This is a genomic window from Haloprofundus salilacus (genome assembly GCF_020150815.1).
In the GTDB taxonomy this organism is placed as follows: domain Archaea; phylum Halobacteriota; class Halobacteria; order Halobacteriales; family Haloferacaceae; genus Haloprofundus; species Haloprofundus salilacus.
The window spans coordinates 1-114,346 of record NZ_CP083723.1 but is presented as its reverse complement, the minus strand read 5'-3'; the positions used below and the strand labels follow the sequence as shown (position 1 = coordinate 114,346).

Sequence of the window (114,346 nt, the reverse complement as noted above, 5' to 3'; positions counted from 1 at the left end):
GCACGGCTTCCTGAGTCCGACCGGCTCCCCGTAGTCGTCGTCGGCCAGGACCATGTCCCGGACCCAGAGTTCAAGGATGTCCTTAACGCCGCGTGGTCGGAGGGACTTGTCTATCGCCCTGGATACGTCCCCGACGACGACCTCCCGCTACTGTACAACCTCGCGTCTGTTTTCGTCTACCCTTCCCTATACGAGGGGTTCGGAATTCCGCCACTGGAGGCGATGCAATCGGGTACGCCCGTCGTCACGTCCGACCGCTCCTCGCTACCTGACGTCGTCGGTGACGCCGGCGTCACGGTCGACCCCACCGACCCCGACGCGCTCGCCGACGCCATCACACGACTGCTGACGGATTCGGACCTCGCGCAGACGTACCGGGAACGCGGACTTGCGCGAGCAGAACAGTTCTCATGGAAAAGTACGGCGCTCACCATCAGTGACGCGCTCAACAAGGTTCGACGCGACTGATGGCCCGCATACTCGTTCTCTGTTCTCGTCTCCCATACCCGCTGACCGGTGGGGCGAAACTCCGGATGTTCTACACTGCCTGCGAACTTGCGCGGGAGCACGACGTCGAACTGCTGGTCGTCGACGAAGCCCCGGTCGACGACACGGCGGTCGCTAAACTCGAATCGGTGTTTGCGGACGTCCACGTGTTCTCCTACCCGTCGTACCGGTTTTACCTAAACACGATTCCCGGTCTGTTTTCGCGGCATCCACTCCAGGCGCACTACTTCCACTTCGGAGCGGTGGACGCGTGGCTGGACGAGCACGAACACCGGTTCGACCTGTTGTACTGCAACCACGTCCGCACCACGGAATACGTCCAGGACCGTTCGACGCCGAAGGTGGTCGATCTTGTGGATGCCATCTCTCGAAACTACCGGGAGGCGAGCCAAGACTCGACCGGGCTCTGGCGGTTCATCTATCCGTTGGAGTGGCGGCGACTACGGCGGTACGAACGTCGGGTTGTGGAAACGTTCGACCGCTCGTTCATCATTACGAATGCCGACCGCTCGTTCATCGCCGAGGGCGCGTCGTACCCGTCGCTCTCCGTACTCCCGAACGGCGTAAAACCCGAACTTCTCGAACGCAAACCCACCGCCCTCCGCGCAGTGGAGTCGGGGCCAACGCTCGTCTTCCTCGGAAAGATGGATTACTTCCCAAACGAGGATGCGGCCATATACTTCGCCAGCGAGGTTTTTCCGCTGGTCCGCGAGACGTATCCGGCTGCCGAGTTCCTCGTAGTTGGTTCTAGCCCGAGTGACAAAGTGACCGTTCTTGATGACATTCCCGGCGTCACCGTCACAGGATTCGTTGAAAATCCTCGAGAGTATCTTAATCTGGCAGACGTAGTCGTTGCGCCAATGCGCCACGGTGCAGGATTACAGAACAAGGTCCTTGAAGCGATGGCACTCAGCCGCCCCATTGTGGTCACTTCCCTCGCTAGGGAAGGAATCAAGGCGGACAACGGACGACACCTTGTTGTCGCTGACAATCCGCAATCATTCGCCGCAGAAACTACTGGCCTACTATCGGATGTCGAACGTCGCCGACGGATTGGTTATGCGGCACGCGATATCGTCAGGTCCCATTACACATGGGAACGTGTCGGGAAACGTCTCCGTGAGGCCGTGAGGGAAATCCTCGAACTCTCCCGCGAGTGATCACGCAAGCCCGGTTGTCGTTCCGTACTCTGTTACGTTCGGCGCTCGACCGTATACTTCTGTAAGTATGCAAGGCGAGTGAGTATAGGTATGAATGCGTATGAATCACGTCGTAGGATAAGCGTCACAGAAAGACAACGCGACGCCCGCGAGATGTCATTACCGAAGAGCGACGCCGTGACGGGTAACAGCAGTGTATCCGTCACATTCTTCTCTATGCGGGGCGATTCACGCCATCTCTGACCGTTAAAAAATCATATCGTGCCCCATAGCTGATTAACGACTTATCGTGTGGACGGAGTACGGACCGCCACCTCTCACATCAAGATCGACTTACTGCGCGACTCGAATGATTCGCATTGATTATTTCCTAATTATGAGCTAAGACAGCACCGATTGAACGATACCGTCATCTGAAATGCTCAGACACGTCTTCACACACCTTCCATACCTGTCGCACTACTATCTTCAGATCAAACCAAAATGACTGCCGCCGGATGTAATCTAGATCGTACCGCAGTTTTGCGTCCGGATCTGTGCTCTTTGCGTTATTAATTTGCGCCAACCCCGTCAGTCCAGGCTTCACGAACCACCGTTTGCGCCACATGTGGATTTCACGCTCCAGAAGCGCTTCTTCGTTGGTCCACACGGCTCGCGGACCTACGGTGCTCATCTTTCCATTCAAGATTGACCACAATTGCGGCAATTCATCTAGATGTGTCCGCCGTAGTACATGACCTATACGCGTAATTCGGTCGTTCTCGTTGTCCTCAACTGGCGTCGCCGACTCACCCTCAGGAATCATCGATCGGAACTTATACACCTTGAACGTCTCCCCTAACCCCGCTGTGCGCTCTTGACTATACAATACGGGGCCAGAGCTATCTAACTTAATCGCCACTGCTATGAAGAGCATCAGCGGTGCGAATACGAGAATCCCCACTGCAGCAAACACCACGTCGAACGCGCGCTTCAGCATGTAATCCTGTACGTCCCACGGCTCGATGTCGACGTCTACCACCGTCCCCACGCTCGATTCGGCGGTCAACACCGAGTCCGAGTAGTCGCGGTGGACTTTCACCTCGACACCGTGTTCGTGACAGGCGTCGATCGCGCCGAAGAATTCTGCGCGGTCGGGGCGCATGAACGCCAGCACCACCGTGTCGACGTGCTGTTCGATGAGCACGTCGTCCAACCGCGAGAACCCGCCGAGGTGGGAGAGCTCCGGGAGCATGTCGCCGCCGTCAGCCCTCGCGTCAGCGGTCCCCGTATCCCCGTCGACGACCGTCTGCTGTCGGGTGCGCGGCAGTGCGCTCGTCGGACAGACGTAGCCGAGCACCGGTAGCGACACCTCCTGTGCGATGCGGTCGATGAGCGTGGGGTCGTCGCCGACGATGATTGTCCGCCCGGACTCTGCGGGGGGTTGACGCCGAATCCAGACGAACCACGTTGGCATTGCGATCAAAAGCACTGCGACGACCATCACGAGCGTCGCCCGCGGGAGTCTGTGCGACCACTCGAAATAGCCAAACGTCGCGAGCGCGAGTCCCGCGATGAGGACGTGTTTTTGTGTCAGAGAAACGACATCCAGAATCCGTCGCGGACGCGGTTTGTACAGCGGTACCAGACTCACGAGCACCGCGAGAACCGCCGTCCAGACGGCGCGATCGAGCGAGACGCCTTCGAGTACGTGCGCGTCGAGGCGATTGAACAGCGGAACGTACGTCGTGAACAGCCACTGTACGAGGCCGTGGTTGGCAAAGTAGACCGCGAGGGCCGTGAGGCTGGCGGCGCCGACGACGCTAACGACGCGGTACCGCCATCCGGATAACATCGTTAAGGCGGTGAAATTGATACATAATAAACACTGCGAAGAACCTCTAGAAATCATCACGATTCGTGTGTGGTTTAGGACACAACGATGCAACAGAAGCTGAAAGACAGAGACGAGAGGAGTGTCGAATCCACCAGGCAGACTGTTACCAGTCGGTTGTCTCCTTACTCGGAATATTGCTCGCTCACATGGACACAGGCACGCTCAACCGTCCGTTCCCCATAGGTAGCCCCATCAGCGTAGTGGACCTCGTCCCACTTCGGTCGAACCAGCCCGGACTGCCGAAAGAGTCGATCGACGCGAGACGCGTCACGATTCGCCCAAAACGCAAGCAAACAACACAGTGCCATATCAGCCTCCGAATGGCTGTCGTATCCACTGATATCGCCGTTCCAAAGCGCCGAGAATTTCTCACCGTTCGCTGCTGACTGCGCTCGTTGGATTATTTCTTCATCATCCAATTGCGGGGTGAACGTTAGCTCACGGGTTTGCTTGGTAGATAGTCTCGCTGAATTAGTTGATCCAGAGGTGGAAACGAAGGTAGCGTGGACGCTTCGAATCACGCGCGAACGCTCACAGATCTGTTCGGGCGTCGTTAGCAAATGATTGCCAGTCATCGTGAAAAATCTGCCTTCGTCGTACATCTCAACCATCCCGCGTCGACGTGGGCCACTGGGGAGGGTCCCCCGAGCGATAATATGTACTCCCGTTCCTGATGGCGAGACTTCAGTATATGACCGGAGATGCCTGACAATCTCGATGGCGTCTTCATTTAGCGTCACCGCATCGGGGTCACGACAGTCATCGAGGTCGATACCGACATACGGATCGTCACTGGTGAAGACGAAACCAATTCCCGAGATACCATTCTGAGTAGCACGAGCCAACGCCTCGTCGAAGGTCCCCCACGTAGCTGCATCGGCAGTCGAGGCGAACGTACCACTCGCAGGATTTAGTGGAACCTTCGTTTGCTTGCCGTCTCGCTTTCGAGAGGCCCAGCAGACCCACTGCGGGCGATGACGAAGTTCGATCGGGAGCGCGTTCGGATTCATCGATACCTCACCGCATCTCCTGGTCGGTGGAGTTCTCCTCGCCGCCGTCACACTGAGAAACTGAGAGTGTTTGGCCATTCCTCTGAGTCACCGTCTGGATGTCATGCTTCGTAGCCACCGATGAATCCGGTAAATCCCTCTGCGAGAATCCATTCGCGATAACGTCTGCCTCGAACGGGCTCGCACGAACCCGAAGCGGGAACCAGCCCTCCTCGTCGATATTGAGAAGTGCTTCTGAATAGCCGTCCTCGTCGTTACCGGCCTTTGCCGTCTGTACCCAGTTTACTTCGCGCTCACTCAATCCGAACCAGTCAGCAAGCGTCTCGGCTTCTTCTTGAACGCGATGGATGAGCGTCATCGAACAGAGATTCGCAATCGTCCGCGCCTCCGGTGTAAGAGCGAACTCCCCGCCCGTCTGTGTGATGAACTGCAACGAGAGGTCGTAGTGTCGACTGTGTCTAACTGCTGTCTCTAAGAACTCAAGCGAGGTCGTATCGTTCATCAGATAGTGGGCTTCGTCAATCGCAAACACAACGCGTTTCTCAGTGCCTTTCGCACGCTCGTAGACGGCGTTGAACAACACCTGCATCATCAGACTGGTCTCTGTCCGCCCGCGCGTTCCCTCCTCTTGGTGGAGGTCGAGGTAGACGACACTCGAATCGAGGTCGAACTCCGTTGGTTTCGCGAGATTGGCGAGGTCACCGCCCTCGTGAAACGACGGTCGAAGGTCCTTCAATAGAGACTGAGCATCGTCAGCAACGCTTCGCTGTTCGCCCGCGGTTGCGTAGCCAAACGTAGTCGGGTCATCAAGCAGGTCCTCAAGGACGGTAATGACGTCTCGTACGGTGGGTGACTCACAGCTGTGCGTTGCTGGGTCGCGGGTGATACCGTTGCGTTCGTAGGCGTCTTGAATCGCCCGTCGAAGTGTCTGCTTTCGGTCACCGAGCGGATGGGTCGCGACGTGGGTGAAGAACGTCTCGAAGAACGTCAGCACCCACGAGATTTGCTCTGACCACGGATCGAGGTCGGGGACGTCCGCGAGAACGTCTCCAGGTGTTGGCTTGAGTTCGAGTGGGTTGAATCCACGCGTCCCCCCGACTGTCACACGCTCGCCACCGAGTGCGGCGTTCACACCTGCAAAGCCCTGCAGTGGATCGAGCATGATGATGACCGTTTCGGGGTCGTACATCGCTCGGCGAACGAGCTGGAGTTTCGTCGAGAACGATTTCCCTGCGCCGAGTTTACCGATGACCATCGTACAGTAGCCCGTCTCACGGTTGAATCGGTCCAAGATGAGTGGACTCTCGTTGAGTGCGTACGTTCCGTACTCAATTCCTGGTTCGGCAAACGCGCCTGCAACGAAGGGAAACATCGCACCGACCGCCCCTCCCAACATCGGGGTTCGAGTCTGCATCGAGTCGTTGAGTCGGTCAACGCCAACTGGACTCGCAGAGACGAGCGAGTCCAGTTGTGCCCATCGCGGTGTAATCGGCGTGAGATTCGCAGGCGAACGTCGTGCCGTGTTCGCGACTGCGTCTGAATGAATCTCTTTAGGAGTGGGTCCACGAACCGAGAGATACATCGACGTGTCGAACGCCTTCATCGACGTATTCCGGAGAACATCGTACATTTGGCGGTAGTCTTCGAGATCTTTTTGAATACCGCGAGCGCCCGCCCGTCGCTTTTCTTCGAGATACTCGTAGTCGGCTTCGAGGTCTTCGATACGATTCTCAAGCGAGTCGAGTGTCCGGTGTGTATCCCGTGGCGTGAGATGAAGCGAGATATCCGTCGTTCGGGTCTCTGAACTCGAATACAGCGTCTCAAACAACCCATCAGCTGGTGCATCAGGATACTCGCCAATCCAGAGCGTCCGCGCCCACTGTTCGCCCGTTCGAACCGCGTTCGGTGTCCGCTCGATATCGGATGGCGCGATGATCGTCTGATGGATGTCCGAAGCGGTCGTGAGACGACCGTGTTCTGTCTCGTAGTCGACAGAGACTGCCTCAGACTCGCCACTCCCCTCACGGCTTTCACCTTCAGCACGACGCCAAAATCGGAGTCGCTTCCAGTTCATTCGCGGCCTCCGACGAGTGGCCGCGTCCGCAACACGCGAGTGATATCCTGATAGTCGCGTTCTTCGCCTGCCCAGAACTCACAGATGAGTTGCGTCGCATCTCCAGTGTCGACACGGTGTGCATTACAGCCTTCTATCCCACGGAGTCCGCCTTCGATTCGCCGCAGTCGTTCGTCTAATGCATCGAACATCGCCTCACGTTGCTCTTCGATGCGGGGTGCGAATCGTGCCTGGACGAATAATCCGAGAAGAGGCACGGCTGCGAGTTTCTCGGTGAGACTCTCACGCTCGAAGCGAACCTCAGCGGGTGTTACCGAGACGACGACGTAGTGGTCGCGAATCGTCATCCGCCGCTCGTCGAGGTCTGCTGCGTACCACGAGATGTAGTGTTCGATGAGTGCGGCAAGTCTCGGGTTCTCCTTCACATCCGAATCGGTGAGTCTAGATTCGTACTGGGCGAGATACTCGTCTGCGGGAAACGGCTGCGTCGTCGAATAGATTTGAATTGGGAATTCGACGACAGTGTTGCAGAAGTCTTCGAACGCCGTCGCTTTCGTTGCCCATTCCGCATCAGTTGCGAGCGCCATCGTCGGTGGCGTGACGTGGACAAGCCCAAGCAGAGCGCCATCAGTTCGCTCGATGGCGCCTCGTTCAGTATGGACACGTTCGATTTGTGTGTACTGTTTGGCGTCTTCGTGAGTGAGCTCTTTCGCGCGTCGATGGAATCCAATGAACGTCGCGAACCAATCGAGACTTGTCGTGTACGTTGGCGTGAGATAGACGAACAACGCCCCGATGGCGATCGCGCCTCCTGCAACGGGGAGGGTGAATGTCTGTAATCGGTAGCCAGCAATCGCCGTCGACGGAGAGAGCACGACCTGCGTGAACAAGATGACGAGCACGCCCGGGAACAACGCGACTGCGAGGTCCGTCAGTGTGTACGTGCCGAATAGTTTTGGGTCGGTACCGAGCGATTTTGGAATGCGTTTGGTTGGATCAGTGTGTTGCATGGTTACTCGTTGTCTGGTCGGTCATCGGTATTCGTCGGCTCACGGTGCTCACGCTCGCGCGAGTCTGCCCAGCGAGAAGATGTCCAAGTCTCCGGATTTCGAAGGTTCTCGAAGCGCTGACTGCGGCTGTCTGTAACCGAGAACTCTGGCCGAGATCGGGTTGTGTTCGACCCAGAGGGTAATGCTGGAACTGTGTCGGCGTCTCTGCTGAATCGTTGTCGAAGTTGCGACCCTGATGCGCTGAGCCGAGATCCGGTTGCGTGGGCGCGTGAGTTACCTGAATTGAGAACCGTTTGACCGTCGGCTCGTATCGCAGGTTGGCCGCGTACACCGCGCATGAAGTTCTGTCCGCCTTGTGCGCCGCCTCGTCCTGTCTGAATGGTTTGATTGACACGCGTTCGAGCACGCTGCGTCGAGACACGTTGTGCCATCCGGTCGGTCATGAAGAACAGCGCACCGGCCTGCCAGAAGAGCACGAACGGCGAGACGACCGCAACGATAGGAATGATGAGCGCGGTGAGCCACGCACCGAGACCGCCCATCGAGAGCTCGAAGCTCGAACCCATGATCTCACCGACTCGGAACAACAGTGCGACAGGAACGGTCATGAAGAGAAACGGCACGTAGAATCCTGCCAGTCGCTTCATGAACCCAGAGACGAGCGAAAACGGGCCGACGCCCGGTATCCAGAATGCGATGAGTATCGGCATGAACAGGGTGAAAAGATAGAGGACAATATGTCTGACAAAGTAAATCATTGCGACAAGTGCGAATAGGACAAAATCAGTTGCCAAAGTGACAACTATTCCAAGAACTCCCATTGCACTAAACGACAACGTCTGAAAGAGCGAAATTTGTGAGAGGTCGGGGATAAGGTAGACCGATAGCTCTTGAATCAGTTGTCGCGAAATCGCGTCAATCCACCACCACGAGAGAATTCCTAAGAGCCCAGTAAATGCCCGCTTCTTGAGCTTCGAGCGGTGGTAGCCGCTGAACAGATTACTCGTCGCCTCAAAGAATATGATTACCCCTATAGAGAGTCCCCAGAGGAATAATGAGAGAGGGATAATCGCATTCCAGTAGTAATCATAGATACCTGGCCAGGCACCATTACCGGGCTCATCGAAGACCGAATCGGGTGCAGGCGTTTCAACAACTGTCTCCACAAGATCGCCTGCGTATTCTTCAATAATGCCCTCGATAGGTGCGAACAGGGCTTTAAGTGCCTCTTGGAGTGCAGCTACAATTACATCACCGAGTGCGCCGCCACTGCTATCCCCAGACTGCGCCGCAACAGGATTAGCAATCAAGATGAGTAGCCCGATAAGGAGAGCACATTTTGTCCACTTACGCATTCTCGGCCTCTCTTCGAAGCATCTCGATTGAAACCTCGCTACAGCTCGCTTGGAAATTTGCGCTTAGGAGTTCCCCCGAATACGACGCCCGAACTAGTCTTCGTGTAGTACTGTTCCCTGCCGCTTGTGCGATAACGACGGTCTTCGATGACCGGCCATCACAGGCCTCTGAATTTGTAATAAGAAATGGGGGAATAGATCCCATAAACTCCTGAGATTCATTCGGATGCAGAACTGTCTCAGCTGCAGTCTTCGGGAGAGCAAGATTAGCGGTTGGAAGATTCGGTGAAACATCGAGACTATTCGCTGCGTCATACAGTGCGTTCTCATAAGCAATGTTGTATATCCAGGTTGGACCAGTTCCCCTGTTTTCGACTCTCACAACCACATTACCCCGATTTCCCGGTGTTGATCGGCCTGACGAGTACTGCCTCACATTGACAATTTTGAGTTCTGGTACGAGATCAACAGATGTTGAAGCCGAATCTTGTCCAGGAGTAACCGCAGTTAATCTGTGCTGTCCTGGAATGTAGTGCTTTCCAGCGCCCACATCCAACAATTGAAGACTCGCTCTTGTCACACCCTCTGGAACACCCGTCCGTGTAAACAAACTGCCATCTGGTGCAATGAGATTGAGTTTCGTGACTGCATGGTCCTCTCGTAACCGTACGATTAGATACGGACCATCGAACGAGACATCACGAAAGACCAAATTCTCAGAGGCGCTCGTGGATGTTGTTGCGTCTGCTGCATCGTCATCTTGGGTACACCCAGCAAGGGCGGTGACGCTACCGAGAACGCCTGCTTTGAGCAGTGTTCGACGAGAGACGCCGTTTGTTCGCGCCATTACAACCGCCTCCACGGAGGCCACACACGCCACCCAGTGATTCGGTCGATGAAGAACACGCTCAGCAAGAAGAGCGACACGGGAACGGCGACCTCGTAGAGAACAGAGAGCGTCGACTGTATCGGCCCCCGTACGTACACCACGTCCGAATCACCTACATAGCCGGGAACTGACCGCCACCAACGACCAGGCTCGTACCGTGCAGAAACGCTGCCTGTCGATTGTGAGAGCGTCGTCGTCAGCGTTCCATTGTCACTGGTATTCATACGCTGGCCCTGGAGAACGACGTATTCCTCTCGGCCGTGGGTGTTGATTGGTTCGCCCGTCTGCGTATCTCGAAGGCTCACGCGAACCGTGACCGAGTCTTCAGTCGTGTTCAGGACGTCAAGCGTGAGTTCGCTCTCGTTGAGCGGGACTGTGACAAAGGACGATTCACTTGCATCGGCTTCGACACCACGAACGAGGCCGTACGCCGTCACTGCTGTGAGGTCGTTCTCGGTCGACTTGGTTCGAGTCGCAATTCCGTAGCTTGCAGTATACGGTTCGTCAGTAGCGCCCAACAGGACAGTCTCGGGCAGTGTCGGTGGCTGTGTCTCCACACCGTAGGTCTCCAGAATCGTCACTGTCCGACGTGGAGATGGTGTTGGACCGGTCTCGATTGGATAGGCATGCACTTGTAGCGGATGCAGCGAAGAGTGGTCGACTGTCTGACCCTCATCCGTGCTCGTAACGAGTGTATCCCACTCTGGGTCTCGTGCAGAGTAAAAGCGCCATACACCACGGACGTCACCATTTGGCAGAGAGTAGCCAAGCCACGGCTGATTCTTGTAGACGACGAGACCGAGATCGCCGTTGGGATACACCGCGTGATAGCCCGAGATGGTGAGGTCGTATGCGACCACATCGGTGCTATCGCGGACGATATGTGTCTCCGTCCGGCGTTCACGCTGGGTATTCCATTCGAGACAGGTACCTCGTGCGTCGCGAGCAGTACAGACAGAAACGCGTCTTTCTACTGTGACTGCGATTTCTGCGACGAGCGTGAGTGAGTGTGGTTCGTCTGTCTGGCTATCCAGTGAGTAGGGTAGTTCAGGCGTGTGAGTCCCGGATGCCGTTGATTCTACGTCACCATCAACGAGCAGCCGTGTCCCGACGATTTCGTGGTCAACTACCTCCCAGTTCGTCCGGCGATTATCAGTTGTCTCCGCTGTTGGAACAGCCACGCGATAGTCGACAGTTCCAAGAAGCGTTCCATTCGAGGCGACGTACAGCGGTTGGTCAGTCGGGGACAGTCTTGCGCGCGTCGAGGGCTGAACTGCAAAAATCTCGGTGTAGGCATCTTTGATGAACCGCCCATCGCTGAGCGTTGCGTTCAGTGGATGAACCGACTGAGTTGCATCCGTAGTTGGGAACTCCTGTAGGTCGCCACGGTTCCACTGCTCGACCGCTTTGGGTGGTGTGTCAAGTGGGATATCCGTTCCCGCAGCAATCGTACACAGTTCTGCTGACGACTCGTTCGGACGGCTTTCGAGTGCACTGACGTTCGAGACATCCTCATCACCTGCCCACAGCGTGCAGTAGGTCGTCTCGTTCAGCCCGTGGTCGGATTTGTTAGATGGGTGCGCAGCTGACGGAGTCACAGTCAGGGTGAGTGCAAGCACCGCCAGTGCGAAGACGAGAACGCCTCCAGACAGTCTGGGGCTTAGAACCCGCAACTTACGCCTCCAGAGACGACTTCGGTGAGAAGGAAGCCAATGATCGCCGTTCCGAGCGGGGCGACGATGACACCCCATACGACGGCTTGGTTACGAGCTTCTTTGAGTTCTTGTTTCAAATCAGCGCGCCGCACTGTCGGGAGCGCAACCGTCGTGCCGAGTGCGATTACTCCACCGACGAGTGGACCACCGAACTGGATGAGGGTGAAGAGATTCTTGATCGTTTGTGCCATGTCCGTATCACAGAAGGCAGTCCCAGTTGTCTGCGCGAGGACGGGTTGTGACGCGAATAGGGCGACAACTGCGAGCGTGCTTATTATTCGGAGTAACGAGACAAGCACGGACCCTTGGAGAACAGAGTCGTATTGACATCGGAAGCCGGGGAGCGATGGAAATGTACATCCATACTGTTCGGTTGTCGACAAACTACTCTCGCCAACGTTGGCGGAGTCAGAGCAATTCATATCAGACATTACGACTACTTCTGAATCAGGTAGGTCGATGTAGTCATCCGTCACAACACGATTGCGACCCGTGGAAAAGATAGCCTAAATTCCTAACAATATTTTGACTATTATTCTGATTTATGCTCTGTATCGATTGGGACAGCCCGGTTGAACAAGTCGGCGATTACATACCTTAGAGGTGATCGTGCAACTTGTTGGTACTCCGCGTACCGTTTCTCGGCCCAAGCAATCAGCTCTGGGTCGTGACCGATGAGAGTCTCTGATTGAAGACCACTTCCGAAATTCACGGCATGACCAGGGCTAGCTGGAGCTAACACAACAGTATCTCCGTTGAGGATTCCCAACCCAAAGGGGAATTCTTCAATCCCAGGAACAACGAGTATCCGAACATTGGTAGCACGAAGTGCAGTACTTACAATGTCTCGATATCGACCAGTTCTCGGAAGGTTATAGAGTACTGGCTCGGTGATTATTGATTCGTACGGCACACCAGATTTGATAACCGGATAGAAAATATCCGCAAGTTGAGCTGAAACATGCGAACGGAGTCCACGGACTTCTGTAATTCCGTTCTCTACCAGCTCTCTGAGCGCAAGAATAGTCCGCTCTGGAGAGATCGCCTCGTCGATGGTTCGCTCAACCGTCGCAAGCGATGTGACTGGAATGTCGGCTATTCGCTCATCACAGCAGCAGAAAAATATCGTATGTCGTCGGGCGATATGGACACCGTTGATCAGTGATTCATACGTAGCGATTACTTCCTGCCCAGAGTCTGTAAGTTTGTAGTGGCCAGCTGAGTAATCTCGTTCGACTAACTCGTGGTCAGTGAAGCCATTGATAGCTCGATGGACTGTCGAACGGGATGGTGCATTAGGACCACGAGAGAGGTCGGCCTTCCGTGACGGGGCCTCTCTAAGACGTTTGAGTATTGTCGGTCTCGACGTTGCACCAAGCAGATATGAGAGACTCGAATCAGGATCTCCAAATTCGTCGGCGGTAGTCGTTACGTCGATGTGGTGAAGCACAACCGCTCCGAGTCCCGTTACCTCGTATCCGTCGTGGTCAACACCTTCGTTCGAGATAAAATGCCACTCACGGATTGGGTTGAGTAATCGGTAAATCGTGGTCCGGTCGACATCGAACTCATCTGCGAGTGTGTCGAAACTCGCTGGTTCCTCGCTGAGCCGGGTGAGAACCGCATAGGGCGTGACGTCCCCTATCGATTGTACCCCAGCAAGATGAGCCAGCACGTCGTGGTCGGACACAGCCATAACCAATAATCGAAGGGCAAGTAGAGCCGTTAAATGCTTTTGCAGGCAATAAGACGGTCTTTGCTATAGGCACTACTCAGAGACAGATATGAATCGGTGTCGTAGCATCGCTTCCCGTTGCTCGAACTGTGGTCGCTGATAGACGGTGTGTGCTGTATAGAGAGGTTGGATTGGTCACCGCGGGTGATTTGGTTCCAAGTTAGGATGAGTTAGACCATGGGGGATGGCGACGTTCGCGAGACTAGCCGTTCTCAGACTCGGGGGTGACACCGAATTCACCGACGACCGCTGTAGGAGTCCGTCCATTCGATCCGGTATGGCTCGGACGAGGCTCCTGCTGTCGCGTTGTCGACGTCAGGTGGTCAATGACGTACTCTGCATCCCTGCCGACGCCGGTGAACAGCCCCGACGTCATCGCGTACAGGAAGAATAGGCCCACGAAGTACAATCCTGGCTCGTCCGGGACGACGCCGCGCACGTGGACGGGTTCCTTGGGCTGTTCCTTCCCGTCGAAGATTGGGAGGTCTATCCACGAAAAGTCAGGACGGAAGCCAGTGCACCAGATGACGTTCTCGACGTCGAGAACGTCGTCGTCCCCGACGACGGGGCGACCGTCGCGGACACCGGTCGTACGAGGCACCCGCTTGACGCCGGCGGCGGTCAAGTCACTTGGCTTCGTGCGCACCAGCGGGCCGCCCTGTGAGAGCACCTTCGGGCGGATACGGCGCCCGACCGGCGTCCCCGTCGTGAAGATCCGGTGAAAGAGCACGCGCATCACGAACGGGGCCCCGAGGTGACGGCCGACCCACGAGTCGATGTGGAACGGCACGTGGCCGACGTCCCGGCCCGACAGCCATGTTTCGTGCTCGTAGGCGACGTCGAGGGCGATCTCGGCACCGGAGTTGCCCGCCCCGACGACGAGTACGTCCCCGTCCTGGAGTTGTTCGGGGTTGCGGTATTCGCTCGTGTGCAGCTGGACGACGTCGTCGGAGAGCTCCGCCGCGAAATTCGGGATCTTTGGGACTTGGAAGCTCGCCATTGCCACCACGACGTTGTCCGCCTCTATCCGCCGGTCGCCCGCGGTGACGAGGAAGCCATCGCCGCTCCGTTTCAGCCCGTCCACACGGACGCCGAGTTCGACGGGCAGGTCGAACCGCTGGGCGTAGGACTCCAGATAGTCGGCCACTTCGTTCTTCGTGGGAAAGGCGTACGGTGAGCCCGGAAAGTCCATCCCCGGTAGGCTTGAGTAACGGGCGGGCGTGAACACCCGGAGGGAGTCCCAGCGGGCCCGCCATGCGTCGCCGACGCGGTCGCTCGCGTCGAGGATGACGAAGTCCTGGTCGTGCTGCTGCAGGTAGTACCCGGTCGCCAGTCCGGCCTGGCCGCCACCGATAATGACGGTATCGCGTTGTTCGATCATGTTTTTGTTCCTTGGTAAGCGTACGCGCCGGAGGGAAGTGATGATGCCGCGTGCAGGATTTCACGTCCTGAAATCTTAGATAGGCCGGGTATCTGCTACATTAGAGACTCTCGGCTGACCGGGTTGCCAGTCGGATGGCGACGGTCGTCGCCAGTGGCGTTACGACGACACGCGGGACTCGAAGGCGGTGGGGTCTACCGGGGTCGCCTCCGCGCGAACCTGCTCGAAGACCGAGATGGCCCAGTCTCGGGCCTCCGGGGCGTCCGTGTCGATGACTGCCACGAGCGCCCCAGTCTCGGCGTCATGGCAGCAGATGCCGGCCCGGTCGTCCACGACGCCGAGGCCGCAGCGGTCGCCGTCGGGGAGGTGATCGTGGACGAGGACGGTCGCGTTCTCGCAGGCGGTGACCTCCATGATCTGTTCCGGGTTCCAGGCGAACATCCCCTTCAGGGCCTCGGGCGTGAACACGTATTCGAACGTCATTCCCTCAAGGACTGCGCCGCAGGCTGTCTCGAGGTTGCTTGACTTGTAGACGATGTTGTCGAACCCGCGCAACGACGAGGTCGACGCGATGAGCTGGCTGAGACGCTCGACGGGCTCGTAAGGGTAACCTGGCCCGGGGTAGGAGACCACCGCGTCGGCAAAGAGGTCGACGGAGAACCCAGGCATCTCGACCGGCAACCACTGCCAGACATCGCGAAGCTTCTCCTCGACCTCCATCGCGTCCCGGAGAGCAAGGAACCGGTCGGCGACGTACTCGCCGAGAGGGGTCAACTCGTACGCGGTGCCGTCTCTGACGAGCCACCTACGCTCTTCGAAGTCGGCGAGCACCCGTCCGACGGTCGGCGAGGAGGCGCCGGTGGCCTCACACAGCTCTCGACGGTCTGTTGGTCCGTCCCCCAGCGTCTCGAGGACACCAACGCGGTGGGCCGACATGGCCAGGAACTGGATGTTATTGATTCCCGCAGTCATATGTGATGTAGGGGGGCGAGGAGCTTAGCGTTTCTACGTACCTGGGCGAGCGAACGGGGCGTGCCGAGTCTCGTCTACTATGACATCTATATCGAAATTTTAACAGAAAGTATTCATACGTGATGCTGAAATCGGGACATATGCGTCGTCGTGCCCTCCTCAGCAACGTTGGACTTCTCACCGCAGGTTGTGTCGCTGCACCCACAGCGAGCGATCAAACCGCACCATCGACAACAGAAACCGAGACACCAAGACCGAGTTGTGAGTCCTCGCCCGAGACTGAACCCAGTTCTCAAGAAAGACCACAGAATGCTGAGTACGAACTGACTGACCTTCAGGTATCGACAAGCACAGACCGCCCTACTCATCACTATATTCTCGAACCATCGGCGTTCTACTCCGAAGATGCGGTCGAACGCGAAGAGTCACGAACCGGCGAAGAGCAAGTCGTCGTCGATATCACAGATGTCGAAAATCCAGAATCGAAGGCGGCTATCGAAACCGCGATTTTAGAGGGAGAATGGAAATCGAACAGAGCCCCAGAAGACTTGCCTGAAACAATCGAGCGTGTCGATTTCTTCACCGGCGTCTCGAAAGACGACACGTATACACACATTGGATTGACGCTGCATCACCTCGACCCGGATGCGCCACCAGCCATCGAGTTCACAGCCGAAATCACCGACCGATACGTGGCTCCAGACAGCCCCGGCGCAATCGAATTCAGTCTCCGGAATCGAAGTGCCCAGACCCAAGAACTGTTCTCGGGGACGGTACCGCCGTTCGGGATGCTGCACGCAGAAGCGATTGGAGATGGTGAGTCGTTCCTTATGTGGCGCGACTACGAAAAAGAAGGATGCTTCAGCCGGTGGAATGGTGGATGGGCGCGGTGCGATATCGGGATTATCTCCAAACTTGAATCGTGCGAGCAGCTCTCGAAAGTATACGAAATCCTCCCGAGTACGACCGATACCTACCCTGACGAAACCGTGCCACAGAGTGCAGGCACATACCAGGTAGCAAAGACAGTGAGTTACAGTCTGGGTGGCGGTGCGCCAAGTTCAGAACTCTCGTTTGACCTCGAATTTACACTAGAGCGGATTTCATGACTTGCCTCGAGACAAAGTGGTCCGAGAGAACCCGACCTGATGAAGATGAGCTGGCTGCCGCCTGCCACGAGGCTTCGGAGAGCGCAGAAGACTGGGGCGAAACGTTAGACAGATGAGCTTCACGTCCACGAGGTGAACTGCAACGGAAAGACGCTATTCATGGCTGTTCGACGCCTGGTAAATGGTCTTCTCCCAGTAGATGCAAGCGAGTTCCCAAAACGAGGGTTGGGGACAGGCGATGCGTTCGAAGAACTCTATAGTCAATTGGACCGGATAGGTGGCACGCATCTGTTCGTCTTCGACGAGATTGATCACCTCACAGATGCGAATACGCTTCTGTACGAACTGCCACGAGCCCGATCGAATGGGCACGTCACAGATGCGCGTATCGGCATCATTGGAATTAGCAACAACTACACGTTCAGGTCGGGTCTCTCTCTAAAAGTCAAAGACACGCTGATGGAAACCGAGATCTCGTTCTCGCCGTACGATGCACACGAACTCAAAACGATTCTTCTCGATCGTGCTGAACGCGCGTTCATCGATGGTGGGTACGATATGTCGGCAATTACGATGACAGCTGCAATTGCAGCTCAGGACATGGGGAACGCACGCCAAGCAATTGATCTCCTCCGAGTGGGCTCTGAGGTTGCCGAAAAAAACGGAGAGCTATGCGTAACGGACAAACACATTGAGGAAGCCCGAGAGCTCGTCCAACGTGGTCGACTGAGCAACCGGATACGTGACCAGACAGAACACACGCAACTGATTTTAGAGACAATTGCGCGCCTTGACAAACAGGGCAACAAACGAGTCCGTTCGAAGACCATCCAGTCACACTACGAAACGGTTGCTGCCTCGTGGGGCGTAGACGCACTTACGACGCTAAAAAGTGTTCAAGACAATCTTTCTGATCTCCATATGCTGGGGTTCACCAAACGTTATGAGCGAAACAAGGGTCTGAGTGGTGGCCAATACTATGAATACGAGTTAGATCTCGACGCAGACCTCGTACTTGAAACACGTGAGAAGATAGAACAAGAAACCCAAACGTAGCGAAAGCACACGAAACGTACTGTCTCTTGCCTCGTACCGGAGGCATTTTTGGATCCCGTATTTCTCAATTTTGTCTCAAACAGGGGGTGTAGCATCAGTTACGAGTACTACGTTTCGTGTGCTCACAAATCGTCCCAGAATCAACATACAGTAGCGCGAAAAGCACACGAAATGAACTCTCGCAGGTCTGCATCCACACTCGGATCGACCACAAGCCTAAGAGACAGAGAGTAAATTAGCGAACTGTACATTTCGTGTGCTCTCAGCAGCCCAACCCCGACTCCATCATTTCCGAGAAAGCACACGAAATGAACTCTCTCAGTATCTGCATCTCGTTGCTTGAGAGTAGGAGTGCTACCTCGAATCGTATTGAACTCCTCAGCCGTCTGCCGTTCGTCTCTTGAATTCACACTCTGTTGCAGACGTAACCACACTATCGCGCCCCATGCGTATTCAATAGAATCTGAAGAAGCCGAGGCCACTAGATGGCTGATGACACCGACCTTCCAGTACCGCTCGAGCAGGCACGAACCTATATTCGCGTTCGGCCAGCAGACGAATCGCTGAACACAGAGACCGTTGCGACACACGTGCGCCGTCTCCACCAACTACCACAAAAGAGCAATCCGGCAGGGTTCAGGCTCTTCAATCGCCCTTCATCACCAACTATCGAGTGTTTGCTCATCTCCGACGGAAACGGTGAGACGACTCTCACGTATCTGTTCGGCGTCGACGATCCCGAAGCGACCGACGCACTCGAACGCGTCCTCAGAGGGCTGTTCCCCGATTCATACGAACTCACACGGACGACCCGAACCGCCGATGAATTCAAAGCACGCTGGTCTGGCTCAGACTCAGCGGATGAGTCAGCCGATGATTCCGATTGCATCGCTGCTGTCGAGTACGAGGCTTGCGTCGAACGGCCCAAAGACTGGCAAACACGACTGACGCCCTTCAGCGAGTTCGAAACCAGCGACAGCAACCACAGCCAGACGCATACGCGAATCCCGCTTGCAGCCATCATCGAGACGATGGCAGCGAGTGACTGCCCAATCATCTATCAGACACTGCTCCGCCCGAAACCCGATTGGACGGCTGCAGCCGACGTCCGGCGGAAAGCGCTCGAGACGTATCAGGACACACTCGGTGGCAAACTGTCGACTGCCGTGTTCGGCGCACCCGACGACCTCCCGATTCCACAGAGTGACGAAACCAGACTCGACGAACTCGCGGTCCGCGAAACACACCGGTCGTTCGACGTGAACGCCCGCATCGCCGTTATTGCACGCGACGACAGCAGCAATAGCAACGTCACAGCGACAGCCCACGAACTCGCCTCGGTGTTTGCGGCCGTCAGTCGGACATCGTATGAACTCACAGGACGGGTGTTGAGCGGGCAGACCGCGAGAAACGTCCTCTCGGAGATGTGTGAGCGGACGTTTCACCCACCGACATACACAGCGTTCACGAATCGGTTACCGTGGCGCACACCACGCAGTCAGGGTATCGTCGCCGACGCAAGCGAACTTCCGAACTTCTTCGCCGTCAGTGGCACTGCGCTCACCGCAGCAGGCGTCCGTGCACTCGCGCCAACTCCCAGAGAACGCACTGCACTCGCACGACCACCAACCGACCTCCTCGCTCACTACCGTGGCCCAGGAATGCTCCTCGGGAATCCGCTCACCCAAGACGGCACCCCAGCCACCGAGTCGCTCGTGCTTCCACCGAGTCTGCAGCCACTACACGTCGGCTGGTTCGGCAGGACGGGTGCGGGCAAATCCACGAGCACCATCAACGCACTCTTGCACAATCACGCCGCCACTGCGGGCGCAGACATCCTCATCGACCCGAAAGGCGACGGCATGACCATCGATTACCTCCAAGCGCACTATGCGACCTACGGCACGCTCGAGAACGTCCACTACTTTGACTGTGCGGACGTCCTCCCTGCGTTCTCGTTTTTCGATATCCGCGATGAACTCGAAGCAGGTGTTCCTCGAACCACCGCTGTCGAGGATACGGTCGACCATTACATCGAAATTCTCTCTCAAATCATGGGCAAAGACCGCTTCGAGCAAGCCGTTCGCTCCCCGGATATCATCCGGTATCTCACGAAGGCGATGTTCGACCCCGTCAGTGGGTGTGACGCCTTCTCACACCGCGACCTCCACACTGCAGTCCGACAGATGCACGAACGCCAGGCTGCTCCTGCGGTCTCCGACGGAGACCTCGAACGCATGCTCGCAGGCGTTGTCGCCAATCGCCCTCGGTCGTTCGACGAAATCATGCAGGGTGTCGCGAATCGAATCGAGAAAATCCCGCTCGATCAACGTCTCGCCCGTATCTTCAATCACGTCGCAACAGACGACCCAGACACTCCCGCGTTCGACCTCGCCCACTATTTGAACGAACACGTGGTCATCATCTTCGATACGGGTGACCTCCGCAGTGAGGCCCAGCGCGTCCTCACACTCGTCATCCTCTCGAATCTCTGGACGGCACTGCGTCGGCGCTCGAAACGCAGTAAGAACTCCAAACAGCCGCTCGTCAACCTCTATATCGAAGAGGCCGCGAGCATCGCCGTCTCCGACCTCTTCAAACAGTTACTCGCCCAATCACGCAGCTTCGACTGCTCAGTGACGCTTTCGATGCAGTTTCCCGCCCAACTGCGCGCCTATGGCGACGATGTCTACGACGAAGTGCTCAACAACATCTCCACGTTCATCACGGGTAACGTCCCTGTCGATCGCCGCCTTGCCGAACGGCTCGCTACCGACGACATGGATGCACAGGCCGTCGGAAATCGATTGCGTGCCCTTCGTCGCGGACAATGGCTCGTCAGCCTCCCTGCTGGCTTCGACGACCCTGAGCCCCGTCCGTTTCTCGTCAGGTCAGCCGCTCCGCCACCTGGCGACCCTGCAGGCGACGACCCGTTCACTGACACAGAACTGCAGGCGTTCGAGGACGTGATGATGACCGTCCGTGAGCGAACGATGCACCACTCAGGGCTGACGCTCACTCTCCCGAATACGGTCACACCCGACGAAGGCGATGCGGAGACGTCGGCTGACACAGAGACAGACACAGACGGCGATGAGTCACCACTCCCACAGCAACGAGTCGACTCTGCGCTTCCATACACGAACCGGATGCCGCCGACGGTTCGCTACAGCCCATCCATTCATGCGCTTCGCTGTACGGAATGTCACAATCGCTACGACCCGACCACCGAGGGAATGCAGCGTGCAATCGCCTGCTGCTCGTCACTACAGGACATCGACCGCGATGACGTGCCGATCTGCGAGGTAAACCTCAAGCTCACTCCAGAAGAGCGAGCCGTCTCGGCGTGCACGGATACACAGTTGCTGTTCCTCCAGGCCGTGTACAATGCCCAGCAACTGCGATACGACCCACTCGAATACGACCTGCTCCATGATTCGATGCTCCGCTTACAGGAATACGTTGCAATTGAGTCAGAAGCTGTCGAGAGCCTCATCGAGGACGGACTGCTCCGACACGATACCGACCACCCACATCGGCTCTATTCGGTTACGCCTGCTGGTCGAAACGAAATCGGTGAGAGCTACCGCCAAGGCGTCGACTACGGTCACAGCACAGGCGATCTCGAAGAGTCGAGCCAGCACGTCCGCGCCATCGAGGTGGCCCGACAGCACCTCATCGAAGCGTACCTCGAAAACCCGGAGTCGTCGGTCGTCGAAGTGGTTCCGTACTACGATATCGATGACCGCCGTCGCCTCGACATCGCAGGGCTCGATGCTGATGGCACCATCGTCGTTGCCGTCGAAGCCGAGCGAGTGAATCACGATAATCGCCGAGCCGCCCCCGAGGACTTCGACAAAATCGCCGACTGCAATGTCGACGACGCAATCTGGGTCGTCATGACCCAGTCTGCAGGCCACGCCGTACTGCAAGCGCTCAACGACCCGCTTGAGGGCGACCCACGCGTCGAGAAAACTTATGCGAAAACAACACCACCACAGCAGTTCCGCATCGACACACCCGGGTTGACGGCGATGTATCCGGTTGAGTGGTTACGCGACCAATCACGTGTGAACAAGTGAAGGCTGGGTTGTAATAAAGATTCGAGCGCATACCTCCGTCTTGCGGCGGAGGTCGAGCGACACGTAGAGTCGATAGGCTCTGTTGAAACCCTCAGGCGGTAATAGGTTTTAGGAACCGTGCTGAATACAGGGCGCATATCGGTCACGGTGTCTGCTGTTCGACCGTTCAGTTCTGTCGTCGAAGGACGTCGATATCGAACCTCTGGGAAGAATCAGTATTTCTCTCTACCAACCGAATTTTTATTCAGACCATCGAAGATGACATGGCTATGGCACGGAGAGTTATCGAGCCAAAAAACCTAGCCGACACAACGCCGCATCACTTCAGCCCTGCAATCGTCGCCGACGGGGCGTTCTACATATCGGGACAGGTCGGGACGGACGAAGACGGGAACTACGTCGGCAACGATGTCGAGTCACAGACTCGGCAGGCATTCGAGAACGTCGAGACGATTCTTCAAAGTGTGGACAGGGAACTCGAGGACATTGTCAAAATCACGAGCTATATCGTCGATATTAGGGACCACTACGAGGCGTTTCAGTCAGTGTATCGAGAGGTTTTTTCGACCGAGCCTTTTCCCTGCCACACCGCCATCGGTGTCGAGAGCCTCGCGAGCGAAACACCCCTAGTAGAACTGGAGGTAGAAGTTCCTATTGACGAAGAACCGTGACGAGAGTCCCTCGTCTTCTCCTTCGGGGTCCAGCGAACAATTTCCCAAACGAGGTCCGTATACGACCGACGTATCCTCTGTATCTTGTACTCCCTTACTGACAACTGTCCAAAAGTTCGTTCACCGCCTGCTGAATACAGTGCGCGTATCGGCTACTCAGTCTCGCTGCTTCATTTCATGACACCCGGCTGACTCGTCGTCTATCGTTGCTCAGCACTTTGAAAGTCAGTAAAATTGACGTTGCCGCGCTTCGAGATGAACGGAACGGTTTTCGTTGCGCGACTTTTAGATTATCGTGAACACAATGACGAGTGAACGGCTTATGAGCGGCGAAGCTGACTACGAGTACAAGGTCGTCAACGCTCCGACCAGCCTTCTGTGGTTCCGAATCAAGCGCGATGCGACCGAGCGATTGTTGAACGACCTCGCGGCGGACGGATGGGAACTTGACGAGGTCGTCGTCAACTGGTGGGGCGGTGCCGAACTGTTCCTCCGACGTTCCCGCTGAGTGACGACCTTCCGAACCTGCCGAAGAGAACCTCCGGGACCACTACCCAGACAGCCTGTTCGCGGTGCCCGACTCACCCCTTTGTATCTTACACTCCGTTACTGACAGCTGTCGAGGAGCTCGCTCACCGACTGCTGAATACAAGGCGCGTATCGGTCACCAAGTTTTCGTGATTTCCTCTTGCAGGAATGCTCCAAACGGTGGGTGGACACGATGCGATTCAGTCGCCGGACAGGTGCTTCCTACGAGCGATGACATACATAAGTACGATCCCCGCACCGACGGCGAGGATAAATTGCTCAACCACTGCCAGAATCGTAGCTGGATCCTAAGCACTGAGCAAGAATACGAGAGTGAACAGGACGAGACTGACGAGCGCGAAAGTACCGATGAGTTTGCCGAGCGGGACTGCTTCGTATCGAATCCAAGACTATCGTCGCAACGGCCCGACGGCGTGAGGGAGTGCTCGCCATCCATTGTCCGCTTCGATGTCCGAGTGCTTGCGCGTTGTACTGCTGGGCGTCCAAGCAGACCATATTCCGTATCAGGAATGTTCCCTCCATCTCGGTGGTGGAGCGGGTATAGGGGGCTGCAGTATCTACTAGTAGTGATGTCCGAATCAAAAGTGACCCGCTGGGAGTACGAGACGCTTCGCCCACCGCGCGATGAGACCCAAAAAGAAGCAGAGGATCCGAAAGCAGAGTTGAATCAACTCGGTGCAGAGGGCTGGGAGTTTGTGGAGACGATCGACTACGAAGGAGGCGGCACCAAGTACCTCGTTTTCAAGCGACCTACCCAATCGGATGAGCCAGTATGACTGACGAGACCGACATCAGTACGGCCAACACGATGCGTGAGCGCTCGGGCGAGAGTCGGATTAAAGTTTGGTTGCTGCTGCGCGCGAACCGCCTTCTCGTCTCCAGCGTCCTGACCAGTGCCGTGTTCGTCGCATTCGTCATCGCCGTCGCTGTCCTCGATCCACCGTTTTCACGGCAAATCGAGTCCGGCGACATGATCGACACGATGTTCTCGACGATGATCACGGTCATCGTGACTGGGACGACACTCGTCGTCACGATCGGTCAGCTCGTCCTCTCCCAAGAGAACGGCCCACTCGGCGATCAACGCGAGCGTATGTCCAGTTCGATGGATTTCCGGGATTATACTGAAGAATTAATCGGATCTCCGAGTCCTGCCGATCCATCCGAATTCCTCCGGCAGATCATCGGAATCACGGCACAACGAACTACGGCTCTTCGAGAGTCGATTGACAAGAATAATAACGAGAATCTCCGAGAAGAGGTCGATGAATTTGCTGAAAGCGTCACTGGGAACGCTGACACGGTACGTGACCAACTTGAGGATGCGCAGTTCGGCTCGTTCAATGTGTTATTCGCTGCACTAAATTTCAATTATAGCTGGAAAATCTTCCAAGTTGAACGTCTCGCGAACGAATACGAAGAGAGCCTCAATGAGGAAGAACACGGCTTGCTTGATGACCTCAAAACAGCGCTGTCTCTGTTTGGTCCGGCGCGCGAACACATCAAGACGCTGTACTTCCAGTGGGCACTCATCGACTTGTCTCAGATGATTCTCTATGCTGCAGTCCCGGCGTTGGCCGTTGCGGGTATCATGGTCGGAATCGTCGATGCGGGGACGTTCCCGGGAAGCACACTCGGTCTCGATCACATCATCCTCGTTGTGGGCGGTGCGTTTGCGGTGACGCTCGTTCCATTCATGCTGTTCGTCTCATACGTCCTTCGCATCGTCACCATAGCGAAACGGACACTTGCCATCGAGCCGCTGATCCTCCGCGAATCACAACGCTAAGATCCGACGCAGAACGCAAACCTCAGACGTAGTTAGATGTGGGCACTTCGTGAGGGACTGAGGTTAGTCACTCTCAGAACGGGCGTCGATTGCTCGCGTCCCGCCACAGTTCCAATACCGTCCTCCGCGAGGAGATCGACACAGGCGCTGTTGAATGCCTTTGGAAAATTCCCCAACCCCATTGAAGCCTCTAACATCGAAAATATAGCCCCGAAACGATTCGTCGTCCCTAATCCACTGGAATGACCGACGTATCCTCTGTATCTTGTACTCCCTTACTGACAACTGTCCAGAAGTTCGTTCACCGCCTGCTGAATACAACGCGCGTATCCTACAGTACCTTCTATCTGATTCTACCGCAGGTCTGGTTCCACCGCTAGAATCCTAGACGCCTCATTTGTTGAGCCGATTGATGAACGACTACCAATCACGCCAGTAGAGAACGAGCCACACTAGATGACGGCAAGAAGCCGAACAGGCCAAACGATCAAGGCCATACTCCCACTCAGTCCACCGCTGGATCATCGGGATCTTTTTCATGGACCCATACCGTCGAAATTCGGGTCCCCTCGACGCTCGTTACCTCAACGACGTGACCGTCGATATCGACGCGGTCGCCAGGTTCTGGCGCGCGGTTGAGTTGCCCGAGCACCAGTCCACCGATCGTTTCGACCTCCTCGCTTTCGAAGTCCCCAGCCAGAGTATTGTTAACGTTCGACAAGTGGACTCCTCCGTCAATGTCGTACCCCCCATCGTCGCGCCGACGTATCGAGGGTTCGCGCTCATCGAGATCAAATCCGTCTCGAAGGTCTCCGACGAGGGCCTCAACGATGTCTTCAACCGTTGCAATCCCCTCGAACGCTCCCCACTCGTCGATGACTGCGGCCATCTGCTGGCGATCCTCTCTGAACTGTATCAGGAGATCGCTAATTGCCATTGTCTCCGGGACGATGAGAATCTCGCGGGCGATGTCACCGACTATCTCGGCATCCCCATCGTCCACCTCTGCGCGCAGCACTTCCTTGACATCCACGAATCCGACCACTTGATCGCCGTCGTTGGCATCAAGAACCGGATAGCGCGTGTGACCGGCCTCGAAGACGATCGAATGAAGCTCGGATAGCGTGACATCTGCAGGAACGCTCACCACGTCCGGGCGTGGGACCATGACCTCTCGCACCACGGTGTCGTCAAGATCGAAGACGCGCTCGATCATCGTCACTTCTGCCACGTCGATGTTCCCTCCCTCGCCGGATTGCGTTAGTACCCGAAGGAGCTCCCGCTCGCCGAGTGTTTCATCCGTTTCGGAAGCGGGCGGCACACCGAGCGACCGCGTAAACGCGTTGGCTGCCCCGTTGAAGACCACAATTCCCGGATAGAGTATGTAATAGAAGAGCTTCATCGGCGGGGCGAGGAACAGCGAGAGCCGCTCGGTCTTGGCGATTGCGAGCGTCTTCGGCGCGAGCTCACCGAAGACGACGTGGAGAAACGTGATGATACTAAAACCGATTGCGAACGCAACGAGATGGATGAGATTCGCCGGGAGAACCGATTCCAGTACGGGTTCGATGAGCGCCGCCACTGCGGGTTCGCCGACCCATCCCAACCCGAGGGATGCGATGGTGATACCGAGTTGCGTTGTGGCGAGGTAGTTGTCGAGATTCGTCATCACTTCTTGGAGCGTCCCCGAGCCGGGCCGCTTCTCCTCAACGAGCTGGTCAACTGATGTCCCCCGAATCCGAACGAAGGCGAACTCTGCAGCGACAAAAAAGCCATTGAGCACCACGAGAAACAGCGCTAAGACGATTTGTGCCGCTGAAAGCGCGACGTTTACCATCGGTGCCTCCGGAAAGTATTGCCGTTCGATTGGAGCGTGTCCATAGCTATGCATCTCGTTCCAGTGACTAAAACCATCTAACGGATTCGCGGGTGAACGACTACTGTCAATAGTGAACTAGTCCTGTGGATTAGAGGCCATAGACTCTCCTCCTCATTCCGCCGACTGCCTGCGAACATGGGGCCTCGACATTCAGTAGGCAAATCAGCATCGGGTCCTGCTGAAGAGACTCTCTGTATCTTGCACTCCGTTACTGACAGCGATTGAGGAGTTCGTTCACCGACTGCTGAATACAGAGCGCCAATTTCGCAAAGACACCAGTTTCGAGTACTCGGTGAGCCGCTTCTGAATCGAATTGCGTATCAAGGCCTGGTCCGACCGACTCCCTCTACTGATATCTGTAATCAGTCCTCGTAACTGACGATGGAGCGGAAGCCGCCATACGCCATGCGTTCCGGGTCGAAGGGCATCTCCTCATCGTAATTTTCCGTGTCCATCGCGGGATCTTCCATCACCTTCGCGTTCACCTCGTCGCGGTGTTCGCGCGACTCGAACACAATAAATGAGAACACGACCGTTTCGTCGTCTCCGGTTTCGGCGAGCTCTGGGAAGGTCACCATCGGCATGTCGCCCATGTCGGGCTCCATATCGTCTCCGATCCCCTCAAAATACTCGAGAGCGCCGTGTTCGATCCAGAGCTTTCCGGCCTCACTAGCCATATCGCGATACGCATCGAGATTATCGTTCGAGATTGGGATGACGAATCCATCGACGTATCGTTCCATAACTTCTATAGAGAGGACGCGACGAGAATTGAACCTTTCTGCCACGAACCGAAATTTATCTCCCCAGTAGATTTTGGTTTGCTGACTACACCCTCTCTATTCAGCACACACCATCTGACAACACCTAGGTGGGCTTCACCGACTGTGCTGAATACAAGGCGCGTATCGGTCACCAATTCGGCACTCACTGTGAGCTAATCGAATCGCTCGCTACAGCGGTTTGTATTGAGTAGTCAGTTATCGACAGATGACACTCGAAAGGAGTGCTGACTACTCCTGAGTAGTTTCGCCCCTAATACTACTGACACCAATTAGTATCAACAATAAGCCAACGCCCAAAGTCAAACTATACAAGACATCGAGCCCTCCGCGCCAAATGTCTGGATTGGACAGGTAAGGCCAGAAATTTATCCAGATAAGCAGCCCCCACAGTATGGTGAATCCAGCCAACACCAATCTGACGCTCCTCATGACATCTACCATATGGAAAAGTAGTAACTATCCAATATGTAACTTTCTATTGATAATATCAAGAAATGGTTAATGTTGAGTATGTCATGGTTCTGGAGCAAAAGGAAAAGACGACCAACGTAGTCAATTCGCATGCGCTACTTCGTGGTTAGTTCAGCGCCGATGAGACGGAATTAACGAGGCCTCCGTGAGAGATGCATCCTCTACATTAAGCACGCGTCTTCTGACAGAGAATGGGGGGATGTCTACAGTCGTGCTGAATACAGGGCGCATATGCAGCACGACTTCCTCGGTGTTACGTTCAGAGCACGGGTTTATTGCAGCGACAGATGCAATCGTAGCCGACTATCCCTCTAACTCAATTTGTTTTCTGAAGAGATGATCACCGTCTGGAGCAAGGACGGATACGCGCGTTGTTCGGTCCTGTAAGAGCGGTTCGACGAGGCCAACCTGCCGTACGTAGTCGTACTTTGGACAAGTGGTCGTTGTCGGTATCCCGGGATTCCCGAAGGTGACCAATATGACACTTGCGCTCGGGATGAGCGTCAAGCCATCGAACGTGAAATCCTGGCCGGTTTCAAACTGTATTGTGTAGTCCGTCAATTCGATCGGTAAGTCTCCAGTATTCTGGAGCGTAATCGTCTCCTCCCACTGGTCGAAGTCACCAGAAAGCGACCCCGAGACATCATAATGGACTACCAGCGTTTCCTCGGAAGGTGTCACAATCCGGTCTGCCTCATACGGCGAGCAACCGGGTTGCTTGACGGTGACTGCCTCCGCCGATCTGCTCGAATCGAAGGAGAGCGTCTCGGAACAGCCTGCGAGACCGGTGAGTACGGTCCCCGAGAGAGTGAGGAGGGCACGGCGTTTCATAATGGCAAATATCTTCTAGCAAGCAAGTATCTTCTGTCGAACCGAGCTGTCACTGTTGCACAGTCACAATTTCTTCTCGTTGTTTCGAGCTAAAAGTATAGGATAAAAGGCGACCTGTTTGCTGAAAATACCCTCTGTATCTTGCACTCCCTTACTGACAACTGTCCAGAAGTTCGTTCATCGCCTGCTGAATACAGTGCGCGTCTCGGTCACTGGCTCGGCGCTTGATGCGTGCTACTTGAATCGCACTGTGTGGGAGATGTAATTATCTCCTGTCGTTGTTGAATCGCTTCGTAAACTCTGAGAGAGACAGAGTTCTGTTGTCATAGTAGACTTGGAGAGCAAGTATAGTGCCCGTGAACGAAGCAACGACGATGAATACGAACGCAATTGGCACCCAGAAGAGAAGGAACCCCGTTGTAGGCATACTTGGAGATAAGTGACATTTAGAATAATCTTTGTGGTCATGAAGTCCGCATACCTACCTAACGGTTGTTCCACCACTAAGGGAGTGAAACGAATGACACCCCTTTGCTGAATAGCGGCTGGGATTCGATGGGGCAACTCGCACACGTTGGACTCAGAGTCGACGCACAGCAGAAAGAGGCACAGGCGTGAGCGCACGCGAAGAACTCCGCATGCATCTCTCACAAGCATTGTCGCGAACAGAGAACCCTGACGTCCAAGCACACCTGCATGCGGCACTGGAGTCGTGTGAGGACCTCTCGTCGACTCCTCTAGTCGAGTGCCCCGTCTGTCGGAAGGTGGGGTTGCCCGAGCGAATTAGGGTGCACGACTGCAAGACTCAATCCTGAAGTTTCCGGTCGGCCTCACCGGCAGAACGGAATAACCACCTAGCGAAAAGATTTATTCCGTTTCTCCTCGTGTACACTTCTATGGAAGAGCCACGCGACGAACTGAAGGCCAACCCCAACGAGCGTGGTGAAAAACCAGATTTCGATGCCTTAACACCACCCGAGGATATTGTCCGCGGCGAACGCACACGCGACGATTTCTTCGATGCAGTCCTCGCACTCGATCGTCCTACGCCTGCCGACGAAATTGCTGACCTCGCTGGCCATGGAGTAGACGCCGCGCGTGAATACCTGAAGTGGTTTGAGCGAATGGGGATTGTCACACGAGTCACGAAGTCGCCAGCGACGTACGAGCGCAACGACGAATACCTCCGATGGCGACGTGTCCAGAAACTTCGCAAGCGATACACGAGTGACGAATTACTCGGACTTCTCGAAGACGAGGCGGAGCGTGACCAATCGTACGTAGCTGAATTCGAGATTGAGTCTCCAGAAAGAGTCTCTATTTCGCAGTATGCGATTGAGACCGATCGCTCACTTGAGGACGTCTGGGAAGACCTCTCGATGTGGAAGACGACGCGGCGTCGTATCACGCTTCTTGAACAGGCGTTGTCTGGTTCTGACGGCTCAGTCGATCAGCGTAGCACCGCATGACAGGCGGACGCAGTCCGGATGACAGCGGAGCGCCAGTCGATTTTGACCGACTCGAAACCATCGACGAGCGACTTGCAACGGACAGTCGATTCACTCAAACCATTCTCCGTCCAGAGTTCGCCCCAGATCGACTCGTCTGTACATACAACTCAAGCTTCTATCCAAACCGCGTCAAGACCGCGCGTCTCGAGATAACTTGGTTCTCGAATGGAGATTTCTCGATCCACTATCACGAGACACACCACGACGAAACGTTCGATCATCGCTGGGACCGCCATCCGTCGAGTCACAACGCGCGCGACCATATCCATCCAGGACCGAACGCACCGACACCCGGAGAAGATACCTCACACCCGAGAGATTGGCGAGATGTCCTCTCGGCGATTCTCTCCGAAATCGAGGAACGACAACGATCGTTCTGGACGGCCTGATCCTACGAGAAATTAGCTCATCGAGCGGTCAACCTCACAACCTGGCTTGATACCCCACGTCGTCGAAAGAATCCGGTTGTCGCTAACAACGAAATTGCCTGTGTCAGGTGCGTTGAGTCTGATTCGTGCTTCTTTGGTACCATCCTGGAGGCGAAGCATTCGGAATGTACTCTGAAAATAAATAAACCTGTCATCATTTTTGACACTGCGAAATTCTATATGTAGATTCGTTGGCTATGACATATGAACGACTTGAGTGGATTCCAACGCGACCTCCTCTACGTCATCGCGGGGTTCGACCAACCGTCAGGACAAGACGTCAAAGACGAACTCGAACAGTACGTCGACGGCGAAATCAACCATGGACAGCTCTACCCAAACCTCGACACGCTCGTCAACAAAGCGTACGTCGAGAAGGGACCAATCGACCGTCGAACCAACTACTATGCGATCACAGAGAAGGGACGAGAGGCACTCCGTGAGCGGCGAGGATGGGAAGACCACTACACGGCGATTGAGGCGTAATCGGGCGCGGTCAGCGTAGTGACCTTGATAGTGGTAGTTATAAAGAACTTAGAAAAGCTATAACTCTCCGCAACTACCGAAGGGAAGCAGTAGTAGTGAAGCCCACAAAAAATGGCAAGACAATATCCTCCGGCCTCATTGACAAACTTAGATTCGATGAAATCGACATTATAAAAACGTAACATCATGACACGAGATATCTGCGAATTACGATCGAGATACGATGAGAAACGGTCAGAACTCTCTCAGAGCCTGAGCTTCGTAGATGAGGTACCCGAAAAGAAACTCGTACCACTCTACAATAGTATCGGGATCCAATCGCAGGGTGCGGCTGCCTACGCTGTGTTCTTCGACGAGTTCGAGACTGCACGCTCCCTATTTGCCGATGCGGCAGAGTACTCCTCAAAGAGTATCACCGTACGACGAAAGTGGCGAGATGAACTTGAGGGGGAGGATTGGCGCAGCGAACCAGTAGCCATCCACCGTGCCCTAATCAGTGCAGTGTTGAGTGGAAATAAGCAGATCTGCACAGAGACCTCGGACTTAGCCCAATCAATGGATAAATCGTACGTCGATGACTTCCCCGACAATACAGCCCAGTTCTACCGCGTCCAAAGTGTTGGTGAAATCATCGCAGAGAACACATCGAAGGTGAGTTTGCAACTGATTTCACGCCAATCCGAGAAGGATACCAACTCGCGCTCTAAAGCCATAGCCTCACTTTATCAAGGATTTTCAGAGGAAGACGAAAGTGAAATTCAAGATGGGATTCAGCAACTCGTCTCTCTCTTTGAGGAGCGTGTCAACCCAAAATCATCGAATCCATCGGACCTCTTTGAACAATCTGCAACCGCATTTTTTTTACTAGCACATGAACGTGGTTTCGAGGTCACCGTTGAGACCGACTCTCTCCCAGAAGACTACGTCTGGTGGATTTTAGAGTGATCTTTGGCAATTGTGGGGCTCATAGTATCTGTAGCAAATATCACCAAATGAAATCCGATAACCGACGAGGCCATCGTAAGGAGGCTGTAGTAGTCCAGCCGGGTAAGAACGGCAAAGCAATCTCGTCGCGATCACCACGTCTTGACCGATTCTTCGGGTTCGACGAAGTTGACATAATCAAATTCTAAAATATGAACATGGGTCATGAAATTCGAACCAGATACGAGGAAAAAATGGGCCGACTCCCTCGGAGTGTCGAACGGATAGACGAAGTCCCTGACAAGAAACTCGTACCACTGTATCATAGTATCGCGGTGAAAGCAAGAAGTGCAGGGATCTATGCGGTAGCTCTCAGTGAGTTCGAAACAGCTCAATTGCTGTTTGCTGATGCATCACGATATTTCATCAGTCATTTGATTGAGGTTGAAAAGTGGCGTGACGAAATAGTAGAGTCATACTGGTACGAAGAACCGCAAGTATTCCAAAACGCCTGTTACTGTGCTCTGTGGTCTGGCGATCCAAATCTCCCTGCAAAAATCGCTGAGCAAGCGAAATTACTTGAACAATCTTATTTAGAGAAGTTCCCTAACAATTCAACCAAATACTATCGAGCACAAGCGTTAGCAAACATTCTGCGTGGGAATGATGCAAGTGATGATCTGCAGAGACTGGATGCTGCGCTTGCAAACGAAGAGACGCCTCACACAGCCGCTGTGGCTATGATCTATCGTGGACTTGTGAACTCCAACGATTCTACTCTTCAACCTGGGATCCAGCAACTGATTACACAGTTTGAGGAACGTGCTGATCCAGCCTCTACTAACTCATCGGATCTGTTTGCGTTTACAGCAACAGCGTTTCTCGTGTTGGTACGTCAGCAAGGCTTTGAATTCGACGTTGACAGTGATTTTATTCCAAAGAACTACATTGTGTGGCTCCTGGGAGAATCAACGTGATTGCGCATAATACTCCCCTATCTGACCTTCTTCTCTCATTCTCCGTCGAATCCTGGCGGAAAACACTCTGGTTCAACACCCGGAGGACAAATCGGCGGTCTATCGTCCCACGCATTCTGCACCCACTGAATTTCATCGGAAACCCACTTTGGTAGCGACTCAACGACTTGATGATGGCTCGTGAGTAGCAAAGGAATAAATGACCGACGATACCATATCTTCATATCTGCTGTTCGCTGAACAGCCTGAAAACAAGTTCGTAGAGGGTATAAAAAGCCTGCTCCAAAGTCACTGGAACATTCCCGAAAGCGAAGGGTCGTACGAATACTTCGTCGACGAGAGAAGATTGAAAACACAGTCGTTAGACGAGTTGTTCACTCACCTCCATCAAGCACATTCTGCGGGAATTACTGTCGAAAAGGATGATTTTGAAATCGGGCTAATGACAGACGCCCAAGGGTACCCATTCGAAGATGTCTCGAACATTGAGGTGTGGTCGTGGTCGTGGGAGTTCGATTACGGAGTTAACGAACCAGGGCGGCCTTTCGCTACTAAGAACGTCGAACGATACGTGAGTGCTATTACACTCCTCTCCACTATCTTAGATCCGGTGTACGCTTACGGAAAGCGGATGGAAACAGTAGACCCCGATACTGTTCCAGACGAAGAGGGCCTCACAAATCACGTGGTCAACGAGATATTTTGGCTGAACATATTCTCTGAACCTCTAGTAGAGAAATTTGGTCGTGATCGAATTCTTTCTGCTCCTGCGTGGCGGGTCGACGAGTTAGATACCGGTACAATTGTACTCATTGCCGAAGACAGCCCAGTGAGACCGTCTAAGGAGTGGCAAGGAAGTCGTTCGAAGATTGCAGACCATCTTGGTATGTGAATACCCTTCTTCGGATGCTGAATTACCGTGTTGGAGTTGTGTCAAACGTGGCCGTCGAAATTCACACTAGCAGAGTCGTCAAGTCAGACGAATTGTGTTGTTGACGCTGTAGAGATAGCCTTTGAGGATGAGTCGCTCAAGGATTTCATCTGGGTGTGTATTGCCGGCTGCACAAATGGCAGCAAGCGCATCGGTGGGTGAAAGGTCCCCATCAGTATAGTCGGCGAGTTGCTGGATGCGAGTGTAGGCCTCCTGTTCGATGTTCGTGAGTGGAGTTTCGGGGTTCCGCATCATCTCCACGTCAGGTGAGGCCAGTCTTGGCTCTTTGGGGTGGAGAACATCTATTTGAGTTTCTTTAACCAACGCAGGAACCGCAGTCCTTCGAAGTGTTGGTTAACGACGTGGCAGCGAGCGGTTTGTACGCGCCTGAAAGGCCGAGGCGCGTCAATACGCGTCAACGTGATTTCCATGCGCGGTACAGACGCACTCGACGATGCATCAGCCGACCACGAACGGTTTGAAGCGGAACTCGTCGCACAGGATCAAGATGCCTCCCGCGTCGTGGTAGCGGATATTGACGAGGGGAGGGCCAATTCTCTCGTCAATGACCTCGTCGACGACGACGTCGTCACTCCCATCCCCGACGAACGGGTCCTCGTCCACGAGCCAAGCGACGAGGCATTCGACTCGATTCTCCAACTTGCGGTCTTCCATCGAGGCTGGACCGCCGCTCGCGACACCGACGAGGGAGGAGAGTGATGCAATAGACACTTGCTGGCTGTGCCTTCTGCGATGCGGTTCCCGGTACAGACGTGGGGGAAGCACACATCTGGGGAAAAGACGAACGAGTCACACACCCGATCTGCGTCGACTGCGCAATCCAGTCGAATCCCGATCCCGACGACGGTGACCATCACGCCTGCGATGGCTGTGGTCTCGTCGTCGATGCGCTTGCAGCCCTCACACGGTTCCGTGTCGAACTCGGCCACTTGGAAGGCCCACTTCAGCTGTGTGCGAGAGGTAGTCCCGGCGGCCCAGCAACCTACTGGACACGCGACTTAGACGACCATCTCGTTAGTGAGTCTTGATTCAGAGTCATAGTCGGTCGGAAAGTGGTGTAGACGGCTCTGTTGAAAACCCTCAGTTACTGATAATTTATTGGTCCGTGCTGAATAGAGGGCGCATCTTGGTCACACTGAACTCGTTGTGTCGAGGCGGTGTTCATTCAGTCCCATTTTAGTCAGTGTTATACGGGAACCTGGAAACGGACGCCTATGGATAGAGAGAAGGTCGTCGCTGCCTTCTTCTCTGGATTAGCTACATCTCCACTAGTAAATACACTCTTCCCTATCATCGTATCCCTCAATTTCGACAACTCGGCCTCTTTGCCATTCCTGACGAAGTGGGTTCTCCGAATGATCCCATTCGTGTTACTTTTGGTCTTATTCATGGCGGTTATTGACTCTACAGAGAGTTTTGTTGCTGGTGTCCTCGGCCTTATGTTTTCAATCGCCGTGTTCGACGGTATCGGGGTTTCTGGCTTGGTCACCATGGTGGCTGTCTTGACTGTTGCCGCAGTCAAAATCCGAAATCAAATCCAGTAGCCGTCAAAGGGTGGGACTCACAGGTCACCAACGTCTCTATCATGTCAATGCGTATCTCCTGGAGTCTTCTCTTGTGAAATCGATTAGTTGCTATGGAGCTCGTAGTCGTAGTTTGGGTTTCAAATTCTACCCGGCTGGCGGATCTGCACTACGAATTTGGGGAACGGGAATAATACATCAAATCAAGACATTACTGCACTGCTGCATACAACCCTCTGTATCTTGCACGATGTTTCTAACACATCCTTGGTAGTTCACAGAGATGCTGCTGAATAGAAGACGCGAATCGGTCACTTACCAGTCGTCATCTTGGAATGGCTCGAACTGAGTGACACAGAGCGGCTATCTTCCAGCAGGTACTTCGGGAATACTCATGTAACGGGAGAAATCGTTTCCCTCACAATTGAAGCATTCTCGTGGCCCCTTGCTTGATGAAGTAGCCATCACGTTCCCGCAGTGCCGACAGGCGTGAAGATGATTTCTATCACCCATGTTTTACACCATGTATGTTATCCACTCGCAAGGTATTCAATAGCATTTATCGGCGACTGATAGCTACGCACAAACTGTCTAACTGTCGTTTTGTCCAAAACACCCCGTATAGTAGATAGTTCTACTGCTGCATACACCCTCTATATCTCGCACACGGTTTCCAAACAGAACTCTAGTAGGTTGTTCAGTTGCTGCTGAATAGAAGGCGCGTATCGGTCACCTTTGAACGCTCTCGAAGAACAGACGAGTCACCAGTTTGCAATACAAATCACCGGTTCGTGCACCGATGTCAGTGGATTCAATTCTGGTCCATTGTAGTAGGTCCACTCCGAGAAACCTGTATCCTCGAGTAGTAGGTCGAACTGTTGTTTCGGGATGAGTGCCATCTCGAACTCCATCGACGCTACATGTTCGCCGATTTCGATGTCCGTGTATTCGAACTCGTAGGTAACCGTCTGGTCTATGGTATCAGTCAGTTCGATTCGAATCCCCAGTTCGTACTTTCGGCTGTCGTGGTCGAACTGCTGGGTCGTCTGCGACCCGTCTCGCTGATCGCATAGTTCATCGAAATCGGGGAGATTGATCCAGAAGACGAACTGCCCACCAACGCCCAGTGCGTCAGACACGTTTCGGAATACCGCACGTTGGTCGGCGAGAGACGTGACATGACGAACGATATTCAGTGGACCAATAATTGTCCCAAACGTGACGTCGAATGAGAAGTCAGTGATGTCGGCCTGTGTTACCTTCGCTTCCAACCCCCGCTCTGACGCGTTCCGGCGCAGAGTATCCAGCATCTCAGTCGAGATGTCAATCCCGTACGCATCGATGTTCTCGGCCAATAGGTCGAGATAGATGTCTCCCGTCCCACACCCGAGTTCGAGAACCGGTCCCTCGTGATTGCGGCAGAACTCCAGGAAGAACGGTCGGTCAGGTCGATCTTCTGGCAGGGTTGTGTCGTAGAATCGTGCCCAGGTATCGAACGGGACTCGCTCAGCCATGCCGATAGACTACGTTTCTCGTGGGCATATACTGTTCCTGCGACCGCTGGGAGCACAGATTGCCTGCCTGAATTAGTGACTACACTCTCTGTATTCAGCACACAACTTCTGACAGGGAATGAGGAGGTATCTACAGTCGTGCTGAATACAGGGCGCGTATCCTACACAGCTATTGAAATTGGGTGGGAACCACACCTGCGTAGTTACCTCACTCCCATCATTACTCCTCGTCTGGCAGTGGCTTCTCGACAGGACTAAAGACGGTTATCCATCCATCAGCATCTACGCTTACCTTGTGGTTCCTGTAGCGGAACTCGGTTTTTGATTGAGTACCGTTACGGGTAGCCTCAGGACGGCCAAACAGGGCACCTTCGACGCTTTCGGTGTCAACCACCTCGTAGAGCGGTGGCTCTTTGATATCCACAATCTTGACCTCCTCGACCTCCGCGATTGCACCGATGATGACAGTGGTCAGGTCGCGTTGCTCGTCCGGGTCGTAGTGGGCTTGTGTCTCAAAGGTCCAGTCTTCGCCCGCCGTTTCGCCATTCATGCTGACTCTCCTCTGTTTTTTCTTGGGACTCTCTGTTGACATTGGTTTCTCTGAATCATCGTCCATCGGAGTTACCCTCCATGATAGTCCCGCCGTGCGTGGATTTCCTGTGCGCTGTCGAGGCTCGCCCCTGCTCCTTGTAATACCGAGAGTACCTGTATGGCGTTGAAGTCTGCGACGATTGTCTCCTCGACCTCACCATCGTTGAACTCGACGATGTCCAACTCCATCAGCTTCGGAATGTGAGAATGATAGAGGGAAGTGTACATCTCGTTGCGGTCGAAGTTGGAAATATCCTCCTCGGGGATTCCGTGCTCCCATGCGACGAGTTTCGTCGCCAACTCTGTGAGCGACCAGCGCGACTTTGAGAGGAGCGAGTAGAGGATGTAGCGCCGCCGTGGGTGTGCGAGCGCATCGAAGACGAAATCCATCTCCAGAATGTCCGCCGGTGGCGGCTGGACAGTTTGGATGTAGTTATCGACGGCTCGTTGTTGTGCCTGCCCGCTCTCGGACTGCTCGGATTGCTCAGACTGCTCGGGCTCTTCGTCCATCAGGCAGTGTACGCCATAGAAGACGGAAAACATTGCCGTCTTATTATAGTAGACGAGGAAATCTGCGAAATTGGAAGTTCTCTTCGGGTAGGTCAGAACCCACCCATCAGAATCTGTCTCTTTTGTATGTATTACTCTACTCAATACACCCTCTGTCTCTTGCACTCCGTTACTGACAGCGGTTGGGAAGTTCGCTCATCGACTGCTGAATACACAGCGCGAATCTTGCGACGTTTATTTGGGAGTCGAACGAGGAGTCAAAATATGCGTGGCCCTCTGCATTTCCTTTGGAACACCCGCATTATTGGAGGATACCTCCGATTTCGGGTTGCACTCTTAGTCGCTGGACTGTTGGCAATGGCAGGTGCGGTTGTAGCCCTCGAAATCGGTGGTGTACTCGGTATCTTGACCCTCTCGGGATTGACTTTCGCCACTCTGGTTGCGGTCGCTGTCATCCTCAGAATCCGCTGAATACACCCTCTGTATCTTGCACTCCGTTACTGACAGCGGTTGGGGAGTTCGCTCATCGACTGCTGAATACACAGCGCGTATCGGTCACTCAATTCGCTCGGATTCGGCGTTGCGTGTGGAGTTAACACGAGTAGCTGAACGTGATGCCTTCTGGTTCAATATCGATTTGAACGTCTTCTCCATCAATTGAACAGATGTCTATATCGGGGTTGTACTCGTGTCTCACTTCTTCCCCGTTGTTGAGTGAAACAGTAAGGTAGTCAACGCGATCTTCGACACCCTGTGATTCATCAGAATGTCCTGGAGGCAACGTGTACGAGTGGTTAAGTAACAGAGAGCCATCGGTCGCGTAGACGGCTACATTGAGGGAAATTTGTTGATTGGTACTGTTACTCGGGATGATTTCAACGGTCGTACCTTCTCCACCTTGCCCCCCGACGCCGCTGAGACATCCAGACATGGAGATACTGCACCCAAGAGCGGTGGAGAGGAGGGCTCGCCGTTTCATGTGCAAAAATCATAGTACGTTTGATAAATATTTTCTCACCTTAGTAGATTCGCACGCCTACCTAACGGCTGTTTCGGCGCTTACGGGTTGAAACGAACGATGACCATCTGCTGAAAATACCCTCTGTATCTCGCACAGTGTTTCTGACACAGAGTAAGTAGACTTCTGTAGATGTGCTGAATACAGGGCGCGTGTTGGTCACTTACAAACGCGGAGACAATCTAGGAAGCACCATGATCAAGGTCAGTGAATCCGAGAGCGGGAGATTCGACATCGATATTGGCGTTAAAACCGTGCCTCACTCTCTGGATGTTGGCCACGCTGACACGTGCACGCTCCACATTACGCTACGAGGCAGGCACTGATGGTCGATTGGTACACGACGACGAAGTTCGTACACGTCATGTTGGTCTTGCTCGTCGGCGGCATGAGTGCCGGCTCGGGGTTCTGGATCGAGTTCGCAGCTCGGGATGAGCACGAAGGCTTCGTGCTGCGCCAGGTGCGCCAGTTCCACCTCCGGTTCGTGCTCCCGGGCCTGGTGCTCATCCCGATAACGGGCGTGGCCACCGCTTGGGTCGGGGGGCTGCCGCTGACATTGGGGTGGATCGTGGTCGCCGCCGTGCTCTGGACAGTCGTGTTCGTGGCGATGCTCGCGTACGCGTGGGTCGTGACCCGCCAGCTCCGGATGCTCGAGGACGGAGACGCCGAGGACGGTGGCTACCGTCGCCTGGCGCTCGCGGGCATCGTCCTCGGCGCTGCTGCTGGTATGGTGTTCGCTGCCATCGTGTACGTGATGATTGCAAAACCCTGGTGAGCCGGGTCGGGTGTCAGCTTGAGTGGAATATCAACCATCGACTGATGGGCTCCTTGCTCTGCAGGCCGATGAAACAACTCACGATCTGATGAGCCCTGCTATCACTTCATGGTGTCTCTCAGGGGAAGGGTTTCGATGATGAATACGTAGAATCAGCAAACGGCTGGTTCAGTTATTAGGCCTGAAATGAACATGACCAGGGTGCTGGATACACCCTCTGTATCTTGCACTCCGTTACTGACAGCGATTGAGGAGTTCGCTCACCGGCTGCTGAATACAACGCGCATCTCTTTCAACATCGGTTCTGTGTTCGCTCAGAGCGATTCGTCGAGGATACGAAAAAGCGAGTTTCTGAAATCGCGCTCAAGCTGTGCGGCGAGAAGATAGAGAATAACGTGGAGTGGGGCGAGCATGAACACAAATGAGAACCCACCAATATCCAGTGCTTTTCCAGAGAGGGATGTGAGAACGGGAAGGCCGATGTGCCAGAACATCAGTATACAACACATGATGACGAAAGGGGTCTTGCGCCCGTAGTGAATCCAGAGTACGATGGGAACCCCGATCGTCCCACAGGCGAGGAACACGTCCCAACCGAAGCGCAACCAGAGTGGTTCAGGAACAGAGTACTGTGACGAGGGGTGTGCCAAATAACCGTATACTACCATCGTATATACCGCACTCGCACTTACAGCCAGCCCGACTGAACGACCCCATTTCGGGGAGGAGATGGGCTTCGCGGGGAGGGTCATCATGTGTGTTTCTCAACTCAACAGAGCAAAAGTGTGCCTTCCAGAGAATGATTGATATACCCTCTGTATTCAGCACGCGAATTTTGACAACAGCTGGGGAGGTTTTAGCGGTCGTGCTGAATAGAGCGCGCGAATCGGCCAGCTCTACGCAGACGGCTTCGCTGAAGAGTCGCAAAGTGCGATACGGACGCTACCCTTTTTGACACTGATTGTTACAATTTCTAATTCATGCCTTTTTGCGATGTTGCGGATACTTTCAGGTGCAGCCTCTGGGTTAGTAGAGACGGCACCCCCGCTGCCCGGAAGTGAATCCCAAATTCGTATCCAGAGGGATTGATTCTCACGACGTAGTCCGCCTTCACGTACGATATCTCCAGCGATCCATTCTCCAGATAACCCCGGCACTGCTGTTTCACCACTCTCAAACTCAAACCCCGAATAACCCGCCTCCTGAAGTTCCTCAACAACCTGTTCCCAATCAGTCATTGGTCATCTGGTTAACCTGTGCTGCTGATAAATTCACCCTCTGTATCTTGCACTCCGTTACTGACATTGGTTGAGGAGTTCGCTCACCGACTGCTGAACAGAGGGCGCGCATCGAGTTACGAACTCCGCGTTCGGTACGAACGACTCAAATCACCCAGTACAGACCTCTAAGAGAGATATTTTCCAAGTAGCCACAAGAGAAGGGCGAGAGAGGCTCCGAAGAAAAACGGAGATTCTGAAAGTGGAAGAAAAAGGGCTGAGAAAGCGAGAAGGAGAGTTGCCAAAATCCACCACCTGAGCGTCAGGACAAGCTCCCTTGCTCCTTGAGGAAAACTTGACACCATACGCATTATTCAATAGAGTTCTATAAACCGGTTCTGATGAATACACCCTCTCTATTCAGCAGACAACCGCTGACTGCCTCCGAACTCGTCAAGATGATGCCCGGAATGGTCGGGGGATCATCGTCATCTCGTCTCTCCGTGAGCACCTCGTTGCCGTTCTTTCGCGAGAGGGTCAAATCCAGCAGGATGATGTCAGGGCGCGGTGTGTCTGTGTTGTCGCCGCGCTCGTAGATGAATTCGAGCGCCTCGGCACCGTCGGTCACCACGTGGAGGGAGTTGGCGATATTGCCCTCTTTGAATGCCTCCTCAGTGAGGCGGATTTCGCCGGGGGTGTCCGCTACCAACAGGACATCCGCCGGGCGTCCTCGCGGTCACTCATCGGTTTTACTCACTGCTGGCAAGGTAAACGAGAAGGTGGCGCCTTCGCCGAGCGTAGAGTCCACCCAGATATCTCCGTCGTGGCGCTCGACGATGCGCTCGACTAACGCCAACCCGATCCCGGTTCCGGAATCTTCGTGGCCGTGGAGGCTCTGGAACACCTCGAACACCTTATCGGCGTCGACAGGGTCGATTCCGATTCCCTCGTCGCTGACCGAAATAATCCACTGGTTGCCATCCCGCTCGGCAGAGATGTGCACTCGCGGTGGTTCGTCGCCACTGTACTCGATCGAGTTGTCCAGCAGATTCTGGAAGACTTGATTGAGCTGGCTGGCATCGCCGTAGACTTGGGGGAGGTCCTCGGCTGTGATATCGGCGTCAGTCTCTTGGATTTTCACCTGCAAGTCGTGGCTGACGTCCGCGAACACCTCCTCAAGGTCGACCGGCTCGAAGGGGTCTCCCCGGGTATCGACCCGCGAGTACTGTAACAGCGCCTCGATCATCTCGCGCATTCTGTCGGCCCCGTCGACGGCGAATTCGATGAACTCCCGGCCGTCTTCGTCGAAGGCGTCGCCGTACCGCTGGTCGATGAGCTGGATGTAGCTCGAGACCATCCGCAGCGGTTCTTGCAGGTCATGAGACGCTGCGTACGCGAACTGCTCTAAGCGCTCGTTCGACGCTTCGAGTTGCCGCTGGTACTCTCGGCGCTCGGTGACATCCTGGACGACGAGCATCCCTGCGAACACCTCGTCGTCGGCGTTCCTTACTGGGAGTGTGTGGGCGTAGAGATGCCTGTCGTAGAACTCGGTCTCGAAGGAATTGGTCTCACCGTCGAGCGCGGCGTGGAAATAGGGTTCGATCTCCTCGACGAGTTCGTCGGGATATAAATCGTAGACGGTGCTACCGATGCGGTCCTCTGGTTTGACACCGGTCGTGTCCAGAAGCTGGCCACCGACAGCAGTGTACTTCAGGTTCTGGTTGTAGAGACCGACCGCACCGTTGGGGAAGTTCTCAACGAGCGTCCGGTAGCGCCGTTCAGACTCCTCAAGTGCTCGTTCGCGTTCCTTGCGCTCGGTCACGTCCTCGGCGATGCCAATGACCCGCTCTCTCCCCTCACTTCGGACTGGGTCAGCCCGAACAGAGAGCCACCGAACCGCACCGTCGGGTTGAACGATGCGGTATTCCTCGTCGAATCGTTCGTCCGGCACGGCAGCGTACGACTGCTCTACACGCTCGCGGTCGTCCGAGTGAACTGTCTCAAGGAACGTGGTGGGATCGTCGTACAGCGACTCCCGGTCACGCGCCCAGATCTCTTCGTAGGCGGGGTTGATATAGAGGATATCCCGGGTCTCGGGATCGGAGATCCAGACCATTTCCTTGAGGTTCTCCGCGAGCATCCGGAACCGTGTCTCGCTTTCTTCGAGTTGCTGCTCACGCTGTTTACGCTTGGTGATATCCTGGGCAGCTCCTCGGAGCGACACGACGTCGCCATCGTCGGTTTCGGGGACCCCCTGAAGCCTGAGCCACCGTACGTCGTCGCTGCCCGTCCGGATCCGGACCTCCACGTCGAAGGGTTCGCCCGAGTCCAGCGCGGTCTCTACGGCAGCCTCGACGTTTGGTTGGTCCTCGTCGTGATACATGTCAAGGGCCTCCTCCAACGGAGGTTCCTCGTCGGCGGTCACCTCCAGCAGGTCGAACGTGTGATCGGTCCAGAACACGTCCATCGACTTCGTGTTGATTTCCCAGCCACCGACGTCCGCGACCCGCTCGGTCCGCTCAAGCAGGTCCAGCGCTCGTTCGAGAGCACGCTCTTGCTCCTTGCGCTCGGTGACGTCTTGGCCGGTACCGACGATGCGGGTAATCCCGCCATCCGTCACTCTGGTTCCCCGGGCATGCACCCATCGAATCTCGCCGTTGGGGCGGACGATGCGGAACTGCTCATCGAAGTCCGTTTCAGACAGCGCGGTGAACTGCTTTCGAATGTGCTCGCGATCTGCCTCGTGGATTGCGTCGAGAAACGACAGCGGCTCGTCGTAAAGTTGCTTGCGATCCAGCCCCCATACCTTCTCGAAGGCGGGGTTCAGGTAGATGAACTCTTGGGCGTCCGGGGTGGCCATCCAGACGATTTCGTCGAGATTCTCCGTGATCATACGAAACCGGGCCTCACTTCTCTGGAGGTCCTGCTCCATTTCCTTACGGTCGGTGATATCCTGCACGACGACCATACCCGCATAGATGTCGCCATTGGTGTTCCTCACCGGGAGGGTATAGGCTGATAAATACTGATCGCGGTACTCGACCATGAAGGCGCTCGACTCGCCCTCGAGTGCAGTCCGGAAGTGCGGTTCGATCTGGTCGAGAAAGCCCTCCGGATGGAGTTCCTGGATCCGGTGGCCGATGCGGTCTTCGGGCTCCATGCCGAGCGTATCCAGAAGCCGCCCGCCGACGGCAGTGTACTCCAAATCTTCGTTGAACAGCCCCACCGCGCCGTTCGGGAAGTTTTCGATGAGCGTCCGGTACCGCTGCTCGCTCTCCGCAAGTCTGCGCTGGGCCTCCTCGCGTTCGGTTCTGTCTTGGGACATCCCGAGCGCCGCGAAGACATCGCCGTCGTCATCGTAGACTGGCACGACCTGGAACTGGTAGACTCGGTCGTTGGATTCAGCTTGGAACGTGCTGGAGTCCCCCTCGAACGCGGCTTCGTAACACGGGACGAGTTCGTCGGCCAACTCCGGCGGCAGGATCTCGCTCACCGACTGCCCTTCCACCTCCTCGACCGTAAGGCCCGCCACGTCGAGGGGGCTGCCGCCGACGGTCCGGTACTGGAGGTCCTCGTCGACGAGTGTGACAGCGCCGTTTGGAAAATTCTCCACTAGTGTCCGGTAGCGTCGCTCAGACTCTTTGAGTTTCCGCTGAGATTCCTTGTGCTCGGTGATGTCCCGGACGACGCCAACGGTACCCTCGAACTCGTCTCCATCGACGAGACGGTTGATATGTAGTTCGCACGGAATCCGAGCTCCGTCGGCTGTTTCGATAACGATCTCGTAGGGGGTGTCGCCGGCATCGGTCTCAAGACGGTCGCAAATCACGTCTTGGATGCGGGCGACGTCCGATTTATCCAACAAGACCGAGACGTGTTCACCGAGAAGAAAGTCGCGTGTGTACCCCGTCATCCCGATGACACCATCGTCGACAGCAACGAATCGACCGTCGGCATTGAGCTGATAGATGCCGTCGCTGACCGTTTTAACGAGGTTCTGACACCGTTGGAGCGCCTGCCCACCGCCATCGCCCCCCCAGAAGCCCCCCTTATCTGTCCCCGTCTGATCGCTCATACGAATGCGAGTGGACTCCGGGTCTGATAAGTTCAACGTACACTGTGCGGTTCTACACTTCTCGTCAATAAAGCGCCATTTATATGGATTCGATGAACTGTTCGTCTGAGTGGGTTTTAGCAACCATGCTGAATAGATCGCGCATATCTTGTACAGCCAGTCGAAAATGGCTGTGCTGTAACTACAAATGCAAAGGCCCCGCCAAGTCACTTAACGCGAACGACCTGTAATCAATCGTCAGGGTCACGCATGACATCCTCCTCGCCGTAAACGGCGAGGTTTCCTCGCGCTGGGGGTATCGCTTACCGACCCACGGAGGCAACTTGCGGGTTCGTATGCTCCTCGTTGGGAACTGAGCGTGATGACTCTGACCAATCATGGTCGTCCCACTTGAGGCATACAGGCCGTGCCATCGACCGTGTTACCGTCGTCTGCCGTTGACGAGATACTCCGTGTCTCGTTCGCCAATCAGAACTCGAAGAGTTCTGATGACGTCTCAAGAACGTCTCTGACGCTGTGAGGTCTGCATGCCCCTCGAATCCACACGGACACGTCAGCGTGTCTCTGTGGCGCGTCGTATCCTCCGTCGAACCACAGTTGGGACACTCCTGACTCGTCCATGCCTCCGACCGAACCTCGACCGACATACCGTATTCTTCGGCGGTACACGCCAGTCGATTCACGAACGCTCGGAACGCCCAGAAATTGTGCGTCTTCGCGTTCGCCTCCACCGACCAGTGCGTTGAGAGTACGTCCGTCAACGCCCCGACATACACTGTCGAAACGCCTTCGTCGTATAGACGTTTGATAAGGTCGCGGGCGAGTGCGTCTTGAGCGTGGTCACGGCGCTTGGTACGTCGGTCGTACAGGCGTCGGATACGGTGGCTACTGTATCGACCGTCCTCCAACAGAGATTGGAGGCGGGCGATTTCCCGCGTCGACTCGCGGAATCGCTCGAACAGGTCGCGCCCTTCGTACAGCAGTTGCGTGCCGGTCGTGGTCGTACAGGCGACGAGGTTGTTAGCACCAATATCCAGAGCGGCTTCTTCCGAAGCCAGTGGTGATGCCAGCCGAGAATCGTCGATAGTAACTGGCTGAAAGGCCCTGAACGATTGTGCTTGCTCGTCCAAGAACAACTCTAACCGGCCCTGCTTGTCGTACTCGTCCCAGTTGGGGTCGCCCCGGACTTCGACCCGGAGACGTTCGCGGTATCCAAGACCGTACTCGTCTTTGAGGTCATTGCCGACGAGGATTTCAAGACGAGAGTATTCGCCCCACTCGACGGAGTACGACGTATTGCGGATGTACGTGCGGAGTTCTCGGCCGTCCTCGGCGTTGCCCCAGTACCCGGGTTTGCCGTAGGCTTCGCCCTTCTTCTTGAGGCTGAAGAACGACCGCCACGCTTCGCGGTTCTTGCGTTCGATTTGCTGAACCGTAGACGCACCGAGAACACCGCCGTAGCGACCGCGATACTCGCTAATGGCCCATACATCTCCGTCTGGGTCGGCGTAGTTTTCGCGGCGCTCGTAGTTGATTTCGTTCCAGAGAGCGGCAGAAGCGTCCAACAGGCGTCGAAGCAACTCCTCGTCCTCGTCGGACTGGGGAACCACCTCAAACGTGTTGGCTCGCTTCATCAACTATTGGTGTATCCGAACACACATAAGCGTGGGGTTTGTGTGTTATTGTATGGTAGAAGTCCGAATCGAGTTCGATGACGAGGAACAGTATGAGCGGTTGAAAGCGTTGAAGAAACACCGTGGATTAACGTGGAAGGGTTTGCTCCTCGAAGGCGAGAAGAAAGTCAGGGAGGATGCCCCGGAATAAGCGTCGAACGTGGTTTGTGAAATGTAGTGTCGGATTCACGCCCGCCCTAAAGGGCGGGACTCTCTCCTTGATTCCGGTAGGACGCTTTGTGGAGCGGCTTCCATGAGGACGACTACGACGCCGTCAGCGACGATGAGTGGACTCAGATCGTAAACGTCACCGACCGGCCACTCCCGCTCCCACGTCCGGTCTACTGGCCAGTCCGGGCCAGCGCGTACAGGAGCGTGACCTGTGTTCGCTCGATTGTACCGGGGAAACGACCAGTCCGTCGGGCTTGTGGCGAGCGAGGACGGGGTACAGTCGCGGCCAGCGAGCCAGTCGGGCATGCTATCGGCTGAGCGGACACCCGCGACGTAGCCACTGATTCCAGTCGCGGTTACGCCGACGGCCGTGAGCGCCTGACGTCGAGAAATGGAGGGCGAGTCGGGCATACGACGACTTCTTAGGAGTCTATCAAAACCTACTGGACTGAGGAATCTCTCAACGATTGGCTCCAGAGGATTGTTGATGACCGGCTTTCAACGGTTTACGTCCAGGACATCCGCGGGAAACCCGAGCAGTTCGACATTTGGCATGCTTTTGGGCGTAAGTTGCTGAATACATCCTCTGTCTCTTGCACTTCGTTACTGACAGCTGTCGAGGAGCTCGCTCACTGACTGCTAAATACAGGGCGCGAGTCGGTCACGACTGATGAGATAGTGATGTTCAAATTACTTGACACTGATGCGATACTCAAACCCGTTCGACGACGGCGAGGAGCCCCTGCTCGGAACGTACTCGTGTTTCAAACACACTCTCCTGAGTCTCGTGGACCGTCCACTGGTTTCCAAACGCAGAGTGAATATCTTCTGGAGTGAGTGGATTCGGCCCTGCGTTCTCGGTAGCGCCTTCGGCGAAGCCGACGAGAAAGAGGTGTCCACCCGACGAGACGACTGCGGCGAGTTCACGAGCGTAGGTTTCCCGTTCGTCTGTCTCGAAGGCGTGGAAGAGCCCACTATCCAACACCGTCTTGAACGGTCCGAGATTGCTTGGGAGATTCAGCGCATCCGCAACTCGAAAGTCGGCGTCCAGACCTCGCTCTCTGGCTCTCTTTTGTGCCACTTCAATACCTACCTCGGAGAAATCGATGCCGAGAGCTGTGTATCCTCGTTCTGTAGCCCAGAGTGCGTGTATCCCGGTGCCACATCCAACGTCGAGGATTGGGCCGGACAACTCATAGCTTTCGATGGCATCCACGAGTGCTGGTTGGGGGTGACCGATGTCCCACGGTGGAACTGTCTCACTTCCATACATCTCATTCCACCAATCCGCTTGGTCTTCTGTTTCGGACCGATCGCCCATGGCCTTCCACTCTATCCAGTCACCTATCATGAATCTGCTGTACACATCCTCTGTATCTTGCAATCCATTACTGACAGCAACTGAGTAGTTCGCTCAACGACTGCTGAATACACGTCGCGAGTCGGTCATGCGACGTTCCCAATCTCGGTGCTACGTAATGAGGATGTATTCAGCACAACAGCGTTTCTGGCTGCAAAGAACGACCAGACTTCGCGCGTTTGGATTTCTACATACCACTACATCTCTGATACTCTTGAGAAAACCCGCCCTACCGACACTGATTTATTCCAACACTTACAATTCTGAATCATGAGTCCCCGCTTTAGTCGGCGAACGCTCCTCGGTTTATCCGGAGGGGGGATTGCGTCACTACTTGGCCTAAGCTGGTGGCTTTCAGCTGGGAATGACCATGGCAATCAAAAGGTCGATTTGGTGGTGGTAAACAACGATTTGGTGAAACACTCCTTCCGTGTCGATGTTAGCCAAGGGGGACGTGATTTCACTGGAGAGACGACTTTGAAGTCGGAGAGTTCCCATGTGTTCGACGAAGCACTCTCGTTCAACGAGAGAGAGTCAGTCTCTAAGCTCAATCTCACCATAGGTGGCACCGGAACTAAGGCGAGCACATTTTTCAGTCTTGAATCGCCAGACGAACCGCTCATTGTAATCTACGAAAGCGACGGTCGAATTGACGTCCAACAACGTCACCGTCAGAGTGAATAAATAGCTGACCAGTCGCTTTGAGAATTCATTAAACGGGTGATGCGGGTGAGTGTAGAAACAGATGACAAGTGGAGAGAAATTAGGCTCCACACGCCGTTTTCTGAGTGGGTAGACTACAAACACAGCACTCTCCCTGACGCCCTCAATGAGTATTCACGCAAACTGAGTGGCCGACCCTATGAGGGAGTGATAGATGCATCCTCTGTATCTCGCACGGTGTTTCTGACCGACCTCTGGTAATTCGTAGTGAGTCTGCTGAATACACGGCGCAAGTCGGTCGTTGATAGAGCATCCAGTATAAAAGAAACGTACGTGATTACCCCGAAGACTCAGCAACCGGCGCAGCCTGAGCTCGTGCGACCATCCCGTTGTTGCGGACAACTCGTTTGAGCTCCTCGTAGGGATTGCGTCCCTGCTGGCGACGTGGCGCTACTGACAGCCTGTCAGTAACCTAGTGGCTACCGACAGGGCGGGGATGAGTTTGTGAGGGTGTTCTAATAGCGGTGGTCCCCGTCGCTATAATTGTAGTCATCGGCTTGCATTTCTGGGTCTCTTTCAACTTCACCTTTGGCAACGAGCAATAGCAGCAGCAGCATTATGATGCCGACGAGTACGAGCATGACGATAGGCCCTATTGACAGTCCCATATTCACCTTACAGTTGGGCGTCAAATAATTATTGGGATGTGAACACGCACCATGCCACGCTGCTTCCTCCCCTCGTCACCATCCGTTCTAGTTTAACGATCTGGACCCGCGCTGTCACCTGATTAGATATCGTTGAGACCGAAGTCGTCTCAAACCGCCACTAAACTAGAACGGATGATCGCCACGGAAATGTGGTTTTATAGTCAAAATTAAACAAACAGCAATCGCGTGCTGCATACGCCCTCTGTATCTTGCACCCCGTTATTGACAGAGGTTGAGGAGTTCGCTCACCGCCTGCTGAATACAGTGCGCGAGTCGGTCAGCGGTTCCGCGCTCGAAAAGTGACCGAACTGAATCGTTCAGTACAGATGACCAACCTACCGTTCAGTACAGAGAAGGTAGAGAACCCAGCAGAGTAGACATGTTTTTAACCAATTGCTTTAAACATGGACTATGTCAAGTTGGTCACCGCCATCAATTCCTCGTACATGGATTGTCGGAATTGGTCTCCTTTACGTACTCATACTCGGATACTCGGTAGTTATTGCACAGCAAATTCTATTCGGAGTCTGGATTGGTCTCCTGTTTGGGTCACTCTTTCTCTTATGGCGGTTCGTCGCAGCAGTAGAAGGAATTGCTGACGCTCTTCAACGAATATCTCGTCAACGAGAGGAGAATTGAGAGATAAGCACACCTACTGAGCGGTTAGTTCAACGTTGGTGGGCCGAAATAAACGAGGTCTCCGTGAGAGATGCACCCTCTCTATTCAGCACGCAACTTCTGACAGGGGCTGAGTAGGTTTCTGCGGGTATGCTGAATGCACAGCGCGAATGTAGCACGTCTATCCGTCAGCTTTGTCTGAAAGCGCCCGCAGAATGTTTATCTGGGTGCTGTTAGATTTGTATTCGCATGTCAGTCCCTGAATGCGAACTTGACAGTCAGAGACTACTCGGTGCCGCCCTTCTGGCGAGCGGACTGATCGCCGTCCTCGTCGTCACGTTCGGCTGGAGTCGCCTGCTTCTGCTGGACAGATCAACCGCTGGAGCTGGTAAAATCATCCTTGGCGTAATGACCGGATGGTCCTTGGCGACCGCGGCGTACGCACCATTTCTGCTGGCTGTCCTACTGGTCGTCGCTGGCTCGTCTCGGCGTGCAGTCGTCGGCGGTGCCGTCCTCGTATATGTGGTTGACCTCCTGTTCATCGTCGGCCGAACGTTGCTGTCCGACCTCCCGGGGGAGCTTCCACTTACTATATTCGCTGTTCCACTCGGTCGGGTTCTGACATTTCTTGCGGTCGCAACGGCGGTGTGGTTCGCCTACCACGGTGGGTACGAACGACTGGTCTCGGCTGTCGGAAACGTGGACCAGCACCCGCTTTTCGCCATAGTTGCCCATGAAGATATTGGGCCTACCCTTTCGCTACAGCGCGGGCTCATCGCGACAGGACTTGCCGCGATTGTCGGTGCAGGCGGATTGGTGCTGGTCCACGGGGTTGGGACGTTCCTCCAATCAGTCACACGCCCGGAGACAGGCGGATCCTCTACCAGAGTGTTCTTGCAGGGCTCAGGTTTGAGAGTCGGGGTTCCGCTGACAGAACTCCCGGTTGAATGGCTGTTCACGGCCTCGTTCCTCCTGGGAGTCATATTCCTCACCGGTCCCCGACTCCGGTTGCGAGACTTCCTAAAAGCGATTGCCGTCGTCTTCGGCGTGCAGTCGACGGTGAGACTTCTGCCTGCGCTCATCCCGCCGTTTCGCCCCATTGACCTTTGGGCTACCTCGGGTCCGGTACTGGCACCCCTGGAGGACTCGATTTTACTCTTCGGCATCGCCGTCGCAGTCTGGATGGCGTTTCACGACGGACTGGAGACACTTCACCACATCACCCGTTCGAGGCTGGTCTCGGACTAACGGTTCTGGGACGAGATTACAATACTCATGTTCTCGGTTTTATAGCCTAGTGACGCTTCTTGCTGCAGAGAAGCTCTGTATCTCGCACTCCGTTATTGACAGAAGTTGAGGAGTTCGCTCATCGACTGCTGAATACACAGCGCGAATGCAGCACGAGATGCTCTCCTGATTCTGAGAGACTATTGCGTCACTCCATGCGGCCAGTGTGAAAGCAAAGGACTGCTCCAACAACAAGAGCAACAAGTCGGAAGAACTCGGCAACGCCCTTCTGCGTGCCTCGGTATTTGACGCCCCCCTGTCGGTAGTATGCACCGTCGTGAGCGATAATCGCCTTAGTTTCGTCCCAGTAGGCAAAGCCGGTCAGTGGGCGGTTTGTGCGGACGGTTCCCTTTTCGACAACTCGGCGGACACCTCTTGGGGAGTTCCTGAAGGGGGTTGACACCAGTTCGAGTGCGGTGGCGTTCGAAACCTGTCTAAGGCTGACTCTCGTGGTATCGTTCTCGTAGTGGGTAATATTCGGCTGATAGAAGGCTGTGTTTGAATCACTGAATATAATGAGTCGGTTCTCGGGACCAAACCCACGGGCGGCGCGGTATGTTGTGTCAGAGACGATACGGGGGCTGTCGTCTTTGACAACATAAGCGAGTTCGCATTCATCAGACTCATAATAACAGGAGGAGGTTCCTTCGGCCCACCCCAGCATCCCTGCGAGTTGGGGGTCATCGGGATTGACTTGGTCTACGTTGTACTCGTAAGTCCAAGCGATAGTGCCAAATGGTGCGAAGACGGCTGAGAGGAGGAAAAGGAAGCCGAGGAAAGCAGTAGCAATGCGACGGGTTTGGGAACCGAAAGAGGGCATGTGTCGAGATTCTAACTCAAAGACGACAATTCTTTCGATGACAGATGTACTATGGATGAAATCAACCCTACCTCCGTTCTGAATACACCCTCTGTATCTCGCACTCCGTTACTGACAGTATTTGAGGAGTTCGCTCATCGACTGCTGAATACACAGCGCGAATGTGCCGTTAGCGCACGGCCTGCATCGAGTCAGACAGCACTCGATGAACAACGCCAACAAAACCTCCGAGAAGGAGCGTAAGACCGAAAAGAGCCGCTACTAAGGAGACGAGAGTTTCCAGTACTGGATTTGGAATGATAAAGAAGCCTTCCCGTGAGAACTCAATAATGAGCCATCCCAGTACAGTCACTACGTAAAGCTTCACCAACTTGGGATTGAGTGCGTACCGAAACGAGTCTACAGCGGAGTCTTCAGGCATAAAATGTAGTTCAGTCTAATCCACAAATATCTTGTCGTGTTCAACAACAGGTTCTTCACTGCACTATCGCCTATTTCATCGCTGACCAAATGCAACAAACGAAGACCGTTTGCGGACTACATCCTCTGTATCTCGCATTCCGTTACTGACAGCCGTTGAGGAGTTCGCTCACCGCCTGCTGAATACAGTGCGCGTATCTTGCAATCGGTTTGGGACTGATTCTCCTGAAAGTCACAACACCGGGTTAGGGGCGGTATCACCCTGTGTCCGAGAGGTGGACGTACCCACCAGCGTTAACTGTGAGCTGATTGGACAGTAGCCTATGCGTGCGTCTCCGCTCTCAGCGATCGCCATGGTCGCCCTCCTGGTCTTCGCGGGATGTACTGGACTTCCAGGCACAGGCGGGAACAGGCCGTCTCCCGGCGCGTCCCCCGCCGATTTCCCGAACGCGTCGGCCATCGACCAGTCGGTGTTCGATAGACACGCAACCGAGCTGGCGAACACGAGTTTCACGCTCTCAACCGAGAAAGTCCGGAAGGAACGCGTTTTCCACCCTTCAGAGAAGGACTTCAGGTACATGAACGACACGGGCCATTTTCTCGTCGAGCCCGGCGCCTCACAGTACCTCGCACATACCAACGGCTACTTTTCGGTGAACGGCACCACCTACTCGAACGGGAGCACGGAGTACGCCCTGTCCCGGACGGAGAACGGGTCGAGAGTGAGTCCTACCCCCGCCCCGGTGTTCAACGAGTCGGGCGAGCGGTATCTCTGGCGTGGATGGTTCAACAACGACAGCGGAAGCCAGCACGCGTTTGCTGCGATTGACGCCACTTACGAGCGCGAAGGCGTCGAGACGTTCCAGGGCGTTCCGGTGATGCGTTACGAGGCCACCGGTGTCGACGCGCTGGCCGACTCGTGGGCGGGGGGCGAGAACGCGAGTTCGTGGTACGAGGAGTTCTCAGCGACACTCCTGCTCGACGAAGACGGCGTCATCCGCCACTATGAGTACGAATTCGTCTGGGTCGACTACCACACCCGGAGGATTACGCACTCGTACACCCTGTCCGACGTTGGGAGCACCGACGTCGAGAAACCGGAGTGGGCGGCGAACGCGACGGCGGGGTCGTAACTACTCGGCTCGATACCAACAGGGTCGCCCGGTTGATCAATCCATCCTCTGTATCTCGCACGCTCTTTCTGACAGGGACTGGGTAGTTCGTTGTGACCGTGCTGAATAGAAGGCGCGTATGATTCGAATCAGAAAGTGAGATCCAGAATATCGTGTATCTACTGATTGAAGGAGCCTGATGGGTGACTTACTCCCTGCCTATTCTTTTGCTGATGTATTGCTGTACCGTGAGAACGAGAACCAAGATGACCGTGAGTATTGCTACTGCAAGTATGATGAGTTCAGGCTCGTTTCCAGACGGCGGTTCAGTCATGGTCCAAAACCATGCTGCTGCAACAATTGAGGACAGGACCACAGCAACTGCGGTCAAGGGGAGGGAGGCTTCCTTGCTCTCTTCGCCGATAGACATCGTTCTTGCTCTGTTATTGGACGTCCGACATAGCCTTACCGGGGAATTTGGCTTCGTTGGAAACCCTTAGTCAGTGATAGCTTTCAACGGGCGTGCTGCATACAGAGCGCGAATCTTGCACAGTCAAGGGTAGGAAACACACCTTACCCTGAGTTGCCACGATTGCCTAACCTAGGGAAGATGGATATACGGCACAGTTACTCGCCGTAGCGAGTGAGTCTACACGCGCTACGATCAATGAACCAAGTGAGAGCAATTCTTATCCCGGGTACTGACTTGGGGGTGGTATGGAATTGCTAGACGAGGTCTTTTCGCTATTCAGCACGGAACGGCGACGGTTTGCATTGTACTATCTGAAGGGTGCGGAAAAGCCGGTATCAATCGACGAACTCGCAGAGAAAATCTATGAGTGGGAAGAGAACGGGTCGTGTGACACTATCCCCGACGACGAGCTACAAAAAATAATTCTCTCGCTAGAACACTCTCATCTTCCGAAACTTGAGGATGCCACACACGTCGAATACGACCGCACTAACGAGCAAGTCCGTATCTCGGGACTGTCAGCAGAGGCTGACGTGATCCTCTCTGTTAGCGAGGCTCTTGAACAACCCTCACAGACCAACGATTTTGTCGTCTCTCGGCTCGGAAAATCCCCGTGAGATAGATCCTTGATCTCGGTGACGAGTCTTTTAGCGGGTGATGAATTGGATGATACAGTGCGGAATACACCCTCTCTATTCAGCACGCGGCTTCTGACTGGACACTGTCAATTCGTACAGTACGTGCTGAATAGAGAGCGCGTATTTCCCACAAAATTCCGTCGGAAGTGGAGTTGGGGGGTGGAGTTATTGAAATTAGGAGTATTGTTGAAAGCGCATTCTTCAGACAGATATCATAGTGGGACGGCTCACTACAGTTACACACCAAGCATACCCAATATACCCGTTATGAGGAAGTACAGGAGAGAACCCACGAAGAATACTACCACTGTTGTTATTAAGATTGACTGGAGAGCTGAATGCCCAGAATCCGTAGAATCTCCCTCTCTCTGACCTATTCCATCTCCATTATCTATGTATCCCATCGACTGGAGGGCTGAAATCCCAGGATCTCCGTCTGTCCTCTCCATTCTAGCTTCAATATCCCCATTTACATCCTCCATTCCAATACTATGCATACTCCCCATTTCGCCACCATCCATTCCCCCGCCATCTCCGTCCATATTTGTTCAAACATTTCGGCACTAATAAGTTTTCTTTAGCGTTTATCTGCGAGTTTTTGCATGAACACGAGAGACGCTCTGAATACATCCTCTGTATCTTGCACTCCGTTACTGACAGTGGTTGAGGAGGTATCAATCGCCGTGCTGCATACAGTGCGCGTATCTTGCACGGCCGATAGTAGCGAACTGGCCCGTAGTAGACCCGCGTAGTTTACAGGTGAGGGTGATTCGTTCCGTTAATCTGACTGATTGTCTATTCAGGTGACTGTTTCGGGGTCGGTTCGGTCATTGGATGCTGTAGTCGACTAGCACGGAACCGTCGTCGAAACGGCGCGTCGTGTTGAGAGCGAGGTCGACCCGCGTTGCGTCGGGGAGGGCTCGGGTTCCCTCACCGACGATCGTCGGGACCAAGCGCAGTACGCACCTGTCGACCAGACCTGCGCGGATTGCCTCGGCAGCGAGGCTGGCGCCACCGATAGACAGGTCGCGGTCGGCTTGGTTTTTCATGGTCTGTACCTCTTCGGGGTCGAACGTCTGCTCCAGGCGGGTCCGCGGTTCCGGCACGGAGTCCAGGGTGGTTGAGTAGACGACCTTGTTGGTATCCCCCCACGCCTCGGCGAACTCGCGTTGTACCTCGGGTAGGTCGTCGAGGAGAAAGGTGTCCCACACCCGCATAGTCTCGTACATGCGACGGCCGCACAGGGAGGTACCGACCGATCGTTGGAAGTCGTTGAAGAAGGTATGCGCGTCCTCAGATGGCTCTGTCCAGTCGAAGTTGCCGTTCTCGTCGGCGATGTAGCCGTCGAGTGATGAGTTGATGAAGTAGATGAGGTTGGCCATGGAATCTCTTGGTTGTCGCGCCTATTCAATACGGACGACTAAAGGGCCGGAAACTGATCAGACGGTATTGATCTGCGTAGCGCACCTTCTCGAAGGCAGCCACGACCCCGGGTGGGACCGCCGCTATGTAAGCAGGTCAATTTCACCTGTAGATAACACCTGCTGCACGCATCCTCTGTATCTCGCACTCCGTTATTGACAGAGGTTGAGGAGTTCGCTCACCGACTGCTGAATACACGGCGTATAGTCCGCAGAAGAGCTATACTGTGTTTCAGTTACACCTCATTATGGGGGAATTCATCGAAGACAACCGCAAACACTGGGAGGAGCTTGCAGAGCTCCATCCAGAGACGGACTACTACGATGTCGAGGGATTCCTCGATGGGGACTCCACGCTCGATCCGATAGAACCTGAAGAACTTGGTACTGTTGAGGGCAGATCGCTGCTTCATTTGCAATGTCACTTCGGCCTCGATACGTTATCGTGGGCGCGTCGCGGAGCCGAGGTAACTGGAGTGGATATCTCGACCGAAGCCGTCGAAGCAGCCCGCGAGTTGGCTGACGAGGCTGGGCTGGAAAATCAGGCACGCTTCGTGCAGTCAGATGTGTATGAGCTTACCGATGACTCACCTATCGAAGACGAAGAATTCGATATCGTGTACATGTCGTTCGGAGTACTGTTCTGGCTCCCTGATCTCGAAGAGTGGGCTGATATCATGGTGCAATTCGTTCGTGAAGGGGGAACGTTCTATCTCGTTGACCACCACCCATTTACGAATACGCTCAGCGAAGATTCGACGGCGGAGAATCTGAAGATCAGCTATCCTTATTTCCGCGAGCGCATTAGTTACGACGCGACTGAAACGGGGAGCTATGCTGGAGTCGAACCAGGGGAACTCGAACACGGACCAACTCACGGGTGGTCTCATTCGTTCGGAGAAATCGTATCGGCACTGTGTGGGTCGGGGTTCCGTCTCGAATTTCTCCACGAGTATCCGTGGTCAACGTTTAAGGCCGTAGACGCGATGGAAGAGCGAGAGGACGGTCGCTATGTTCTTCCCGAACTTGACCACGACCTCCCGTTCGTGTTTTCCCTCAGAGCATCCCGCTGAATACACCCTCTGTATTCAGCCACGTTATTCTTGTCACGTTCTGAGGATTTCAACAGAGCCGTCGAGTCACACCGGTATCGTGTTGTTGTGGTCTGGATAACAGAGTCTGCTATGGATTCGGTGAAATGCCGTCACCGAATCATAAGAGGTGGCGGACAACCGACAGAGGTCCGACCAGCGCGTGAGTGGCAGTACGTCCCCGAATACCAAGCGATGGTGGACAACACGGTGTTGTTCACACGGCGATAACACTGAATTCGATGAGGCCTCATTGGTCAGACCACAGCCCAATGAAGCCACAGTCCGATGAGGGAGGAACCGAGAGTTCCCCAGCGTGTTGCTGGTTCCCTCCGAGTGCAGGTTGGAGCCTCGAAAGCTCCCACAGCCGAAATGAAATCCGATGTCCGGATTCCACGGTCTGTAGACCGCATCGATGCTCAAATTGAGTTACTCGTCCGACTTCGACGGTGAGTATTGATGCTTGGAGTCAGTACACGAGTTAAGTCTGGTGCAGGCAAAACGCGTGAACGAATTAACGGACTTGACCGACTAGAGTCATAGTCGACAAAACCCAGTCAAAACAGCCCACACTACCCCTCGAACAGTGAGACGGGCTCATCCCAGTTTCATAATCGGCCTACAAACCCGCAGGAGACCGTCTATCCTCCGTTCGAGAGGAGATTATGAAGCCAGCGATGACCGAGACGAGATGAATTCGGTTCGACGCAAATCTCCGTTTTGGGGGGGCTCTCACGCCAATTCTCGCATTCCTAATACTACACTCTCGAACAAACCACACCCTCCAAGATACAAAACCGATAGACGGCAACCGATTATGACGATTTGAGAATGACTATTGGATTGACTCCCCAGAGCCCCCTCCTCTTTGTTCCCCTAGCAAACACTGCTTATACCATCTCTATATACCACTCTCAGGCATTTGAACCAATTTGAGTCCCGTTTCACTTCTCCATCTCACTACCTCCTAGTGAGGATTCTCGTCACTACCGTCTGTCCTCTTGCGGTGGACGAGAATGATTATGAGCCGTGGGAGACGGCGAGTGAGGCGTAAAAGTGACGACTAGAGAGCTAGAAACACGCGATCTCCAATTTTGAGAACAATTCTTGAGGGAGAGTGACATCCTTGCCCACCCTAAAGGACAGGGCCTCCTACAGGGGAAGTCTCGTCGCCGGAGGCTTCATAATTGGACGAGGCTGTGCTGAATACAGCGTGCGTATCGGTTACTGAGCACTCAGTATGTGGCTACGAGTCGCTAAAATACGGAGGTTCCCAGTGTTAGTGGATTGGTCAAGAGATTTCCAGCGGAATTACGTGTCTTTATGTCTTCAATCCGACGCTCGAATCGACGATAACGCGGAAGGAGACCCCACGAGTACCGTATCCATGCGAGATACTCACTCTCACCAATAATATTAGGCATTATATTCATTCTCCAATATGCAGTATCATATGATGGCGAGTCGAACCCTAGAACTCGCTCCAACACGGTCCGAGTGGTGGTGTGTCAGTCCCTACAAAGACCTCACAGTGGTGTGTCAACCCCTTCGTTTTGGATTCTCGGGAGTCAAACCGCTAAGGAAGCATTACTCATCCCAAAGTGACGTCGTTTCGCAGCAAAGCAACTTCTTGTTCGACGAGATCGGACCTCCGCAATCCGGCTCGTGAATCGAGAGCGCTGGCATCTCGATCGTGACAAAAACACTTCCAATATCTAGAGATTGTAACTCTTAATTTGGAATAATTTTATTGTGTTGTGTCGAGTAGTAGAACTTGGCGACCCTGCTTCACCGCAATGTCGCAGAGGTCTTCACGTTCACACGTGACGAGAGTGTTGGCGAAAACGCGGGGTCGCTGTGACGAGACGAACCGCCAGACTTGAGGGAAGATTCAGCATCGACCGGCGTGGTGAGCCGATTGCGGAGATTCCCCCCGACACCCTCTCCCCCCACCACCCACCTGCACAGATCGCTCTCGTCGCGAGACAGCGTCATCCGCTGGCACCCACATGACGCTGTCTTCGGCACGCAACAACTGGTAATACAAGCGTTCGAGACCGTAGCATCCGTCTCGATACGGGCGTATGGAGGTCGATTCCGATGCCGACACGTTTCCCCGCCGTCCGTTTGGTCATCTATTGCGGAGGTCGGCGCGCGATAGGTCGAGACGAACCCCGAGGCGGGTCATATATTCTGGACTCCTCGTGACGACAGCCACCCGCATGACGGCTTCGACGAACGAATAGGTCGATTCGAACAACACTCAAGTCGCACCATGTTGAGGAACTAGGTTGTGTCAGGAGTTAGCATGTGTGGCGCGCTCGAACTGACGGTTCGGTGACGTGGGCGCGTCGGCAGTCGCGGATTGCCGAAGAGAGTCGGAAACGGAGACGGTCGGTACGCACCGATATCGCGAGCGCCGTGACGGAAGCTGACCACGCCACAGGAGATACAGATGAACATCGCATCACGCATCACCGGGTCGACGCACACGTTCGACTCGGTTCGAGAGGTACTGGCGAAAGCGAACGAGGAGAAATCCGGCGACGAACTCGCGGGGCTCGCCGCCGACTCGGAAGCCGAACGCATAGCCGCGAAGGACGCACTCGGCGGGCTCACGCTTGAGACACTCCGACAGTCGCCCGCGGTGCCGTACGACGAAGACGAGGTCACGCGAGTCATCCAGGACGGCGTCGACGAGGCCGCCTACGAGCGAATACGGGAATGGACTGTCTCGGAGTTCCGCGAGTTCCTCGCCGACGAAGGGACGCGCGAGGCCGAGATCGCCGAGGTTCGACCGGGGCTGACGAGCGAGATGATTGCCGCCGTCGCGAAGCTCATGTCGAACATGGACCTGGTCCAGGCGGCGTCCAAAATGGAGGTCACTGCTCGGTGTAACAACACCGTCGGCGCGGAGGGAACGCTCTCGTTTCGACTCCAGCCGAACGATCCGAGCGACGACGTCGAGAACATCCGCCACTCGATCCGAGAGGGACTGTCCTACGGCGTCGGCGACGCCGTCATCGGCATCAACCCGGTCGAGGACACCACGGAACGGACGAAGCGACTGCTCGACGTGACGAAGGAGTTCATCGAGACCTGGGACATCCCGACGCAGAACTGCGTGCTCTCGCATCTCACCACGCAGATGGACGCTGTCCGCGCGGGCGCGAGCGCCGACTTGCTGTTTCAGAGCCTTGCGGGGACCGAAGCCGGCAACGAGAGTTTCGGCATTGACGTCGACCTGCTCGACGAGGCGTACGAATTTGGGGACGAACACTGCACCGCCTCGGGGCCGAACGTCATGTACTTCGAGACCGGCCAGGGGTCGGAGCTGTCGAGCGACGCGCACGCGGACGTCGACCAGGTCACGTTGGAAGCACGGTGTTACGGGCTCGCCAAACGCTACGACCCGTTCTTGGTAAACACGGTCGTCGGCTTCATCGGCCCCGAGTACCTCTACGACGGCCGGCAGGTCATCAGAGCCGGGCTCGAAGACGTCTTCATGGGCAAACTAACCGGGCTCCCAATGGGCATCGACGCCTGTTACACGAACCACATCCAGGCCGACCAGAACGACATCGAGAACCTCGCCGTCTTGCTCACCGCCGCCGGGTCGAACTACTTCATCACCGTCCCGATGGGCGACGATACGATGCTCAACTACCAGTCGAACAGCTACCACGACGCGGCAGCGCTGTGGGACATCTTCGATATGAGTCCAGCCCCGGAGTTCGAGGCGTGGCTGGAGTCGATGGGTCTCATGGAAGACGGTCGACTGACGTCGGACGCCGGCGACCCGACGCGCTTTCTGGAGGGAGCACGATGAGCGACTCCCAGCCGCCCCACGACGGTGAGGCGGCCGACGAAGATGCGCTGGAGAGAATCGCCGCCGCGAGTCCGTCCCGCCTCGCCGTGGGACGAAGCGGAACCCGCCCTCGGACGTCGTCGATGCTGTCGTTTCGCGCAGACCACGCCAGAGCCCGCGACGCCGTCTTGACGAAGGTCTCCGAGGAGACGATCGACGAGGTGGGGCTGCTGCCGATTCAGAGCCGCGTCACGGACCAAGACGAGTACCTCGCCCGCCCCGACCTGGGGCGACAGATCACAGACGAGACCGCAGCACAGATTCGAGACGAGTGTACGCTCAACCCGGACGTTCAGATCGTCGTCTGCGACGGGCTGAGTTCGACGGCGGTCGAAGCGAACGTCCCCGACCTCCTGCCGATGCTCGTCGACGGACTCGAAGAGCGCGGGTTCGAGGTGGGAACGCCGCTGTTCGTGAAGTTCGGCCGCGTCGACGTGATGGACGCGATAGGCGAGAGGCTCGGTGCGACGAGCGTCGTGAACCTCATCGGCGAGCGACCGGGGCTGAACACCGCAGATAGTCTGAGCGCCTACCTCGTGTACGAACCCCGGCCAGGAAAGCCGACGGCGAAGAAGTCGGTCATCTCGAACATCCACGACGACGGATTGCCTGCAGTCGAAGCGGGCGCACAGATTATCGACCTCGTCGAGCGAATGCACGACCAGCGCGGCAGTGGCATCGACCTCGAGTGAGACGGAGCCGTCCATGTCCGAGAGCACCCCACCGACGCTGACCAGCGTTGGCATCGACATCGGGACGACGACGACCCAGGTCGTCGTCAGCGAACTGGCGCTCGAGCGGTCCGGCGTCGGCGCCGTTGCCGTCGATATCGCCGAGACGACCGTCGTCCATCGAGGAGAGATCCACGAGACGCCGCTTCTGGATCGGCGAACGCTCGACACCGACGCGGTCTCCGACCTCGTCGAGTCGGAACTCGAAGCGGCGGGCTACTCGGCCGCCGAGATCGACAGCGGCGCGGTCATCGTCACTGGAGAGTCATCGTACAAGGAGAATGCCGAGGCGCTTGTCACACAGATCGCGGACAGCGCAGGCGAGTTCGTCGTCGCGGCTGCGGGCCCCCAACTGGAGGCGGTGTTGGCCGGGAAGGGCTCTGGAGCCGCGGCACAGGCCGCAGAGAGCCGGGAGACGGTACTTAACGTCGACGTCGGCGGCGGCACCATCAACATGTGTCTGTTCTCGGGCGACGACGTCGTCGAGACGCGGTGTCTCTCCGTCGGCGGCAGACTCCTCCGCTTCGACCGGTCGGGGCGCGTGACGCACGTCTCCGAGCCGGCGGCCCGACTCGTCGCGAACCACGACCTCGACATCGACATCGGGGCACGGCCGACCGACGACGACCTGCGCCGACTCGCGACGGCGATGGCAGACGCCGTATTCGACACGATAGACGGGTCGCCGCTCTCGCCGGAGACTGAATCGCTCACCATCGGGCCGAGCGAGTACGCCGCGGTGGACGTCGACAGTGTCGTGTTCAGCGGCGGCGTCGGCCGCCTGATCTCGACGCCCGAGCCGCGTCCGGACGACGAAACGACCGACGACGCTCGGTTCGCCTTCGACGACTTCGGCGTCGTCCTCGCGGCGGCGATTCGAAGGCGGCTCGACGAACGGTCGCTGCGCGTCCGTCGACCCGACGAGGACATCAGGGCGACGGTCGTCGGCGTCGGCACGCAGACGACGTCGTTCAGCGGGACGACGACCCACATCGACGAGTCGGCGCTCCCGCTGCGGAACCTCCCGGTCGTCGAGGGCCCCGCCGTCGGGCCCGACCACGACCGCGACGCCGTCGCGAGGCGCGTACAACGCTGCATCGAACGCGGAATCGAACTGTACGAGCTAAACGACGAGACGCCGTTCGTGCTGTCGCTGCCGTCGATTTCGCCGCTGAGCTACGACCGAATGAAGCTGGTGGCGCGAGCGGTCGACGAGGCGTACGGGCGGTGTTTCGCGAGCGACTACCCCCGCATCGTGCTCACGAGACAGAACTGCGCGAAGGCGCTCGGCCAGCAGTTGGCCGCCGCGTGCAACACGGCCGCACCGCTCGTCGTCGTCGACGAAGTCGCCGCGCGTGACGGCGACTACCTCGACATCGGCGAACCGGTCGTGACCGGCCAGACGGTCCCTGTCGTCGTGAAGTCGCTCGCGTTCGGCGGTTGACGACGGAGGACGGCGATATCGAGCGGCGGACCGGCGAGGAAGACGAACTTGTACGCGAAGTCACCGTTGATGAATCCGTTGGCGAATTTCCGAAACCGGCCTCGTCGAAATCCTCTTTTTCCGGACATACTCCACGAACACCGCCGCTAGAACACACTTATCCACTGACAACGTACTGAAGATATGGTCCCACACCGATTCGGCGGAACGCCCTTCGACCGCCGCGGCAATCGCGTACGCACGCCGTGCGTGGAACGCACCGCTCGCAGTCACCGTTGCGAGCGGACGGACCGCCGAGTCACTGAAGAGACGGTGCGGCGGTGACGGAACCGCCGCCGACCGACCGTCGCGAGGAATCGGCCGACGACTGTCGGACGAGCGAACCGCAGCGAATGCTACCCGCGGATTTCGCTGAACGGGTGTTCGACGTGAGTCCGATCAGTATCGTCGTGGTTGGACCGACAGGGGCTCTCGTCTTCGCGAACGAGCGTGCGACACAGACGCTCGGGATGACGGTCGAGGCGATCACCAGCCGAACCTACGAGCAATCCGACTGGAAGATGTCTCACGACGATGGGACGCCCGTCTCCGTCGACGAACACCCGGTCACGCGCGTCTTCGAGACGGGGAAACCCGATTTCGGATTCGAACACTGGATCGAGCTTCCGGACGGCTCCGAGCGGTGGCTGTCGAGTAACTCGTCCCCCCTCGTGAACGAAGCGGGCGAAGTCGAATACGTCGTCGTCTCGTTCGAAGACATAACGGGGTTGAAACGCCGCGAGGAGCGGTTGACAAGCGAGCAAGTGCGACGCCTTGAGTTCCGCGCGAATCAGTCTGCCGTCCCGCCCTCGCTTCGCAGAGATTCCGGCGAGATGCGAATCGAGATCGACTCAATCATCTCGGTGCCGGACGGGAAGACCGTCCAGTACATGGGGACGGCCGACCTCTCGGCGAGAGAGTTCGTCAACGCCGTCGAAGAGGTACCCCACTACTTCGAGGTACGCTTGCTCAGCACGACCAACGGGTACAGTCGTCTCGAAGCCCGCTCGAAGTCGGCGACGGTCTCCGAAATCTTCCCGTCGCTCGGCGGTCGTGCCCGCGCCATCGTCATCGCTGCTGACGAGGTCCGGTTCCTCGGAGAGCTGCCGGGCGACGTAGATCCCCGGCAGGCCGCTGCCGGTATTCGGCGCTTCCACCCCGACGTCGAACTGGTATCCGAGGAGCTCGTCTACTCGCCGCATCTGCTGTACGATGTCGTCGCCGACGCGCTCACCGACCGACAGATGACCGCCCTCGACGCCGCCTACTTCAGCGGCTACTTCGACACGCCACGGACGACTACCGGTGACGACCTGGCGGACAATTTTGGTGTGACGCGACAGACGTTCAACCAGCATATTCGCAAGGCCCAGCAGACCGTCTTCGAATACTTGTTCGAAAAGTCCGGCGAAAACGCACGCTGACTAGTCAGCGTCTCCCCTTACCACGCTGAGTCGCTTAGTAACGAAACATGTGCGCGACCAAGAAGCAATCTGATTCGTCCACGAGACTCTCTTTCGGCGGCGATGTAGGCCTCGATCCTGGGTGTGAAGCGGTCCACGCCAGATTTGACGGGGACCCCAACTCGGTCGTCCTTGCGATCGTCGAAAGCGTGGCGACCGTCACGGATCGCGACATCACCGCTCTGCCGCCGCTGTTTGATGTCATCGACCCCGAAGCGCTAACCGACCTCGTGGCGCCGTCTCGGAAACGACCCGTCGAGGTGTGTTTCTTGTACGACGGTTGCCAAGTGGACGTTTCGAGCCGCGGTGACGTTACCGTCGCAGCACTCGATCGGTAACCGGGTTCCCCGAGCGCAGCCGAATACAATCTCTTTGTTCGTAGACACACCTACCACCCTATGGGACGGATGGCGAACGCACTCGGTGTCGCTATCGCCGTGGCACGAGTCGCAAATGACGAGGAGATAAAATATCCGGCGGGCGCAGTCGCCTACTACGCGTTCGTCTCGTTCATTCCACTCTTAGTGTTAGTGTTTGCAATCATCGGTGAGAATCTCGCGGTCGAGATTTATACGACGACACCGCAGTTTCTCACGGGTGAAGCCCAGGGGTTAGTGTACGAAGCGATGACCGAAGTCTCGGGACGGACCGGAGCAGGCGTGTTCGCAATCGTCGTCCTCGCCTGGGGCGGGGCAAACATCGCGGTCGGGTTTCTGGCTGTAGTCGAACGCATCGAGAATGCGGACGAGCGGTCGCTCACCGAGCAACTTCGTGATGCGGTCACGACGCTCGTCTCCTTCAGCCTCGCAATCACCATGATTATCGTCACGAGCGCGCTCTTCGCACTTCTGCCGGCTACTTCTCTCGTCGGAGTTGTCGGGTCAATCGTCCTGCTCGTCGCGCTCACGGGCGCGTTTCTCCCGATGTACTACGTCCCGTCGCGAGTCGTGACTTCGTGGTCGGGAGCCGTTCCCGGGGCTCTCACTGCTGCCGTCGGCTGGTCGATACTACTGTCGGTCATCCAGCTCTACGCGGTGAACGCGGCTCAGTACGCGATTTATGGCGTCCTCAGCGGTATCATCATCATTCTCACGAGCCTCTATGTCGCCGCGGCCATACTCATGATCGGCGTCATCGTCAACACGACGCTTGCCGGCGAGACGAACGACGTACCCTCCCAGTACGACTAGTCGACTATCCTGCCCTCTCCATCGAGAATATCAGTTAGCGAACTTACCACTCTTCGAGAGTTTGAATAGCACCTAACAAGATTCATAGGACCCCGAAATTCACTGCTCGTACGATGCCTGAAGACGAGAGGCTGCTCCGAATGTCGCGCCGAACTGTGCTGTCGGCGTTTGCGGGAACCGGCGTCGCGACCGCCCTCGGGTCGATTACGTCGACACCGGCGGCCGCTACCCTGACCGAGTTGACCGATGTCCTTTCGCTCGGCACGTTCGAGTCGACGCTCGACGAATGGCGGACTGACGGTGACCTCGCGCTTTCGAGAGTCGCCCGAGGCGACCGTCCGATCGCCGTCACCGAAGGCGAGTACGCGCTCAACGTCGCCGTCGACGGCGACCCGACCCCGTCGATTTCGCGTCCGGTCTCCGGGCTCGAACTTTCGTCGTACCCGTACTTCGTCGCCGATGTCGCGCCGGGTCGCGTCGACGACACTGACGCGCCCGTTGCCTTCCGATTTCGCATCTACCGTCCGACGGACGCACTCGACGCGGACTCGGAACTTGAAGTCGTCGCCGAGTCCGACCCGGTGACGGTCCCGCAGGCCGTTCCGGGCCGCATCTACTGGGACGCGAGCGACGTGAAGACCGACCTCCTCGACGCGGTCTCCCGTCTCGAAATTATCTGGTATCCGGACGACACCGGCCTCGATTCACCGGACGACGCGTTCGCGTACCGCGGCGGCGTCGTCTTCGACGCCATCCGCGCGACCGCCTCGGTCGACCCCGTGGGGAGCGCCCGACTCGCGGCGACGATGCGAGCGCTCCAGTTCGACCACGGCGCGTACGTTCGAACCGAGGTGACCGATAAATTCGACGATGGGGAGGCGGGCGCGTTCGTCTTCGCCGACGGCGCGACCGAACCGTACGAGTTCGAAATCCTCGCTGAAGACAGGTTCCGGCTCACGATCGCAGACACCGAGATCAAACTCGGAGGGGGGTGGTCCTGATGGTCGAGCGATCGACGTCGGCGACGACCGTCACGCTGCTGCCCGGCAATAGCGAGAACAGCACCGAGGGCGGCGACGACCTCGACAGCGCGATGCCCGATTACAACGGCAAGTGTCTCGACGCGTGGTTCGTCGCCGACGGCGTGACCGATCTCCCCGACGACCTGCAGGACGTCTACGAGATGCGAAAGCACCTCCCGGAGTACGACGAAGGGCTCAGGCGGTACCGACTCGCGAACCACATCGCGCTCTCCTTTTCGACGCCCGACGGTCGGAACATCGTGGAGCAGAGTGTCAGCCTCGAAACGAACGCGGACGAGAAGCCGTCGTACGTCGGCGTCGAGGGGGAAGAAACCGAGGAGAACGTCGTCAGGGAGATCATCGAGCGCGACGACCTCGACTGGTTCGGCGGCAAGGACAAGCTTCGAGCCGACGTCTCGAACAAGCGGTTCGAGAGCGACGCCGTGCGCGAGGAGGTCGATGGCGTCGGAGGTGTACGCGCCTCCGTCCTCTTCGGTGGGAGCGACACGTACATCGAGATAATGCGCGAGAAGTTCTACGAACTCGGCCCGGTCGAGTTCTTGGAGACGACGGGGATGGACGTGGAGGTGGTGCCCGCGTTCGTCGTCCAGCCGCCGACGATGTACACGTTCCTCGAACTCGCGGTGATGGCCGACGGGACGAACCTCGCCCGCGTCTGGGATGCCAGTCCGTACCCCAAGCACTACCTCTACGTCGACGAGCGAAAGCGCGACGAGACCGAGTTCGAGGAGGGAAGTCGTCTCTCGGGCGGCGAGTGGCGTGAAAACGAGAACGCCAACGAGCGGTTCGGCCAGTGGGCGCTGGAGGAGCAGGACCTCCGGTCGCCGTTCTCCCCGCACACCGAGTCGGGCTACGAGCAGTACGTCGACCACGCCACCTCGTTCGGGCCGTTTCCGGCGATGACGTACGGCGAGGACGGTGACGAACTGACCGCGTCGGAAGTGGCGCTTCGCCTCCCGCCGCTATTCCCGTGGTGAGCCGACACTCGTACGGGACCACTCGGTCTCTTCAGACACTACCGTTTATAAGTTCTTGGTGAGAGGGGGTGCTCATGGGGATGCCTGGCCCAACTCCGGACGTGATACGTGAGGAGGTCCGGGACCTCTTCACACAGTTAGAGAAGCCGTCTCAACCGGTAACTGCCGCGACCGTCGCCGAGCGCCTCGACTGCTCTCGACAGACCGCAGAACAGACGCTCGAGGAGCTCACGGACCGCGGTGATCTGCAGTCGACGGAGATAGCTGGGGGAAGTCGAGTCTGGTGGCGTCCGGGAGAGGAGCGTCAGTCGGCCGCCGCGGAGTCCGAGCGAACGGAGTTCCGAGCCTTCGTGAGCGCGGTCAAGGACTACGCCATCTTCATGCTCGAACCGGACGGAACCATCGCTAGCTGGAACGAAGGGGCTGGTCGAATCAAGGGATACCGAGGGGACGAAATCGTTGGCGAGCACTTCTCGAAGTTCTACACCGACGACGACGTCGAGAAGCGGGTTCCCGAACAGAATCTCGCCGCGGCAGTGGCCGACGGTCGTACTGTAGACGAAGGCTGGCGGGTTCGTAACGACGGCTCGAAGTTCTGGGCGAACGTCACCATCACCGCCATCAGAGACGACGACGGTGAGCTCCGGGGATTCACGAAGGTCACCCGCGATATGACCGAGCGGCGCGAATACGAACAATCGCTCCGCGAAGAGCGCGACCTGACCGAACGGATTCTCGAAACTGCGCCGGTGAGCATCGGCGTCTTCGACCCCGACGGCCGGCTCGTCCGGGCGAACTCGCGGTTGCTCACGCGTCACGGTCTCGAAACGTCCGACCTCCCCGAGTACAGTCTCGCACCGGCGGACGTCTACGACGCTGAAGGAGAGCCGATTCCGATCGAAGAGTTGCCGTGGAAACGGGTCGTCGAAACCGGCGAGTCCGTCCATCGGTTCCAGTGTCAGATCGAGTTTCCGGACGGCACTCGCCGGTGGCTCTCTATCGACGCCGCTCCGCTCGACGAGGGGTCCGACGGCGGGGAGTCTGACGACGGAACGCCGAACGACGGAGGGTTTGATGACGAGGAGTCGGACGACGGCGACCGTGTCGTCGCCGCCGTCGACGACATCTCTGAGCAAAAACAGCGGGAGCGACAGCTCGAAAAACAGAAGACTGAGTTGGAAACCGAACTGAGCGAGATTCTCGGTCGGATCTCCGACGCGTTCTACGCGCTCGACGACGACTGGCGGTTCACGCACCTCAACGAACGGGCCGCCGAGATCATGCAGCTGTCGCGGGAGGAGGTTTTCAACCGGGAGATTTGGGAGGTGTTCCCCGATGCAGCAGACGTCTATCGGGAGAACTTCGAGCGGGCGATGAACACCCAAGAGCCGGTGACCTTCGAGGTCTACTCGTCGGGGACCGCCGCGTGGCTGGAGTTCAACGTCTACCCCTCCGAATCGGGTCTCTCGATATACTTCCGCGACGTCACCGAGCGCAAAGACCGCGAGCGAAGCCTCTCGAAGTACGAGACTATCGTGGAGACGGTCGAGGACGGCATCTACGTAAAAGACGACGACGGATACTTCACGATGGTCAACGCAGCGTACGCGGAGCTGACCGGGTACAGTCGAGAGGAGCTCGTTGGCGCCCACGCGTCGCTCGTCGTCGACGAAGACACGATTACCGAGGCGAGGGAGCGAAAAGAGGCGGCAGCAGGCGGGGATGCGGCCGATCTCACTATGGAAGCGATGATCCAGACGGCGGACGGTGACCGCGTCCCGACGGAGGGCACCTTCGCGACGATAGAAACAGAGCGGGGCGAATCCGAGCAGATCGGCGTCGTCCGGGACATCTCCGAGCGCAAGGAGTACCAGCGCAAGATCGAGGAGTCGGAGCGCCGCTATCGGACGCTCGCCGAAAACTTCCCGAACGGCGCAGTCGCCCTGTTCGACGGAGACCTGAGATATACGGCCGTCGGCGGCCAGCTCCTGAAGGAAGAGGGAATCGACCCGGAGGAGAGGATCGGACGAAGCATCTTCGAACTCTATCCGGGGGGACTCGCCGAGAAGGTCGAACCCTACTTCGAGGCCGCTCTCGACGGCGAGTCGAACGCGTTCGAGTTGGAGTACGGCGGCCGGCAGCTGTCGAACTACACGCTGCCGGTCGGGAGTAGCGGCGATGCGGTCGACGCGGGCATGCTCGTCGTCCAGGACGTCACCGAACGGAGAACGTACCAACGGCGACTCGAAGAGTCGAACGAACGTTTAGAGCAGTTCGCCTATGCGGCCTCCCACGACCTGCAGGAACCACTCCGCATGGTATCGAGCTACATGCAGTTGATCGAACAGCGGTACGCCGACGAACTCGACGAGGACGGCCGGGAGTTCGTCGAGTTCGCCGTCGGCGGTGCCGAGCGGATGCGGGAGATGATAAACGGCTTGCTCGAATACTCTCGGGTCGAGACGCAGGGTAACGAGTTCGAGCAGGTCGAGTTGGAGACCGTTCTCTCGGAGGCGCGCGACGACCTTCGGCTCCAGATCGAGGAGAGCGACGCCGAGATCGCGGCTGAGTCGCTTCCCCGCGTCGACGGAGACCCCAACCAGTTACGCCAGGTGTTCCAGAACCTGCTGAGCAACGCGCTCGAGTACTGCGGTGACGAACCGCCGCGCGTCCGAATCACCGCCGAGCGGGAGGGTTCGTACTGGCGCATCTCGGTTCACGACGACGGGATCGGCATCGATCCCGACGACGCAGACCGCATCTTCGAGATCTTTCACCGGCTTCACAACCACGAGGAGCACAGCGGGACCGGTATCGGTCTGGCGCTCTGTCAGCGAATCGTCGAGCGTCATGGCGGAGAGATCTGGGTCGACTCCGAACCCGGCGAGGGAGCGACGTTCTCGTTTACGCTGCCTGGCGACGAGACGTAGTTTCTGAGACGGTACCGTATTTCGCCTGAGCGGCATTGCTGTCCGTGGTCAGTGACCCACGCTGTTCGCTCACGGCTGACGCCGTTCGTTCCTCGAGGAAGGGGACTGAGCGCCCATCTACGGTTAGGTCGGCGTCGCCGCCCCACTACGAATTCGTGCTCCGGAAGTGTCGACGTGACATCCTCCCCACCGTAAACGGCGGGGCTTCCCCTACGAAAGGAATCCGGCTTGGCAGGTTTCAGTCCGAATACGCCGAGAACGTCATCTATCCGGTTCTCGGACTCGTCTCTCGGTGGACTGCGGCGCTGTCACAGGCGCTCCCATCCTGTGGCGAGTCATCGCGTCCGGGTTCCCAACGGACGCTCTCTCCCCACGGGTCTACGCGACCAGCGATGTTCGCCGCCGCGTTAATATCTGCTTGGAACTTCGATACGTGGCAGTCGTCGTGTGGACACACAAACTCCGCTTGCTCATCACGGCGACCGAGACGACCGCAAGCGTGGCAGGTTTGGGAGGTGTACGCCGCGTTGACGTACTCAACGTGAATCCCCGCCTCGGTCGCCTTGTCTTCGATTCGATCCTGTAGCCGAGCGAACGCCCATGCGTGAAGCCGCCGGTTCATGAACTTCCCATAGTCCAACCGCTCACGGATGTACGACAGGTCTTCGAGAACGACAACCGGATTCTCGAACAGGTGGGCATACTCGACGGCTTGCCGAGACGCCTTCTCGACAATATCCGTAAGGACATTTTGGTAGTGGTCGAATCGTTCGTCCACACGCCACTCGGCGGCCTCTCTCGACTGTAGCCGCCGGAGTATCGTGAACATCTCTTTGCGGCGGTGTCGCGCCCGACTGCCACTAACGAGCATCGGCTTCCGTGGTACGTCGCGTTTGAGGGCACAGCCCGTTATCAACGCGCTCTCACCAACGTCGAAACCGATGTGCGTCTCATCGTCTGAGTCGGTCGGTTCTTCGACCGGGTATTCGACGGTGACGTGCAACTCCCACGAAGTGCGGTGTCGCTGTAGGCGCAACTCGCCTGCCTTCACCTCTTCAGAGAGCAGGTCGAACCACAGTGACTCCTGTTCGGGATTGATACAGAGTGGAATCCAGAAGTTCGTCCCGCGACCGGGTTGCGGGGCCTGCCACACGAAGCCGTGTTCACGCTCCTCCGAGTAGTCGAATTTCGCGGCCCGGTTGACGAGTCGAAGCGGATGCTCGGCGTCTAACTCCTCGGCGTTGTACGTCGAGCGAAGTTTCGGGACGTAGGATTTGAGCGCATCTTTGGCTTGGTATGGCAGGTCGTAGGGCGTTACAACGTCGTTGACGGCAGACATTGTGTTCGCCTCGGCGTCGAAGGCGTCGTGGAGTGCTTCGCGGTAGGTGTCCAAGAGTCGCTGTAGGCGTTGCTCTTTGCCCGTAGTGGGCGTGGCGAGCGTGGCCTGTAGCGTCTTCGTCACCGTCTCGGACACAATGTTAGTTTGGTATTAGTCAAACTTAACACCGTCGGTCACAAACCATGAGACGTGAAGAACATCAACATCGAAGTAGACGAGGAACAGTACGAGAGTCTGAAAGACACGAAGAAGCGCCACGGGCTAACGTGGAAGGGTATGCTTCTTCATGCGCAACGCGAGTTGGATTCCGGCCCTGCTACCGAGTAGTGGTTGGTCAGTACTGTGTTACATTCCCTCCGGCCTAAAGGCCGGGATTCCCTGCTTGTAGAAAGATGGCATCTCTACAGGCGGGCAAGGCAGAGTGCCTCGGGGCGGGGCACTGTGAGAATTGACGACAGAGTGAACCGTCTCGCGGGTGTCCCTCAGGGGAGGGGGGGATGCGTGTGGTCGAAATCGAGAACAGCGTTCGTTGATTCAGTGGGTGTTATCCAGACGGATGTGGACCGCCCCGCTCGAACGCACGAATCAGGCCGACTGCCTTCTGCTCTCTGAGTCCGAGACACTAGAGCCACCAATCATGAGCGAACATACCAAGAAAACGATGGAAACCAGAACGGTCGACGGCGTCGAAGCATTAGTGAATACGGATCCAGGAGAGATATTTATCGATCTTCCAGCGTCAAACCCACGGTATATCCGGGTTCAGGAAGGTGACCGTATCCAAGAAGGTGACACCGGCACTCGAACAACTGCTGAGATGGCCGGACCACTACTCACGCACTGGGTTATCGAATCGATCACAGAAGAGACCGTAACGGGGAGGGACACCGAGACCAACGAGACACGCGAATGGGATCGTGAACAGTTGATTCAGCGCCTCGGAACTGGTGGACTGAGTGCAGAACTCACAACGTTCGATCGGGTGAGCGTCACCGAAATCGAGGAGTGGGGCGGGAGACACTCCCCGGAAGGAACTGAAGAGGAGAAACCGTATGTGGTCGTGGTTACGTACGGCAACAACGGCGGGAAGTTTACACAACTGTACGCGGCAACTGAGACCGATGACTGGGATTCACTGGAAGTAGTACAGCAGGATTCGCACATCGAAGAGTTCAGCGACGAGTTACGGAAGCGCCTCGACGACGCTGTGCGTGAGGCGCTCGAAGCCGAACAACGGTTTCACTAGGTCCCTCACAGATTGCCAGCAGTCTTTCAGCGTAATTCGAGGTGGAGCTTCCGACCTCACCGAGCGAGCGAAGTCGTGAGCAAGTAGGGGAGGGTAGTTCACACGGCAGTTATCATAGAAAATCCGTCAGTCACTGTAGAGACTAATTACTCCCTGACTTAAGGTTTCGCTGCCTGAAGCAAGACCGTGAACCCCAAACACTTTCTTTTCGTTTCTGCCGACGCCGCACTGATTACGGACCTCGCGTGGCAGGTCGAGAAGGAAGGCCACCACGTGAAGCTCTATATCGAGGCCGAAAGCGACCGGGAGATCGGAGACGGGTTTGTCCCGAAAACCGACGACTGGAGAGCGCAGGTCGAGTGGGCCGACGTAATCGTCTTCGACGATATCTGGGTCGGCTCCGATATCGGCACTGGCGCGTTCGCTCAGGAACTCCGCGAGCAAGGGAAGGCTGTAGTTGGTGGGACGCCGAATACTGATCGTCTCGAAGAAGACCGCGGCTTCGCGATGGACGTACTGGAAGAACACGGCGTAGACACCATCGAAGATCGGGTGTTTCACGACTTCGACGACGCGATTGAGTTCGTAAAACGGAATCCCGCATCGTACGTTATCAAACCGCTTGGGGAAGTTCAGAACGTCAAGCGACTTCTCTACGTTGGAAACGAGGACGACGGAAGCGACGTGATCGATGTCCTCCAAGCGTACAAGAAGGCGTGGGGACACCGCATGAAGGGCTTTCAGCTTCAGCGAAAGGTCGACGGCGTCGAGGTCGCCGTCTGCGGGTTCTTCGACGGCGAGAGGTTCGTAGACCAGGTGAACATCAATTTCGAGCACAAGAAGCTATTCCCCGGAAACATCGGTCCCTCGACGGGTGAAATGGGAACCTCGATGTTCTGGTGCGGGCGCAACGAACTGTTCGAGGCTACGCTCGGAAAACTGGAAGAGTGGTTAGCAGCGGAGGGGTACGTCGGAAGTATCGACCTGAACTGTATCGTCAACGATCGAGGAATCAACCCTCTCGAGTTCACCCCGAGATTCGGCTATCCGACGATCACGTTGCAGCAGGAGTCCTTCGAGTCGCCTACCGGACAGTTCTTCTACGAGCTCGCCCACGGCGAGAATCCAACTCTCGACGTCCACCGGGGATACCAGATCGGTGTTCGCGTCGTCTTGCCGCCGTTCCCATTCACCGACGAGACGGCGTATCAGGAGAACTCGCGCAACGCCGCGGTAGTCTTCAAGACCGACGATCGTGAGGGCATCCACATCGAAGATGCGAAGAACGTCGACGGGCAGTGGCGCGTCGCTGGAGAGAACGGGATGCCGCTGGTCGTCACTGGAAAAGGAGAAACCATGCAAGACGCGAGAGAGCAAGCGTACACCCGAATCGACGACATCGTCATACCCAACATGTACTACCGAGACGATATCGGCGAGCGATGGATCGATGGCGACGGCGACCGGCTTCAGGCGTGGGGATATCTCGGGCCGAACGACGAGTGAAGTATCAGTGCAGTTTCCACTGTAGTCGCGTTAGTTAATCTGCTTCGTAGGATAGAAGGTACGCAACTCGGGCTTTCGATGGCGACTCATCTCACGGTACGTGCGCCATCGTGATGGTGCATCTGCCGCGTTTGTTGAGCGACAAAACGGAAATCGAATAGCGAATGTACGGAATCCCCAAATTAGGCCGTCGAGTTGCCACTCGGTCTCCACTGCGTAACTTCGTTTCGTCGGAGCAAATACCCGACTGCGACGACGATGTTGAGAAGCGGGACGAGAGCACCAAGCAGCCAGTACGTCCGGATTGGTTTCCAAACGCCTGCGCTCTGAAGTCGTCGAATATCGAGTCCCATCGAGATCGGAAGCAGAATCCATCCCCCGATGCCAAGGGCGGCGACGACGAAGCTGTCATCCACTGTAAACGCTGAGCTACCGAGGACCAACGCCTGTGGAAAAATCGAAAGGGCAATCAAAATATGCCATCCCCAGCCAGTTAGTGACGCTCGAACTCCTTCGGGATTCGATTCGGGAGGCTGTGGCGTGTCATCGGTGAGAACGTGCTGGCGTTTATGGAGGTACAGTAGGGTGACGACTAGATTGAGTGGGAAGACGAACAACCCGAGCGTCCATTTCGCTCGGATCCCCCAGCGTGCGTGGATTGCGAGATACCCCATATCGTAGTGGGCAGCAAGTACGAGCAACCCAACTGCAACGGTACGTACAAACAGTCGTATGCCATCGTCGCCGACGGACAGTACCGCGAGTCCGATCCACAGCAGTTGTCCAATGAATCCTGCGTAGACAAGTGTGACCCAGCGTCCAGACCGGCCTGCGCCACGGATTGGCTTTTCTTCTGGATTTCGTCCTGAAATGATGTTGAGTCGGTCTGAAACGAGAGGTGAATCGCGTCTCCCACCGTCGGTGGCGACGTATCGTGCAATCTCAAAAAGCGCGTAGCCTCCATAGAGGAAGTTCCCTGCGAGAAGGGTCGAACCACCAAGGTCGTCTACGAAGGAAAGCGCTGGATGAGAGAGAAGATCTGCGAGGATAGCGAACCCGATGGCGAGGAGACAGACGCCGAATAGCACAAGGAGTGTTGATATTGTGTCTCGACGGTCCATAATTGGTTGCCTAGTACGCATTACCGATTAGCCTCTCTTGAATTGTAAGGGTAGTTTATATTATTGAATACATATCACTATACCGAATGAAGAACTCCGTGAGAGATGTTTAGAAACAGCTCGCAATTATTAGCGCTCCACTCCTCGCCAAAGCGAGTGTCTCAATCACACGGGTTGAGTCGTGGTGGACCCCAGTTGACCATGGGCAGCCGTTCGGCTCGTTTTGGTAACGCAGGTCACGACTCGAAATTAGATGGGTCGACGTCGACACCGCGGTCCCAATACTCGTCGACCGTCCGGACGGCCCACTCTCGAACGTCGTCGTCGGTAGACTCCAGCAGCGCTCGCAACAACCCCTCGTCGTCTCGGAGGAAGAAGTAGACCGTCTCGTCGGCGATACCCATGGCGAACGGAATCGATTCGTCGGCGAGGCGAAGGTCGACGTTCTCGGAGTCGAGCAGCTCGCGGAACCGCCGCCACGAGGTGGGGTCGCGACGGAGCAGCTCTACCGTCTCGCGCGTGAGTACCCCGCGGAGGGACTGCGTCCCCTCAACGGCCGCTCCGTGAAGCGTCTCGAGCATCTCATGGTTGAGCACGTACGAGACGATGAGCTGGCGGTCGGCGTTCGCCGAGAGTTCCAACGCTCGCTTCAACGGTCCGCTCGGCGTTGTCTGCGTCGGCCGCGTGATGCGCGCATCGGCAAACTGCTCGAATGAGACGTCGAGGTGTGCTATCGGAAGCCACTGAACTACCTCTCGAAGCCGAACCTCCGTCTCGACGTTCGCCAGCAGGTCCGTAAAGCTCGAAGCGACGAACGCGCCTGACGGCGTCGCTTCGTACTGCGTCCCCCGCCGTTCGACCCAGTGTCGCTCTTCGAAATCGCGTAGAATCCGTGCGAGGGTAGGTTGTGAAGCGCCGATATCCGATTCTAACTCGCGTCGCGTGCGCGGCCCGCTCGCTAGCGCGTCGAGCACGTGGATTCGGTTCTGCGAGCGCGCGAGGAACTCGATTTCCTCGAGCGGGTCCGTCATGCCTGTTCGGTTCCGGGGCCGCCGGCTTAGCTGTTGAGGTAGACCGACGCGGCTATTCACGCCGTGAATACCATTCGCGGAGCGAGTAGCGCGGATACCGTGAATTTCCAAAGTATCTCGAATGATTTTCTGGACAGCTATATCATTATCTGGCCCTAATCGAGAGGTAATGGCAGTACACTCGGCGTTCACGGACGAGTCAACCACCATCAGCGAGCAGGAATACGAACATGAGTTCAATGGGCTGACGAGCACCGCTGACGAGGACGGTCTCTTCGAGCACATCCTCGTCGCAGTAGACGACAAGACGAACGAGACGGTGAGCGGGGTTGCGCTCTCGTTGGCCGCCGCGTACGACGCGCAGGTCGACGCGCTGTCGGTCGTACGGATGAACGCCTCGGTCGATCACTGGGACATGGTGGTCGAACGGCGCGAAGACGGTGCGGAAGCGGCGCTCGACGCGGTCGGGGACGTCGCCGCCGAACGCGACGTGTCGGTTACGAAGCGCCTCCGCTACGGCACGCCGGCCGAGGAGATCGAACAGTACGCTGAGCACAACGACGTCGACCTCATCGTCGTCGGCGAACCGAACCGGACCGGTCTCCGACGCTTCCTCTCCCCGAAGAGCGTCGCCGACCGCGTCCGCAAGTCGACGTCGATTCCGGTGCTTACGGTCTAACGTCTCTCCTATCGACGACGCCACTTTCGAGGCGTTCGTACATCGACACTGCCAACGGTTTACGGCCGTCTACTCGGAATTCCCCAAATGCTCCGATTCGAGCGCAGCTCGCTCGAGTGCCTCGATTTGAGGGACGTCCGAAACACCGGAGAAGAGGACGTCTATCTCGACGCGGTCTGAGTCCGGCCGAGGATAATCACCTCCTCGGAGCTCCAGACAGCCGGTCTCGCTCTCGACGTACTGTCGACCGCGTTCGATTCCGCGACGGTTGAGCCACTCGGGCGGACCGCTCACCACGACGAGCACGCGCTCCGTGCCGTCGAGCGAGCAGGGGGCGGTGAGTTTTCGACGAACCGCTTTCCGAAAGCCGGTCTCCAGCACCCTGATCGCCGCGGTCGCCTCGACCGGTTCCGGCTCCGAGTTCCCCAGGAGCCGTGAGACGAACCCCGAACTCGTGTCGGCGGTTTCGACGGCCGTACTCGAGTAGCCGATCGTCGAAACGTCGCCGCCACGGAGCGTGTTGATGATCTCGCTCGCGTCGACGACGCTGGCAGCGACGGTGTCGTCCGCGTCGACCTCGCCCGCGCCGAAGAGAACGCCGAGCCGTCGCGCGAGTTCGGCGTTCGCGCGGTCGCACGCGTCTTCGAGAAACTCTCCGGAGACCGTCCACGCCTCGTTGTCGAACAGGAGGAGGTTGTCCAGCGCCGACCTGAGCGCTCGAAGTGAGTCGGCGGCGTTTCGAGCGGCGGTGGCAGGTTCGTCGGCGCTCGGAAGCGCCCCGACTCCGTAAATCGGGAGGTCGTGCGTCCGCCGGAGTTCCTCCGCAAGGACGCGAGTCGCCGCGCTTCCCGTCCCGCCGCCGAGTCCCGCCGCGACGAGAATCGCGTCCGCCTGCGAGGTCGGAACGTCGTCGAGCGAACGCAGCAGTTCGCGACGATTCTCCACCGCGAGCGTCTTCCCGAGTTCGCGGTCCCCGTCCACTCCCTGACCGCCGACTTCGAGTTGACCGTAGAGTACGCGGTGAGCCTCCGGAATCCGCGTGAGCGCGTCGAGGTCCGCCTGCGTCGTGTCGAACGCGAACGACCCGACGACGAACGTCGACGACTGCCGCGCGTTGTACGCGGTCAACGATTCGGCGATTCGCCCGCCCGCTCGCCCGATTCCGACGACGACCAATTTCATAACAGGTCGTCGCGTGGACGTGTTTTGAATCTTCCGTCGAGTTGTCATCACGGCGTTCGAGGGGACGCGACAGGCACGCGGTCTCTTGGGGCTGACGGTCGCCGCGTCGTCGGTCGGCGGTTCGAGAAACGACGACCGGCGGTCTGAGAGACGACGGTCGACGGTTCCGACCCACCGCCGGTGACGGCGGCTACGGCGCAGCGACGAGCGTGGTCACGTACAGGAGACTGAACAGCGTCGCGTTGTACAGTCCGTGTACGAGCGCCGGAACGACGATGTTCTCCGAGATCTCGTAGATGACGCCGAAGATTACCGCAGGAATGAGCAGCAACCCGATCGTGACGAACCGTGCGCTCGCGGCGCCAGAGAGCGCGGTGTAGTGAATCGAGGCGAAGACGAGGCTCGCGAGCGCGATAGCGGTACCGGGACCGAAGCGCTCGCGAAACCGGCCTTGGACAACACCGCGAAAGAGAATCTCCTCGCCCGGACCGATGAGGAGAATCGAACCGGGGACGAGCCACAGCAGGAGTGCGGGGTTCTCCAGCCCGACCTCCGCGCTGGTGTTCGACGCGCCTTCGACGCCGGCGATAGAGATCGCGTAGCCGACGGTCCCGATTAGAACGAACGCGGCCACGTATCCGCCGACCACCAACAGCAGGTCGCGAACTGACGGGACGTGGACGGGGATTCGGAAGCGACGCGTCGGGAGCCACGCTCGATGGCCGACGATTTTCGCGAGGGCCGCTCCGACTCGGTGACGATAGCGCGCGTAGCCGACCGCGGTGAGGAAACAGCCGACTCCCTGCGTCGTGATCAATCCGACAACCAGGACGAGCACCGGCGAGAACTCGACCAGCCCCGAGAGGAGAAGCCCGAGGACGACGACGACGGCGAGGAGCGTCCCGAACGCGAGGCCGAACACTCCTAACGCGGTGCCGCTGATGACTGTGGTCACCGCCGAGGCGAGCGAACGGTTAGCGGTACTCACGTCGATTCACCCGGGTACGATGTTCGTTGGAGGACACTGCCTGGACGTACGAGCGTGTCTGTGATAAGCGCTACCGACGAACCACGATGCGTACCGCCGACGGACGGTGACGAACCATGCCGAGAAACGACGCGTTCGTCGCAGTTCGGACGCGCGCAGTGTTCCGACCAATGCTCCGCCGGCGACAGCGTCCGGAGAGAGACCTCACTGGCGGTGAACGACCAACGGCAGAGAACGTCGCGGAACGATTTTTGTCGACGGCGTTGACCGACTACCTACCTCGGAGCCTATCGACAGATGAACGCACTCACCAGACGCCTACTCATCGTGCTCGTCCTCGTCACCGTCGTCCTCGGCGGTACGGGCGCAAGCGCGCTCGCCACAGCGTCGTCGACGAGCAACGCGGACGCGACCGAATCACACGAGATCGCTATCACGGATATGACCGTGAGTATCACCGACGTCGAACTGTCCGGACCGGGCTTCCCCGACCTGAGCGTCGACGACGCGACGTACACCATCGACGACGCGACCATCGCGACCGACGGCACGACCGTCACTATCGACGGACACGAGCACCGGATCGGCGCTATCGAACTCACCGTCGACGACGTCGGAGTCGAGTTCGAGAACGTCTCCGTCGAACCCGAGACGAGCGTCTGAGCGTCGACCGATCGACGCCGTTTCGTCGCTATCGAGTCTCGGAGGGTTCTAACACGGGCGCAGAAAGTCGTACTTTAAGACGGGCGCCGAAACGTCGCACCGATCGGCGAGGGGAGCCTCACGTCGTGTAGTACTCGGTGATCTTTTCGTCCAGCGTCGCCTCGAGACTCACTCTGAGCGGCATGGCGTCGCCGACGATTTCGACGGAGCTCCACTTTCCTTCGCCTTCGTGTTCGACGATGTTGGCGGCCGCGAGTTTCGGGATATGGAAGTGATACAGACTCGTGAGTACTTCCTCGGTCTCCTCCTCGGTCGGAGAGTCGTACTCCATCTCCGCCACCTCCGCGGCGAGGTCCTCGAGGAGGACGGGTCGCCGCTGTTCGAGGAGGTGTGCGAGAACGCGCCGTCGCCGCGGGTGACTCACTGCATCGGTGATGACGTTTTCGAGTGAGCCGCCGGAGTAATACCCGAACTGACGGTCCTGACCCGCCTCTCGGGTGGGTTTCATCATGGAAAGAAGGGTAATCTCCGAAGACGTGTGAAGACTCGGCTGGTGAGATACGGGTCTTTATATTGTAAGACATTATTCATGAATTGTTGAATTAGGTGACTGTCATCGAAGAGAGGCATTGAGGAGGGCATTCATACATTCTCTAAGGATGATACGAGACGGACTGTCGTCGGTGCAGAGAGGCCGCCGTCGGTGCCTCGAGAAGTGCCGATACCGCTGCACGCGAGAGAGCGAGGAGCAACGGAGCGGAGGTACTGAGTACCGAAGAACGAAGGCGTGGCTGGGGAACTCGACGACGAACTGACGCTGGCTCGAACGGCGACGGCTCACGCCGCCGCGTACCCGTCGATGATGGACGTCGGCACGCCGCGAACACCGACCCGCTCGGAGCCGTTATCGCCTGGGGAACACTCAACTCGGCGACCAACGAGTTCCGGTATCGGTTGGCAAACCACGACACGGTACGAGAGCTGCGAACGGGCGCGAAGGGAGTCCCCGTGGGAGTTCCCCGACGCTCAGTTTTATCCGGCCGAACGCCGACTGATCGAACATGTCCAGAGTTGAGGTGACGCTGCCAGACGATCTGTCCGACCGTATCGACCGCCTCGTCGAGCAAGGCGAGTTCCTAAACCGACAGAAGGCGATGGAGGAGCTGCTATCGATGGGCGTTTCGACGTACGATACGACAGACGAACCGGGACAGGAGTTGGACGACGGGTTGTTCAACCAGAAAGTCGAGGAGCAGCAGGACCCGGCGTTACGCGACAACGTCGAGGGCGACGACCCGCCCTACTAGTCGACGGTGAGTGGCGGCGGTGGGGCGACCTCGGTGCCGAAAGAGAGACCCGCTCGACCGGCGAACGTCTCTCCGACCCTCACTCCACGGTCACGCTTTTCGCAAGGTTTCGGGGTTTGTCGATCGACCGCCCGAGCGCGTTCGCCACCCAGTAGGCGACCAACTGTAACTGGACGTTCACCAGCACCGGCGCGACGCGCGCCGACCCCGAGGGAACGCGCAGCGAGGCGTCGGCGTACCGCTCTATCTGGTCGTCGTCTGTGACGGCGATGACCGGCGCGCCGCGGGATTCGACCTCGCGCACGTTGCCGAGCGTCTTCTGAGCGGGCACGTCGTCGCCGGTGACGACGGCGAAGACTGGCGTCTGCTCGGTGACGAGCGCCAACGTCCCGTGTTTCAACTCGCCCGCGGCGAACCCTTCGGCGTGTTCGTACGTAATCTCCTTGAACTTCAGCGCTCCCTCCAGCGCGACGGGGTAGTTCAGCCCCCGGCCGATGAAGAAGTAGCCGTCGCCACCGAGATACTCCTCGGCGATCTCCTCGGCGGTTGACTCGTCGAGCACCTGCTGCACTCGCCCCGGTAAGTCGCGCAACGTCTGCAACACCTCGCGCCGTTCCTCGCTGGGGCGGCGGTCGCCAGCAAGATACTCCACGAGCAGATTCAAGGAGACCAACTGCGAGGAGAACGTCTTCGTCGCCGCGACGCCGATTTCCGGCCCCGCCCGGATGTAGAGCGCGTAGTCGCACTCGCGGGCGGCGGAACTGCCGACGACGTTCGTCACCGCGAGCGTCGTCGCACCCCGCGCTCGTGCTTCCCGGAGCGCCGACAGCGTGTCGGCCGTCTCGCCGCTCTGCGTGATGCCGACGACGAGCGCGTCGCCCAGCGGGGGGACACCCGTCGCGTACTCGCTGGCGAGGAACGCCTGCGCGTGGATGCCGAGCGAGTGGAACAACTGCGCGCCGTACAGCGCCGCGTGGTAGGAGGTGCCGCAGGCGACGAGGTGGACGCTCGACGGCGTCGCCAACCCGTCGAGTTCCGGGAGCGTCACCTCGCCGCGCTGCTCGTCGACGCGTCCGGAGAGACACTGCCGCAGCGCCCGCGGTTGCTCGTGAATCTCCTTGAGCATGTAGTGGTCGTAGCCGCTTTTTCCCGTGTCCTCGACGTCCCACTCGACGGTTTCGACCGGCTTCTCGACGGCGTCTCCATCGCCGTCTCTGACCATCCACCCCGAGGGTCGCAGCGTCGCGAACTCGCCGTCGTCGAGGTAGACGACGCGGTCGGTGTACGCCAGGAACGCCGGCACGTCGCTGCCGAGGTAGTAGCTGTTGTCACCGACGCCCAGTACCAGCGGCGAATCCTGTCGGACGGCGAACACCGCCTCCTCGCCCGCGACGACGCAGACGAGCGCGAAACTCCCCGAGAGGCGGTCGACGGCCGCGTGGAACGCCGCCTCCGGCGACTCTCCGGCGGCGATTCCCGCCTCGACGAGATGTGGGACGACTTCCGTGTCGGTGTCGCTTTGGAACTCGTGGCCCTCGGCCTCCAGTTCCTCGCGGAGGTCGTCGTAGTTCTCGATGATGCCGTTGTGGACGACGGCGACGGCGCCGGTGCAGTCGGTGTGCGGGTGCGCGTTCTCGTCTGTCGGCGGCCCGTGGGTGCTCCAGCGCGTGTGACCGATGCCGACGCGGCCTCTGACCGAGCGCTCCGAGAGCGCCTCGCGGAGCGCGTCGAGTTCGCCCGCTCGCTTGACGACGTTCATGTCGATGTCGCCGTCCGAGAGCGCGACGCCTGCCGAGTCGTAGCCGCGGTACTCCAGTTTCGACAGCCCCTCGACCAACACGTCGAGCGTCTCGTCGCCGCGGCCGACGCAGCCGATGATGCCGCACATCAGCGAACCACCTCCGAACCCGGATCGACGACGCCGGAGACGGTCGTCCCCGTCCGGGCTCTCGTGTTCGACCCGACGAGCGTCCCCGGGTCGAAGCTCACGTCGCCCTCGGCGTGGACGCGGTCGCCGATAACCGCGCCGAGGCGCTTTGCCTGGTGAATCCGCGTATCGACTCGCACGTCGGCGGGACCGCCGCTGACGACGCACGCCGGACCGAGCCAGACAGCTTGCCCGGTGACGCAGTCGACGAGTGTCGCGTTCGCGCCGACGCGGGTGTCCTCATCAACGATAGAGTCGACGACGACGGCGTTCGATTCGACGGTCGCGTTCTGTCCGACGGCGACGTTCGGGCCGACGACTGTGCCGGGACCGATTTCGCAGTCGGCGGCGACGACGACGGGCGCTTGCAGCGTCGCGCTCTCGTGGACGCGCGCGCCGGGAGCGACCCAGACGCCGTCGCCGTAGCAGCGCACCCCGGCGTCCGCCCGCGCGCTGTCCGCCGTCGAGGACCGGAGGACGTTCGCGCCGTCGTCCAGCAGGCGGCGGGTCGCTGCCAGCAGGTCCCACGGGTGCGTTGCGTCGGTCCAGTAGCCCGACGACTGGACGCCTCGAACGGACGTATCGCCGTCGACCAGTCGGGCGATGGCGTCCGGGAGCGCCGTCGTCCCGTCGACGGTCGGCGCCTTCCGGAGCGCCTCGAATATCGACGGCGTAAACGCGTAGACGCCCGCGTTGACGAGGCGGTAGCGACCCTCTCTCGGTTGCTCGACGAGTTCGACCACCCGGTCGCCGTCGAGTCGAACCGACCCGTATCTGGACGCGCGTTCGCTCTCGACGACGCAGAGCGTCGCCGCGGTGTCTTCGGGTTCGTCGCCGGTACGGGCACCGTGCGCGTCGACGACGTCTTGGACCAGTTGCGGCGCGACCACCTGGTCGCCGTTGACGACGAGAAAGTCGTCGTCGACAGCGTCGGCCGCTTGCGATAGCGCGTGGCCGCTGCCCAACTGTTTCTCCTGGACGTGGTAGGTGACGGGAACGTTCTCGTAGGAGGGGCCGATGTGATTCTGCACACGTTCGCGCTTGTAGCCGACGACGACGTGCAGGTCGGTGACGCCCGCCGACAACAGGGCGTCGAAGACGTGTTCGATGATGGGTCGCGTCGCCGCCGGGAGCATCGGCTTCGGACGGTTTCTCGTCAGTGGACGGAGACGCCGTCCCTCGCCCGCCGCGAGCACGACGGCCGATCGGATAGACATGTAAGAGGCGTCCGCAACGAAGGGGATGAAGTTTGCTTTCTCTCGGTTACTAGAACTGTACTGGAAAGGAGAAAGAACTGCGAACGGAGGCGGCGGTGAGCGTGTCGCCGTGTGCCTGTAGCTATCGGTCGCGCGTGACCGACTCCCCCGGTTTCGTCGCCGCGCCCTCCGAGAGGACGACGCCCGCGTTGAGACTGGAGTTGATGCCCGTCTTCGCCTCGTCGCCGCAGACGACGCCGAGTTTCCGCCGACCGGTGGAGATGCGCTCTCCCTTGACGGTGAGCTTCACGGGTTCGCCGTCGTGGCGGAGGTTCGCGACCTTGGTTCCGGCCCCGAAGTTCACGTCGCGGCCGAGGACGCTGTCGCCGACGTACGAGAGGTGGCCGACCGTCGCTCCCTCCATGAACACGCTGTTTTTCACTTCGACCGCGTGGCCGATCTTCGCGCCTTCGCCGACGACGGTCGCCCCGCGGACGTACGCGTTCGGGCCGACCGACGCGCCCGAGCGAATCAGCGCCGGGCCTTCGACGACGACGCCCGCATCGACTTCCGCACCGTCCTCGACGACCACGTCGCCGCGGAGGTCGGCCCCACCGTGGACCTCGCCGCGGATGTCGCGCTCCAGTTCGCCGACTTTCCACTCGTTGGCTGCGAGCAGCTCCCACGGGCGACCCACGTCGAGCCAGCGCTCGAACGGCACGTCGGTGACGTCGGCTTCCTCGCAGGCGCGGGCCAGCACGTCCGTGAGTTCGAGTTCGCCGCGCTCGCTCGTCTCAACGTCGAGCCAGTTCTGCGCCGCCGCCGGGAAGATGTACGCGCCGGTGTTGATGCGGTCCGACGGCGGGTTCTCGGGTTTCTCGATGACGCCGTGGACGAAGCCCTCGCGGATGTCGAGGACGCCGTACTCACTGGGGTTGTCGACGCGGTACGACCCAACCGCGGGACCGTCGTCGTACAGCGCTTCAAGCGACGGGTGGTCGTAGAGAGCGTCGCCGTTGAGCACGGCGAACGGCCCGGGTTCGAGATACTCGGCGCCGGCGCGAACCGCGTCGGCGGTGCCGCGCTGTTCCTCCTGAACGGCGAACTCGACAGGAACTCCGGCGTACTCCGCGCCGAAGTACTCTCTCACTTCGTCGGCCTCGTAGCCGACGATGAAAACGAGTTTGGACGCCCCGGCGGCGACGGCGGCGTCCGCCGTGTGGGCGACGAGCGGTCGGTCGGCGACGGGCAGCATGGGCTTTGGACGGCTCTCCGTGAGGGGGCGCATCCGCGTCCCCTGCCCGGCGGCGAGCACGAGCGTTTGCATATACTCCAACGCACATCGACCAGCAAGATATGAATTCCGACTCAGGGCATGCTAATCTTAGCCACAGAGCGCCGAGCCATCGGAGAGAAAATGTAGGGCCGAGCGGCGGTAGTGGCGAGCCTAAGCGACGCTCAGAGCGTGACGAGGAGTCCGCCGACGAGCGCGAGCGACCCCAAACCGACGCAGACCGCCCAGAAGGAAACGCGGCGGACGACCCGCATCAGGGCGTCGATGGAGAGGTAGCCGACGACGGCCGCGGCGAGGAGCGCGACGCTTGCCTCCGCGAGCGTCACGTCGGCCAGTCCGTCGTCAAGCACGGCGATGAGACCGCCGCCGAGCGCCGCCGGAATCGAGAGCAGAAACGAGAGGCGGAACGACTCGGGGCCGTCGTGGCCGCGGAACAACAGCGCGCTCGCGGTGACGCCCGATCGCGAGACGCCCGGCAGAATCGCCAGTCCCTGCAAGCTGCCGACGAGCACGGCGTCGACGAGGTTCGGCGCGTCTCGCCCGGCGAACTCGAATCCGGAGGCGACGCGCTGGAGGACGCCGGTGGCGACGAGCAGCGCGCCGACGAGCGCGACGAACACGCCGCCGGTCAGCGCCGACGCCGCCTCAACCAACAGGAGATACGCGCTGACGCCGACGACGCCGGAGACAAGCGTCGCGACGCCGAGAAACGACAGCGTCGGCGTCTCCGAGAACGCCGAGTTCGGTCGCCACCGCGGGAGGTCCGCGAGCACCACCCGCAGTTCGTCTCGGTAGTACGCCGTCGCGGAGGCGGCGGTGCCGACGTGCAGAAACAGAGCGAACGCGACGGCCTGGGAGGGGTCGCTTCCGACGGCGGTGAGCGCGAGCGCGATGTTACCCTCGCTGGAAATCGGAAGCCACTCGAAGACGCCCTGCACGACGCCGACGACGAGCGCGACGAGGAGGTCACGGTCCATGGACTACCGCGAGAAGGCACAGAAATGAACGTTGCTCTTCGTCGCCACGGGCGGAGACACGGACACGCGGCAGCGCGGAGCGGGTGCGCCGGGTCGAAGCGCCTATCCCCCGAAGCGCCGTAGCCGACGACGATGCTCCCTTGGGGTCACGCCGCCCTCGGCTATCTTCTCTACTCGTACGGACTCCGGTTCCGTCGCGCCGGCCCGCCGACGGGACTGGCGACGATGCTCGCGCTCGCCGTCGGCACGCAGTTCCCCGACCTGGTCGACAAGCCGCTCTCGTGGACGTTCCAGGTTCTACCGGGCGGGCGGACCCTCGCGCACACGCTGTTCGTCGCCGTTCCGTTCCTCCTCGCGGTGCTGTTCGTCGCCCGCCGAGTCGACCGCCGAACCGTCGGGGACGCGTTCGCCGTCGGCTACGCCTCTCACCTCCTCGGCGATACGCTCTGGCAGCTGAGTCAGGGGAACGTCGAGGTGCTCGCCTTCCTCGTCTGGCCGCTGATTCCGGTCGGCGAACCCGAGTACGACTACAGCATCGTCGAGTTCTTCCTCCAGTTGGAACTGACGGCGGGGGTCGCCTTCGGTCTCGCCGTGACGGCGGTCGGTCTCGTCCGGTGGTGGCGCGACGGCGCGCCGCCGCTTTCGTCGCTCGGCGTCGAGCTCGCAGCCACCCCCGAGGAGACGACCGGCGGGCGCGACTGAGCGGCAGGGAGTGACGGAGGCGGGGAGTGAACGGGGAGTGAGCGGGGACGAGGGCGCCTCAGGTACCGGAACTGAACACCCAGAACTCGCTGCCGACGAAGTTCAGCGCGCCGCTGAAGGCGGTTGCGAGCGCGAGCGCGGCGTACGACCCGACTAGCAGTCCGAACAACCACAGCGCCGCGAGGTAGACGACGAAGCCGACAGAGTACACGGAGAGGTGTCGAGCGTAGCCCCGGAGGTAGCCACGTTCGGTGTCGTCGAAGGTGAACCAGCGGTTCAGGTTGTAGCTGGACATGTTCGCGACCAGCCACGAGAGCGATCCGGCCAGCACGTACCAGAACAGCGGTGTGATGAGCGCGAACACCACGAGGTTGACGACGAAACTCGACGCGCCGACGAGGGTGAACTTGCCGAGTCGCGTCAGTCGGGCCTGCCTTCCCGAACTATCCACAGTCCGTCCGGTGTCTGTGTTCATTGGTTGGGTGAAAACGTTGCCGTCGACGCTGCGCCTCGTTGCTTCGACGGTGCCTCCGTAGGCGCTGTTGCGACTGAGCCTATGTAGGTGTGTTCTCACCGCGAGTCGACAGTCAGCGGAGTGGGGAAATCGAGAGAACGCAGGCGGTCGGTCAGCCTACCAGTCGTACGCGTCGCGCGGGTCCACGTCATCGCGCTCGCGGTCGAAGACGTGCTCGCCGTCGACGAACACGTGCTGGGTGCTCGTGCCGACTTCGTAGAACGGACCGTCCCAGACGGCGATGTCGGCGTCCGTGCCGACTTTGAGCGTGCCGACGCGGTCCTCGATGCCGAGAATCTCGGCCGCGTTCCGGGTGACGGTGTCGAGCGCCGCCTCCTCAGGGAGTCCGGCGCGCACCGCGAGGCCGACACAGACGTCGAGGTGTTGCTGCGGCAGCACGGGGGCGTCGGTCTGGATGGCGACTTTGACGCCCGCGTCGTGGAGGATGCCCGGCGACTCGAACGTGATGTTGCGGAGTTCGTACTTCGCGCCGGAGTACAGCGACGGACCGCAGACGGCGGGCACGTCGCGCTTTGCGAACTCGTCGGCGACGAGGTGACCCTCCGTGGCGTGCTCGATGGAGAGGTCCTCGATGCCGAACTCGTCGGCGATGCGGAACACGGTCACGATGTCGTCGGCGCGGTGGGCGTGGACCCGAAGCGGCAGGTCGCCCTCGACGACGCGCGCGAGGTTCTCCATCCCCAAATCCCGGTCGAACGGTTCGCCGTCCTCGCTGGCTTTCGCGCGGCGGGCGACGTAATCTTCGGCGTCCATCAGCGCCTGCCGCAAGGTGGCGGCGACGCCCGGTCGCGTTGAGGGTTGGCGGTCCTTTCGCTCGCCGTGGAACCGCTTGGGGTTCTCGCCCATCGCGGCTTTCATCCCGTCCTCCTTGATGAGCATCTCGTCGGCAGTCAATCCATAGGTCTTCATCGAGCAGATGACGCCGCCGACGACGTTGCCCGACCCCATCCGGGCGGAGACGCTCGTCACGCCGTTCTGGAAGGCGTGCTTCAGTTCCTCGTCGCGGGGGTGGAAGCCGTCGAGCGCGCTCACATGCGGCGTCACGGAATCGGTTCCCTCGTTGAAGTCGCCGTCCTCGGGTTCGCCCCACTCGGCCATCCCGGCGTGGCTGTGCGCGTCGACGAGTCCGGGCGTGACGTGCGCGCCGTCCACGTCGAGTTCCTCGGCGTCGTCGGGCGCGGCCACATCGCCGACGCCCGCGATTTTGCCCTCCTGAATTAGGATGTCGCCCTCGATGGTTCCCTCGTCGGTCGCCGTGTGAATCGTCGCGTTGCGGATGACTGTCACGGTCATGCTCGGTGGTCCGCGTACGCCTAACAAAGCGTTTCGGTTCGAAATACGTTGGCCGGTGGTTCGAGCCGGAAGACGTGAACGCACGGTGAGCGGCTATCGGCCGAGCCTCTTTTGCGGTCCTCGTCGTACGCCCCTCAGATGAGCGCCTACGACGTTACCCTGATAATCGTCGCGCTCGCGCTCCTCGGTGCGGTCGCGCTGCCGCGTCTGCTCGAACACCGGCCGCTCTCGTTTCCGATGATCTACGTCGGCCTCGGAGTGGCCCTCTTTTCGTTTCCCGGCGTGCCGACCGTAGACCCCATCGGCAACGCCGTGGTAACCGAACGGCTCACCGAACTGGTGGTGATTGTCTCGCTGATGGGCGCGGGGCTGAAACTCGACCGCCCGTTCGACTGGCGGTCGTGGAGTTCGACGTGGCGACTGCTCGGCATCGCCCTCCCGCTCACCATCGCCGCCGTGGCGCTGCTGGCGTGGGGCGTCCTCGGACTGCTGCCGGCGACGGCGATTCTCTTGGGCGCGGTGATCGCCCCGACCGACCCCGTACTGGCCTCCGACATCGGGGCCGGGGCACCGCTCACGGAGATAGAGGAAGAACACGCGCCCGAATACGAGTGGGGAACCGTCCAGTTCGCGCTCACCTCCGAAGCGGGACTCAACGACGGACTGGCGTTCCCGTTCACGAATCTGGCCATCGCCGTCGCCGCCGCGGCGCTCTCCGCCGAAGAAGCGTGGCTCCTCGACTGGGTCCTCGTCGATGTGCTCTACAAGATCAGTGCGGGCGTCGTCGTCGGCTATCTAATCGGGGAGATCATGGCGCGGACCGTGTTCCGCGCGCCGGGAACGCTCCGCCTCGCAGAGGTGACGGCGGGCGCGGAGGCGCTGGCGGCGACATTTCTGGCCTACGGTCTGACCGAACTCGCGGGCGGCTACGGCTTCGTCGCGGTGTTCGTCGCCGCGCTGGCGCTCCGACACTTCGAGTGGGAGCACGACTACTACCGTCGACTGCACGACTTCGCCGTGATGGTCGAGCGACTCCTGTTGGCGACCGTGTTGGTGCTGTTCGGCGGCGCGCTCGCGGGGGGTCTCCTCGCACCGTTGACGTTACCGCTCGCGCTGCTCGGTCTCGCGCTCCTACTCGTCATTCGACCGTTCGTCGGCGCCGTCGCGTTCGTCGGCTCCGACGCGCCGCTGACGGACCGCGCCGTCGTCTCCTTCTTCGGTATTCGCGGCATCGGCTCGTTCTACTACCTCTCGTACGCGTTAGCTCACGCGTCGTTCCGGCAGCGAGAGCTCGTCGCCGCCGCCGAACAGCTCTGGGCGTTCGTCGGGTTCGTCGTTCTCGTCTCTGTTGTTCTCCACGGGGTGAGCGCAAGCCCCATTATGAACGAACTCGACCGTCGCCGTGAGCGAGCGACGGAGGCGGGCGCCGACACCGAACGTTAGCCTCTGACCAGCAGAACCGGCGCGTTTATCGAGCGCGTCACGCGGTCGGTCGTGCTCCCGAGCAGATGCTCCGAGATTCCCGAACGACCCGTCGCGCCCATCGCGACCAGGTCGACGGCGTGTTCCTCGGCGTAGTCGACGATAGCGGTGTCAGGCGTCCCTTCGAGAATTACCCGTTCGTGGTTGACACCGACGTTCTCCGCGCGCGCCACCGCATCGTCGAGCGCCTCCTCGGCCTGCCGTTCGAGCGTGTCCGACAGCTCCTGCGCGATCTGTCCGGAAGCCCCGGCCGACATCTCGGTGCCGACGTCGACGACGTGCAGGAAGTGGACCGTCGAATCGTGCGGCGCAGCGATTTCGAGCGCGTGTTCGACGGCGTTGAAACTCGCGTCGCTCCCGTCGGTGGGGACGAGGATGGTGTCGTACATTGCTCGGGAGCGTACCGGGACCAGACGGAAAAATGCTAAACGACAAACCGTTTCGGTGACCCGTCGGCGTCGACGACGGTCAACCTACTTTCTTCGCGAATTCGTTGGCCGACCCGTCAGTCGGTCAACCCGTACCCGCGCTTGAACAGCACCGTGTTGACGCCGACCATCGCCGCCGCCATGAACGACAGCACGGCCAGAGAGACGTTCGGGTCGACCTCGGAGGTGCCCAAGAAACCGTACCGGACGCCGTCGACCATGTAGAACATCGGGTTCAGGAGCGTCGCGGTCTGCAGCGGTCCGTCAGGGAGGTTCTCCAGCGCGTAGAACACGCCGCCGAAGAACACCAGGGGTCGGAGGATGAACTGGTTCATCATCGTCAGGTCGTCGAAGTCGTCGGCCCAGAGGCCGCCGACGATGCCGAAACTGGCGAACAGCACCGTGACGACGACAGCGAACGCGACGAGGTACAACGGCTTAGTGACGCCGACGCTCGTGAACACCGCGCCGACGGCCGAGATGATGACGCCGACGATGACGCCGCGGAGGGCACTCGAAATCGTGTACGCCCACACCATCTGCGAATACGACAGCGGCGAGGTGAGCGTCTCGTGGATGTACTCGTTCCACCGACCGTGGAAGATGGAGAACGATCCGTTCTCGAAGGCGTTCGAGATTGCCCCGAGGACCACGAGACCGGGCAGGATGAAGAGGATGTACGGCACGCCCGCAATCTGGCCGACGCGGTCGCCGAGGATGACCCCGAACACCGAGAAGTAGAGGACGTTGGTTATGAGCGGCGGGACGAACGTGTTTCGCGGGCGGCGGACGAACCGCAGAATCTCGCGGCGCGTCAGCGTCTTGAACCCGGTCGGGAACACCGCCACTACCGGTCACCTCCGGAAGCACCGGGCGCGCCGGGAGCCGCGGCGGTCGCTCTTTCGGCAGGCTCGTCGTCGCCGGTCGCCTCCTCGCCGCGCGTCATCTCGACGAACACCTCTTCGAGCGAGGTGCGCGAGATCTCGAGGTCGAGTATCTCGAAGCCCTCGCGGTCGAGTTCGCGGACGACGTCCGGCGCGACCAGTCCGCCCTGCCGCGCGGTGACGACGAGGCGGTTGTCTTCGAGTTCCACGTCTTCGATGTTCCCGTCGCCTGCGACGAGCGACGGGGCTTCGGCGGGCGGGTTGCGCAGTTGAATCTCGATGCGGTCGGTGCCGCGGTCCATCAGGTCCTCGGGACTGTCAACGGCGACGATGCGTCCCGAGTCGAGAATCGCCACCTCGTCGCAGAGGCGCTCGGCCTCCTCGATGTAGTGGGTCGTGAGCAGAATCGTCGTCCCCCCGTCGTTGAGTTCGGTGATGAGTTCCCAGAGGTCGTGGCGGAGCTGCACGTCGACGCCCGCCGTCGGCTCGTCGAGGATGAGAAGGTCGGGTTCGGTGATGAGCGCCCGCGCGAGGACGAACCGGCGCTTCATCCCGCCGGAGAGCCAGTCGAAGCGCGTGTCGCGCTTCTCGTAGATGCCGACGCGCTTGAGCACCTCGTCGGCGCGCTCTCGCGCCTCGTCGGCCGGGATGCCGTGGTAGCCGGCTTTGTGCTCCAGCACCTCGCGGATCGGGAAGAAGCGGTCGACGTTGAACTCCTGCGGGGCGAGACCGATAGCGTCGCGCGCCTCGCGGTAGTCGTCCTCCACGTCGTAGCCGAACACCTCGGCGGTGCCGCCGCTCTTGCGGACGAGGCCGACGAGAATCGAGATGAACGTCGTCTTCCCCGCGCCGTTGGGGCCCAAGAGACCGAAGAACGAGCCTTCGGGAACGGTGAGCGACACCCCGTCGAGCGCCTGTACCCCTTCGTACCGCTTCCGCAAGTCGCGGACTTCGATGGCGGCGGTCATTATCGTGCGTCGGCGACGGACGGGATTAAGGACAGCGGACGAGGCAGCAACGAGATATGGTAGCGTCGGTCAGGGGCGGTGAGACGGACGAGCGAAACGAAGGTGGGTCGACGAGACGGAGAGAGACTGACGGAAAACGACCGCCGACGCCGGTCGAAGGCGACTACTCGAGGTGGTGGTACTCCAGTTCGTGGCCTTCGTCGATGGCCTGCTGGACCTCCTCGCTCGGCAGGCCGACAGGTCGGTTCCGAAGGTCCATCCCGGTGTTGCCGCGGCGGACGAGAACGTTCTTGCGCCACTCGTCGCGTTTCTCGGGGTAGTCGGTTCGGTAGTGCGCCCCGCGTGACTCCGCGCGGCGCTTCGCCGATCGGAGCACGCCTTCGGCGACGACGAGCATGAACGAGAGGTCGACGGCGTCCTCGAACGCTCGGTTCGTCCGGTCGCCGTCTAGACGGAGGTCCGCCGTCCGCTCGCGCACCGCGGCGAGTTTCTCCAGTCCCTCGTCCAGCGACGCTTCGTCGCGGAGGATGCCCGCGTGGTCTTCCATCACCGCGCGGAGCGCCGCGAGCAACTCGGTGGGCGTCGTGTCGCCGTCGCTCTCGGCGAGGTCGGCCAGCGCGCGGAACTCACGTTCGGCGAGCGTCCGCATCCCGGGATGCAGCGACGGGTCGGCGTCCGTCGACTCGTCGACCGCGTCGGCGACGTGTTCGCCGACCAGTTTCCCGATGGCGACCGTCTCCGCGAGCGAGTTGCCGCCGAGGCGGTTCGCGCCGTGGACGCCCGCGACGGTCTCGCCGACCGCGTAGAGGCGCTTGATGCGCGTCTCGCCGGTGCGGAAGTCGATGTCGACGCCGCCCATCGAGTAGTGCGCCGTCGGCGCGACTTCGACCGCGTCCTCGGCGAGGTCGATTCCCAACTTCTGGAAGCGTTCGTACATCTTCGGCAGTCGCCGCTCGATGAACTCGCGTTCGTGGTGCGAGATGTCGAGGTAGACGCCGGCGTTCTCGGTGCCGCGACCCTCTCGCACCTCCTGGGCGATGGCGCGGGCGACTACGTCGCGGGCGTCTAGTTCCATCTGCGTCGGCGAGTACTTCTCCATGAAGCGCTCGCCCTCGGCGTTGAGGAGGTGGCCGCCCTCGCCGCGGACCGCCTCGGTGACGAGACGCCCCGACCACTCCTCGTTCCAATCGGAATCCTGCACCATCCCCGTCGGATGGAACTGGACGAACTCCAGATCCAGAAGGTCCGCGCCCGCCTCGTACGCCAGCGCCTGCCCGTCGCCGTTGTTCTCCTCGTCGCGCGAGGAGTGGCGGTCGTACAGCGCCGAGTAGCCGCCCGCCGCGAGGACGACGCGGTTCGCCTCGAAGAGCACGAAGTGGCCGTCCTCCATGTCGTAGCCGACGGCGCCGTGGACGCGCGCGCCGTCCGACAACAGGCGCGTCACCATCACGTTCTCTCGGTAGGGAATCTCGAGTTCTCGGGCCTTCGAGACGAGCGTCTCCAGCATCGCCTCGCCGGTGCGGTCGCCGACGAAGCAGGTCCGTCGGAACGACTGTGCGCCAAAGTACCGTTGGTCGATTTTTCCGTCTTCGGTCCGGTCGAACGGCATGCCCCACTCGGCGAGTTCACGGATGCGGTCGGGCATGTGCTTCGTCGTGAGTTCGACCGCGTCGGGGTCGTTGACGAAGTGGCCCTCGTCGTAGGTGTCGGCGGCGTGGATTCGCCAGTCGTCCTCTTCGTCAAGGCTCCCTAGCGCCGCGTTGATGCCGCCGGCGGCCCACGTCGTGTGCGCGTCGCCGTGACCGCGCTTCCCGATGACGAGGCAGTCGACGCCACGTTCGGCCAGCGCGATGGCCGTCCGCGCGCCAGCGGCACCCGCGCCGATGACCAGCACGGGGACGCGTACTTCCTCGTACTCGGGGACGTCGCCGTCCGAGTCGGACGGGTCCGTCGGAGGTGTTGGTATCATGAAATGTCTCCAACTATTCGTAGGGGCCGACCACGCCTAAGCCCTTCGCGCGCGCGTGCGAGCAAGCCGAAACCGTGGTACGGTGTTACAACACGAACGCCGAGTGGGTTACAGAATGGTCGTGGTACGTTGTGGTACATTTTGACACACATCGGTAACGTTTATGTATTAACCGCGTGACGTGTCTCGCAAGCGCCCGCAGCGAGCGGGCAACGGTGAACGATGCTCAGCCAGACCCACCACGTCACGTCGCCCACCCCCGCCGCCGAGCGGACGGCGAGCGGCGTGTCCACCGGCAACTGCGCCGGGAACGGGTCCGGCCCGTCCAAGCCGTACGGTCGGTTCGACTCCGTCATCGCGTAACGGCGCGACGCCCCCGGCGTCTGCGTCCCCAGCGCGGTCGTCGGAGTCGAACCCCCACGGTTCATTCTCCGGCGATTTTCGACGGCAGCGACGCGCGCGTCTCGCGCACGGCGGTTCGTCGCCATGCGCGCACCACGCCACGCGCCGCGTCCGCCGTCGCTGACGGAACGTCTTTCGACCGAAGCCACCGCCGCGAGGCGGTGGGGTCGGTAGCTCAAGCGGCAGAGCGGTCCGCGGACAGGTGAGGAATCGACTCCCTCCCGACCCCCTCATGTCAGTGCAGAAACTGCCCCCCGTGTCGGCCTCGGCCGACCTGACGGTGTACGTCTCGCGGGACGCCTCCGGCGACCTCCGGACGGGCGTCCGCGAGCGACTGCGAAAGCTAGACGGCGTGACCGACGTCGACGAATTCGAGGTCCGCGGTCTCCAACCCGGTCTGAACGACCTGACGGTCGAGATCCGCGCGACGCTCGTCGTCGAACTCGACGCGGAGGTTGCGGACGCCGCAGACGCCGAAAACGGTTCGGACGCCGCGGCGCTGGAAGCCCAGCTGCTCGACAGTTTTGGCGTCAAACGGGCGTCGGTCGTCTCGGAGGTGCGCGATGTCCGCGACGCGTGAGTGCGCTCTCGCGTCCGGCGCGCACTCTCCGCGGTCCACTGGTGGGACACGCCGGTCGACACCGGCGGAGGCGGGTTCGACTCCCGCCGGAGAGCCTTCTCCGTATCCGGTGACCGCGACTTCGCGTCTCCGACCGCAGCGACCGCCGAGGGGTTTTGCCGTTCGGTGCTGAACGGGTGATGTGAGCGATTCGGCGGAGACGAACCACTCCGAGACAGCCGAGACGGTGAGCAGCGCAAACCGCGCGACCAACGCCACCTCGACGACACGCGTCGCCGAGCACGCGGAGACGCTCGGTCGCCTGCGACGCCTCGGCCGACTCCTCGACAACTCGATTCGGATTCCGGGGACGAACCGCCGAATCGGTCTCGACCCGATAGTCGGTCTCGTGCCTGTCGTCGGCGACGTTCCCATCACGGCGGTGTCGGCGTACATCGTCGCCGAGGCCGCCTACCTCGGCGTGCCGAAAGTAACGGTGCTGCGGATGCTGTTCAACCTCGTCGTCGACGCCGTCGTCGGGTCGGTTCCGGTGGTCGGCGACGTGTTCGACGCCGTCTGGAAAGCGAACGCGAGAAACGTCGCGCTCGCCGAAGCGCGCCGCGGCGACCCGCGGGCCGAGGAGATAGACCGCCGATTCTTCACGCTCGTCGTCGGGGGCCTGTTCGTCCTGTTGCTAGCGCTGGGCGCGGCGTCGACGGTGGCGGTGCTGTGGCTTCTCGGTCAACTCGTCTGAAAACTCGCTTCGTCGCCGCTAACCGTCGACGTTAGTCATCGCCGAACGCCGCGTCGCGGCGAGCGCTACTGTCGGGAACGTAGACGTTCTCGGCGTTGTAGCCGCGACTGACGCGCGCCTGCAGGCGGACCACTTCGTCGAACGCGTCGCCGCCTTTCAGCAGCGCGAATCCGCCGACGATGAGCGCGAAGCCCGCGACGGTCCCCGGCGAGAGCGACTCGCCGAGCGCCGCCCAGCCGACGAGAGCGGTGACGACGGGGACGACGTACTTCACGAGGCTGATTTCGACCGCCCCGAGTCTGTCGAGCAGGTCGAAGTAGAGCACGTAGCCGACGGCGCTGGAGACGAGCGCGAGGTACGCGAGCGCCGCGAAGGCGGCGGGCGTCCACGTCACCAACAGCGGCGGCGTCTCGCCGAGCACCGCGCTGACCGCGTGGAGGAAACCGGCGCCGACGAGCATCATCCACGCCTGCGTCGGCACCAGCGACAGCGGCGCGTCGTAGCGCTCGGTGAGAACGGTTCCGAACGCGAAACTCACCGCCGCCAGCGCGAGCAGGACGATGCCGACGAGGTTGCCGCCGAGCGTGCTCCCGCCGGCGGCGACGACGACGACACCCGCCAGCCCGAGGAGGACGCCGACGACACCCCGCGCGTCGAGACGTTCATCGGGGAGCAGAAAGCGGGCGAAAAGCGGCGTCAGCACGGGTGCAGTGCTGGCGACGATGGCGGCGATAGCGCCGCCGACGTACCGCTGTCCGGAGAAGAGAAACGCGAAGTTCAGCCCGATAACTAACAGGCCGCCGACGGCGACGAGTCGCCACTCGGCGAGCGTTCGCGGCCGCCAGCGGTCGTTGCGGACGAGCGCGAAGGCGAACAGCGCCGCGCCCGCGACATCGTAGCGGAGCGCGGCGAACAGCACCGGCGGCAGCGTCGCCAGACCGGCGTCGATTGCGAGATAGGCGGTACCCCAGATGACCGAGAGCGTCAGGAACAACGCGAGATTTCGATAGCGGCTCATTCCGATAGGTGGTGGCGGTCGTAGCCGACGGGGGCATAAGAAGCTTCTCGCAGCCGTGATACCGCGGTTCACGGGAACTTGACCCATCGGAGACCGTGATACATAGTAAATAGCCTCGGAGATAGCCGTCGGAATCGGTGGGCCGCCGAATAGCAAGACGGAAAGCAACGCCGAGACGAGTATGCCCATGGGAATTCTCGACGACGCGCGCGCGTTGACCGAGGGCGGGCCGATCTGCAACGCCTGTCTGGGCCGGGCGTTCGCCGACCGGAGCTACGGACTGACCAACGGCGAGCGCGGTCGGTCGCTCCGCGTTGCCGCGGCGTTGGAGGACGACGAGGAGCCGGAAGACGTCGACCCCGCCGACTGCTGGGTGTGCGAAGGTCTCTGCGAGCGGTTCGACGAGTGGGCCGAGCGCGCCACCGCGACGGTGGACGGCGGCAACGGCGACGAACCCGTCGAGTTCGAGACGTATCAGGTCGGCACGCGAGCGCCGCCGCTCGTTGAGGAGAACGAGGCGCTGCTTCGAGAGATGGCGGGACTGCCCGAAGACGCCGGCGAGCCGTTCAAGTCCGAGTTCAACCGCGAGGTCGGCAAGCGGGTCGGCCGACTCACCGACACCGCCGTCGACTTCCAGCGACCAGACGTGCAGTTCATTCTCGACGTCGAGAGCGACACCGTCGAGACCGAGGTGAACTCCGCGTTCGTCTACGGCCGGTACCGAAAGCTCGTCCGCGATATCCCGCAGACCGAGTGGCCGTGCCGCGAGTGCGACGGCAGCGGCCGACAGGGAAGACAGACCTGCGACCGCTGCGGCGGCAGCGGCTACCTCTACGAGGACAGCGTCGAGGGCCTCAGTTCCCCCGTCGTCCTCGACGTGATGGACGGCGTCGAGTCGCTGTTCCACGGCGCGGGCCGCGAGGACGTCGACGCGCTGATGCTCGGGACGGGCCGACCGTTCGTCATCGAAATCAAGGAACCGCGCCGCCGCGACGTCGACGTGGAGCGGCTCGAAGGTGACATCAACGCGTTCGCCGACGGGAAAGTCGAAGTCGAGGGACTCCGCCTCGCCGAGCACGACATGGTCGAGCGGGTGAAGAGTCTGGACGCGAGCAAGATCTACCGCGCGGAAGTCGAGTTCGACGCCGACGTGAGCGAGGCGACACTCTCTGAGGCCGTCGAGGAACTCACCGGCGCGACCGTCGAACAGTACACGCCGCAGCGTGTCGACCACCGACGCGCGAACCTCACGCGAACCCGCCACGTCTACGACGCAACCGCCGAGCGCGTCGACGAGCGGCACGCGACGGTCGAGGTCCACGGTGAGGGCGGCCTCTACATCAAGGAACTCGTCTCCGGCGACGACGGCCGAACCGAGCCCAGTCTGGCCGGAGTGCTCGGTGTCTCCGCCGTCGTCACAGCGCTCGACGTGCTCGCTGTCGAAGGCGAGGACGAACCGTTCGAGCGCGAAGAGTTTTTCAGGTGACGAATCCGGCCGCCGAAGCCGTTCTCGACGTGTGATACCGTCCCGAAGTTGCTACCGTTCCAGACGGTACTGCTTCGGCCGGGAGTGGAGGCGGATACACGCGCAAATCGTATCGGAGCACTCGTGACTTTGGTAGCCTATAGCAAGAATTATTACTAGATGAGATTAGCCGTCGGACGGGTGCTGACGCATCGCGGGAGGAATCTGACACACCAGCGGTAACACGGGGGTACCAGTACCCGGTTGTGGTTGACACACCTCACCTCCCGCGGACTCCCGTACACCGCCCGGATAGTAAGGTATTGTCACCGTATTCACACACTGACACTGTAGTCGTATCTGTGACGTCTCGGTGAGACGCGCCCGGAATCGACCCCCTGTCGGAGACTAATCGCAACCGCGTGACCGAAGACGGCGAGAACGAGCGCGAGCACGCCTGCGTCGCGACGGACGGAAACACCTTAGCGCTCGCCGGGAGAGGGCGCAATCATGGAACTCGGTGCCGACGAAGCGGGGAAGGGACCGGTGCTCGGTCCCATGGTCGCGGCGGCGGTTCGCGCGCCCTCGGCGGCGCTACCGGACGGACTTGACGACTCGAAACGGCTCTCACCGGCGAAGCGGGAGTCGCTCGCGGCGCGACTCTGCGAGGATTCGGCGGTGACCGTCGGCGTCGCCGTCGTCGCACCGGCGCGCATCGACGACCCGGAGACGGACATGAACGGTTTGACCGTCGCCGCGCAGGCGGAGGCGCTCGCCGCCGTCGCCGAGAACGGCGACGTCGCCGTCGTCGATGCGGGCGACGTGGACGAAGCGCGGTTCGGTCGCCGAGTACGCGCGGCCGTCGAAGCCGGCGGTCGAAAAATCGACGTGCGGTCGGAACACCGCGCCGACGAGTCGCATCCGGTCGTCAGCGCGGCGAGCGTCGTCGCCAAAGTCGAGCGGGACGCGCGCGTCGAGGCTATCGCAGAGTCGTACGGCGACGTCGGGAGCGGCTATCCGAGTGACCCGACGACGCGGACGTTTCTTCGGGAGTACGTCCGCGAACACGGGACGCTCCCGGACTGTGCGCGTTCGTCGTGGCAGACCTGCGCCGACGTGCTGGCGGCCGCCGAGCAGTCGGCGCTGTCGGAGTTCTGATCAGAACACTCCGATTGCGAGCGCGCCGAAGAACAGTCCGAACACGACGGTGGTCGCGAGCAGTACGATCATCAGGTAGTCGAACGCCCCTTCGGGTGTTCCGAGCGTTGGTAGGTGCATATCACCTCGTTTGACCCCCACCGTCTTGTGCGTATAGGGTTCGAGTCGGACGACAACAGAGAAAGAATGCGACGAACGTAACGATCGACAGGAACTGGCCACGATACGGTCAAAAACTGCGGAAACGAAAGAACGAGGGGAACGTCGACCGCTCAGCGGTCGGTCAAGAGCGCCCGCAGGATGTCACCGTAGGCGGGTCGGGTGACGATGACGCCGATGAGCACGCCGAGGATGGTGAAGATGGCGAAGCCGCGCAGGTCGCCGAGCGAGAGCACCGCCAGCGGACTCATCGCGATGATGGTCGTCACGGCGGCCGCGCCGATGACCCAGAACGCCTTCTTGAAGCGCGACTGGAACACCTTTCTGGAGTGCACGTCGCCTTCGGCCATCACCTCGTCGGCGATGATGATGAGGTCGTCCACCCCCGTTCCGATGACGGCGATGAAGCCGCCGATGACCGCGAGGTCGAGCGGGTAGCGCAGCCACGCCGCCGCGCCGAGGAGGATGACCACCTCCGACAGCGCCGTCACGACCATCGGGGCCGCGACGCGGGCGGAGCCGTAGCGGAAGAAGACGACTGCGCTGACGGCGAGCACGGCGACAATGCCCGTGATGAGCGAGTTGATGCGGAAGTTCTCACCCTGCGTCGGCGAGATGTACGACGACGTTCCCTCGCCGTCCGGGCCGATGTCCAGCGGCGCGGGGAGCGCGCCGGCGCGAAGGTTTATGGAGAGCTGCTGGGCCTCCGAGTAGTTCGTCGTCTGGAGGACGAACTGCGGGTTGCTCTCCCACTGGCCGCTCCGCATGTCGTCGGCGAGACCGGGGCTCATCCCGGCCGAGTAGATGACTTCGCCGTCGACGACGGTCAACAGACACGGTCCCGTCTCGTTGGGGTTCTCGTCGTAGCTACAGACGCTTCCCCCATCGCCAGCGACGCCGGTTTCGACCATCCGCTGCTGGAACTCCGGCGCTTCGGACTCGCGAATGACCACGGGCACGTTCGGCGGACTGCCGCCCTGCCCTTGCTCGGGGTTGCCGATGTCCTGGAAGTCGCCCTGTTCGAGCACCATCTCGCGGCGGTACTCCGTCGAGCCGTTCTCTTCGACCGGGTAGTAGGCGTCGACCTGCACCTGACCCTGCTGGCTGACGAGCTCGAGCACGTCCGAGCGCTGTTCGTCGGGTACTTCGATGAGGACGAAGTACTCGCCGGTCGACGTGGAGACGATGCGCGCGGAGCCGCCGGAGAGCCCCGCCTGATTGATCTTGTTGCTGATGACGGCGACGGTCTGCTCTCGGGTCTCCTCGGTGACGCCGTCGCGAACGTTGCCGTACTCGTAGCCGGCCGCGTCGAGCGCCGCGGCGAGATCGTCAGTGGAGACGTTTCGCGTCGTGACTTCGACGGTCGCCGAGCGGTCCTGCGTCGGCTGTCGGACCGTCACGTCGGTCACGTCGGCGTTCGGCAGCTCGCCGGCGACGTTCTGGGCGACCTGCGCGGTCGAGTCGTTGTCGAACTCGACTTCCTCGGCGGTGACGCCGACGAGCGGCGCGCGGATGCGGGTCCCGCCCGAGAGGTCGAGTCCGTAGACGAGGTTTGTCGGGCCGTCGCTGGCTCCGGCGACGCTCCCGTTGCCGGCGGTCTGGTTCCCGTCTGCGCCGCCGGCGGCGCCGCCGGCGGGACCGAACAGCGCGAACACGCTGGCGACGAGGAGGACGACCAGCAGGATGACCCGCCAGTTGTCGCGGAGGGTGCTCATCGCCTCACCCCCTCGAACTTGTACCAGCGAAGCAGGCTGAGGTTCAGCAGGTACGTGTTCATCAGGTCGGCGGTCAGCCCGAAGACGAGGATGATACCGATGGCCGAGAGCAGTTGGATTCCGAACAGCGTCGCCGTAATCGTCATGACGATCATCGCGGCGAGCGACGTGAGCGTCATCGTGACACCCGTCCGCATTGCGCGGTACGTCGACTCGTAGAAGTCGCCCGATCGGCGCAGGATGTGGTCGTTCAGGAGGATGTCGGAGTCGACGCTGTACCCGATGAGCATCAACAGTGCGGCGACGGTCCCCAACGAGAGTTCGATGCCGAGGAGGTTCATCAGCGCTACCGGGATGACGACGTCGGAGAACGCCGAGACGACGACGGCGATGGAGGGGACGAACGTCCGGAACAGCGCGAAGACGACGAGGCTCATCCCGAGGAACGCGACGCCGACGCCGCCGAGCGCGAGTCGCTGGGAGTCACCCGCGAAGCTCGCCGAGACCGTCGAGAGACTTTGTATTTCGAGACGCTGGGCCGCGTCGTTCGGCGGGTTCTCTACCGTCTGTTCCAACTGCGCGGGGTCCGTGTCGGGACCGAAGGTGACGACGTACGTCCCGTCGGACGGGACGGACTGAATCGACTCGATGTCGGCATCGAACGCCCGCTGGATGACCTGCTCGGCCTGTCCGTCGGGGGCGTCGACGGCGAGTCGCACCTCCGTTCCGCCGGAGAACTCGGTTCCGAGCGCCACGGGCGCGCCCGTCGTCGCGAACGTGACGGCGATGACGAGAAGGGCGAGCGCGAGGACCGCGAGCGGAACCGCCGCGAGTTGGCGATTCGTGTACCGGGTGTAATCGACCTCCGGTACGTCGAATGCAACCATGTCGGGCGGTAGTCAGCCCGTCGAATAAGCCTTCTTAAATTTCCGTGCCCTCATGTGCCTCGGTCGCGTACGGTTCTCGATGGCCGAATCCACCCAGACGGACGACGAGAACCGCCAGCGAACCGCGACGCGGGTCGTCCTCTCGCATCCGAAGAACCTCAGCGAGTGGGGGCGCGACCAGATTTCGACAGACCGATATCGGGGCTATCTTCGCCGGAAACTCGACGAGCCCGCCGTCGGCGACGCGATCGAGACGTTCGTGGACACCGGTTGCTGCGGCAACAGCCTCGACGTGCGGTTCCGCGTCGAAGCCGTCGACGGCGGCAACCTCGTCGGCGACGAAACGGCCGTGGAGTACGCCGAACGCGACGAGACGATGGAAGGCGGGTGGCGCGTACAGAGCAGAGCGGGACCGACGAGGTGAGCGGTGGCGGCCGCGGACAGAGAGTGGTCCGGAGAACCGCCGCTCGTAGCGCACGAGAGCCACCGCTCGTGGTATGCTGTGTCACCCGCTAACGAGGACCCCAAACGTCTTAACCGTCTCCGTATCCTTCTTAAACTGTGAGCGAAGAAACTGGGCGTCGGAACCTTCGAATGCCCAACGACGACGAGCTGTTCGCGGTCGTCACCGAGCACAACGGTGGCAATCACGTCCGCGTTCGCTGCAACGACGGCAAAGAGCGAATGGGACGGATTCCCGGCCGCATGAAGTACCGCACGTGGATCAACGAGGGCGACGTCGTCCTCGTCGAGCCGTGGGACTGGCAGGACGAGAAGGCCAACATCGAGTGGCGTTACACCGACCAGGACGCCGAGCAGCTCCGGCAAGAAGGCCACATCCAGTAGTCGATTTTTCTTCGTCTGCGGAAGCGGCCATCGGAGCGAGACGAGATCTATCGGCGACGACGCGAGCGTTCGCCGGGAGCGACGCGTAGAGTTCTGCGGTGACTACGGCATGTACCGAACCGAGACGACGCCGGGCGACGAACGCACTTCCACCCTACTGACGCCGAGTCGCGCCGCCCGCGAGAGCAGCCCCTCCTCGTCGTCGAGCACGTCGGCGACGGCTTGCTCGGTTCTGTCCTCGGGGACCGTCACGACGTGAATTTCGCCAGTTCCGGCGCGCTCGCGTCGCGTCAGTTCGCCCACGGGTTGCTCGGCGGCGACGTCGCGGACCATCGTCGTCGGCGACTCGCTGCTCTCCTCGATTCGGAGCGGCCGACGCGAGTTGACCTCGACGAGTTGCCACGTGACGTTCATCGGTGGGTCGGGCGCGACGACGCCCTCGACGGCGTCATGTCGCTCGACACCCGGATTCGACGCGAGGGTGTGGACCTGCCCGTCTTCAACGTCCTTCAATACGGCCGTCTCGTCGTCCGCGGCGGTGACGAGGAACGTCCCTTCCTTTGAGTCGTCAGTCATGCCCGCCGATAGGTCAGCGGGACGTTTCTCGGTTTCGTCGTCTCGGCGGTGTGTGAGGCGATACCGAGCATCGCGGGACGTTGCCGTTGCCGTTGGAGTCACCGAAGCCGGCGGTGGACGTCGTAGATGAAAAGCGCCGCCAGCAGCGGCGGGACCAACCCAGCCAACTGCGGGAGGCCGTAGAGGAACTCAACGAGCGGGGCGAGCGTCCCGTCGACCGGCGTCTGCAAGTCGGGCGGAACGGTGATTATCGCGCCGACGTACAGCGACGCGAGAAAGACGAACCCCGCGAGGCCGAGCGCGAAGTCGTACCGTTCGCCCTCACGTGTCTTTTCGCGACGGTGTCGACGCGCGACGAACAGCGTCGGCGCGAGAATCGGCGCGACGAGGAGGAGACCGACGACGGCGTAGAACGAACGAGAGAGCGTTAACTGGCCGCCGCCGAAGTTCGCCGTCTGGCCGATGAGGACGACGAGGCCCGTCCCGACCACGAGCGTGACGAACAGCGCGACGAGCGCGCTCACGGCGGCATAGAGGCGGAACAGCCACGAGGTCGAGTGTCTGAGCGCGTAGGGGAACGCACCGAAGACGCCGTTGTAACCGTCGGCCATCGTCGGCAGTTGGCCCCGGGGCCGATTAAGCCGATTGGTCCGTGAGTCCGTCCGCAGGGGAGAGACTCTCGTCGCCTGTGGCGAGGACAACGCCTTTGGTGTCGGCGCGCGCGCGTTCGGCCATGTACGTCGACCTCGGCAACGTCCTCGACTCGACGCCGGGACTGAGCCGCGAGCAGTTGGAGCGACTCGACGAACGCGTCGCCGACGCCCACGAACGCATCGAGCGGGGTCGCGCCGACGCCGAACACGGCTACGCGGCGTTAAATCTGCCAGAGACGACCGACCCCGACGAGATTCGCGCCGCGGTCGAACCGTTCGGTGACGCCGAGGCCGTCCTGACCGTCGGCATCGGCGGCAGCGCCCTCGGCGCGGCAACCGTCTCGGAGGCGCTCGGCGGCGACGTCGACGCGCACTTCCTCGACAACGTCGACCCCGAGGCGACGACGACGCTTCTCGACTCCCTCCCGTTGGATCGGACCGCAGTAAACGTCGTCTCCCGGTCTGGAACGACCGCCGAAACGCTCGCGAACTTCCTCGTCGTCCGCGACGCGATGGAGTCGGCGGGCGTCGACTGGACCGAGCGGACGTTCGTCACGACCGGCGAGGAGGGCAACCTCCGCGAGTTGGCCGACAACCACGACCTCCCCGCGCTGCAGGTGCCCGACGGCGTGCCGGGTCGCTTCTCGGCGCTCTCCACCGTCGGCCTCGCCTGCGCGGCGATTCAGGGCCACGACCTCGACGCGATTCTCGCGGGCGCGGCCGACGAGGCCGAGAGCCTCTCGGGGTCGCTGTTCGACTCGCCCGCCTACGCCTACGGCGCGGCCGCCTACGCGCTCGACCGCCGCGGCGCGACGGTCAACGCGATGATGCCGTACGCCGAGTCGCTGGAGTACTTCGCCGAGTGGTTCGCGCAACTGTGGGCCGAGAGCCTCGGCAAGGAGGGGGTCGGCCAGACGCCCGCCCGCGCGCTCGGCGCGACCGACCAACACTCGCAACTCCAACTCTACAGAGCGGGTCGCCACGACAAACTCGTCACGCTCGTCCGTCCGCGAGAGCGCGAGGACCGACCGATTCCCGAGACCGACCTCGACGGACTGTCGTACCTCGGCGGGTCGACGCTCGGCGAACTGCTCGACGCGGAGTTCGAGGCGACGGAAGCGAGTCTCGCGGCGGCGGGCCAACCCAACGTTCGCGTCGAAATCGATCGCGTCGACGAACGCGGGGTCGGCGAACTCCTGTACGGGATGGAGGCCGCCTGCGTCCTCTACGGGGAACTGGAGAACGTCTCGACGTTCACGCAACCGGCCGTCGAGTGGGGCAAGCGCGCCGCGCGCGGCCTCCTGGGCGGCGGCGACTTCGAGGAAGCCGACGCCGTCAGCGACAAGACGCGACTCGAAGTCGAGTAGTCGAGAGTCGGGAGATCGGTCGCCGGTGACCGAACGACGCCGCACCCGACCGGTGCATCTATTCGGCGTCGACCGGTAGTGTACGACGAGCAGATGCAGTCAGAACCTTCCCCGCAGTCACAGTCCCCGACGCACGTACAGGTCGCCGGGACCGTCGTCTCCGTCGTCGCCGGCGCGTTCGCCGTTGGGATCGCCGTCTCGCTCGTCGGCGTATTGCTACTTCGGCTCGCGGGCGTCTCGACGGAGACGCCGGCGATGCGCGCCGCCCTCAGTTCGCTGCAGTACGTCGGCTTCGGCATCGCCGCCTACCTCTACCTCTCGAAGCGGAACGAGTGGGACATCGTCCGCTGGCGGATCCCGACGCTCCGCGACGTCGGCTGGATCTTCGGCGGCCTCGTGATTCTCGTCGGCGCGCTCGTCGCCGTCTCCGCCGTCATCCAGCAGCTCGGCATCGAGGTGGCGGCCAATCAGGTGATCACGACCGGCCAGCAGAACCCCATATACTTCCTCTACATGGTGCCGGTGACGGTGTTCTTCGTCGGGCCAATGGAGGAACTCATCTTCCGCGGCATCGTTCAGGAGAAGCTCCGCCGCATCTACGGACAGACGCTCGCCGTCGTCGTCGCCAGCGCCGTCTTCGCGGTCGCTCACTGGCTGGCGCTCATCGGCAGCGGCGGCGGCAAAATCGCGAGCATCGCGGTCATCTTCGTCCTCGGCGCTATCCTCGCGCTGCTGTACGAGTGGTCGGAGAATCTGGTCGTCGTGGCCGTCGTCCACGGCCTGTTCAACTCCTACCAGTTCCTCGGTCAGTACGCTATCGCGACCGGCCTGATTCCGGGCGCGTAGAGAAACGGAGCGCGGTCGAACGGCCGGCTTACGCCGGGTTCTTTCGCGTGAGGTCCGACCCGCAGATGGGACAGCGGTCGTGTTTCTCGTCGAACTCGCGTCCGCAGCCGGCGCACTGGAACCGCCAGTTGCGCTGCTCTTCGATGCCCTCGCGGGCGATGACCTTCACCGAGACGCCGAGGTGTTCGGCGACGTTCTGCATCGCGTAGTCGTCGGTGACGAGCGTCGCGTCGAGTTCGAAGGACGTGGCGAGCAGTCGCATGTCGGTCTCCGAGAGCACGTCGGCGTCGCCCGTCTCCGCGGCGGCGCGACCGATGGTCTCGACGGCCCCCTCGGCGGGGATGTGGATGTGCATCCCCGCGCCCTCCATCGCGTCGAAACGGAACGCGTGTTCGCCCTCCAGTTCCGACTGCACGTCGGGTATCGAAGCGGTCTGCTCGTCGGTGTGGTACTCGTGTATGAACGCCGAAGAATCGAGAACTTGCATCTACCTAACGCTGGACGACGATGTAATCTTTCACCGCTTTGACGTGGCTGACCGGAATTCGGAACCGGCCGTCGTCGTCTCGGTCGAGCGATCCCGTGTCGACGGTGAACGCCTCCTCGTCGGGGGTGACGAGCAGGTCCGAGAGCGCGCCCGTCTTGTGGTTCATCGTGATGTTGTACAGCATGCCGAGTTCGGTTCCGTCCGAACCCATGACGGCTTTACCCGAGAGGTTCTCGGCGAGTATGTCGGCCATAGCCGCCTATTCGAGTCCGGTCACATAAACGCCACGGGGTCGTCTGACGGGCGTCTGTCGGTCGTCGAGGAAAGAGACAGTATTTCGTCGAAGAGCATCTCTCTATCCTGTATTTCTCTCGTGTCGGAATCAGCAGCAGACGGAGTTGAAACACTTAACTTCGGCCCCCCGTATTCGACGGATAAGAGAACTTCTCCGGGGCGATTTTCATGTCAGACACGGACCAGCCACCTCAATCCGAGACGCTTCGCACACCCATCGTCGCCGTTCTGGGTCACGTCGACCACGGGAAAACCAGCCTCCTCGACAAGATCCGGGGGTCGGCCGTCAGCGAGGGCGAGGCCGGCGCCATCACCCAGCACATCGGCGCGACGGCAGTTCCGCTCGAAACCGTCTCGTCGATGGCCGGAAGCCTCGTCGACCCCGACGACTTCGATTTGCCCGGCCTGCTGTTCATCGACACGCCGGGGCACCACTCGTTTTCGACGCTCCGCTCGCGCGGCGGTGCGCTCGCCGACATCGCCATCCTCGTCGTCGACGTGAACGACGGCTTCCAACCGCAGACCGTCGAGGCACTGGACATCCTCAAGCGGACGGGAACGCCGTTCGTCGTCGCTGCCAACAAAGTCGACACTACGCCAGGGTGGAACCCGCAGGAGGGGTCGCCCATCAAACCGTCGTACGACGGCCAGAGCGACCGGGCGCGGCAGATGCTCGACACCAACCTCTACGAGATAATCGGCCAACTCTCCGACGAGGGCCTGTCGGCTGACCTCTACTGGCGCGTTCAGAACTTCCAGAAGAACGTCGGCGTCATCCCCGTCTCCGCGATGACCGGCGAGGGGATTCCCGACCTGCTCGCCGTCCTGATGGGGCTCTCCCAGCGCTACATGAAAGCCGAGATGGCCGTCGACATCGCCGGTCCCGGCGCGGGGACCGTGCTCGAAGTGAAGGAGGAGCGCGGCTTCGGTGCGACGCTCGACGTGGTACTGTACGACGGCACCGTCCGCGAGGGCGACACCGTCGTCGTCGGCGGGACGAACGGGCCCATCGTCACCGAGGTTCGGGCGCTGTTGCAACCGCGACCGCTCGCCGAGATTCGCACCGAGAAGCGCTTCGAGCGCGTCGACGAAGCGAAAGCCGCCGCGGGCGTGAAAATCGCCGCCCCCGACCTCGACGCCGCGATGGCGGGCGCGCCGGTTCGCGTCGTCCGGGGCCGCGACGTCGACGACGTGATTCAGGACGTGCAGGCCGAACTCGCCGAAATCGAGGTCAGCACCGAGGACGAGGGCGTCGTCGTGAAAGCCGACACGCTCGGCAGTCTGGAGGCGATGGCGAACGCGCTGAAAGAAGCCGAGATTCCCATCCTACGCGCGGAGGTCGGCGACGTGGCCCCGCGCGACGTGGCCGTCGCCGGAACCGCCCGCGAGGACGAGCACAAGGTCATCCTCGCGTTCAACGTCGACGTGCTGCCGAACGCCGAGAACGAACTGGAGAACAGCGACGTGCGACTGTTCGACGACGACGTCATCTACCAACTCATCGAGGAGTACGACGAGTTCGTCACCGAGCGCAAGCGCGCCCAGCAGGAGACGGTGCTCGACAAGATCGTCCGCCCGGCGCGCTTCCGCATTCTCCAAGACCACGTGTTCCGCCAGAACGACCCCGCCGTCGTCGGCGTCGAGATCATGTCCGGGACGCTGAAGAACAACATGCGCGTCGTGAAGTTCGACGGCGACAAGCCGACGCGCGTCGGCCAGCTCTCCGGCATCCAGGAGCAGGGCGAGGACGTTAAGCAGGTCCGCGCGGGCAACCGCGTTAGCGTCGCCATCGACGGCCCGACGGTCGGCCGCCAGATAGACGAGGGCGACGAGCTGTGGGTCGAACTCCCCGAGAAGCACGCGAAGATTCTCGAACAGGAGCTGTCGAGCGAGATTCCCGGCGACGAGTTGGAGGCGCTGCAGGGCTACCTCGACAAACACCGCCGCCGCGACCCGTTCTGGGGGAAGTGAGTCGCCGCGTCTCGCCCGCTCTCACCGCAGTCTGTCCACTTCCGTCCGACTTCGTCCCTCTCGTCCGGAGCGCCCCGTAACCGGGCGATACGTTACGAGGAACTTTCCAATTGGTCACCTGAGCGTAACGTGAAGTGAAATTTTAGTGGTCAGGGGCCGTTACTGTCGCGTGAGGTGGTGAATAGTGAGTGTAGGAATCGATAGAACCGGTAGCATCGCCGCTTCGACGAACGGGATATCGCGCTACGACCTCCTGTTGGCGCTCATTCCGACGTTGCTCCTGGCGGGCCTCCTCGTCGGTGCGACGTCGTCGCTGTCGCTCGCGCACGGCGTGGCGCTAGGGGCGCTGCCTGCTGCCGCGCTGGTGGGTTACGGGATGTTCGTCGAGGCGCCGGTCGAGCCGACCGGTCGGTGAATCGACAGCCGAGAGACGAACGGCGGGAGCGAGACGACCTCGGCGACGTTCGTTCTCGTTTCGACGCGAACCGCACGTCGAGAGTGACCGCTCTCGGCGGTCCGCGGATTCGAGCGGCGGTGTGCGGAAACGCGAGGAGAGTTATCTCGCGGTCGGCGTGACGCCGTCGCCAACGGCGGTCATCACCTGCATCGCGGCGCTGGCGGCGAGACCCCGCGCGACTTCGCGGCGGTCCTCGTCGTCGAGACCGGATTCGAGGTCGTCGGTGTCGGGTTTGAACCCGGCGCTGACGGCGTGACCCGCCGGGGGGTGGACCGCGACGGTCGCTCGCGGGCCGTTCGAATCGTAGGAGAGTTCAGAGCCGATGGCGTAGCTGTCGGGGAGATACTCGCGGGTCTGGGCGACGATGCTGGCGACCGCTCGGCGGAGCTGCTGTTTCTGGTCGCCGGTAAGCTCCGTCGACAGATTCGGCTGGTCGGTGTCGACGGCATCCGGAACGCCCGCAAAGGGGGTGTTTCCGTTCATACTAACTCAATCGTGCGCTTTAGGCGGTATCCGAGTAAAAAGGCGTCGGCAGGAGCAAGATTATATAATCGGTTCGCTCTCGCCGTAGGCCGCGACCACGAGCGCCGTCGTGTACTCGCCGGAGTTAGCCTCGGCGGAGGCGACTTCGACGTGTTCCGCCTCGAACGCCCACTCGCGGAGGTCGCGTCCCGCGTCGAGACCGGCGGTGACTCGCTCGCGAACCGTTTCGGGGTCCGTCTCGCCCGCCGACTCGTAGAACAGCCCCGGCCCCGGTCCGGTCGTCCAACCGAGACCGGCGGAGACGCGACCCGGTCCGGCGGTGGTCGCGCGCGCCTCGACGACGGTGAGACGCCCTCCGGCCGGGCCGAGGTCGGGCGCGGTTTCGACGTACTCCACCTCGGCGTCGGGGGGGACGACCGAGGAGACGGCGACGAGGTTGTAGTTGTGGATGTTCGCCTCGGCGAGGGCGGCGTCGTACGACGACATCGGCGTCGGGCCGGTCGCAACGCCGCTCACGACGCGAATGGTGCTCATTGTCGGAAGACGACGCGGCGGGAAGTAAGCGCTTGCGAAAACCGGCGAACGGTCAGTACTGGTAGTCGGTGAACTCGCCGACAGGGCCGTCGTCTCCGTCGGTTTCGGCGAGTTTTTCGCGGGCGGCCTCGAAGTCCTCCATCCGGACCTCGGTACGGTCGTCGCGGATGGCGAACATCCCCGCCTCGGTGGTGAGGCTGGCGATGTCCGCGCCGCTGAAGCCGTCGAGGTCGTCGGCGAACGTCTCGAGGTCCACGTCGTCGGCGACGTTCATCCGACTCGTGTGGATGTCGAGGATGCGGCGGCGTCCCTCCTCGTTCGGTTTGGGCACTTCGATGAGGCGGTCGAAGCGACCCGGCCGGAGGATGGCCTCGTCGAGCATGTCGAAGCGGTTCGTCGCCGCGATGATGCGGATCTCGCCCCGCTCTTCGAAGCCGTCCATCTCGTTGAGCAGTTGCATCATCGTCCGCTGAACCTCGGCGTCGCCCGACGTCTTCGAGTCGGTCCGCTTGGAGGCAACGGCGTCTATCTCGTCGATGAAGATAACGGCGGGTTCGCGCTCGGCGGCGAGCGAGAACAGGTCGCGGACCAGTCGTGCGCCCTCGCCGATGAACTTCTGGACCAACTCGGAGCCGGCCATCTTGATGAACGTCGCGTCGGTCTGGTTGGCGACGGCTTTCGCGAGCATCGTCTTGCCGGTTCCCGGCGGGCCGTACAGCAGGACGCCCGCGGGCGGCTCGACGCCGACTTCCTCGAACAGTTCCGGCGAGGCCAGTGGGTCCTCGACGGCCTCTTTGACCTCCCGGATCTGCTCGTCGAGACCGCCGATGTCGTCGTAGGTCACGTCCGGTGATTCCTCGACTTCCATCGCCTGCGCTCTGGCGTCGGTCTCGTCGTCGAGGATACGCTGGACCGCAAAGGAGTCGTTGATGGCGACGCGGTCGCCTGCCTCCAGTTTGTTCTCCAGTTGCGGCGAGACTTCGGTCAGCACCTCCTGATTGTTGCCGTGCTGCTTGATGACGACGCCGTCGTCGGACACCTCTTCGACGGAGGCGAGGTACAGCGACGCCTTCTTCAGCGTGTCGTTGCGGCGTTTCAGCTGGTCGACCTCCTCCTGAAGGTCTTCCATCCGGTTGTCTGCCTGTGCTAACCGTTCATCTAGCTCCTCGTTGACCTGGACGATGCGTGCGAGATGCTTCTGCATCGCGTCGAGTCGCTCGGCGTCCGACATCTCTGGGTCGAGGTCGAGCCGAGGGCGGTCGGGGAGCGACGGACTCCGAGACATTCTCTATACGGAGTATGGGGGTGCGCATAAATGGGCCTTTGGGTAAGAGTGAACTTACCGGCGCCCCGGCGTTTTGGCCCCGAATATCGATGCCAAACGCGCAGACTGGACCGTCGGCCGGGACGAGACGAACGCCATCGGATTCTCGAAGGCGACTCTGACGTA

The 114,346-nt window shown here is 59.5% G+C and carries 107 protein-coding genes and 1 pseudogene (1 of these 108 cut by a window edge); 51 read left to right on the top strand and 57 right to left on the bottom strand.

Annotated elements, in window-relative coordinates:
• Together LAQ58_RS00530 and LAQ58_RS00525 are read left to right on the top strand one after the other, a co-directional pair.
• Nucleotides 1–468 carry the 3' portion of a glycosyltransferase family 4 protein gene (locus LAQ58_RS00530; protein WP_224448676.1) on the top strand. 660 nt of this gene lie to the left of the window's left edge, so only the last 468 of its 1,128 coding nucleotides appear in the window; its start codon lies beyond the left edge, outside the window; it ends in the stop codon at nucleotides 466–468.
• Nucleotides 468–1,667, top strand: a complete 1,200-nt coding sequence (locus tag LAQ58_RS00525; RefSeq protein ID WP_224448675.1) for a glycosyltransferase — start codon at nucleotides 468–470, stop codon at nucleotides 1,665–1,667. Before LAQ58_RS00530 ends, LAQ58_RS00525 begins: the two co-directional genes overlap by 1 nt.
• A 409-nt stretch (nucleotides 1,668–2,076) precedes the next feature.
• Here the strand turns inward: LAQ58_RS00525 and LAQ58_RS00520 are convergent, their stop codons facing one another.
• The 10 genes from LAQ58_RS00520 to LAQ58_RS00475 form a co-directional block, all read right to left on the bottom strand.
• Nucleotides 2,077–3,501, bottom strand: a complete 1,425-nt coding sequence (locus tag LAQ58_RS00520; protein WP_224448674.1) for a sugar transferase — start codon at nucleotides 3,499–3,501, stop codon at nucleotides 2,077–2,079.
• 164 nt (nucleotides 3,502–3,665) lie between these two features.
• Nucleotides 3,666–4,553: a phage NrS-1 polymerase family protein gene (locus LAQ58_RS00515; protein ID WP_224448673.1), complete on the bottom strand. Its 888-nt coding sequence runs from the start codon at nucleotides 4,551–4,553 to the stop codon at nucleotides 3,666–3,668.
• A 7-nt stretch (nucleotides 4,554–4,560) separates the two neighbouring features.
• Nucleotides 4,561–6,627 carry a VirB4 family type IV secretion system protein gene (locus LAQ58_RS00510; protein ID WP_425490677.1) on the bottom strand — a complete coding sequence of 689 codons (2,067 nt, stop codon included), beginning with the start codon at nucleotides 6,625–6,627 and terminating at the stop codon, nucleotides 4,561–4,563.
• Nucleotides 6,624–7,637 (bottom strand): TraC-like domain-containing protein, encoded by a 1,014-nt coding sequence (locus LAQ58_RS00505; protein WP_224448671.1) that lies wholly within the window; start codon nucleotides 7,635–7,637, stop codon nucleotides 6,624–6,626. Before LAQ58_RS00505 ends, LAQ58_RS00510 begins: the two co-directional genes overlap by 4 nt.
• Before the next feature lie 2 nt (nucleotides 7,638–7,639).
• A complete protein-coding gene (locus LAQ58_RS00500) occupies nucleotides 7,640–8,992 on the bottom strand; it encodes a TrbL/VirB6 family protein (protein ID WP_224448670.1) in 1,353 nt (450 codons plus the stop codon).
• Between the two features lie 846 nt (nucleotides 8,993–9,838).
• A complete protein-coding gene (locus LAQ58_RS00495) occupies nucleotides 9,839–11,500 on the bottom strand; it encodes a DUF8186 domain-containing protein (protein WP_224448669.1) in 1,662 nt (553 codons plus the stop codon).
• 41 nt (nucleotides 11,501–11,541) lie between these two features.
• Nucleotides 11,542–11,787, bottom strand: a complete 246-nt coding sequence (locus tag LAQ58_RS00490) for a hypothetical protein (RefSeq protein WP_224448668.1) — start codon at nucleotides 11,785–11,787, stop codon at nucleotides 11,542–11,544.
• 341 nt (nucleotides 11,788–12,128) lie between these two features.
• Complete coding sequence (locus LAQ58_RS00485) at nucleotides 12,129–13,292, bottom strand: transcriptional regulator FilR1 domain-containing protein (protein WP_224448667.1); 1,164 nt, start codon at nucleotides 13,290–13,292, stop codon at nucleotides 12,129–12,131.
• 241 nt (nucleotides 13,293–13,533) lie between these two features.
• Nucleotides 13,534–14,712, bottom strand: a complete 1,179-nt coding sequence (locus tag LAQ58_RS00480; RefSeq protein WP_224448666.1) for a flavin-containing monooxygenase — start codon at nucleotides 14,710–14,712, stop codon at nucleotides 13,534–13,536.
• Nucleotides 14,713–14,871: 159 nt separating this feature from the next.
• The gene (locus LAQ58_RS00475; protein WP_224448665.1) at nucleotides 14,872–15,684 is read right to left on the bottom strand and encodes a helix-turn-helix transcriptional regulator; all 813 of its coding nucleotides are present in this window, start codon (nucleotides 15,682–15,684) and stop codon (nucleotides 14,872–14,874) included.
• Nucleotides 15,685–15,806: 122 nt separating this feature from the next.
• Between LAQ58_RS00475 and LAQ58_RS00470 the strand changes: the two genes are divergently transcribed.
• The 7 genes and pseudogenes from LAQ58_RS00470 to LAQ58_RS00440 all read left to right on the top strand — a co-directional run bounded on the left by LAQ58_RS00470 (nucleotide 15,807) and on the right by LAQ58_RS00440 (nucleotide 24,940).
• Complete coding sequence (locus tag LAQ58_RS00470) at nucleotides 15,807–16,793, top strand: hypothetical protein (RefSeq protein WP_224450198.1); 987 nt, start codon at nucleotides 15,807–15,809, stop codon at nucleotides 16,791–16,793.
• A gap of 111 nt (nucleotides 16,794–16,904) precedes the next feature.
• Nucleotides 16,905–17,849, top strand: a pseudogene (locus LAQ58_RS00465) (cell division control protein Cdc6); the annotation flags it as partial.
• Between the two features lie 677 nt (nucleotides 17,850–18,526).
• Complete coding sequence (locus tag LAQ58_RS00460; RefSeq protein WP_224448663.1) at nucleotides 18,527–21,931, top strand: ATP-binding protein; 3,405 nt, start codon at nucleotides 18,527–18,529, stop codon at nucleotides 21,929–21,931.
• A gap of 269 nt (nucleotides 21,932–22,200) precedes the next feature.
• Entirely contained in the window at nucleotides 22,201–22,602 is a 402-nt protein-coding gene (locus LAQ58_RS00455) for a RidA family protein (RefSeq protein WP_224448662.1), read from the top strand.
• Nucleotides 22,603–22,924: 322 nt separating this feature from the next.
• Complete coding sequence (locus LAQ58_RS00450) at nucleotides 22,925–23,110, top strand: DUF4177 domain-containing protein (RefSeq protein ID WP_224448661.1); 186 nt, start codon at nucleotides 22,925–22,927, stop codon at nucleotides 23,108–23,110.
• 610 nt (nucleotides 23,111–23,720) lie between these two features.
• Nucleotides 23,721–23,927 carry a Sp36 family protein gene (sp36, locus tag LAQ58_RS00445; RefSeq protein ID WP_224450197.1) on the top strand — a complete coding sequence of 69 codons (207 nt, stop codon included), beginning with the start codon at nucleotides 23,721–23,723 and terminating at the stop codon, nucleotides 23,925–23,927.
• Nucleotides 23,924–24,940 (top strand): DUF7972 family membrane protein, encoded by a 1,017-nt coding sequence (locus LAQ58_RS00440; RefSeq protein ID WP_224448660.1) that lies wholly within the window; start codon nucleotides 23,924–23,926, stop codon nucleotides 24,938–24,940. The genes sp36 and LAQ58_RS00440 overlap by 4 nt, the downstream gene beginning before the upstream one ends.
• Before the next feature lie 505 nt (nucleotides 24,941–25,445).
• Here LAQ58_RS00440 and LAQ58_RS00435 read toward each other — a convergent pair.
• The 3 genes from LAQ58_RS00435 to LAQ58_RS00425 form a co-directional block, all read right to left on the bottom strand.
• Complete coding sequence (locus tag LAQ58_RS00435) at nucleotides 25,446–26,831, bottom strand: hemolysin family protein (RefSeq protein ID WP_425490676.1); 1,386 nt, start codon at nucleotides 26,829–26,831, stop codon at nucleotides 25,446–25,448.
• 350 nt (nucleotides 26,832–27,181) lie between these two features.
• The gene (locus tag LAQ58_RS00430; protein WP_224448658.1) at nucleotides 27,182–27,562 is read right to left on the bottom strand and encodes a DUF1428 domain-containing protein; all 381 of its coding nucleotides are present in this window, start codon (nucleotides 27,560–27,562) and stop codon (nucleotides 27,182–27,184) included.
• An 816-nt stretch (nucleotides 27,563–28,378) separates the two neighbouring features.
• Entirely contained in the window at nucleotides 28,379–28,906 is a 528-nt protein-coding gene (locus LAQ58_RS00425) for a lamin tail domain-containing protein (RefSeq protein WP_224448657.1), read from the bottom strand.
• 896 nt (nucleotides 28,907–29,802) lie between these two features.
• Between LAQ58_RS00425 and LAQ58_RS00420 the strand changes: the two genes are divergently transcribed.
• The 6 genes from LAQ58_RS00420 (at nucleotide 29,803) to LAQ58_RS00400 (ending at nucleotide 34,124) form a co-directional block, all read left to right on the top strand.
• Nucleotides 29,803–30,375, top strand: coding sequence for a DUF7342 family protein (locus LAQ58_RS00420; protein WP_224448656.1), 573 nt, complete (start codon nucleotides 29,803–29,805; stop codon nucleotides 30,373–30,375).
• Entirely contained in the window at nucleotides 30,372–30,806 is a 435-nt protein-coding gene (locus LAQ58_RS19025) for a toxin-antitoxin system TumE family protein (protein ID WP_425490675.1), read from the top strand. Before LAQ58_RS00420 ends, LAQ58_RS19025 begins: the two co-directional genes overlap by 4 nt.
• Nucleotides 30,807–31,049: 243 nt before the next feature.
• Nucleotides 31,050–31,331: a PadR family transcriptional regulator gene (locus tag LAQ58_RS00415; RefSeq protein ID WP_224448655.1), complete on the top strand. Its 282-nt coding sequence runs from the start codon at nucleotides 31,050–31,052 to the stop codon at nucleotides 31,329–31,331.
• 186 nt (nucleotides 31,332–31,517) lie between these two features.
• Nucleotides 31,518–32,276, top strand: a complete 759-nt coding sequence (locus tag LAQ58_RS00410) for an immunity 49 family protein (RefSeq protein ID WP_224448654.1) — start codon at nucleotides 31,518–31,520, stop codon at nucleotides 32,274–32,276.
• A gap of 314 nt (nucleotides 32,277–32,590) precedes the next feature.
• On the top strand, nucleotides 32,591–33,232 hold the full coding sequence (locus LAQ58_RS00405; RefSeq protein WP_224448653.1) for a hypothetical protein: 642 nt from the start codon (nucleotides 32,591–32,593) through the stop codon (nucleotides 33,230–33,232).
• A gap of 199 nt (nucleotides 33,233–33,431) precedes the next feature.
• Nucleotides 33,432–34,124: a hypothetical protein gene (locus LAQ58_RS00400; protein ID WP_224448652.1), complete on the top strand. Its 693-nt coding sequence runs from the start codon at nucleotides 33,432–33,434 to the stop codon at nucleotides 34,122–34,124.
• Between the two features lie 78 nt (nucleotides 34,125–34,202).
• On the opposite strand, the gene LAQ58_RS00395 is transcribed toward LAQ58_RS00400, so the two are convergent.
• Complete coding sequence (locus LAQ58_RS00395; protein WP_224448651.1) at nucleotides 34,203–34,487, bottom strand: hypothetical protein; 285 nt, start codon at nucleotides 34,485–34,487, stop codon at nucleotides 34,203–34,205.
• A gap of 105 nt (nucleotides 34,488–34,592) precedes the next feature.
• On the opposite strand from LAQ58_RS00395, the gene LAQ58_RS00390 reads away from it, so the two are divergent.
• The 3 genes from LAQ58_RS00390 (at nucleotide 34,593) to LAQ58_RS00380 (ending at nucleotide 35,728) form a co-directional block, all read left to right on the top strand.
• Nucleotides 34,593–34,883, top strand: coding sequence for a DUF8069 family protein (locus tag LAQ58_RS00390; RefSeq protein ID WP_224448650.1), 291 nt, complete (start codon nucleotides 34,593–34,595; stop codon nucleotides 34,881–34,883).
• A gap of 53 nt (nucleotides 34,884–34,936) precedes the next feature.
• Nucleotides 34,937–35,212 (top strand): DUF7558 family protein, encoded by a 276-nt coding sequence (locus tag LAQ58_RS00385; protein ID WP_224448649.1) that lies wholly within the window; start codon nucleotides 34,937–34,939, stop codon nucleotides 35,210–35,212.
• 186 nt (nucleotides 35,213–35,398) lie between these two features.
• Nucleotides 35,399–35,728: a hypothetical protein gene (locus LAQ58_RS00380; RefSeq protein ID WP_224448648.1), complete on the top strand. Its 330-nt coding sequence runs from the start codon at nucleotides 35,399–35,401 to the stop codon at nucleotides 35,726–35,728.
• 740 nt (nucleotides 35,729–36,468) lie between these two features.
• Here LAQ58_RS00380 and LAQ58_RS00375 read toward each other — a convergent pair.
• The 4 genes from LAQ58_RS00375 to LAQ58_RS00360 all read right to left on the bottom strand — a co-directional run bounded on the left by LAQ58_RS00375 (nucleotide 36,469) and on the right by LAQ58_RS00360 (nucleotide 39,301).
• Complete coding sequence (locus tag LAQ58_RS00375; RefSeq protein WP_224448647.1) at nucleotides 36,469–37,221, bottom strand: class I SAM-dependent methyltransferase; 753 nt, start codon at nucleotides 37,219–37,221, stop codon at nucleotides 36,469–36,471.
• A 220-nt stretch (nucleotides 37,222–37,441) separates the two neighbouring features.
• Entirely contained in the window at nucleotides 37,442–37,837 is a 396-nt protein-coding gene (locus LAQ58_RS00370; RefSeq protein WP_224448646.1) for a HalOD1 output domain-containing protein, read from the bottom strand.
• 5 nt (nucleotides 37,838–37,842) lie between these two features.
• Complete coding sequence (locus LAQ58_RS00365) at nucleotides 37,843–38,322, bottom strand: DUF7344 domain-containing protein (RefSeq protein ID WP_224448645.1); 480 nt, start codon at nucleotides 38,320–38,322, stop codon at nucleotides 37,843–37,845.
• 592 nt (nucleotides 38,323–38,914) lie between these two features.
• The gene (locus LAQ58_RS00360; RefSeq protein ID WP_224448644.1) at nucleotides 38,915–39,301 is read right to left on the bottom strand and encodes a hypothetical protein; all 387 of its coding nucleotides are present in this window, start codon (nucleotides 39,299–39,301) and stop codon (nucleotides 38,915–38,917) included.
• Nucleotides 39,302–39,665: 364 nt separating this feature from the next.
• Here LAQ58_RS00360 and LAQ58_RS00355 point away from each other — a divergent pair, with 364 nt between their 5' ends.
• A complete protein-coding gene (locus LAQ58_RS00355; protein WP_224448643.1) occupies nucleotides 39,666–40,115 on the top strand; it encodes a DUF2269 family protein in 450 nt (149 codons plus the stop codon).
• 314 nt (nucleotides 40,116–40,429) lie between these two features.
• Here the strand turns inward: LAQ58_RS00355 and LAQ58_RS00350 are convergent, their stop codons facing one another.
• From LAQ58_RS00350 to LAQ58_RS00330, 5 genes are all read right to left on the bottom strand, one after another.
• A complete protein-coding gene (locus LAQ58_RS00350) occupies nucleotides 40,430–40,870 on the bottom strand; it encodes a hypothetical protein (protein WP_224448642.1) in 441 nt (146 codons plus the stop codon).
• Between the two features lie 141 nt (nucleotides 40,871–41,011).
• Entirely contained in the window at nucleotides 41,012–41,353 is a 342-nt protein-coding gene (locus LAQ58_RS00345; protein ID WP_224448641.1) for a hypothetical protein, read from the bottom strand.
• A gap of 364 nt (nucleotides 41,354–41,717) precedes the next feature.
• The gene (locus LAQ58_RS00340; protein WP_224448640.1) at nucleotides 41,718–42,041 is read right to left on the bottom strand and encodes a response regulator; all 324 of its coding nucleotides are present in this window, start codon (nucleotides 42,039–42,041) and stop codon (nucleotides 41,718–41,720) included.
• Nucleotides 42,042–42,068: 27 nt separating this feature from the next.
• Nucleotides 42,069–45,617, bottom strand: a complete 3,549-nt coding sequence (locus LAQ58_RS00335) for a PAS domain S-box protein (RefSeq protein ID WP_224448639.1) — start codon at nucleotides 45,615–45,617, stop codon at nucleotides 42,069–42,071.
• A gap of 92 nt (nucleotides 45,618–45,709) precedes the next feature.
• Nucleotides 45,710–47,041: an RNA-guided endonuclease InsQ/TnpB family protein gene (locus LAQ58_RS00330; RefSeq protein ID WP_224448638.1), complete on the bottom strand. Its 1,332-nt coding sequence runs from the start codon at nucleotides 47,039–47,041 to the stop codon at nucleotides 45,710–45,712.
• Nucleotides 47,042–47,093: 52 nt separating this feature from the next.
• On the opposite strand from LAQ58_RS00330, the gene LAQ58_RS00325 reads away from it, so the two are divergent.
• Nucleotides 47,094–47,231: a hypothetical protein gene (locus LAQ58_RS00325; RefSeq protein WP_224448637.1), complete on the top strand. Its 138-nt coding sequence runs from the start codon at nucleotides 47,094–47,096 to the stop codon at nucleotides 47,229–47,231.
• Nucleotides 47,232–47,963: 732 nt separating this feature from the next.
• Here the strand turns inward: LAQ58_RS00325 and LAQ58_RS00320 are convergent.
• Complete coding sequence (locus tag LAQ58_RS00320) at nucleotides 47,964–48,602, bottom strand: class I SAM-dependent methyltransferase (protein WP_224448636.1); 639 nt, start codon at nucleotides 48,600–48,602, stop codon at nucleotides 47,964–47,966.
• A gap of 1,187 nt (nucleotides 48,603–49,789) precedes the next feature.
• Nucleotides 49,790–49,942 (bottom strand): hypothetical protein, encoded by a 153-nt coding sequence (locus LAQ58_RS00315; RefSeq protein WP_224448635.1) that lies wholly within the window; start codon nucleotides 49,940–49,942, stop codon nucleotides 49,790–49,792.
• 453 nt (nucleotides 49,943–50,395) lie between these two features.
• Here LAQ58_RS00315 and LAQ58_RS19225 point away from each other — a divergent pair, with 453 nt between their 5' ends.
• Complete coding sequence (locus LAQ58_RS19225) at nucleotides 50,396–50,623, top strand: DUF8066 domain-containing protein (RefSeq protein ID WP_484494502.1); 228 nt, start codon at nucleotides 50,396–50,398, stop codon at nucleotides 50,621–50,623.
• A gap of 228 nt (nucleotides 50,624–50,851) precedes the next feature.
• The gene (locus LAQ58_RS00310; protein WP_224448634.1) at nucleotides 50,852–51,850 is read left to right on the top strand and encodes a hypothetical protein; all 999 of its coding nucleotides are present in this window, start codon (nucleotides 50,852–50,854) and stop codon (nucleotides 51,848–51,850) included.
• A 187-nt stretch (nucleotides 51,851–52,037) separates the two neighbouring features.
• On the opposite strand, the gene LAQ58_RS00305 is transcribed toward LAQ58_RS00310, so the two are convergent.
• A complete protein-coding gene (locus tag LAQ58_RS00305) occupies nucleotides 52,038–52,709 on the bottom strand; it encodes a DUF8127 domain-containing protein (protein ID WP_224448633.1) in 672 nt (223 codons plus the stop codon).
• Nucleotides 52,710–52,878: 169 nt separating this feature from the next.
• A complete protein-coding gene (locus LAQ58_RS00300) occupies nucleotides 52,879–53,130 on the bottom strand; it encodes a hypothetical protein (protein ID WP_224448632.1) in 252 nt (83 codons plus the stop codon).
• A 577-nt stretch (nucleotides 53,131–53,707) separates the two neighbouring features.
• On the opposite strand from LAQ58_RS00300, the gene LAQ58_RS00295 reads away from it, so the two are divergent.
• Nucleotides 53,708–54,262: a DUF7537 family lipoprotein gene (locus LAQ58_RS00295; protein WP_224448631.1), complete on the top strand. Its 555-nt coding sequence runs from the start codon at nucleotides 53,708–53,710 to the stop codon at nucleotides 54,260–54,262.
• Nucleotides 54,263–54,449: 187 nt separating this feature from the next.
• Here LAQ58_RS00295 and LAQ58_RS00290 read toward each other — a convergent pair whose 3' ends face one another.
• Complete coding sequence (locus LAQ58_RS00290) at nucleotides 54,450–54,671, bottom strand: hypothetical protein (protein ID WP_224448630.1); 222 nt, start codon at nucleotides 54,669–54,671, stop codon at nucleotides 54,450–54,452.
• A 287-nt stretch (nucleotides 54,672–54,958) separates the two neighbouring features.
• Here LAQ58_RS00290 and LAQ58_RS00285 point away from each other — a divergent pair, with 287 nt between their 5' ends.
• Nucleotides 54,959–55,330, top strand: coding sequence for a DUF7344 domain-containing protein (locus tag LAQ58_RS00285; protein WP_224448629.1), 372 nt, complete (start codon nucleotides 54,959–54,961; stop codon nucleotides 55,328–55,330).
• Between the two features lie 257 nt (nucleotides 55,331–55,587).
• On the opposite strand, the gene LAQ58_RS00280 is transcribed toward LAQ58_RS00285, so the two are convergent.
• Together LAQ58_RS00280 and LAQ58_RS00275 are read right to left on the bottom strand one after the other, a co-directional pair.
• The gene (locus LAQ58_RS00280; RefSeq protein WP_224448628.1) at nucleotides 55,588–55,893 is read right to left on the bottom strand and encodes a hypothetical protein; all 306 of its coding nucleotides are present in this window, start codon (nucleotides 55,891–55,893) and stop codon (nucleotides 55,588–55,590) included.
• 285 nt (nucleotides 55,894–56,178) lie between these two features.
• The gene (locus tag LAQ58_RS00275) at nucleotides 56,179–56,733 is read right to left on the bottom strand and encodes a dihydrofolate reductase family protein (protein WP_224448627.1); all 555 of its coding nucleotides are present in this window, start codon (nucleotides 56,731–56,733) and stop codon (nucleotides 56,179–56,181) included.
• Nucleotides 56,734–57,020: 287 nt separating this feature from the next.
• Here LAQ58_RS00275 and LAQ58_RS00270 point away from each other — a divergent pair, with 287 nt between their 5' ends.
• The 10 genes from LAQ58_RS00270 (at nucleotide 57,021) to LAQ58_RS00225 (ending at nucleotide 71,548) form a co-directional block, all read left to right on the top strand.
• Complete coding sequence (locus tag LAQ58_RS00270; protein ID WP_224448626.1) at nucleotides 57,021–57,845, top strand: class I SAM-dependent methyltransferase; 825 nt, start codon at nucleotides 57,021–57,023, stop codon at nucleotides 57,843–57,845.
• 2,473 nt (nucleotides 57,846–60,318) lie between these two features.
• Complete coding sequence (locus LAQ58_RS00265; RefSeq protein WP_224448625.1) at nucleotides 60,319–61,692, top strand: ethanolamine ammonia-lyase subunit EutB; 1,374 nt, start codon at nucleotides 60,319–60,321, stop codon at nucleotides 61,690–61,692.
• Nucleotides 61,689–62,423, top strand: coding sequence for an ethanolamine ammonia-lyase subunit EutC (gene eutC, locus LAQ58_RS00260; RefSeq protein WP_224448624.1), 735 nt, complete (start codon nucleotides 61,689–61,691; stop codon nucleotides 62,421–62,423). Before LAQ58_RS00265 ends, eutC begins: the two co-directional genes overlap by 4 nt.
• A gap of 13 nt (nucleotides 62,424–62,436) precedes the next feature.
• A complete protein-coding gene (locus tag LAQ58_RS00255; RefSeq protein WP_224448623.1) occupies nucleotides 62,437–63,906 on the top strand; it encodes an ethanolamine ammonia-lyase reactivating factor EutA in 1,470 nt (489 codons plus the stop codon).
• A 320-nt stretch (nucleotides 63,907–64,226) separates the two neighbouring features.
• On the top strand, nucleotides 64,227–65,369 hold the full coding sequence (locus tag LAQ58_RS00250; RefSeq protein ID WP_224448622.1) for a bacterio-opsin activator domain-containing protein: 1,143 nt from the start codon (nucleotides 64,227–64,229) through the stop codon (nucleotides 65,367–65,369).
• A gap of 47 nt (nucleotides 65,370–65,416) precedes the next feature.
• Nucleotides 65,417–65,746: a HalOD1 output domain-containing protein gene (locus tag LAQ58_RS00245; RefSeq protein ID WP_224448621.1), complete on the top strand. Its 330-nt coding sequence runs from the start codon at nucleotides 65,417–65,419 to the stop codon at nucleotides 65,744–65,746.
• A gap of 60 nt (nucleotides 65,747–65,806) precedes the next feature.
• Nucleotides 65,807–66,598, top strand: a complete 792-nt coding sequence (locus LAQ58_RS00240) for a YihY/virulence factor BrkB family protein (RefSeq protein WP_224448620.1) — start codon at nucleotides 65,807–65,809, stop codon at nucleotides 66,596–66,598.
• Nucleotides 66,599–66,711: 113 nt separating this feature from the next.
• Nucleotides 66,712–67,599 carry a hypothetical protein gene (locus LAQ58_RS00235; RefSeq protein ID WP_224448619.1) on the top strand — a complete coding sequence of 296 codons (888 nt, stop codon included), beginning with the start codon at nucleotides 66,712–66,714 and terminating at the stop codon, nucleotides 67,597–67,599.
• Nucleotides 67,599–68,618, top strand: coding sequence for a hypothetical protein (locus LAQ58_RS00230; RefSeq protein WP_224448618.1), 1,020 nt, complete (start codon nucleotides 67,599–67,601; stop codon nucleotides 68,616–68,618). Before LAQ58_RS00235 ends, LAQ58_RS00230 begins: the two co-directional genes overlap by 1 nt.
• Nucleotides 68,619–68,692: 74 nt before the next feature.
• Nucleotides 68,693–71,548 carry a PAS domain S-box protein gene (locus LAQ58_RS00225; RefSeq protein WP_224448617.1) on the top strand — a complete coding sequence of 952 codons (2,856 nt, stop codon included), beginning with the start codon at nucleotides 68,693–68,695 and terminating at the stop codon, nucleotides 71,546–71,548.
• Nucleotides 71,549–71,813: 265 nt separating this feature from the next.
• Here LAQ58_RS00225 and LAQ58_RS00220 read toward each other — a convergent pair whose 3' ends face one another.
• Nucleotides 71,814–73,022, bottom strand: coding sequence for a transposase (locus LAQ58_RS00220; RefSeq protein ID WP_224448616.1), 1,209 nt, complete (start codon nucleotides 73,020–73,022; stop codon nucleotides 71,814–71,816).
• Nucleotides 73,023–73,524: 502 nt separating this feature from the next.
• Between LAQ58_RS00220 and LAQ58_RS00215 the strand changes: the two genes are divergently transcribed.
• The gene (locus LAQ58_RS00215; protein WP_224448615.1) at nucleotides 73,525–74,133 is read left to right on the top strand and encodes a hypothetical protein; all 609 of its coding nucleotides are present in this window, start codon (nucleotides 73,525–73,527) and stop codon (nucleotides 74,131–74,133) included.
• 186 nt (nucleotides 74,134–74,319) lie between these two features.
• Nucleotides 74,320–75,639 carry a phosphoribosylglycinamide synthetase C domain-containing protein gene (locus tag LAQ58_RS00210; RefSeq protein ID WP_224448614.1) on the top strand — a complete coding sequence of 440 codons (1,320 nt, stop codon included), beginning with the start codon at nucleotides 74,320–74,322 and terminating at the stop codon, nucleotides 75,637–75,639.
• A gap of 182 nt (nucleotides 75,640–75,821) precedes the next feature.
• Here the strand turns inward: LAQ58_RS00210 and LAQ58_RS00205 are convergent, their stop codons facing one another.
• Both LAQ58_RS00205 and LAQ58_RS00200 read right to left on the bottom strand, forming a co-directional pair.
• Nucleotides 75,822–76,760: a hypothetical protein gene (locus LAQ58_RS00205; RefSeq protein ID WP_224448613.1), complete on the bottom strand. Its 939-nt coding sequence runs from the start codon at nucleotides 76,758–76,760 to the stop codon at nucleotides 75,822–75,824.
• A gap of 236 nt (nucleotides 76,761–76,996) precedes the next feature.
• On the bottom strand, nucleotides 76,997–77,791 hold the full coding sequence (locus tag LAQ58_RS00200) for a helix-turn-helix transcriptional regulator (protein ID WP_224448612.1): 795 nt from the start codon (nucleotides 77,789–77,791) through the stop codon (nucleotides 76,997–76,999).
• A 169-nt stretch (nucleotides 77,792–77,960) separates the two neighbouring features.
• Here LAQ58_RS00200 and LAQ58_RS00195 point away from each other — a divergent pair, with 169 nt between their 5' ends.
• A complete protein-coding gene (locus tag LAQ58_RS00195; protein WP_224448611.1) occupies nucleotides 77,961–78,470 on the top strand; it encodes a universal stress protein in 510 nt (169 codons plus the stop codon).
• Between the two features lie 69 nt (nucleotides 78,471–78,539).
• Here the strand turns inward: LAQ58_RS00195 and LAQ58_RS00190 are convergent, their stop codons facing one another.
• Nucleotides 78,540–79,652, bottom strand: coding sequence for a tubulin/FtsZ family protein (locus LAQ58_RS00190; RefSeq protein ID WP_224448610.1), 1,113 nt, complete (start codon nucleotides 79,650–79,652; stop codon nucleotides 78,540–78,542).
• A 190-nt stretch (nucleotides 79,653–79,842) separates the two neighbouring features.
• Nucleotides 79,843–80,640, bottom strand: a complete 798-nt coding sequence (locus LAQ58_RS00185) for a CPBP family intramembrane glutamic endopeptidase (protein WP_224448609.1) — start codon at nucleotides 80,638–80,640, stop codon at nucleotides 79,843–79,845.
• A 297-nt stretch (nucleotides 80,641–80,937) separates the two neighbouring features.
• Between LAQ58_RS00185 and LAQ58_RS00180 the strand changes: the two genes are divergently transcribed.
• Nucleotides 80,938–81,303: a hypothetical protein gene (locus LAQ58_RS00180; protein ID WP_224448608.1), complete on the top strand. Its 366-nt coding sequence runs from the start codon at nucleotides 80,938–80,940 to the stop codon at nucleotides 81,301–81,303.
• Between the two features lie 118 nt (nucleotides 81,304–81,421).
• Here LAQ58_RS00180 and LAQ58_RS00175 read toward each other — a convergent pair whose 3' ends face one another.
• Complete coding sequence (locus tag LAQ58_RS00175) at nucleotides 81,422–81,814, bottom strand: helix-turn-helix domain-containing protein (protein WP_224448607.1); 393 nt, start codon at nucleotides 81,812–81,814, stop codon at nucleotides 81,422–81,424.
• Between the two features lie 550 nt (nucleotides 81,815–82,364).
• Here LAQ58_RS00175 and LAQ58_RS00170 point away from each other — a divergent pair.
• Nucleotides 82,365–82,610 carry a ribbon-helix-helix domain-containing protein gene (locus LAQ58_RS00170; RefSeq protein WP_224448606.1) on the top strand — a complete coding sequence of 82 codons (246 nt, stop codon included), beginning with the start codon at nucleotides 82,365–82,367 and terminating at the stop codon, nucleotides 82,608–82,610.
• Between the two features lie 79 nt (nucleotides 82,611–82,689).
• Here LAQ58_RS00170 and glmS read toward each other — a convergent pair whose 3' ends face one another.
• The 4 genes from glmS to LAQ58_RS00150 all read right to left on the bottom strand — a co-directional run bounded on the left by glmS (nucleotide 82,690) and on the right by LAQ58_RS00150 (nucleotide 88,004).
• Nucleotides 82,690–84,498, bottom strand: a complete 1,809-nt coding sequence (glmS, locus tag LAQ58_RS00165) for a glutamine--fructose-6-phosphate transaminase (isomerizing) (protein ID WP_224448605.1) — start codon at nucleotides 84,496–84,498, stop codon at nucleotides 82,690–82,692.
• Nucleotides 84,498–85,754, bottom strand: coding sequence for a sugar phosphate nucleotidyltransferase (locus LAQ58_RS00160; protein ID WP_224448604.1), 1,257 nt, complete (start codon nucleotides 85,752–85,754; stop codon nucleotides 84,498–84,500). Before LAQ58_RS00160 ends, glmS begins: the two co-directional genes overlap by 1 nt.
• Nucleotides 85,755–85,875: 121 nt before the next feature.
• Entirely contained in the window at nucleotides 85,876–87,060 is a 1,185-nt protein-coding gene (gene glmU / locus LAQ58_RS00155) for a bifunctional sugar-1-phosphate nucleotidylyltransferase/acetyltransferase (protein WP_224448603.1), read from the bottom strand.
• A gap of 131 nt (nucleotides 87,061–87,191) precedes the next feature.
• Nucleotides 87,192–88,004, bottom strand: coding sequence for an undecaprenyl-diphosphate phosphatase (locus tag LAQ58_RS00150; protein ID WP_224448602.1), 813 nt, complete (start codon nucleotides 88,002–88,004; stop codon nucleotides 87,192–87,194).
• A gap of 132 nt (nucleotides 88,005–88,136) precedes the next feature.
• On the opposite strand from LAQ58_RS00150, the gene LAQ58_RS00145 reads away from it, so the two are divergent.
• Nucleotides 88,137–88,706, top strand: a complete 570-nt coding sequence (locus LAQ58_RS00145) for a metal-dependent hydrolase (RefSeq protein WP_224448601.1) — start codon at nucleotides 88,137–88,139, stop codon at nucleotides 88,704–88,706.
• Between the two features lie 58 nt (nucleotides 88,707–88,764).
• On the opposite strand, the gene LAQ58_RS00140 is transcribed toward LAQ58_RS00145, so the two are convergent.
• Together LAQ58_RS00140 and LAQ58_RS00135 are read right to left on the bottom strand one after the other, a co-directional pair.
• Nucleotides 88,765–89,181 carry a GtrA family protein gene (locus LAQ58_RS00140; RefSeq protein ID WP_224448600.1) on the bottom strand — a complete coding sequence of 139 codons (417 nt, stop codon included), beginning with the start codon at nucleotides 89,179–89,181 and terminating at the stop codon, nucleotides 88,765–88,767.
• 156 nt (nucleotides 89,182–89,337) lie between these two features.
• Nucleotides 89,338–90,534 carry an amidohydrolase family protein gene (locus tag LAQ58_RS00135; RefSeq protein ID WP_224448599.1) on the bottom strand — a complete coding sequence of 399 codons (1,197 nt, stop codon included), beginning with the start codon at nucleotides 90,532–90,534 and terminating at the stop codon, nucleotides 89,338–89,340.
• Nucleotides 90,535–90,672: 138 nt separating this feature from the next.
• On the opposite strand from LAQ58_RS00135, the gene LAQ58_RS00130 reads away from it, so the two are divergent.
• Nucleotides 90,673–91,977, top strand: a complete 1,305-nt coding sequence (locus LAQ58_RS00130) for a cation:proton antiporter (protein WP_224448598.1) — start codon at nucleotides 90,673–90,675, stop codon at nucleotides 91,975–91,977.
• Here LAQ58_RS00130 and LAQ58_RS00125 read toward each other — a convergent pair.
• The 5 genes from LAQ58_RS00125 to LAQ58_RS00105 form a co-directional block, all read right to left on the bottom strand.
• Nucleotides 91,974–92,405: a universal stress protein gene (locus tag LAQ58_RS00125; RefSeq protein ID WP_224448597.1), complete on the bottom strand. Its 432-nt coding sequence runs from the start codon at nucleotides 92,403–92,405 to the stop codon at nucleotides 91,974–91,976. The two genes, LAQ58_RS00130 and LAQ58_RS00125, sit on opposite strands and share 4 nt — an antisense overlap.
• A 116-nt stretch (nucleotides 92,406–92,521) precedes the next feature.
• Nucleotides 92,522–93,292: an ABC transporter permease gene (locus tag LAQ58_RS00120; protein ID WP_224448596.1), complete on the bottom strand. Its 771-nt coding sequence runs from the start codon at nucleotides 93,290–93,292 to the stop codon at nucleotides 92,522–92,524.
• Complete coding sequence (locus LAQ58_RS00115) at nucleotides 93,292–94,296, bottom strand: ABC transporter ATP-binding protein (protein WP_224448595.1); 1,005 nt, start codon at nucleotides 94,294–94,296, stop codon at nucleotides 93,292–93,294. Before LAQ58_RS00115 ends, LAQ58_RS00120 begins: the two co-directional genes overlap by 1 nt.
• Before the next feature lie 163 nt (nucleotides 94,297–94,459).
• Nucleotides 94,460–96,265, bottom strand: a complete 1,806-nt coding sequence (locus LAQ58_RS00110) for an L-aspartate oxidase (protein WP_224448594.1) — start codon at nucleotides 96,263–96,265, stop codon at nucleotides 94,460–94,462.
• A gap of 161 nt (nucleotides 96,266–96,426) precedes the next feature.
• Nucleotides 96,427–96,753, bottom strand: coding sequence for a hypothetical protein (locus LAQ58_RS00105; protein ID WP_224448593.1), 327 nt, complete (start codon nucleotides 96,751–96,753; stop codon nucleotides 96,427–96,429).
• Nucleotides 96,754–96,905: 152 nt separating this feature from the next.
• On the opposite strand from LAQ58_RS00105, the gene LAQ58_RS00100 reads away from it, so the two are divergent.
• A complete protein-coding gene (locus LAQ58_RS00100; RefSeq protein ID WP_224448592.1) occupies nucleotides 96,906–97,247 on the top strand; it encodes a hypothetical protein in 342 nt (113 codons plus the stop codon).
• Between the two features lie 181 nt (nucleotides 97,248–97,428).
• Entirely contained in the window at nucleotides 97,429–97,980 is a 552-nt protein-coding gene (locus LAQ58_RS00095) for a DUF4112 domain-containing protein (protein ID WP_425490674.1), read from the top strand.
• Between the two features lie 31 nt (nucleotides 97,981–98,011).
• Here the strand turns inward: LAQ58_RS00095 and LAQ58_RS00090 are convergent, their stop codons facing one another.
• A complete protein-coding gene (locus LAQ58_RS00090; protein ID WP_224448591.1) occupies nucleotides 98,012–98,998 on the bottom strand; it encodes a DMT family transporter in 987 nt (328 codons plus the stop codon).
• A gap of 187 nt (nucleotides 98,999–99,185) precedes the next feature.
• Here LAQ58_RS00090 and LAQ58_RS00085 point away from each other — a divergent pair, with 187 nt between their 5' ends.
• Both LAQ58_RS00085 and rnhB read left to right on the top strand, forming a co-directional pair.
• Complete coding sequence (locus LAQ58_RS00085) at nucleotides 99,186–100,484, top strand: tRNA pseudouridine(54/55) synthase Pus10 (RefSeq protein ID WP_224448590.1); 1,299 nt, start codon at nucleotides 99,186–99,188, stop codon at nucleotides 100,482–100,484.
• Between the two features lie 489 nt (nucleotides 100,485–100,973).
• Nucleotides 100,974–101,621 (top strand): ribonuclease HII, encoded by a 648-nt coding sequence (gene rnhB, locus LAQ58_RS00080; RefSeq protein ID WP_224448589.1) that lies wholly within the window; start codon nucleotides 100,974–100,976, stop codon nucleotides 101,619–101,621.
• 272 nt (nucleotides 101,622–101,893) lie between these two features.
• On the opposite strand, the gene LAQ58_RS00075 is transcribed toward rnhB, so the two are convergent.
• Both LAQ58_RS00075 and secF read right to left on the bottom strand, forming a co-directional pair.
• Nucleotides 101,894–103,495, bottom strand: coding sequence for a preprotein translocase subunit SecD (locus LAQ58_RS00075; protein ID WP_224448588.1), 1,602 nt, complete (start codon nucleotides 103,493–103,495; stop codon nucleotides 101,894–101,896).
• Nucleotides 103,492–104,382, bottom strand: coding sequence for a protein translocase subunit SecF (gene secF, locus LAQ58_RS00070; RefSeq protein ID WP_224448587.1), 891 nt, complete (start codon nucleotides 104,380–104,382; stop codon nucleotides 103,492–103,494). Before secF ends, LAQ58_RS00075 begins: the two co-directional genes overlap by 4 nt.
• Before the next feature lie 79 nt (nucleotides 104,383–104,461).
• Here secF and LAQ58_RS00065 point away from each other — a divergent pair, with 79 nt between their 5' ends.
• Nucleotides 104,462–104,806 (top strand): DUF7968 family protein, encoded by a 345-nt coding sequence (locus LAQ58_RS00065; RefSeq protein ID WP_224448586.1) that lies wholly within the window; start codon nucleotides 104,462–104,464, stop codon nucleotides 104,804–104,806.
• 137 nt (nucleotides 104,807–104,943) lie between these two features.
• The gene (gene eif1A, locus LAQ58_RS00060) at nucleotides 104,944–105,228 is read left to right on the top strand and encodes a translation initiation factor eIF-1A (RefSeq protein ID WP_117594401.1); all 285 of its coding nucleotides are present in this window, start codon (nucleotides 104,944–104,946) and stop codon (nucleotides 105,226–105,228) included.
• Between the two features lie 102 nt (nucleotides 105,229–105,330).
• On the opposite strand, the gene LAQ58_RS00055 is transcribed toward eif1A, so the two are convergent.
• Nucleotides 105,331–105,804 carry a DUF5812 family protein gene (locus LAQ58_RS00055; protein ID WP_224448585.1) on the bottom strand — a complete coding sequence of 158 codons (474 nt, stop codon included), beginning with the start codon at nucleotides 105,802–105,804 and terminating at the stop codon, nucleotides 105,331–105,333.
• Nucleotides 105,805–105,902: 98 nt separating this feature from the next.
• The gene (locus LAQ58_RS00050) at nucleotides 105,903–106,415 is read right to left on the bottom strand and encodes a DUF8056 family protein (protein ID WP_224448584.1); all 513 of its coding nucleotides are present in this window, start codon (nucleotides 106,413–106,415) and stop codon (nucleotides 105,903–105,905) included.
• Nucleotides 106,416–106,537: 122 nt separating this feature from the next.
• Between LAQ58_RS00050 and LAQ58_RS00045 the strand changes: the two genes are divergently transcribed.
• Nucleotides 106,538–107,824 (top strand): glucose-6-phosphate isomerase, encoded by a 1,287-nt coding sequence (locus tag LAQ58_RS00045; RefSeq protein WP_224448583.1) that lies wholly within the window; start codon nucleotides 106,538–106,540, stop codon nucleotides 107,822–107,824.
• Nucleotides 107,825–107,917: 93 nt separating this feature from the next.
• Nucleotides 107,918–108,670 carry a CPBP family intramembrane glutamic endopeptidase gene (locus tag LAQ58_RS00040; protein WP_224448582.1) on the top strand — a complete coding sequence of 251 codons (753 nt, stop codon included), beginning with the start codon at nucleotides 107,918–107,920 and terminating at the stop codon, nucleotides 108,668–108,670.
• Between the two features lie 28 nt (nucleotides 108,671–108,698).
• On the opposite strand, the gene LAQ58_RS00035 is transcribed toward LAQ58_RS00040, so the two are convergent.
• A complete protein-coding gene (locus LAQ58_RS00035) occupies nucleotides 108,699–109,157 on the bottom strand; it encodes an NOB1 family endonuclease (RefSeq protein WP_224448581.1) in 459 nt (152 codons plus the stop codon).
• Nucleotides 109,158–109,161: 4 nt separating this feature from the next.
• On the bottom strand, nucleotides 109,162–109,410 hold the full coding sequence (locus tag LAQ58_RS00030; protein ID WP_224448580.1) for a PRC-barrel domain-containing protein: 249 nt from the start codon (nucleotides 109,408–109,410) through the stop codon (nucleotides 109,162–109,164).
• 209 nt (nucleotides 109,411–109,619) lie between these two features.
• Between LAQ58_RS00030 and infB the strand changes: the two genes are divergently transcribed.
• Together infB and LAQ58_RS00020 are read left to right on the top strand one after the other, a co-directional pair.
• Nucleotides 109,620–111,422: a translation initiation factor IF-2 gene (infB, locus tag LAQ58_RS00025; protein WP_224448579.1), complete on the top strand. Its 1,803-nt coding sequence runs from the start codon at nucleotides 109,620–109,622 to the stop codon at nucleotides 111,420–111,422.
• Nucleotides 111,423–111,606: 184 nt separating this feature from the next.
• The gene (locus LAQ58_RS00020) at nucleotides 111,607–111,837 is read left to right on the top strand and encodes a DUF8015 family protein (protein WP_224448578.1); all 231 of its coding nucleotides are present in this window, start codon (nucleotides 111,607–111,609) and stop codon (nucleotides 111,835–111,837) included.
• A 141-nt stretch (nucleotides 111,838–111,978) separates the two neighbouring features.
• On the opposite strand, the gene LAQ58_RS00015 is transcribed toward LAQ58_RS00020, so the two are convergent.
• From LAQ58_RS00015 to pan2, 3 genes are read right to left on the bottom strand one after another with little or no spacing between them, the layout of a single operon-like run.
• The gene (locus tag LAQ58_RS00015; RefSeq protein ID WP_224448577.1) at nucleotides 111,979–112,362 is read right to left on the bottom strand and encodes a DUF5811 family protein; all 384 of its coding nucleotides are present in this window, start codon (nucleotides 112,360–112,362) and stop codon (nucleotides 111,979–111,981) included.
• 60 nt (nucleotides 112,363–112,422) lie between these two features.
• Complete coding sequence (locus LAQ58_RS00010; protein ID WP_224448576.1) at nucleotides 112,423–112,896, bottom strand: pyruvoyl-dependent arginine decarboxylase; 474 nt, start codon at nucleotides 112,894–112,896, stop codon at nucleotides 112,423–112,425.
• 52 nt (nucleotides 112,897–112,948) lie between these two features.
• Nucleotides 112,949–114,181: a proteasome-activating nucleotidase Pan2 gene (pan2, locus tag LAQ58_RS00005; protein WP_224448575.1), complete on the bottom strand. Its 1,233-nt coding sequence runs from the start codon at nucleotides 114,179–114,181 to the stop codon at nucleotides 112,949–112,951.
• Between the last annotated feature and the right edge of the window lie 165 nt (nucleotides 114,182–114,346).

Coding starts and splice junctions, on each gene's coding strand:
- LAQ58_RS00525 (WP_224448675.1), top strand. CDS start 468: ATGGCCCGCATACTCGTTCTCTGTTCTCGTCTCCCATACCCGCTGACC.
- LAQ58_RS00520 (WP_224448674.1), bottom strand. CDS start 3,501: ATGTTATCCGGATGGCGGTACCGCGTCGTTAGCGTCGTCGGCGCCGCC.
- LAQ58_RS00515 (WP_224448673.1), bottom strand. CDS start 4,553: ATGAATCCGAACGCGCTCCCGATCGAACTTCGTCATCGCCCGCAGTGG.
- LAQ58_RS00510 (WP_425490677.1), bottom strand. CDS start 6,627: ATGAACTGGAAGCGACTCCGATTTTGGCGTCGTGCTGAAGGTGAAAGC.
- LAQ58_RS00505 (WP_224448671.1), bottom strand. CDS start 7,637: ATGCAACACACTGATCCAACCAAACGCATTCCAAAATCGCTCGGTACC.
- LAQ58_RS00500 (WP_224448670.1), bottom strand. CDS start 8,992: ATGCGTAAGTGGACAAAATGTGCTCTCCTTATCGGGCTACTCATCTTG.
- LAQ58_RS00490 (WP_224448668.1), bottom strand. CDS start 11,787: ATGGCACAAACGATCAAGAATCTCTTCACCCTCATCCAGTTCGGTGGT.
- LAQ58_RS00485 (WP_224448667.1), bottom strand. CDS start 13,292: ATGGCTGTGTCCGACCACGACGTGCTGGCTCATCTTGCTGGGGTACAA.
- LAQ58_RS00480 (WP_224448666.1), bottom strand. CDS start 14,712: ATGATCGAACAACGCGATACCGTCATTATCGGTGGCGGCCAGGCCGGA.
- LAQ58_RS00475 (WP_224448665.1), bottom strand. CDS start 15,684: ATGACTGCGGGAATCAATAACATCCAGTTCCTGGCCATGTCGGCCCAC.
- LAQ58_RS00470 (WP_224450198.1), top strand. CDS start 15,807: ATGCTGAAATCGGGACATATGCGTCGTCGTGCCCTCCTCAGCAACGTT.
- LAQ58_RS00455 (WP_224448662.1), top strand. CDS start 22,201: ATGGCACGGAGAGTTATCGAGCCAAAAAACCTAGCCGACACAACGCCG.
- LAQ58_RS00450 (WP_224448661.1), top strand. CDS start 22,925: ATGAGCGGCGAAGCTGACTACGAGTACAAGGTCGTCAACGCTCCGACC.
- sp36 (WP_224450197.1), top strand. CDS start 23,721: ATGTCCGAATCAAAAGTGACCCGCTGGGAGTACGAGACGCTTCGCCCA.
- LAQ58_RS00440 (WP_224448660.1), top strand. CDS start 23,924: ATGACTGACGAGACCGACATCAGTACGGCCAACACGATGCGTGAGCGC.
- LAQ58_RS00435 (WP_425490676.1), bottom strand. CDS start 26,831: ATGCATAGCTATGGACACGCTCCAATCGAACGGCAATACTTTCCGGAG.
- LAQ58_RS00430 (WP_224448658.1), bottom strand. CDS start 27,562: ATGGAACGATACGTCGATGGATTCGTCATCCCAATCTCGAACGATAAT.
- LAQ58_RS00425 (WP_224448657.1), bottom strand. CDS start 28,906: ATGAAACGCCGTGCCCTCCTCACTCTCTCGGGGACCGTACTCACCGGT.
- LAQ58_RS00420 (WP_224448656.1), top strand. CDS start 29,803: ATGGAAGAGCCACGCGACGAACTGAAGGCCAACCCCAACGAGCGTGGT.
- LAQ58_RS19025 (WP_425490675.1), top strand. CDS start 30,372: ATGACAGGCGGACGCAGTCCGGATGACAGCGGAGCGCCAGTCGATTTT.
- LAQ58_RS00415 (WP_224448655.1), top strand. CDS start 31,050: ATGAACGACTTGAGTGGATTCCAACGCGACCTCCTCTACGTCATCGCG.
- LAQ58_RS00410 (WP_224448654.1), top strand. CDS start 31,518: ATGACACGAGATATCTGCGAATTACGATCGAGATACGATGAGAAACGG.
- LAQ58_RS00400 (WP_224448652.1), top strand. CDS start 33,432: ATGACCGACGATACCATATCTTCATATCTGCTGTTCGCTGAACAGCCT.
- LAQ58_RS00390 (WP_224448650.1), top strand. CDS start 34,593: ATGCGCGGTACAGACGCACTCGACGATGCATCAGCCGACCACGAACGG.
- LAQ58_RS00380 (WP_224448648.1), top strand. CDS start 35,399: ATGGATAGAGAGAAGGTCGTCGCTGCCTTCTTCTCTGGATTAGCTACA.
- LAQ58_RS00375 (WP_224448647.1), bottom strand. CDS start 37,221: ATGGCTGAGCGAGTCCCGTTCGATACCTGGGCACGATTCTACGACACA.
- LAQ58_RS00370 (WP_224448646.1), bottom strand. CDS start 37,837: ATGGACGATGATTCAGAGAAACCAATGTCAACAGAGAGTCCCAAGAAA.
- LAQ58_RS00365 (WP_224448645.1), bottom strand. CDS start 38,322: ATGGACGAAGAGCCCGAGCAGTCTGAGCAATCCGAGCAGTCCGAGAGC.
- LAQ58_RS00360 (WP_224448644.1), bottom strand. CDS start 39,301: ATGAAACGGCGAGCCCTCCTCTCCACCGCTCTTGGGTGCAGTATCTCC.
- LAQ58_RS00355 (WP_224448643.1), top strand. CDS start 39,666: ATGGTCGATTGGTACACGACGACGAAGTTCGTACACGTCATGTTGGTC.
- LAQ58_RS00350 (WP_224448642.1), bottom strand. CDS start 40,870: ATGATGACCCTCCCCGCGAAGCCCATCTCCTCCCCGAAATGGGGTCGT.
- LAQ58_RS00345 (WP_224448641.1), bottom strand. CDS start 41,353: ATGACTGATTGGGAACAGGTTGTTGAGGAACTTCAGGAGGCGGGTTAT.
- LAQ58_RS00330 (WP_224448638.1), bottom strand. CDS start 47,041: ATGAAGCGAGCCAACACGTTTGAGGTGGTTCCCCAGTCCGACGAGGAC.
- LAQ58_RS00325 (WP_224448637.1), top strand. CDS start 47,094: ATGGTAGAAGTCCGAATCGAGTTCGATGACGAGGAACAGTATGAGCGG.
- LAQ58_RS00320 (WP_224448636.1), bottom strand. CDS start 48,602: ATGATAGGTGACTGGATAGAGTGGAAGGCCATGGGCGATCGGTCCGAA.
- LAQ58_RS00315 (WP_224448635.1), bottom strand. CDS start 49,942: ATGGGACTGTCAATAGGGCCTATCGTCATGCTCGTACTCGTCGGCATC.
- LAQ58_RS19225 (WP_484494502.1), top strand. CDS start 50,396: ATGTCAAGTTGGTCACCGCCATCAATTCCTCGTACATGGATTGTCGGA.
- LAQ58_RS00310 (WP_224448634.1), top strand. CDS start 50,852: ATGTCAGTCCCTGAATGCGAACTTGACAGTCAGAGACTACTCGGTGCC.
- LAQ58_RS00305 (WP_224448633.1), bottom strand. CDS start 52,709: ATGCCCTCTTTCGGTTCCCAAACCCGTCGCATTGCTACTGCTTTCCTC.
- LAQ58_RS00300 (WP_224448632.1), bottom strand. CDS start 53,130: ATGCCTGAAGACTCCGCTGTAGACTCGTTTCGGTACGCACTCAATCCC.
- LAQ58_RS00295 (WP_224448631.1), top strand. CDS start 53,708: ATGAACGACACGGGCCATTTTCTCGTCGAGCCCGGCGCCTCACAGTAC.
- LAQ58_RS00290 (WP_224448630.1), bottom strand. CDS start 54,671: ATGTCTATCGGCGAAGAGAGCAAGGAAGCCTCCCTCCCCTTGACCGCA.
- LAQ58_RS00285 (WP_224448629.1), top strand. CDS start 54,959: ATGGAATTGCTAGACGAGGTCTTTTCGCTATTCAGCACGGAACGGCGA.
- LAQ58_RS00280 (WP_224448628.1), bottom strand. CDS start 55,893: ATGGACGGAGATGGCGGGGGAATGGATGGTGGCGAAATGGGGAGTATG.
- LAQ58_RS00275 (WP_224448627.1), bottom strand. CDS start 56,733: ATGGCCAACCTCATCTACTTCATCAACTCATCACTCGACGGCTACATC.
- LAQ58_RS00270 (WP_224448626.1), top strand. CDS start 57,021: ATGGGGGAATTCATCGAAGACAACCGCAAACACTGGGAGGAGCTTGCA.
- LAQ58_RS00265 (WP_224448625.1), top strand. CDS start 60,319: ATGAACATCGCATCACGCATCACCGGGTCGACGCACACGTTCGACTCG.
- eutC (WP_224448624.1), top strand. CDS start 61,689: ATGAGCGACTCCCAGCCGCCCCACGACGGTGAGGCGGCCGACGAAGAT.
- LAQ58_RS00255 (WP_224448623.1), top strand. CDS start 62,437: ATGTCCGAGAGCACCCCACCGACGCTGACCAGCGTTGGCATCGACATC.
- LAQ58_RS00245 (WP_224448621.1), top strand. CDS start 65,417: ATGTGCGCGACCAAGAAGCAATCTGATTCGTCCACGAGACTCTCTTTC.
- LAQ58_RS00240 (WP_224448620.1), top strand. CDS start 65,807: ATGGGACGGATGGCGAACGCACTCGGTGTCGCTATCGCCGTGGCACGA.
- LAQ58_RS00235 (WP_224448619.1), top strand. CDS start 66,712: ATGCCTGAAGACGAGAGGCTGCTCCGAATGTCGCGCCGAACTGTGCTG.
- LAQ58_RS00230 (WP_224448618.1), top strand. CDS start 67,599: ATGGTCGAGCGATCGACGTCGGCGACGACCGTCACGCTGCTGCCCGGC.
- LAQ58_RS00225 (WP_224448617.1), top strand. CDS start 68,693: ATGGGGATGCCTGGCCCAACTCCGGACGTGATACGTGAGGAGGTCCGG.
- LAQ58_RS00215 (WP_224448615.1), top strand. CDS start 73,525: ATGAGCGAACATACCAAGAAAACGATGGAAACCAGAACGGTCGACGGC.
- LAQ58_RS00205 (WP_224448613.1), bottom strand. CDS start 76,760: ATGGACCGTCGAGACACAATATCAACACTCCTTGTGCTATTCGGCGTC.
- LAQ58_RS00200 (WP_224448612.1), bottom strand. CDS start 77,791: ATGACGGACCCGCTCGAGGAAATCGAGTTCCTCGCGCGCTCGCAGAAC.
- LAQ58_RS00195 (WP_224448611.1), top strand. CDS start 77,961: ATGGCAGTACACTCGGCGTTCACGGACGAGTCAACCACCATCAGCGAG.
- LAQ58_RS00190 (WP_224448610.1), bottom strand. CDS start 79,652: ATGAAATTGGTCGTCGTCGGAATCGGGCGAGCGGGCGGGCGAATCGCC.
- LAQ58_RS00180 (WP_224448608.1), top strand. CDS start 80,938: ATGAACGCACTCACCAGACGCCTACTCATCGTGCTCGTCCTCGTCACC.
- LAQ58_RS00175 (WP_224448607.1), bottom strand. CDS start 81,814: ATGATGAAACCCACCCGAGAGGCGGGTCAGGACCGTCAGTTCGGGTAT.
- LAQ58_RS00170 (WP_224448606.1), top strand. CDS start 82,365: ATGTCCAGAGTTGAGGTGACGCTGCCAGACGATCTGTCCGACCGTATC.
- glmS (WP_224448605.1), bottom strand. CDS start 84,498: ATGTGCGGCATCATCGGCTGCGTCGGCCGCGGCGACGAGACGCTCGAC.
- LAQ58_RS00160 (WP_224448604.1), bottom strand. CDS start 85,754: ATGTCTATCCGATCGGCCGTCGTGCTCGCGGCGGGCGAGGGACGGCGT.
- glmU (WP_224448603.1), bottom strand. CDS start 87,060: ATGCAAACGCTCGTGCTCGCCGCCGGGCAGGGGACGCGGATGCGCCCC.
- LAQ58_RS00150 (WP_224448602.1), bottom strand. CDS start 88,004: ATGGACCGTGACCTCCTCGTCGCGCTCGTCGTCGGCGTCGTGCAGGGC.
- LAQ58_RS00145 (WP_224448601.1), top strand. CDS start 88,137: ATGCTCCCTTGGGGTCACGCCGCCCTCGGCTATCTTCTCTACTCGTAC.
- LAQ58_RS00140 (WP_224448600.1), bottom strand. CDS start 89,181: ATGAACACAGACACCGGACGGACTGTGGATAGTTCGGGAAGGCAGGCC.
- LAQ58_RS00135 (WP_224448599.1), bottom strand. CDS start 90,534: ATGACCGTGACAGTCATCCGCAACGCGACGATTCACACGGCGACCGAC.
- LAQ58_RS00130 (WP_224448598.1), top strand. CDS start 90,673: ATGAGCGCCTACGACGTTACCCTGATAATCGTCGCGCTCGCGCTCCTC.
- LAQ58_RS00125 (WP_224448597.1), bottom strand. CDS start 92,405: ATGTACGACACCATCCTCGTCCCCACCGACGGGAGCGACGCGAGTTTC.
- LAQ58_RS00115 (WP_224448595.1), bottom strand. CDS start 94,296: ATGACCGCCGCCATCGAAGTCCGCGACTTGCGGAAGCGGTACGAAGGG.
- LAQ58_RS00110 (WP_224448594.1), bottom strand. CDS start 96,265: ATGATACCAACACCTCCGACGGACCCGTCCGACTCGGACGGCGACGTC.
- LAQ58_RS00105 (WP_224448593.1), bottom strand. CDS start 96,753: ATGGCGACGAACCGCCGTGCGCGAGACGCGCGCGTCGCTGCCGTCGAA.
- LAQ58_RS00090 (WP_224448591.1), bottom strand. CDS start 98,998: ATGAGCCGCTATCGAAATCTCGCGTTGTTCCTGACGCTCTCGGTCATC.
- LAQ58_RS00085 (WP_224448590.1), top strand. CDS start 99,186: ATGGGAATTCTCGACGACGCGCGCGCGTTGACCGAGGGCGGGCCGATC.
- rnhB (WP_224448589.1), top strand. CDS start 100,974: ATGGAACTCGGTGCCGACGAAGCGGGGAAGGGACCGGTGCTCGGTCCC.
- LAQ58_RS00075 (WP_224448588.1), bottom strand. CDS start 103,495: ATGAGCACCCTCCGCGACAACTGGCGGGTCATCCTGCTGGTCGTCCTC.
- secF (WP_224448587.1), bottom strand. CDS start 104,382: ATGGTTGCATTCGACGTACCGGAGGTCGATTACACCCGGTACACGAAT.
- LAQ58_RS00065 (WP_224448586.1), top strand. CDS start 104,462: ATGGCCGAATCCACCCAGACGGACGACGAGAACCGCCAGCGAACCGCG.
- LAQ58_RS00055 (WP_224448585.1), bottom strand. CDS start 105,804: ATGACTGACGACTCAAAGGAAGGGACGTTCCTCGTCACCGCCGCGGAC.
- LAQ58_RS00050 (WP_224448584.1), bottom strand. CDS start 106,415: ATGGCCGACGGTTACAACGGCGTCTTCGGTGCGTTCCCCTACGCGCTC.
- LAQ58_RS00045 (WP_224448583.1), top strand. CDS start 106,538: ATGTACGTCGACCTCGGCAACGTCCTCGACTCGACGCCGGGACTGAGC.
- LAQ58_RS00040 (WP_224448582.1), top strand. CDS start 107,918: ATGCAGTCAGAACCTTCCCCGCAGTCACAGTCCCCGACGCACGTACAG.
- LAQ58_RS00035 (WP_224448581.1), bottom strand. CDS start 109,157: ATGCAAGTTCTCGATTCTTCGGCGTTCATACACGAGTACCACACCGAC.
- LAQ58_RS00030 (WP_224448580.1), bottom strand. CDS start 109,410: ATGGCCGACATACTCGCCGAGAACCTCTCGGGTAAAGCCGTCATGGGT.
- infB (WP_224448579.1), top strand. CDS start 109,620: ATGTCAGACACGGACCAGCCACCTCAATCCGAGACGCTTCGCACACCC.
- LAQ58_RS00015 (WP_224448577.1), bottom strand. CDS start 112,362: ATGAACGGAAACACCCCCTTTGCGGGCGTTCCGGATGCCGTCGACACC.
- LAQ58_RS00010 (WP_224448576.1), bottom strand. CDS start 112,896: ATGAGCACCATTCGCGTCGTGAGCGGCGTTGCGACCGGCCCGACGCCG.
- pan2 (WP_224448575.1), bottom strand. CDS start 114,181: ATGTCTCGGAGTCCGTCGCTCCCCGACCGCCCTCGGCTCGACCTCGAC.